Origin of the sequence: Domibacillus sp. (genome assembly GCF_031181085.1) — a bacterium.
GTDB lineage: Bacteria > Bacillota > Bacilli > Bacillales > Domibacillaceae > Domibacillus.
Genome location: NZ_JAPSLE010000008.1, coordinates 1 through 115,041, shown reverse-complemented (window position 1 = coordinate 115,041; position 115,041 = coordinate 1). Strand labels below are relative to the sequence as shown.

The window sequence follows — 115,041 nt, the reverse complement described above, 5'->3', positions numbered from 1 at the left end:
TCATGCATACCACTGGAAAAGATTCCGTCTCTAATATGGATCTTACTGTTATTGCCGATTTAAATAAACGGTACCACCTGCGAGATGAGGTGATTAATGTCCTTATTCAATACATACTTTTGGCTTCCTTGTCTCTCAGCCACCCGTCGCTTTTTAAAATTGCGATGCACTGGAGCAGGTTAAAGGTGGAAACCGCAGAAGAAGCAATGAATCTCGTTCAAAAAGAACATACAAAATATAAAACGCTTTGGATGACGGATATTCTTCACTCGAAGAAAAAAACCGTCCTCACAGTGGATATGATCCGTGGGGCCGCTGCCAGTAATTTAACAGATGAACAGCTTGGCGCTTATATTCGGGAGCTGTTTACGCGCTCATAAAAAAGCTTCAGCGGCTTAATGCCGCTGAAGCTTTTTAGTTTTGGCGATATCGCCATCCGCCGAGGGAAGAGATATCTTTTCCAGCCGCTGCCGCGCTTGCTTCACACAAGAATCCCTGCACATGTGTGCCATCTTCGAGCTCAATAGTGCCAAAACCAAGCGGCGACGGAATAAGGGAAACAAATGATCCTAATTGAGAAATAGGCATTTCCCACAATTCCAATTCAATAGAGAAGCCATCCTCTGTTGTTCGAATGAGCCCCGGTTTTTTCGGCATGGTATCGAGCTCTACAAGCTTATAGTCGGGAGCTGTTTTTGCTTCCCGGACAAAACGGGCTTCGTGCTCGAGCATTTGCTTTTCAAGCGGAAATCCTTTCATGTGAAGGCCGCAGACAGCAACCAGCGTCGTGGATGGTTTTTTAGGCACGCGGCGGCCATGCAAAAACAAGCCGGCGAAGCCCGAAATCAAATGCTCATCTCGCGGTCCTGAAAACAGTGTAATGCCAAACGGCACGTTTTGGGCTGCGTCTTCGGCTGGAATGTTCACAGCGGACAAATCAAGCAAATTGCAGTGATTTGTATAAAGCCCCATTTGACTGTTTGTGTGAACAGGGTTATGGCGAACCTCTTCGCGTGTCCACGTACCGCCGGCTGTCGGCATAACCAAAACGGCATCTTGAAGCTGCTGATGGGCTCTTTGTTTAAACGCCTGAAGCGTATGCATCGCATTGAAAACGGAGGCTGCGTCATATTCCGGCTTAGCTCCGGATCGTAGTACAGTTTCTGTTACCGGGAATACGACACTTTGATGCTCGTTAATGAACGAGCCCAAATCAGCCCAGCGCTCTGCTACCCACGGTCCGTCGTATAAAACAGCCGCCGCCTCGGAAAGGTAGGTGACATCGATTGATTCAACAGGCAGACCGAGCGCATGCAGCTTTTCTAACGTATGCTGCCAGGCCTGTTTGTATTGATCTGCGAACGGTCCGTAAAAAACCGGCAATTCGCTTGGTATTAATATTTTTTCGGGAAGCGCTGATGCCTGGCGTGTAATCTGTTTCGACCATGGGTCCCGGGCATCAAAGCCGCGGGCAGCTTGATCGACAAGATCTGCATCATCTAGGCTGTTGGCAAAAACCGTTACACAATCAAGGCTCGCACACGCCGGAACGACGCCTTTGACCGGCCATGCACCCAGGCTCGGCTTGTAGCCGATCAATCGGTTGAGCCCGGCCGGTACGCGTCCGGATCCTGCTGTGTCTGTGCCGAGTGAAAAAGCCGCCTGGCCGCGGGCGACGGATACGGCGGAGCCCGCGCTTGAACCGCCGCTGATTAAATCGGGGTTCAGCGCATTTTGCGTTTCGCCATACGGGCTTCTTGTTCCAACAAGGCCAGTCGCAAATTGGTCTAGGTTTGTTTTTCCGACTGGAATAGCACCTGCGTCAATCAAGCGCCCAACGACGGTTGCATGTTCATCGGGTGTGTAAGCAAATTCTGCACACCCCGCTGTTGTCGCCACACCAGCAAGGTCGATGTTGTCTTTAATGGCAAATGGAATGCCCCAAAGCGGTGCCTGGGATGGATCGATAGTTTTTAACCGCTCTACGTAAGGGCGGATGAAGCTCCAGGACGGCGGTGTAATCCAAATATTCATGTCTCGGTCAGTCTCAGACCGTTCGATAATTTTTTCAACGACCATCTCCGGCTTTAAGCTGCCAGATTGGTAGCCCTTCTTTAACTCACGAATGGATAACGTTTTCGGCAGGTTTATCGTCTGCATCAAAAGCACCTCGCTTTTCTTTGGTAATGGAAACAATCAACTGTCCCGCATGAACTTCATCTCCCGGCGCTACATAAACAGACTCGACAAAGCCATCACATGGAGCCGGCTGGGGAAACTCCATTTTCATGCTTTCTTCAATGATAAGCGTATCGCCTTTCTTCACTTCGTCTCCTGGAGAAACAAGAACCTTCCACACACTTCCAGGCATTGAGCAGCGGACCGCTTCCGCTCCTTCCGGAATGGTTTCTTCCGCTGGCTCTGCTGCTTCGTGTTCGGACACATATTCCGTAAGGCCAAGTTCGCGCCAGCTTTCCCGCTCGGCATGGAAAGCAGCCTGCTGTGTTTGGCGGAATTCCTGGGCGCTTTCTTCAATGGATTCGAGAAAAGCTAAATAGTCGCCGAGTTTAAAGGTGGTTTCCGTAATGTCGATTTCAAAACGTCCGCGCAGGAAGTCTTCACGCATTTCAAGCAGTTCGTCCGCACTAACCGGATAAAATTGAATTTGGTCGAAGAAACGGAGCAGCCACGGCTTGCCGGCCTGGAAGCTTTCGGTTTCACGAAGCCGGTTCCAGACCTGTACGGTACGGCCGACAAACTGATAGCCTCCTGGTCCTTCCATGCCATATACACACATGTAAGCACCGCCGATCCCTACTGCGTTTTCCGGCGTCCATGTACGAGCCGGGTTGTATTTAGTGGTCACAAGCCGGTGGCGCGGGTCGACCGGCGTTGCGACAGGGGCACCGAGGTACACATCTCCCAGGCCGAGAACAAGATAATTGGCGTCAAATACGATACGTTTTACATCTTCGATGTCGTTTAACCCGTTGACCCGGCGGATAAATTCGAGGTTGCTCGGGCACCACGGAGCGTCAGGGCGGACATTTTTCTGATAGCGCTCGATGGCCAGCTGCGTCGCCGGATCATCCCAGGAAAGGGGAAGTCGGACGATGCGCGATGGCACTTCAATTTCTTCAAGCGGTGGAAGCTTTTCATCGATGGCTGCGAGAACTTCGCAAAGCTCCGTGATCGACATTTTGGAAGCATCGATATGAACCTGCAAAGAACGGATACCCGGCGTCAAATCAAGAACCGGAATGTCAGAGCGTGCTTGAACGGCTTCCATTAAAGCATGAACTTGAAAACGAAGCAGAAGGTCAAGCTCCATCTTCCCATATTCAACCAGTACGTGCTCGTCGCCTGCTGCCCGGATCATCATCGGGAAGCTGCCCGTTGACTGCTCAACGAGAATCGGATAATCCGGCGTAAGGCGGGCCGCTTTTTCCGGAAGCAATGGAAGCAGAGAAGACGCTTCCTGTAACCCAATGGCATTCAAGTGCTCCTCTTGTGTCTGGCGAAGAACTTCGGCTTCCTGGAGCGTCAACAGCTGAAAACGGATGCGGTCGCCGGCATGCAGCTGGCCGATCTTCCAAAATTCTGCGGAAGCCGTTGTGACCGGGCAGACAAATCCGCCCAGGCTCGGTCCGTCCGGACCAAGTAAAATCGGCATGTCACCTGTTAAATCAAGTGTTCCGATGGCATACGCATTATCATGAATATTAGACGGGTGAAGGCCGGCTTCACCGCCGTCTTCACGTGTCCAGAGCGGGGCAGGCCCAATTAAGCGGACACCAGTGCGCGAGCTGTTAAAGTGAACTTCCCAGCTTGTTTCAGTGAGCTGCTTCAAGTATTCCGGCAATAAAAATTCAGTTGTACAATGAGGGCCTGGGATCACACCAATGGTCCATTCTTTTGTTAAAACCGGCTGTTTGTCTACCGCAAGCGCCGCAGGAGAAGGAAGGGAAACAGGATGAACCTGCAAAACATCTCCTGTCCGCAGCGCCCGTCCGCCATGTCCGCCGAATCCGCCAAGGGTAAACGTTGCTGCACTGCCGAGGTGAAGCGGCATATCTAACCCGCCTGCGACGAGGAAGTAAGTGCGCATGCCTGTTTCGGCTTCACCGAACGTCAGCACCTGTCCGCGCTTTGCCTGCACAATCGTATACATAGGCACCGCTTCTTTATCCAGTACAGCCTTCATGTCCGCTCCTGTCAGGCAAAAAGCAGTATCGCCGCGGAAACGGTAAGACCCGCCGCGAAGAGTCAGTTCAAGGCCGGCAGCCCGGTCTTCATTCCCTAAAAGTTTATTGCCGATTCGGAACGAAAAAGGATCCATCGGTCCGCACGGAGGAACGCCAACATCCCAGTGGCCGACACGACCCGGCCAGTCCTGCACGGTCGTTTGAATGCCGCCATCAAGCACTTCAATCGCCTGTTCCGCCGGTGTAAAACCGTCGAGCATACGGGTATGAACGAGACCGCTTCGGCAGTCTTTTTCCTGTAGGAGCGCTTGAATGAATTGAAGATTCGTTGTCACACCGTAAAGGCGCGTTTCACGAAGTGCTGCGTGCAGCTTGTCGATGGCTTCTTCGCGCGTATCAGCATGAACAATCACTTTCGCAAGCATAGGGTCGTAAAGAGACGTCACGTTCAGCCCGTCCCGCACCCATGTTTCAATGCGGGCTTGTTCAGGAAAGCGGACCTGGTCGAGCTGACCGCCGCTTGGCCGGAAGTCGTTCAAGCAGTCTTCTGCATAAATGCGAGCTTGAATACTGTGGCCTTTTGGCGCTTTGTATAAGTGGCTGAGCCCGCGTAATTCGCCTGCTGCCTCGCGCACCATCCATTCCACTAAATCGATGCCAAGCACTTCCTCCGTCACGCCATGCTCGACTTGAAGCCGGGTATTTACTTCAAGAAAATAAAACTGTTCTGCTTCTGGATCATATAAAAATTCGACGGTTCCCGCACTCCGGTAGCCGACTTCTTCTGCAAGACGCCTGGCAGAGTCGAGCATTTGTTTACGGACCGCAGAAGAGAGGCAGGGAGCCGGACTTTCCTCAACGACTTTTTGATTGCGCCGCTGAATCGAGCAATCCCGCTCGCCAAGCGCGGCTACCTCACCGAATTCATTGCCGAAAATTTGCACTTCTACATGGCGCGCTTTTTGAATGTATTTTTCTAAAAACACACCGCCATTGTTAAAGTTGGTCTCGGCTAGACGGCATACTGAATCGAAGGCGTCACAAAGCGCGGTTTCATCCTCGCAGACACGCATGCCGATGCCGCCGCCGCCCGCTGTGCTTTTCAGCATAACCGGATAGCCGATTTTTGCTGCTTCTGACAAAGCTGTTTGAAGATCTGTAATGAGTGCTGTACCGGGAAGAAGCGGGACGCCCGCTTTTTCCGCCATTTCACGGGCAGAATGCTTTAAGCCAAACAGCTCCATTTGTTCTGGTGTCGGGCCGATAAATGCAATGCCATTTTCGCGGCAGGCACGGGCAAAATCAGCATTTTCGCTTAGAAATCCGTATCCGGGGTGAATGGCCTGAGCGCCTGTTTGGATAGCGGTGTTTAAAATAAGCTCTGCATTTAAATAGCTGTCTTTCGCTGCGCCTTCCCCAATTAAAATCGCTTCATCTGCTAAATCAACATGCAGGCTGTCCTGGTCTGCTTTCGTATAGACGGCAACAGAGGCGATGCCCATTTGGCGAAGGGTTCGTTCAATGCGGACGGCAATGGCTCCGCGGTTGGCAATTAATACTTTTGTAAGCATGGTCATCGCTCCTTTAGTTTTGATTCCAGATTAGCAGCTGAATCGGTGTCGGATTGAAGGCGTTGCAAGGATTGTTTAACTGCGGGCAGTTGCTGATTAGGACAAGTGTCCGGCTCACTGCCTGCATTTCCACGTAGTAGCCGGGAGCCGAAACACCGTCAGCAAAGGTTAACCCGCCGTCTGGGGTGACCGGTACATTCATGAAAAAGTTGACGTTAGGAGCTAAATCCCGCTTTGTAAAGCGTGGGTCGTTTTTGGAAAGCTGCAGCATAAACGTGTCACGGCAGTTATGCATCGGCAGCGTATCGTGTGAGTAGCGCACTGTGTTGCTTTGTGCTGAGCAGGCGCCGCCGATCGTATCGTGACTGCCACACGTATCAGCCACAATTTTGACCAGTTCTTTGCCTGATTCAGATAAAAGAACAGAGCCGGTTGTTAAATACACATTGCCCTGGCGCGTAATCGTGTTGACCGCACTGTAATGATCCGCCGGATTATCAGCATCATAAAACAATGTGTCCGCTGCTTGATTTCCCTCCAAGTCGACAATACGAAGCACCTGTCCCGGCTCTAGCGTATACGTCCAGCCATCTCCCGCTGGGATGGTTTTATTGTAAAAAGCATCCTCTGCTTTTCGATCACTCACAACATGATGTAATACCGCCATTATCGAACGCCTCCTTGAGTAAGCATTGTGTGATCCCATGTATTTTCAAACGCGCGCCGGTTTTCCGGGCGGTGATTCAAGCAAAGGTCGTCTTCCTGCACCGGAGCTGCATCTGTAATTTCGATTTTCACCGGTACAGAAGGGTAGACGGGGCTTGGGTCAAGCGGATTTGGCGTATTAGATAAAACGAGCAGAACATCTAATTCCGTCCGCAGTGTCACAGAGTCGCCTTTTTTGGCATGGCCGGAAGCAAAGTGCATGCGGCCGTCTTCCGTGCAGTACACTTTGGAAAACAAATTCACAACAGGGACGAGATCGCGTGTTGTCAGGCCGTTTCGGAACAGTTCAACGGCAAAGTTTTCTTCACCGCTTCGATACCAGTCGTTTCGTTTTTTCTGATAGGGTGTTCGTCCGTAGCGCTCGTTGACGATACGGCGTGAGATGTAACCGGAAATCGTATCATGCCAGCCGAGTGAGTCATCTGTGAGGCTGGCCAGCACGTGCCCGTTATCACTCATCAGCACGTTTCCTGTCGTTAAGTGGGCAGTGTGCTGAGCTTTTAATGTATCCGGCATATTATAGCGCTCTGCTGTATCCATGGCGGAATAAAGAAGAAGAGAGACATTAGCGCCATCTTCCATCGCCGTAAATGTAATGGATCTGCCGCGGCTGATCCGGCCGGACCATTTGCCGCCGGCAGGAATATACTTTGTTAACATATCAGTCATGTAAAACATCCCCCTTTTGAGTGAACAAAGCGCAGGGCGCTCATATGGAATCATGAAAAAAGGATAAAAGCCCGGGAGATGGTCGTCTCCCAGGCTTTTATCCTTCCGTGTATACAGCAGCAGCTGTACGCTCTCTCTCGGACCAGGCTTTAAAGAAGAACTCTTTAAACGGAACCCTAGACAGCTTTTTGTTTTCAACGCGATGTGAAAACCTTTATTGGTTTATGAAACAAGTATAACAATCTGAAAAAACTGAAAACAACGTTTATGTCAGATTATCTTACATCGTTTTTTGCTGGACAATCGGTTTTGTTTGAACAGCCCGCTGCTTGCTTTGAGCTGACAGCCAGGCTTTTCTAGCCTGCCAGTAAATGAAGCCGGCAACGACCCAGATAACTCCGTACGTCAGCGTATGCTTATCTAACAGCGTCAGAAGCCAGCCGATAAACCCGGCACCGATCAGTGGGAAAACAAGATACAAAAACGTTTCTTTCGGTGAACGCTTCTTTAACTTTATATAGTAATGGGCAATAACCGATACATTCACGAATGTAAAAGCAGTTAAAGCGCCAAAGCTGACAAACATAACGGCTGTATCCAAATTAATAAAAACAGCAGATAAAGAAACGGCAGCGACAAACAAGATGTTTGCGACCGGTGTTTGATATTTTGGATGAAGAGAGGTAAACAGCTTCTCCGGCAGAATCGATTCACGTCCTAAAGCGTACATAAACCGACTGACACTAGTGACAGAGGAAACCCCTTGCGTAAACGTAGCGATGATCAATACCATAATAAATAACGAGCTTAAGAGGTTTCCGCCAACAAGCTGTACAAGGCTGTAAGCGGCATTGTCGGGATTGGTAAATGTAAAGTCAGGATAAGCAACCTGCGTTAAATACGAAATCGCAATGTACATCGCCGCAGCAATAAAAACAATGAGGAAAATGGCTTTCGGGATCGTTTTATCCGCTTCGATCGTTTCTTCTGACATAGTGGTGACGGCGTCAAATCCGAGAAAGCAGAAGCAGATCAGTGCGGCACCGGAAAAAACAGCACCCAGTCCAGCATGTTCACCGAAAAACGGCGCGAGCGAAAACAGGGAGCTTGACCCGGTGTCGCCAGTCACAATATCTTTTACGATGAATAAGCAGAACAACAGGATAAATCCAATTTGTACAAGAACCGAAATACCACTGACGCGTGCAGCGGACTTGATGCCGACAATATTAACGACCGCAAGCACCACATTCATCACAATAATCCAGACGAAAACCGGAATGACTGGAAACTCGGTATTCATAAAAATGCCAAATGTTAAGACCGCAATGATGGGTGAGAAAATATAATCCATTAATAGAGCCCAGCCGACTAAAAATCCGGCTATGGGGTGGATTGCTTTTTTCGTATAGGTGTAAGCAGAACCTGAAATCGGATACGCTTTGACCATGCGGCTGTAGCTGTAAGCAGTGAAGAAAATAGCCAGAAAAGCAACGATATAAGCAGCGGCCATCATTCCGCCTGCCGCTTCAAATGCAACGCCGTAAACGGTAAAGAAAATCATCGGTGTCATCCAGGCAAGCCCCATAAATACAACTTGGTGCAGTTTCAGTGATTTCGCAAGTGTTGTTTTTTCAGTCATCTTCATTCACCCTCTTTTCCGAATATAGCGGAAAAATAAAAAAGCCCGGGAGAATTTTATGTAAAATTCTCCCGGGCTTTTATCCCTCCGTGTATACAGTACATACTGTACGCTCCCTCTTGGACCAGACGTTTTTCAACCGGAACCCTAGGCAGCATCTTTGTTCTTGATTGCGATAATAAGAACCCCTATTTGTTTGATAATACGGAGTATAAGGAGAAAAAAGAGTGTGTGCAACGAACATGTTAGATTTTATAACAAAATATTTCGAAAACTCTTTTTTGCGTTCCCTTTTTTCTTCTTTTCTTTGTACAATGGTCTGGACACAGAAAGAGGAGGACAAGAAATGAAACAGTCAAAATGGGGGGCATTGGCATGGGGCTCTACCGCTGTGTTCTTTGCGCTCAGCCTTTGGTTCAGTGCTTCCGCTGTGATCAATGATCTGACAGACCGATGGGGATTAACGGAAGCGGATAAACCATGGGTGTCGGCTGCCGTGCCGGCTGGGTTTGCAGCCGGCGCTTTGATAAGTGCTGTTTTAGGGATTTCTGACCGATTTCCAGCAAGAAAATTATTTATGATATCAGCGCTGGCAGGAGCGCTTGCCAACAGCCTGCTTTTGTTTGCAGACCATCCTTTTATCGGTATTTTGCTGCGTTTTGTGACCGGAGCAGCACTTGCAGGTGTTTACCCGGTAGCGGTTAAAGTATTAACGCTCTGGTTTCCGAAGCACAGGGGCCTCGCGATTGGCATTGTGATTGGTGCACTCACTCTTGGTTCGGCCCTGCCGCATTTGCTGGCAGCCCTGACGATGAATGTAGATTGGAGAGGGGTTATTCTCTTAAGCTCTATTTTATCGGTGTTGTCGGCAGTCATTATGATTCGTTTTGTGCGGGATGCCCCCCAGCAGGGCGCACCGTCTGTTTTCTCGGTCAATATGATTGGTAAAGTACTGCGTAACAAGCCGGTTATGCTGGCGAATTACGGGTATTTCGGGCACATGTGGGAGCTGTATGCCATGTGGACATGGCTGCCGCTTTTTATGGCAGAAGGCGGCTTGGCGCACGCTTCTTTTCTTTCATTTGTAACGATTGGCCTGGCTGGTGCAGCTGGGTGTGTGCTCGGCGGTTTACTCGCAGACAAGGTGGGTCGTGCCCGGCTGACTATTTGGGCCATGGGGGTGAGTGCTGTCTGTACATTTGTGATTGGCTTCACTTTTGAACATTCACTGCTGCTTATGATGGTAGTGGCTTCTATTTGGGGATGTTCTATTATTGCAGATTCTGCCCAGTTTTCAGCAGCCGTTTCTGAGTTTGCAGAGGGAGATTATTTGGGCACAGCGCTGACATTTCAAATGAGTATTGGATTTTTGTTAACAATTATATCCATTAATCTGGTATCATGGATACAAGTGCATGCAGGCTGGGAATGGGCATTTTTTGTTCTTGGGATTGGCCCTGTGCTGGGCATAGCGTCTATGCACCGGCTTCGAAACTACGAAGAGGCGGCTGGAAGTGAATAAAGCAGCAAAAGCATATGGGGGTTCGTTTTGGAAAGGGGAAAGCGAACCGGCATTTGTATCAGGGTGGTTGTTTGGCGCCGATTCCGGCTCGGCTTGTCATTAGAATCAAAACGGCAGCTTGTTTTCTATGAAATTGAACAGGAACGTCTTTCTCAAAAAGGAGATTCCAGTATTCTGTTAAACAGCCGGGAGGAACCGGCAGCTATTATCCAAACAACAGAGGTGCAAATCATGCCCATGAATGAAGTGCCGGCCGAACTCGCGGAAGCAGAAGGAGAGGGGGACCGTTCATACACATAGCGGTACGAAGCGCATAATAACTTGTTCACACTTGCTCTTCAGGAGCCGGACCGGGAATTTCAGGGCGATATACTGCTTGTATGTAAGCGATTTGTTCTTTGGACATAAAAGAAAGCGCTTTAAAAATGGCGATAAGAGTATAGCAAGCTACATAATCATAGAGATAGGCTTATTTTTTGATTTATTTTGGATGTGGGCCTGATTGGTCATAAACAGGTATGCACAAAACAGAAGTCCCGGTTGAAGACTGATGAATCAGAAGCAAGAAAAGAGATGTTTTGAGGTGGCGTCTGCCGTTTATATTTTCCTCTTCGCCAGTGATAATGGCGGCAGCGCTCGCATAAAAATAAGAAGTGTTTTTTTGAGCTTGAAAAGGAAAAAGCCCTGCGGATATCGAATTGTAAGAAAGAAACAGGGGGAATATGGGAAAGAGGAGTGGGGGCAATTGACAGGTATCATGCCCGATCAAATCAATCAAACCATTGGTGAGCAAGAAGAAATGTATCGGAATATTATCGAATATTCGCTTGAAACAATTGTGATTCATGTTGATTATAACATTCTTTATATTAATGAATCCGGGACCGATTTTTTTCGGGCTCCAAAAGAAGCGCTTATTGGCGGTAATATTCTATCCGTGTTTCAGCCATCATCACATGACATGATCAAAAAACGGATTCAAAAAGCCATGACGGAAGGTGTATTGTCTCCGCTTATTGAAGAAAAAATCATCCGTGCAGACGGCACTGTAGTAGAAACAGAGCTTTACTGCCGGCCAGTTACCTATGGAAATCGAAAAGTGATGCAGTCGGTTTTTCGGGATATATCCGTTCGCAAAGAAGCGGAAAAAATGCTCAAAAACCGCGAAAAGCTTGCTTCAGTCGGGCAGATTGCGGCCGGCATCGTTCATGAAGTAAAAAATCCGCTGACAGCTGTAAAAGGCTTTTTACAGCTGTTGAAAGAATCTCATTCTCATCCGTATCTACAGACAATGGAAAATGAGCTTGATAAAGCGTTAATGACATTGCAAAACTTACTGCAGGTATCAAAGCCGGACTTGCAGGACGAACCGCTTACACCGATTGATTTTTGCAAAGAGCTGCAATCATTAATGCTGTTATTTCAAGACAAGTTGTACAATGTGGAAGTGGAGATGGATCTGCGTAATCCGGGAAGCCGGATTCTGGGGAAGAAAAACCTGTATTTAAAAGCGTTTTTTAATTTAATCAAAAATGCTTTGGAAGCCATTCATGAAAAGGGAAAAATAAAAATCAGCCATTACTGCGACAACGAATGGGTGTATATTAAAGTGGCAGATACAGGCGTAGGGGTACCAGAGGAAAAGCTTTCTATGCTGGGAACGCCCTTTTTTTCAAGCAAATCAGATGGAACGGGGCTTGGCCTGACACAGGTATATACAACGATTCATGAACATGGCGGGCATATTTCGGTTGAAAGCCGCCTTGGTGAAGGAACGACTTTTTCTATTCGACTGCCTATATCCCACTGAAAAAATGAAACGTCTTTGCACAGCATGCAAAGGAATAAAAAAGCCGTCCACGTACTGGACGGCTTTTTTATTGACACCCGTTTATGCCACACGATGATCCATTCATAAGCAGTGTCACTTTTTTCTTTTTCGGTTTTTGTTCTTGGTTAATGAGTTGTTCAAGTGCTTCTTTTACGGGAACACCAGATAATTTCGTACAACCGGCGATAAGAGCAGGTACGCTTGTCACATTAGCTTCATTATGGGCACGGTCCAGCTCATTTTTATGTGTTTCTTCATACAAGCGCTGTTTGAGCGCTTCCTCGTATGCCTGCTGATCCAGGCCAATTTCGGCAGCCAGCCGGGACAGCACTTCTACTTGGCCGATGTTTTGCTGCTCCTGAAAAAAAGCGTCCATCAGCCGGTCCGTGTATTCACCTGCTTTGCCGTGCGCCTTTGCAAAATAATATCCTTCAGACGCAAGGCGGGAACTAGGATACGGCTTTACATCCGGCAGAGTAATAGGAACACCCATTTTTTCTGCGAGCGGATAAACAGTTTCTTTCCAATACAGAATGCGTTCTTCCTTTTGAAGGGTATCAGCTTGCGCAGACTGTTCGAAAGGGATCCATTGGATATCTATATCATCTTTTTCTTTAAGGGCTTCATAGAGTGAATGTTTTGCCAAAAAGCAAAGCGGGCAGACGTAATCAGAATATACGCTGATTTTTACCGTCAAAGCGACCTTCTCCTTTCTTCTCCCTTTGGGCTGATTATATAGCGTTGGAACACGTTCGTCTAACAATCTGCATTTTGTGCATTGTTTCACGTGGAACAAAAAAAGACACCATACAGGCATCTTTTAAACTTTCTTTATTCAGAAGGGGGCTTTATGCCGCTGCGTCTGCGTTCTTCTTCTTCCGCAATAATCTCATTGTCTTCTGCGTTATCGCGTGTTACTTTCTGCGTCAAAATAGCACCGACAGCCACAAGAATCATAACGGCAATATAATAGCCTTTTTCATTCAGCTCCATATCCGCATTAAAAAGACCGATCGAAAACAAAGCAACACCCGCAATAAAAGTAAAGTAAGCCAAAAACGTAAAAGCGGGGGTATTTCTTCTTCGGTATCGCTGCATGCTGTCTCCTCCCTTAGTTTTATCAGCACCAGATGCTAATACTATACCATAATTTGAAGAAAAGAACTATAAATGGAAAATATCAACCAAAAAAGCCTCTATGTTAAAATAAAGAGAACAACAAAGAGATTAAAGACAAAAAAAGCTGGAGATGAAAAAATTGTTGATCATGTTTACAATGCTTTTGCTTGGCATGCTGTTTGGCTTTATCGGAGCAGGCGGAGCGGGATTTGTTATTGCTGTGCTGACTCTTTTCTTCAGTGTGCCGATTCATATGGCGCTTGGGACCTCTCTTGCGGCGATGGCCTTTACAAGTGTATCTGGCGCCTACAGCCATTATCGAGAAGGAAATATTCATTTGAAAGTCGGCCTGATTGTCGGCGCCTTTGCGGCAGCCGGCTCATTTGGCGGTGCTAAAATCGCGGCTGTTATCCCGGAAGAATCTCTTCACTGGCTAACAGCGGGCATGCTGTTTTTGTCCGCTTTTTTGCTTTTTATAAAGCTGTTCTTTTTAAAAGACACGTCCAAACGGTTAGATGAGAAAAGTCATGTTATTTGGATGAAGAGTATTTTTCTCGGACTGCTTTCGGGTGCTTTGTCTGGTACGTTCGGCATTGGGTCTGCTCCATTTATTCAAATTGGCTTAATGGTCCTGCTTCATTTAACGATCCGACAGTCGGTTGGAACAACAATGCTTGTGATTTTGCCGCTCGCCATCGGAGGAGGAATCGGCTATCTTTCAGAAGGCTTTATTGATTTCGCATTATTGCTGAAAGTGCTTGTTGGTACAGCTTTTGGCGCTTATATCGGGGCGAAATTCACCAATATTTTACCTCAGCCTGTATTAAAATCTGCGGTTATTTTAACACCAACTATGGCCGCAGTCCTATTGTTATTTTGATATTTCAAAAGTACTAGTCAAAAGAGCATGAAGGTTTTATAATATATTTATAAAATACATCTGAAAAAGGCAAACTACTCCGAAAGGATAGGACGCAAAGCCGTGAGCCTAACTGCTGAAAAGCATATGGTCGTCAGGTTGCCAGGCTCTCATTCTGTGAGTCTAGGCTTACAGAATGGAGGGCTTTTTGTGTTGAAAAAAATAGTCATCTTGTTGTCCCTTTTTGTTCTTTTGGCCGCTGGAATCCAGCAAACAAAAACAGAGGCAGCCGCTGCAGGCGATCAGGCGACGTGGCTGTGGAATCCGTGGATGATTGTCAATGATGAAGCAGGAACACTTGCTTTTTTAGAAAGCAAACAGCTGAATAAAGTATACGTACAAATTGACCGTAACATTCCTGCAGGCGTGTACCGCAGTTTTATTCAAAAAGCAGCTGCAAAAGGCATGCGCATTTATGCACTGGATGGGGCGCCGTCTTGGGTAGCACCGAAAGGATATACAAGCCAAAATCAATTGATGAACTGGCTTGGGCAATATCAAAGCGGGTCAACCGCTGATCAAAAATTTGCGGGCGTTCATCTAGATGTGGAACCATATCTTTACAGCGGCTGGACATCCAATCAGGCTGGAACGATTAAATCATACCAAGCACTACTACAGCGTGCGAAAACGAGCACTGCATCCTTGAAGCTTCCACTTGAAGTGGACATGCCGTTTTGGTTTGATGAAATTCGCTACAAAAACACATATGGAGCCGGTATGCTGGCAGAGTGGGTTACTGCAAATACAAACAGTGTAACCATTATGGCTTACCGCGATGATGCATCATTTATTATTGATGTTGTAAAAAATGAGATTGCGCTGGCTGGAAAATACGGAAAAGCAATTGTTGTCGCCGTAGAAACAGGAGAAACAGGCGAAGGCGACAGCATCTCCTTTTTTGAAGAAGGAGATGCTTTTATGCAGCAGGAGCTGACAAAAGTACAGTCTTACTATACAAATACACCAGGGTTCAATGGAACAGCTGTCCACCATGTGGGAAGCTGGATGACGATGAATCCGTAAAATAAGAAAAACTGCCTTGTTAAAAAGGCAGTTTTTTTTACAACATATTGTAAAAAAGTCTTAGGTCTTATATACTTATTTCATAAGTAAGCGCTTACCTTTATTTAGAAATGGAGTGAATAATATGAGAATAAAAGCGAGGGCGATTCCGGGTCTCTTCTTTTTCTTTCTTTTAATCTTTCTTGCTGCAGGCTGCGGCTTGAACTCTGCCAGTCCAGAAGTCAAAACGGAGCAAAATCAAACGGAAAAGCTGGTTGTTGGAGTAGCTCACGCAGATTTTAAAGATCCATGGCTTGGTTTTCTGCTAAGTGGCGTAAAGGAATATGAAGCGGAGCACAAAGAAATGAAAGCGATTTATTCAGATGCCGGAAACGATTCAAACAAGCAAATTGAGCAGGCCGAAGCATTGATCGAGCAGGACGTGGATTCCATGATGGTGATTCCTGTTGATATGGTAGCGGCTGAGCTGATTTTAGAAAAAGCCAAACGAGCAGATATCCCAGTTGTTTTAGTCAACCGTGAAAGTCTTGAAACCAAAAGCGCCTACGTTGGTTCAGATGCCCTTGCATTTGGGAAGATGCAGATGGAAGAAGTAGCGAAACGTCTTGGAGGAAAAGGCAACGTAGCCATTATGAACGGCCAAATTGGGCATCCGGCACAAAAGCAGCGGACAGAAGGCAATAAGCAGGTGATTGAAAGGTACAAAAACATGCATGTCATATTGGAAGGAACAGCTGGTTGGAACCGGGAACAGGGAAAAACCCTTATGCAAAGCTGGCTTCAATCCGGCCAAAAAATCGATGCAGTTGTAGCCAATAATGATGAAATGGCGATTGGGGCGATTCAAGCGGCAGAAGAAGCGGGCAAGCTTGGCGGTATTGTGTTTGCCGGCATTGATGGCACACCGGATGCGCTGGCATTTGTAAAAGCGGGCAAGCTTGCAGCAACCGTTTTTCAGGATGCCAAGGGACAAGGGCAAGAGGGAATTGAAGCAGCTGTAAAATTAGCAAAAGGTGAGCAGGTCAAAGAAACAACATATGTGGCAGAAGAACTGGTTGTAAAAGAAAATGCCGGCACGTATATAGAAAAATGGAAGTAACACAAAAAAATCAGAAAGGAGTGAAGCAAATTGAAAAGCGTAAAAAAAGAACCCCGGATTAAAAGCCAGGGATTATCGATCAAGCAAAAAATTACGATCAGCTTTATGGCTATTGGACTCGTTTTTTTCGCTACAGCGGCTATTTTCTATTCTCAGCTCAAAGGACTTGAACGCTCGAATTCCGCTCTATTAAATGAGCAGGTCACCGTTCTTCGCAACACAGATCAAATACAGGTACAGGCTATGACACAAATTAATACGCTTCGGGCTTATTTGCTGTCAGGGGACAAAGAACTCATTACGGAAATGGAAGCTGCAAATAAATCGGTTCAAGACATTATTGATCAAACACGTTCCTTTTCATTAAATCAGGAAGAAAAAGATTCTCTTCGAAAAATTGAAATCATGAATAAGATGTTCCTCGATGCGGCCCATATTGCTCTTCCATACCAGGATGGCGACTTACCGGTTAAACTCGTCTCGTCGTTCGCTGACATTTCAAGTGATATGGCATCGAGTATGACCGCGGAGTCTAAGTATCTGGCGGAATCAACAGACAAGAAAGTAAAGTCAGCGATTGCAGACAACGAGCAGCTGGTCAAACGGATACTGGTAATTATTCTGACTGCTTCTTTTCTCACTTTGCTTTTGTTAAGCGTGATCGGAGCAGCGGTTTCCCGTCTGATCGTTTATCCGATTACACGTATATCGGATGCTGCGCGTGACATTGCAGGGGGCAATCTCAGTCTGAAGCCTGTTCAAGTGAAAAACAGGGACGAAATTGGTGAGCTGGCTGCTTCATTTAATGTGATGACAGCAAACTTGCGGCAGGTACTGCAAAAAGTAGGGGATAATTCTGAACAGTTGGCGGCAACGAGTGAGCAGCTGAGTGCCAGCACCGACCAGACAAGTAAAGCGTCGGAGCAAATTAGTGAATCCATTCAGGAAATCGCGATTGGTGCCGAGCGGCAGGTGGAAAGTACAACCGAGGCCGCACAGGTTGTAAAAAATATGTCTGCCGGAATGAAACGTGCCTCCACATCGATTTTGGCCGTGGCCGATTTAACAGCAAAAGCAAATGAGACGGCTTCAAACGGACAAAGTGTGGTTACCTATACGATTGAACATATAAAACAAATTCAAGAAAAGGTATCACAAACCTTTGAGACAGTGAAAGTATTAAGCCAAAAATCAAATGAAGTGGGCGCCATTTCTGCGATAATTACACAAATTTCCGACCAAACAAACCTGCTGGCATTGAACGCAGCGATTGAAGCAGCACGTGCCGGCGAACATGGGAGAGGTTTTGCAGTGGTGGCAGATGAAGTACGCAAGCTTGCTGTTCAGTCGGGTGAAGCAACAGCCGGCATCCGTTCCATTATAGACGAGATTCAAAACGAAACAGGTAAAGTGGTGGAATCAATGAAAGAAGGAAAAGAAGCAGCAGACCAGGGCATTGGGCTCATAGACCAAACAGGCCGCACATTTGGAGAAATTGTCCAAATAGTCGAAACAGCGGCTGTGCAGTCAAACGAAGTATCTGCAGTGATCAAAGATGTAAGTGCCGGCTCTGAATCAATCGTACAGCTTGTAGATGCAATCGCTTCTGTTTCGATTCAATCAGCAGATAACAGTCATAACGTAGCAGCGTCGGCAGAAGAACAAACCGCTTCGATGGAAGAAATCGCTGCTTCTTCTGACATGCTGAGCAGAATGGCTTCTGAGCTTCAGGAGACCGTTCAAAAATTTACCTTGTAAACTCTCTGTAGACAAATGATATGGATGACCGGGCACATGGAGGGGATGGACCGGCTGCTTCCAGGCAGCTCCGCTTTCCATGGGGCAGGCGCTGAACCCGTCTTCGCCTGGCGGCTTCATCGGTCTCAGCTGCCCGCTCGTCCCATAGGAGTCTGCGCCGCCCTCCTGCCGCCAAGTGGCTTGAGACAAGATTGTATAGAGCTGATAAGGTCAGGTCGTATCTTTCTGTTTAAAAAAGAGAAAATGTCTATCCGGTCCTTGCTTATGGATCTTCCACGCCACTCAGTGAAGCCCGCCGGACGAAGACTCCTGCGGGAAGTACAGTGAGTCGGGAGACCCCGCAGGCGCAGCCGAGGAAGCTCCCGTACGGCCCTAAGGGGCGCGGAGTCCGGCCGGCTTCACTTATCGGCTATTTTTTTAAAGCGAAAGACTTTGTCTACACACTGGGAGTTTAGCAGAAGCTAAGCTCTCTTTTCTTTTTTAGTAAAAATAGTTTGATTTTTACTAAAAAACAGTTAAAATAAAATAAAAAGGAGGCGCTTTCATGAGGATAGAGGAAATGGGACAACGATTTGCAGACATTTTTAACAAATCAGCTGAACGAGTTTTTTTCGCACCCGGGCGTATTAACTTGATTGGAGAACACACGGATTATAATGGCGGGCACGTATTTCCCCTTGCGATTACATTCGGGACGTATGCGCTTGCAGCCAAAAGAGAAGACCGCAGACTTCGCTTTTATTCTGCTAATTTTAGTGAACGGGGAATTGTGGAAGGATCGATTGATGCGCTTGACTACAAGGAAGAGGACGAATGGACCAATTACCCGAAAGGTATGACAAAGCTGATGCAGGAAGCAGGCTGTGCAATCGACGCTGGATATGATGTTCTTTTTTACGGCAATATTCCGAATGGAGCCGGCCTTTCTTCTTCAGCCTCCATTGAAATGGCAACGGGCGTGATGTTAGAAGGACTGTTTAACTTGAATATAGATCGGATCGAAATGGTCAAAATCGGCCAGAGGGTTGAAAATCATTACATTGGCGTCAACAGCGGGATTATGGATCAATTTGCGATTGGAATGGGGAAAACAGGGGCAGCGATCTGGCTTGATTGTGAAACGCTTCATTATGAGTACGCGCCAATCGAGCTTCCGAATGCAAGCATTGTTATAATGAATACGAACAAGCGCCGTGAGCTTGCTTCGTCTAAATACAATGAGCGGCGCAGTGAATGTGAGGAAGCGTTAAGCCGGCTTCAAAAACGAATGGATATAAAGTCACTTGGCGAGCTGACACCGGACCAATTTGAGCAGAACAAAGAAGCCATTGGTGATGCTGTTTTAGAAAAACGTGCCTGTCATGCGGTTTATGAAAATGCGCGGACGATTGAGGCGCTGAACAAACTCAAAGAAGGAAACGTGGAAGCGGTGGGCCAGCTTATGAACCAATCGCATGATTCGCTCGAACAAGATTATGAGGTAACAGGAAAAGAGCTTGATACGCTCGTGCACACAGCGTGGAAGCAGCCCGGCGTAATCGGTGCGCGCATGACAGGCGCTGGATTTGGCGGCTGTGCCATTGCGATTGTGAACAATGAAAACATCGAATCATTTGTCAGTGAAGTTGGAAAGCGGTATGAGGAGGAATGCGGCATTCGTGCCGAATTCTACATGGCTCATATCGGCGGCGGTGCGCGTGAACTAGTGAAGGAGGAAATAGGATGAGTATAGCTGTAATAGGTGGAGCAGGGTATGTAGGATCTCATGCGGTGCGGGCTCTCTTGGCGCAAAAGCGGGATGTTGTGGTAATTGATAGTCTTGAAACAGGTCATGCGGCTTCTGTGCCGGACGGTGTTTCTTTTCACATTGGAGACATTCGGGATCGTCAATTTTTAAATGATGTATTCGAGAAAGAACAGGTTGAGCAGGTCGTTCATTTTGCTGCGAATTCACTTGTAGGGGAGTCAATGGAAAATCCGCTCAAGTATTATGATAATAATGTATTTGGCACCCAGGTGCTGCTTGAAACGATGACAAAGCACGGAGTGAAGCATATTGTTTTTTCTTCTTCTGCTGCTACATATGGAGAACAAAAAGAAATGCCCATTACGGAAAAAGCGCCGAATGATCCAACAAGCGCATACGGGGAAACAAAGCTGGCGATGGAACGGATGATGAAGTGGTGTGATGCAGCACACGGCATCAAGTTTGTTTCACTGCGGTATTTTAACGTGGCCGGCGCGAGCGAATCGGGTGTGATTGGGGAAGACCATAATCCGGAAACACACTTGATTCCCGTCGTCCTGCAGGTAGCCAATGGGCAGCGGGAACATATCACGATTTTTGGAGAGGATTACCCAACAGAAGACGGCACGTGCATTCGCGATTATATCCATGTGGAAGATTTAGTGGACGCGCATGTTTTAGCGCTTGATTACTTGAAAGAGGGCGGCGAGAGCAACATTTTTAATCTAGGCTCCAATCAAGGGTTTTCTGTGAAAGAAATTGTGGAAGCAGCACGTGCGGTAACCGGGCATCCTATCCCTGTGGCCATCGGCGAAAAGCGTGCGGGAGATCCGGCTGTTTTAATCGCTTCTTCTGAAAAAGCGCGGACGATACTCGGCTGGTCGCCGTCCCGGACAGATATTTCAACCATTATCCGCGACGCGTGGAATTGGCATGAGCATCATCCACATGGCTACAAAGGAGCAGCTCGTTTATGATTTTTGCTTATGTGGAGGAGCTTATCCGAAAAGCCTGGCAGGCCGGGCTGATTGAAAAGCGCGATCAGGTGTATGCAAGAAACCGGCTGCTCGCTCTGCTCAAGCAAAACGATTTTATTAAGCCGGAGGAAAACGTATCGGCACTGACCATTCCAGAACTTGTAGAACGGCTGACAGAAGAAGCTGAAGCGAAGGGGATCGTGCCGCCGTTCCTAGAAGATAAAGAGATATTTGCAGCGGATCTTATGAATATTTTTGTATCCAAGCCATCGCAAATCGCCCATTCTTTTTGGGAACGCTATTCGGATGACCCGCAGCAGGCAACAGACTTTTTCTACAGCTTGAGCGAGGCGTCCAATTACATCCAGACAAAACGGATTGCCAAAAATGTTTCGTATAAAGCGGCAACAGACTACGGGGAACTGGATATTACGATTAATCTATCGAAGCCGGAAAAAGATCCGGCTGAAATTGCCCGGGCGAAACTGCGTCCGGAGCCGGAAACGCACTATCCAAAGTGTCTTTTATGTGTAGAAAACGAGGGATACGAAGGGCATGCAAACCATCCAGCCCGCGCCAATCACCGGATTGTACCGGTAACGCTTGGCAGCGAGGAATGGTTTCTTCAATACTCTCCATATGTGTACTACAATGAGCACTGTATTTTGCTTTCAGGTGAGCATCGTGATATGAAGATTGACCGGGCAGGGTTTGACCGCCTGCTCGATTTTGTCCATCAATTTCCGCACTATTTTGCCGGGTCTAACGCCGACCTGCCGATTGTCGGCGGCTCGATTTTAACACACGACCATTACCAGGGCGGACGTTATGAATTCGCCATGGCAAAAGCAAAAGAGGAATACGTTTTTTCAATGAAACAGTTTCCGTCCATACAAGGAGCCACACTATATTGGCCGATGTCTGTGATCCGGCTGAAAAGCGGAGACCGCAGAGAGCTGGCAGCGGCAGCTGAATACGTACTCTCCACATGGAAAGCATATGATGATGAAGCGTGCGGCATTCGGTCATGTACGGGGGACACTCCTCACAATACGATTACACCAATCGCGCGAAAACGCGGCGCCTTCTTCGAGCTTGACCTCGTGCTGCGCAATAACCGAACGACGGAAGAGCATCCGATGGGCTTGTTTCACCCGCATGCCGACATTCACCATATTAAGCGTGAAAACATCGGACTCATTGAAGTGATGGGGCTTGCTGTGCTGCCGGCACGTTTAAAAGAGGATTTAGCTGAAGTCGCGGTGTTCGTAGCCGGCGGGTCAGAACAGGTTAAAAGTGAACACCGTGACTGGGCAAAGGAACTCCGATTAACGTATGACAGCCGGGTCGACGCTGAAGAATTTGTTCGTCAGGCGGTTGCGGCTAAATTTTTACGTGGCCTGGAAGACTGCGGGGTATTTAAGCAGACAAAAGAAGGGAAGGGCGGGTTCAGCCGTTTCTTGAACCGACTTTAACCGATTGGAATGAAAAAAATGGCTACCATTAAAGATATTGCTGCACGGGCAGGTGTGTCGATTGCGACAGTTTCGCGTGTGCTCAACTATGATCCGCACCTGTCTGTCAGCGCAGAAACAAAACAAAAAATTTTTGAAGCCGCCGAACAGCTTGATTACAAAAAGCGGCGTGTTTCAAAAAAAACCCCTCAAACGACGGCAGCGCTCGTTCACTGGTATACCGAGGAAGAAGAGCTGAATGACTTGTACTACAGGTCGATTCGTCTCGGCATTGAGAACAGCTGCCTTGAATCCGGTCTTCAATTGCAAAAGGTGCTGTACAATGAGCTGGAGCAGCTGGACCGGGAGGAAATCGAAGGCATTATCGCAGTCGGTAAATACAGCAGTGCCCAGGTTGAGCGGCTGAGCGAGTGGTCAAGCCGAATCGTCTTTGTTGATTTTTCACCCGAAGACGAAGCGTTCGACAGCGTCATTACGGATTTCTCGCGTGTAACAGAAAAAGCGCTCACCCATCTTTGGGAGCAGGGCATCGGCTGTATTGGCTATCTTGGCGGCAGGGAGCAGTTTGAAGACAAATCTGGTATGATCATGGACATGCGTGAGCAGACTTACCGTGCCTTCCTGCAGGAAAAAGGGGCTTTTGCTGAAGAAGGTATGCTGATTGGAACATACAGCGCGGATGACGGATACCGGCTGATGAAAAACTGTATTGAACAGCGCGGCGAAAACCTGCCGGAAGCCTTTTTTGCGGCAAGCGATACGCTCGCGATCGGGGCACTGCGGGCGCTGCACGAAGCACACATTCAAGTTCCGGAGCGCGTCAGCTTAATAGGCGTGAATGATATCAGCGTATCGAAATATATGTATCCGCCGCTTACGACTGTGAAGGTGCATACAGAATGGATGGGAAAAATCGCTGTAGAGCTTTTGCTGGAGCAGCTGAACGCAAAGCGTATTTCTAAAAAAGTCGTGCTGCCGTCAGAATTGATTGTGCGGGGCACAACAAAGTAAAAAACTCCACCATCATGAGATGGTGGAGTTTTTTCATTCGGCAAGCTTGTCCGCAAAAGCTTTTACATAAGGCGGAAGATCCGGCGGACGGCGGCTTGATACGATATGGCCGTCAACTGTAACCGGCTCGTCGTGCCATACGGCACCCGCATTGGTCATGTCATCTTTAATGCCGGGTGTACTTGTCACATGTTTCCCCTGCAGGATGTTAGCTGAAATCAATACCCAGCCAGCATGGCAGATTTGCCCGATCGGCTTTTGAGCTGCATCCATCGAACGGACAAATTCAAGTACTTCTGGATACCGGCGCAGCTTATCCGGTGCCCAGCCGCCCGGCACTAAAATGGCGTCGTACTCATCTGCATGAATATCTCCAAAAGCATAATCGGCTTCCGCCGGCACGCCGTATTTTCCAGTGTATGTTTTTCCTGCTTCCTTGCCGACGAGGTGTACAGTCGCTCCTTCTTCCCGAAGCCGCAGAATCGGATACCAAAGCTCTAAATCTTCAAATTCTTCTTCTACAAGCGCGATGACTTTTTTGTTTTCTAGCCGCATCAAAACGCCTCCTTTTTTCTTTAGTGTAACAGAGGAATGGCGTGGGTAAAAATGAAAGCATCTATCTATCTTTGTCTATGGGAATTAAAAATCCAATAATGGCAGGAAAAATAGCGGGCAGCTTTTGTTAGAGTCCGAGAGCAGGGTGTATGTTTGTGACCGGTTCTTTTTCGAAAATAAAAAACAGCCAATGTTATTTGGCTGTTTTTTATTGAACAACTTCACTGCCGGTTAATTCGATATGACCTTCACCCCAGGCACACATTGCATCTAGAATAGGACGGAGCGACCAGCCATAGTCTGTTAAGGAATAAACGACCTTCGGTGGAACCTGATCAAAAACAGTCCGGTTCAAAACCCCGTCTGCTTCAAGCTCACGCAGCTGCTGCGTGAGCATTTTTTGTGTGATATTCGGCATTAACTTTTTTAGCTCGCTCGTACGTTTTTCCCCTTTAATCAAATGGCACATAATGACCACTTTCCACTTTCCGCCGATTACATCAAGTGTTGCTTCTACCGGAATATTGTAAGCCATGTGCTTTCCTCCTTTATATAGGCACTTTTAAGTACCTACATTACTTTAAAGTGCGTACTTTTCTTTTGGATTGAGTGCACCCATAATAACATACACAGGAACGAAACAAAAGATCTTAAAAGATGGTAGATACTTAAACGTTCCTAAAGAATAAAAAGGTGTGTACCTTTTATTTTGATAGCTGCTATGCAAAATGGACGCACAGGGAAAACGGCTGGGCCCGCCGTTTTTAATAAAAGGAGGAAAAAATGATGAATCACACTGTGCATGCGGCTGTTAAACAGGAAGCCGCTTCAACAAACAGTCGATTTGCTTTATGGGCATTAGCCGTTAGTGCTTTTGGAATTGGAACTACTGAATTCGTTCCGGTCGGGCTTTTAGCATCTGTTGCGGAAGATTTAAACATCGGAATTACGATGGCGGGATTACTTGTTTCTGGTTATGCGGCCGGCGTAGCGATTGGCGCCCCGGTGCTGACCGCTTTAACAAATCGATTAAACCGAAAAACGCTGCTTATATCTTTAATGGTGCTATTTATTACAGGCAATGTGGTGGCTGCCTTGTCCCAATCATTTGAATTGCTGCTCGCAGCACGGTTTATTACGGCTTTTTCGCATGGTGTTTTTTTCTCGATTGGGTCAACGATTGCGGTTCAGCTCGTACCGCCGCATAAAAAAGCGAGCGCCATTGCCCTTATGTTTACCGGTTTAACCGTTGCAACTGTAACAGGCGTTCCGCTTGGTACATTTATTGGGCAGTCGTTCGGCTGGCGCGCTACATTTTGGGGAGTGGCTTTGCTTGGTGTAGTGGCCGTTGCCGCAAGTGCGCTGCTGATTCCAAGAAATTTAAAGCAGTCACAGCCAGCAAAATTTGGGGATATGCTGCGGCTTGTCACCAACAAACGAATTCTGCTTGGCCTGGCGATTACGGCTCTTGGATACGGAGGTACATTTGTAGCTTTTACGTATTTAACACCGATTTTACAAGATGTGACGGGTTTGAAGCCCGGTCTGGTCAGCATTGTTCTTCTCGTGTATGGAGCAGCTGTAGCGGTTGGAAATGCAGCCGGCGGGCGTTTGGCCAATCATCATCCTATTAAAGCTCTGTTCTGGATGTTCCTTGCGCAGGCCGCCATTCTCGTGGCTCTATCCTTTATGATTCCATTTAAAGCGGCGGGCTTGATCGGTGTTGTTTTGATGGGACTGCTTGCGTTTATGAATGTACCAGGCCTGCAGCTGTTTGTCGTCCAGCTTGCGGAAAAATATGTTCCATCCGCAGTAGATGTGGCTTCTGCCCTGAATATTGCTGCTTTTAATATTGGTATTGCGGCCGGTGCGACAATAGGCGGCTTTGTCGTGGATTCGATCGGATTGGTCCATACCCCGTGGATAGGCGGCGTAATGGTGATGCTCGCCATTTTGCTAACCGCGGTTTCATTGAAACTTGAGAAATCGTAACGTGAATGAAAATGATGAAAAGAAATGCCAAAAGGTAAAAAGACGGAGGAGAAAATAAGTGAATAAACAAAGTACCTTTCAATTAAACCATGGAAAAAAACAAATGCCCTGGCTGGGCCTGGGAGTTTTTCAAGTCGAAGATGGAGAAGCCGTGGCAGCTTCTGTAGAGGAAGCCATTGTACAAGGATACCGCCACATTGATACGGCGGCTGTTTATGAAAATGAAGAGGGAGTGGGAAAGGGAATCCGCCGCGGTATGGAACGTGCCGGCGTTACCCGTGATGAGTTGTTTATTACCTCCAAGCTGTGGAATGCTGATCAGGGATATGAACGTGCGCTGGAGGCTTACCGGGAAAGTACAGCACGCTTAGGGCTTGATCAGCTTGATTTGTACTTGATTCATTGGCCGGTTGAAAATAAATTTACAGAGAGCTGGCGGGCACTTGAAGACTTATATAAAGAAGAAAAAGTCGGCGCCATCGGGGTCAGCAATTTCCAGATCCATCATTTAGAAACATTGCTTCAAACAGCAGAGATTGTTCCGGCCATCAACCAGGTGGAACGCCATCCCCGGCTTGTGCAAACAGAGTTATACAAGTACCTGACAGAGAAAAACATTCATCCTGTAGCATGGGCGCCGCTGGCACAGGGAGGCATTTTCAATGAACCCGTTTTAGTGGGAATGGCCGAAAGCCTGGGGAAAACAATGGCGCAAGTTGTCCTTAAATGGCATTTGCAAACAGGATGGGCCGCCATTCCAAAGTCTGTTAAAAAGCATCGTATTTATGAAAACACGGACTTGTATGACTTTGAACTGAATGAGGAGCAAGTGAAGACGATTAACGAAATGGACCAGCATCGCCGGGTGGGGCCGGATCCTGATAACTTCGATTTTTAAATGAACATTATACTTAAAAGAACCAGCCTGAAATGTACTCAGGCTGGTTCCTTTTTATCTGTATAATTTTTCCAAATCATGAAGCTTTCTGTCTAATATAAAATTGCCAAATGGAATAAACGCGACAATGACTGAAAGAATAGGCCAGATCAGCTTCCAGCGTGTTTTCAGTGTCACATAAGCAATAATGACGCAGTATGTAATAAACAGGGCGCCATGGATAGAGCCGACGATACGAACGGCTTCTGGAATACCAAGCCAATATTTCATCGGCATGGCAATAAACAGGAGAACGAGCAGCGAAATACCTTCAAAATAGCCTGCGAGCCGCAGTTTGCCAACGGATGTTTTTAACATAAAAGCCTCCTAATATGAAGAAGATCGTTTCTTTAAAGATAACGGATACATCGTTAAATTTCATCTCTTTTTATAGATGTTCATCAGATTGTCGTCTTTTCACTAATGTATAAAATAGAAGTGGAAAAGACAGGGATTGTTGAAAAAGAAAAAATAGTGTATCCTTTTAATTAATAATGAGAATCATTATTAATTAAAAGGAGGGTCATCATGCCTCAACGTGATCTGTATGACGTGACAATTATTGGCGGAGGTCCGGCTGGGTTATACGCGGCTTTTTACAGCGGTTTAAGAGGAATGAAAACGAAAATTATTGAATATCAGCCGAAGCTGGGCGGAAAGATTCATGTGTATCCTGAAAAACTGATTTGGGACATTGGCGGCTTAACCCCTATTACCGGTGAACAGCTGATTGGGCAGTTAACGGAGCAGGCGATGACATTTGATCCGACAGTGATCTTAAATGAAAAAGTGGAGAGCATACACAAAACGGATGACGGTCTTTTTGAACTTGCTGCTGCATCAGGAACCATTCACTTTTCCAAAACGGTGATTGCCGCTGTTGGCAGCGGTATATTAAATCCGCAAAAGCTGCCAATCGAAGGAGCGGAGCGGTTTGAAGTCACCAATCTGCATTATGTGGTGCAGTCATTGAAAAAGTTTAAAGGAAAAACAGTAGTGGTATCAGGAGGGGGCAATTCAGCTGTCGACTGGGCGAACGAGCTGGCTGCCGTTGCAGAAAAAGTTTATGTCGTATATCGGGGCAGCTCCTTAAAAGGCCACGAAGCACAAGTTCAGCAGCTGCTCGATAGTTCGGCCATCTGCTTAATGAATGAATCGATTACGAAGTTAATAGCTGCACCAGATGGAAGCCGAATTGGCGAAGTGGAGCTGACCAACAGTGTCACGATGGCGAAAACCATTTTAGCGGCAGATGAAGTAGTTATTAATCATGGCTTTGACCGGGATGCTTCTCTTTTGCAAAACAGCACCTTAAATGTCGAGCTTGAAGATGATTTTTACGTAGCGAGCCAGCCATCAGGTGAATCTTCTGTACCGGGCTTTTTCGCGGCAGGTGATGTGCTCAAGCATAAAGGCAAGCTGCATTTAATTGCCGGCGCTTTTCAAGATGCCGCCAATGCGGTAAACAGAGCCAAGCAATTTATTGATCCAGCTTCAAGAAGCAATGCTATGGTTTCGTCCCATAATGATGTATTTAAAGAAAGAAATAAACAAATCGTGCAGGCGATGATTCAATAAATAAAAAAACCAGCCTCTTTTAGCTGGTTTTTTTATGTTTCTCTTAAAAAGGCTCCCACGTTAGATTTTTCGCTTCGGCGAACCGGTGCTCAACTTCTTTCCAATTGACCACATTCCACCAGGCATCTACGTATTTCGCACGTTCATTTTTGTATTGCAGGTAATAAGCATGCTCCCACACATCGAGTGGAAGCAGCGGCACTACATCCCACTGGCTCAGGTTTTGGTGCTTTTCAGCCGTTAAAATCTCAAGGCGGCGGGAGCGCGGGGACCAGACGAGAATGGCCCAGCCAACACCTTCGACGTTTTTCGCCGCTTCTGAGAAGTGTTTCTTAAATCCATCAAAACTCCCGAAAGAGTTTGTTATAGCCTGATTCAGCTCTCCTCCCGGCCGGCCGCCGCCATCCGGGGTCATCACTGACCAAAAAATCGTGTGCAAATAGTGGCCGGCACCGTGAAAGGCGGCTTCCCGCTCCCAATGTTTAATCAAGCTGAAATCACCACTCCGGCGCGCTTTTTGCATTTCTTTTTCGGCTTTGTTCAGCCCATCTACATAACTTTGGTGATGCTTATCGTGGTGCAGCTTCATAATTTCCTCAGAAATCACCGGTTCCAGGGCAGTATAAGCATACGGAAGTGGAGGCAGGCGGTGCCCGCCGATCGGCACAGGCTGCTTCGGCTTCGATTCCTGTTTTTCCTGTTTAGCAGGGGACGGCTGCTGCAGTAAGCGGGGAAGCTGATTGTATAAAGCAGCAGCCTGGCTGCTTAGAGAGAGTGGGTCAACTGGATGTTCTTCTTCTGCATTCTTTTTTAAGGAAAGGAAAGCTGCTTCCCACTGATCTAGTGCTTTTTTATCAGCCGCCACCGCTTTTTCCCGAATAGATTTCCATTGCTGCTCTACATGCTTGCACCAATTTAGCAGAGTTGCCCGATACGCTTTTTCATGTAAAAACACTGCCTTACCTCCTTCATTTGCCTGTTAACAGGGTATGAATAGGAGGAGGGCAGTGTTCATGTAACAGCTTTTCTTTACTTGTATCTGGTCTTCACAAGACGCATAGAATTTAATACTACGATTAAAGTGGAGCCGACATCAGCAAATACTGCCATCCAAAGTGTAAGCCAGCCTGGGACGATCAGCAGCAGAGCAAGCAGTTTCAAACCGAATGCAAAAGCGATGTTCTGCTTAATAATCTGGAGCGTTTTCCGGCTGAGCGCAACCGTATAAGGGAGCTTCTCTAAATCATCTGCCATTAAAGCCACATCCGCTGTTTCAAGTGCTGTGTCTGTTCCAGCGCCGCCCATCGCAATGCCAACTGAGGCACTGGCAAGAGCAGGAGCATCGTTAATGCCATCGCCAACCATCGCCACATGGCCGTACTGGGCACGAAGAGACTTAATGGCATCCAGCTTGTTCTCAGGCATTAATTCTGCCTGCACATCGGTTAAGCCAAGCTTTCTGCCGATGGAAGCCGCCGCTGCATCGTTATCACCTGTCAGCATCACTGTTTTTTGAATGCCCAGCTTAGCGAGTTTTTCTAAAACCGCCAGGCTGCTTTTCCGAACCTGATCAGCTGCGGCAATATAGCCTTTTACTTCTTCATCCGTTCCAACCAGCATCACCGTCTTTCCTTCCGCCTGCAGTGCCGAGATCGCTTCCCGGACTTTTTCCGTTACAGCAGGACCATCCTCAAAAAGAGCCGGGCTGCCAATGTAATAAACGGTTCCGTTTAAAGAAGCTTTCGCACCTTTACCGGTAAGAGATTGAAAATCATGGGCTTCAAGCAGTGATACTTTTTCATCAGCCGCTTTGCGTAAAACAGCGGAAGCAAGGGGGTGCTGGGAAAACGTCTCAAGAGAAGCGGCGACGGTTAAAAGCTCCTGCACACTCATGTTGGAAACGGAAGCAATGTCGGTTACCTCGGGCTTTCCTTCGGTTAACGTGCCGGTTTTATCAAAGGCGACTACTTTTAAACGTCCTGTTTCTTCCAGGTGAATGCCGCCTTTGATTAAAACACCGTTTTTCGCTGCATTCCCAATCGCTGTGACAATGGCAACCGGTGTGGAAATCACCAGTGCACACGGACATCCCACGACAAGAACTGCAAGGCCGCGGTAAATCCATTCCTGCCAGTCGCCCCCTGTAAACAAAGGAGGCAGGACAGCGACCAGGAAAGCAATGGCCATAATGGCCGGCGTGTAATACCTGGCAAAACGGTCGACGAACGCCTGAGAAGGAGCGCGTTCAGCCTGGGCTTCTTCAACTAAGTGGATAATTTTAGCGATTGTTGTATCTTCGGCAAGCTTTGTGACGCGCACTTCTAGAAATCCTTCTTCATTGAGGGAGCCGGCAAACACTTCATCGCCTTCTTCCTTGGACACCGGAATGGATTCACCGGTAATCGCCGCCTGGTTAATGGATGAACGGCCGCGAATGACCTCGCCATCCATGGCAACCTTTTGTCCAGGCTTCACGATCATAATATCTCCGATTTGAATATCTTCAACAGCCACTTCAAACTCACTGCCGCCCCGTTTAATCAGCGCGGTATCCGGTGCAATATCCATAAGAGAGCGGATAGACTGGCGGGCTTTGTCCATTGAGTATCCTTCCAGCGTTTCACTTAGGGCAAAAAGAAATACAACAACAGCGCCTTCTCCCCACTCGCCAATAATTGCCGCCCCAATAATGGCAACGGTCATTAATGTTTTCATATCGAATTCAAAGCGGATTAAATTGTTTAAGCCGACTTTGAATAAATCGAAGCCGCCGATTAAAATGGAAAGTGCAAAAAGAGTAATAGTTACGATACTGCTTTCACCGGCGGAAAAAGTAGAAATATAGCCGAAGAGCAAAAAGAACAGCGAAACGATCGTGTTTTTATTTTCACGCTTTTGCCAGAATGGAACTCTTTCTTCCTTGACCTTTTCGCGCTCGGGGTATACTTTAATTCCATCAAACGCACCGGCGGCTTCAAGCTGTTCAACGGACGCATCGCCGATAATCGCTACTTTCGATGCGCCGAAATTCAGCTGGACATCTTCTACCGTTTTAATATCACGGATGTTTTTTTCAAACTTGGCCGCGCAGTTGGTGCAGGACAACCCCTGAAGCCGGTAAACATGTTTCCTTTCCTCACTCATTTTCCTCAGTCCTCTCTGGAATGCTCAAGGGCAATGCTGACAAGCTGATGGACGTGGTCGTCTTTAACAGAGTAATACACCATTTTTCCTTCTTTCCGATACTTGGCGAGTCCCATGTTGCGAAGCAGGCGTAAGTGGTGGGAGGCGGTAGCGGTAGTAGAACCAATAATTTGCGCCACATCGCAGACACACAGCTCTTCTTCGAGCGTCAGCGCGTATACGATTTTTAAGCGGGTGGCATCAGACAAAGCTTTAAACAGCAGCTCTACACCGATTACTTCATCTATTTTCGGCTGGACCCGGCTGACGACTTCTCCATTGAAACAACTTGTTTCACAGGCATCATTTGGGGACTTTATGGTTGTTTTCTGGGTCATTTCAGCACCTCATTCAAATAGTTGTTTGATTGTATATTTTTAGTGTATGCTGGAAGTGAAAAAAAGTCAATTTTACATTCAAATAAATGTTTGAATGTAAAGCGAAAGACGGAACCAATCAAAAGAAAGTGTGAAAAAATTGCTGTATACATGGATGATGTTTTTATTAGCTGGAGCAGCTGAAATTGGCGGGGGCTACTTGATTTGGCTCTGGCTGAGAGAAGGAAAACCGTTCACATGGGGAATCATTGGCGGTGTGGTCCTTGTGCTGTACGGCATTATCGCTACCTTTCAAACCTTTCCATCATTCGGACGCGTGTATGCGGCATATGGCGGCGTATTTATCGTGTTATCCGTTTTGTGGGGCTGGGGTGTCGATAAAAAAACGCCGGATGTATATGACTGGATCGGTGCTGCTATCTGCCTTGCGGGTGTTGCCATTATGCTGTGGGCACCGCGTTCGTAGCATAAGGAAACAAAAGCCGGAGAAGTATATCTTCTCCGGCTTTTGTACAGATAATCATCAGGCTGCCATCTTCCGGCATGCTTCTGCACATTTAAAGCACGCCTGTGCACATGCCTGGCAATGGTTGTGATCATGCTTTTGGCATTCGTTTCCGCACGCTTCACAAACATCTGCACAAAGCGCACAAATTTGAGCCATAAACGGGCTGTTTCGCTGCATCGACTGCACGGCCAATGCACAAAGATCTGCACATTCGCGGTCCAGTCGAATGCAGCCTGCCATCATTTTCACGTCGTCTTCCTGCAGACACTGGTTAAAGCAGTGATTACAGGCTTCTAAACACTCCAGGCAGGCTTGAATACAGTCATGTACGTTTTGATTCATCATTGTTCCTCCTTCTTTTGAATGGGTACAACATTACTTTAACCGTCCTTTTTTCCTTTAAACGTTAAAAAACAAACTCCATTCATTCTGCACATTTGCCCGGTACAGTAAAAAACGAATATGAATGTAGGAAGTGAAGACGAAGAAGCTGTAATAAAGGAAGTGGAATTAAAGAAGATCTGCCGTTTATTTTTGAGCGGTTTTATAGAGAGGAAAGATCCCGCTCACGCACATCGAGCGGTACAGAGCTTCAGGCTTGCGATCCTTAAAAAACGGCGGACCAATGGAGACATTCAAGTTAAAAGAAAGGCTGGGAAGGGAACGGCACGGTCTTTGCATTGCTCTTTCCACTGACACAGCATGCAGGTGAACAAAAATAAAAAAATGACTTATCGCTTTGCTGGACATATGGCTGTTGGGCAAAATAATAAAAAAATAAATCGAGCAAAATAGTTTACATACAGTAGGGGGGTATGGTAAATTAAAAACAAGGAGGCGGGGTATATGGAAAAAATGGAAACTCGTGCCTGCGGCGAATTATCTGAACGAAAAAGCCATCATTCTGAAGCAGTAAAGAAAAATTTAATTACAAGGCTGAACCGGATCGAAGGCCAAATCCGCGGTATTAAAGGACTTATTGAAAAAGATGTGTATTGCGATGATATTATTACCCAAATTTCCGCTACGCAATCAGCGCTGAACAGCGCAGCAAAAGTCTTGCTTGAAGGCCATTTGAAAAGCTGTGTAGTCGAACGGATTCAAGAAGGCGATGAAGAAATTGTAGAGGAGCTTCTTGTGACGATTGGGCGGTTAATGAAAAAATAACGAAATGGAGCGATTCACATGGAACAAACAACATTAAATGTACAGGGCATGTCATGCGGGCATTGTGTAAAAGCGGTAGAAGGAAGCGTAGGTAAACTGGAAGGTGTCGAGTCTGTTACCGTTTCTTTAGAAAACAACCAAGTAGACGTGAAGTACGACGAGTCAAAAGTGACACTTGACCAAATTAAAGAAGCGATCGATGACCAGGGATATGACGTTGTTTAAAAAAGTGCGTGCTGACTTCTATCAGCACGTTCTCTTCGGTAAAAAATATACCCCGTGTAGGTATGAGGAGGAAGAGAAATGAGTGCCTCGCAAAAAGAAACAAATATGCAGATTACAGGGATGACCTGTGCCGCCTGCGCCGCCCGGATTGAAAAAGGGCTTAATAAACTGGACGGTGTTGACCAGGCAACGGTGAATCTGGCGCTGGAAAAGTCAACCGTTCGATATGATCCGTCCAAAATAACCGAAGCTGATCTGCAGAAGAAAGTTCATGATCTCGGTTATGAGGTTGTCTTAAAAAAAGATAAATTTTCGATTACGGGGATGACCTGTGCCGCCTGCGCCACTCGAATTGAAAAAGGACTAAACAAGCTGGACGGCATTCGAAATGCGAACGTCAACCTCGCTCTTGAGCGTGCAACCGTTCAATATAACCCGTCGGTTTTATCACCGGCAGATATTATCAAAAAAGTGGATTCACTCGGTTACGATGCCGTGTTAAAAGAAGAAAGCGACAAAGGATCTGTTGATTACCGGCAAAGAGAAATTAAAAAGCAGACAACAAAATTTGTTGTTTCCGCTCTTTTATCTCTGCCGCTTTTATGGGCGATGGCCGGGCACTTTGGTTTCACATCGAATCTTTACGTTCCAGCACTTTTCATGAATCCATGGTTTCAGCTCGTTCTCGCCACGCCGGTGCAATTTATCATTGGCAGCCAGTTTTATATTGGGGCATATAAAGCTCTGAAAAATAAAAGTGCCAATATGGACGTTCTTGTGGCGCTTGGCACCTCGGCAGCGTACTTTTACAGCTTGTATTTGTCGTTTGAGTCACTGGGACACAGTGGCCACGCACCGGAGCTTTATTATGAAACAAGTGCGATTTTAATTACGCTGATTCTGCTTGGGAAATTATTTGAAGCAAAAGCGAAAGGGCGTTCATCCGAGGCGATCAAAAAATTGATGAGCCTGCAGGCAAAAACAGCGATTGTCGAACGCGGCGGAAACGAAATAGAAATACCGCTCGAACAAGTGGTAACAGGCGACTTGATTCATGTCCGTCCTGGTGAAAAAGTACCAGTTGATGGCATTGTTACAGAGGGACAGTCCGCTGTCGATGAATCGATGCTGACGGGTGAGAGCCTGCCGGTCGATAAACGCAAAGGCGATGAAGTGATTGGCGCCACGGTCAACAAAAATGGCTTTTTAAAAATAAAAGCCACGAAGGTCGGACGGGACACCGCGCTTGCGCAAATTATCCGCACGGTCGAGCAGGCGCAGGGGTCAAAAGCGCCGATTCAGCGGCTTGCGGATCAAATTTCCGGTATTTTCGTTCCTATTGTCGTCGGCCTGGCTCTTTTAACGTTTCTTATTTGGTTCCTCCTTGTTGAACCGGGTAATTTTGCCCAAGCACTTGAGAAGCTGATTGCCGTGCTTGTGATTGCATGCCCATGTGCCCTTGGTCTGGCTACTCCAACATCCATCATGGCGGGTTCAGGACGGGCAGCAGAATACGGTATTCTCTTTAAAGGCGGCGAGCATTTAGAAACGGCGCACAAAATCGATACGATCGTGCTCGATAAAACGGGAACCGTTACAAACGGGACACCTGTTTTAACTGATGTGCTCCCATATGAAATAGAAGAAGCCGTTCTTCTTGCGCTGACAGGTGCGGCTGAGAAGCAGTCGGAGCACCCGCTTGCCCAGGCAATTGTAAAAGGTATTTCAGAAAAAGGCATTGCATTGAAACCGGGTGAGCAGTTTGAAGCGATTCCGGGCTTTGGCATTCGAGCTATAGTGGAAGGAAGAGACGTGCTAGTTGGAACGCGCAAGCTGATGAATGAGAAAAACGTCAACATACAGGGCGCCGGAGAAAGTATGGCAGCTCTTGAGCGGGAAGGGAAAACCGCGATGCTTGTGGCTGTGGATGGACGATACGCGGGTATTGTTGCGGTGGCAGACACCGTAAAAGAAACGTCAAAAGAAGCGGTACGCCGCTTAAAAGAAATGGGTCTTCATGTTGTGATGATGACAGGAGACAACGAGCAGACCGCGCAGGCGATTGCCCGTCAGGTTGGTATTGACTACGTTATCGCTGAAGTACTGCCAGAAGGCAAAGCGAACGAGGTAAAGAAGCTGCAGCAGGAGGGACGACATGTTGCCATGGTTGGCGACGGCATTAATGATGCACCGGCGCTTGCCACAGCCGATATCGGCATGGCGATCGGCACCGGAACCGATGTGGCCATGGAAGCGGCCGATATTACCTTGATCCGCGGCGACTTGAACAGTATTGCGGATGCAATCCTGATGAGCAAAAAAACAATTCGGAATGTGAAGCAAAACCTGTTTTGGGCATTCGGCTATAATACGCTTGGGATTCCGGTCGCCGCACTTGGCTTTCTGGCTCCATGGCTTGCCGGCGCAGCAATGGCTTTTAGCTCGGTTTCAGTTGTCGTAAACGCTTTGCGTCTGCAAAAAGTAAAACTGTAAAAAAGAAAATTGAGTGATAAGTCTACGGCCGGAAAAATCGACTATTGGCCGGATTCTAGTCCGCGATGGCCGGAAAAAAGAAAATCCGGCCATGCTGTAAGACTTTCCGGCCCTGATTTTTATTTTCCGGCTAAAAAAAGTGTAAATGAAGTTAGAAAGCCGCCTCTGTAAAAAGAGGCGGCTTTCTTATCATTAAAGCTGAACGATTTTTGAGCTGGCGGCTTTTCTTGGCCGGGCAGCGTGAAACCATTGCGCACAAAACAGAATGACCAGGATAAGGTCAACCGCATCTCCGCCGTAATACATGAGCATGCTGCCCATTTCAGCCTGAGCCGAAGAAACACCGGCTGGAGGATGCGCATAAAGAAATTTGGATAAAATGCTGTGCCCGGCCAGTGCGAGCATAAGAACAGCAGCTCGGAAGTGAAAAGACCTGCGATGAGGCGCCGGGTCAATGCAAAGAATAGAAGCAGTAAATACGTAACCAGCCAAAAACACATGGAGATGAACAAATATATGAATCAGCACATTTTCCTGCATGTGTGCATACAGGCTGGTTGTATAAAGCAGCCAAAGTCCGCCGATGTTTAACACAAACGCCGTTATAGGATCTATGGCAAAACGAAGCGGCCGGTTTTGAAGCAGCCGGGACACGCGCCGCGCCTGCTCTACAGGCAGTGTCCGCAAAATCAGCGTGATGGGCGCGGCCAACACCATAAAAAGAGGAGCCAGCATGCCAAGAAGCAGATGGCCGGCCATATGAGCGATAAAATTTGTATGGGCTTTTTCCGCTAAAGGACCAACAACCGCCGACAGAGAACAAAGGATGCCGCCTGTCCATAAAACAGTGCGGAAAACCGGCCAGGGCGAATAGCGGCGGCTCGAATGAAAAGCGGCCCAGGCGTATAACAGGAGTGCAGCCGCAAAAGGTAAAGCAAGCCAAAGGGAGGCAGACAGAGCAGCCTGCATATGATGCTCACTGTGCATTCCGCTCACCTTTTTTCGTGCGGACAGCAAGAGCCGCTCCAATTACTATCATCAAAACCGCGGTCGTGTTCCAAACAAGGTCATACATCCATACATTCTCTACGTAACGAATTTGGTGAAGGCGCATAAGCTTGTGCTGAACGGTCCCGTCGTAAAGCTGGAATATACCGGCACCCAGCAGCATTCCGCCGATCCACTTTTTTAAGAGAAGCCTATTACGACGGCGCAGATCCGCAAACAGAAACAGCCCGCCTACAGTAGCGAACCAGCTGAACGCATGAAAGAAACCGTCAGAAATAAGCCCGGCGCTTGTGGTGGATTTGTCATAAAAGTGATGCCAGTGAAGCAGCTGGTGAAAAACAGCTTCATCAAAAAAAGCAACAAAGCCAATGCCAAATAAAAAGCCGGACCAGAGATTACGCCTGGAAAGATGGGAAGAGCTGCGGACTTCCTTGGATTGGACAGCCATAGAAAACTCCTTTCTGCCGTTCGTGTAATCAGTCTATCTGTTTTTGTTGTACCCATACACTGGAAGGTTCATTCTTTTATACGGTAAATTATTTCTCCTAAAATGAACCATATATCTATCAGAAGAATAAAAGAGAATGATATAATGAAAATATTCTGAAATTAAAAAGGGTGAAAAAATGGCGCTTCTTCACTGTCAATTCTACTCCGACGTTTTACAATTAAGTACATCCATGACGGTTATTCTTCCCCAGCAAACCCACTCACAGATCGGTATGCAAAGCCAAAAAAACAGCAGTAAACATCAGACACTTTATTTGCTTCATGGACTGAGTGATGATGATACGATCTGGACACGCCGGACTTCTATCGAACGGTATGCAGCACCGCTCGGACTTGCGGTGGTGATGCCGCAGGTGCACCATAGCTTTTATACTGACATGGCGTACGGAAGCCGATACTGGACGTTTTTAACAGAGGAACTGCCGGCCATAGCACAATCTTTTTTTTCGTTATCCGATGCCCGGGAGGATAATTTTGTCGCGGGGCTTTCAATGGGAGGCTACGGGGCATTGAAATGGGCGCTGTCACAGCCGGAGCGGTTTAGCGCAGCGGCCAGTTTGTCCGGGGCAGTTGATATTGTAAGCCGGGTGAAAGAGGGAAGCCGTGACCGTTTGTTTGAGCTTGTTTCTGGAGACGGGCAGGTAGCCGGCACGAAGCATGATTTGTTCACACTGCTGGAAACAGCGCAGCACGCCCCCGAAAAGCCGGCCCTGTATCAATGCTGCGGCACAGAAGACTTCTTGTATGAAGACAATCTCCGTTTTAAAGAAGCATGTGACCAAACATCTTTTGATGTAACGGTACAACTTGATTCGGGATCGCATGAGTGGGGCTATTGGGACCGGAAAATTCAAGATGTGCTCCGCTGGCTGCCACTGAAAAACTAACTGCATGGGGGGGAAAGCTATGTCAACAGCACGCGTTATAACAGGAATTTGGAGAAAGCATGAAGAAACAAAAGAAAATCCGAAAGAATCCTCGCTTAAAACCCGCTATTACCGGAAAAGCCGCGAGTCGCTCATTAACGACATAAAGAAGGTTGTTCAAAACGGTAAGTTCGCCGGGTGGGCGCTGTTGAATGAAGACGTAGCGAGGGGAGAAATCATGCTTGAAAAAGGAGCATATGGCATGGTTATCACCATTTACAAAATTACGCCGATGCAATCTGCCATTGATGTCTACTGTTCAAAAGAAGGAATGCTTGGCGACTTTGGAAACAGCTATCGGTATATTCTTGAATTTTTCAATGCGCTTCGGACAGAAGCAGAGCCGGAATCCTAAAAAAGCAGCTGGGTAAAGCCCAGCTGTTTTTTTGTGTCCTTGCATGGAGATTTAAATAAGCGCTACAATGTACGAAATTAGAATCAAAGAAAGAAGGAAGCAGGATGGCAACCATTTTAGATGTAGCGAAGAGAGCCGGTTTATCGAAAACAACCGTATCCCGTGTAATCAACAATCAAGATTATGTATCCGAAGAAAACCGTGCCCTTGTGCTGCAGGCAATGAAAGAACTCGATTATCATCCAAACCCGGCTGCCAGAAGATTAAGGGGACAGCTGACGATGACGATTGGGGTTGTGGTTCCAGCTGTTACCGACCCCTTTTTCGCTTCTTTAACCGCAGCTGTTGAGCAAACGGCGTATGAAAAGGGCTATAAAACGATGATATGCCAGAGCAGCGGAGACAAAGAAAAAGAACGGCTTTTTTTAAATCTGCTGAAAACAAAGCAGGCAGACGGTATGATCATAACCGCTTTAGAAAACGACTGGAAGGACGTTCAGCCGTTTACGAAGCACGGCCCGATTGTACTGTGCAACGAAGATATTCCCGAACCGTCTGTTCCGGTTATTAAGTTTGATCAATTAAGTGGAACGTATGCAGGCATTAAACATTTGATTCAACAAGGGCATCAAAAGATTGGTTATTGCACCGGCGCTCTTTTTGCTGAAAAAGGAAGAGACAAGGACCGCAACCAGGGCTACCAAAAAGCAATGGCAGAAGCAGGACTCTCTATCAATCCTGCATGGATCTTCGTCGATCGGCATACAACCGAAGATGGAAAGCAGCTGCTTACTCATGTTATGAATATGGAAGATCGGCCTACTGCTGTTTTTACGGGAAGCGATGACATTGCCGCCGGCATGATCACACAAGCAAACGAGCAGGGAGTCCGCGTTCCAGAAGATCTGGCGATTATGGGTTTTGGCAACCAGCCGATAGCTCAGTGGATCACTCCGACATTAACAACAATCCAACAGCCTGCTGATAGTATGGGTCGAAAAGCGACCCAGATCATATTAGAGCTTCTTCACAATAACCAAGCAGAGATGGAGCCATACGAGCTGCCGAGTGACATTATTGTTCGGAAATCTACTTAATTGCGGGGTTTTTTCCCGCAATTTTTTAAAAATCAGTATGGGAACGATACCAACGCTGATTTTATAGGGGTTATATTTTTAAAAATAGTTTATTCCAATTTATTGAAAAAAGGAGTAAAAGAGCTGAAAAACCGCCTCTGGTAACGATACCACACGTGATTTAACGTGTAATAAAACTAATTAATGAAGCATAGCGCGGGTTTTGGCTTGTTGGGCTTTAAGAATACATCCCGTAGAGCTGGATATTCATTTTTAAAATTCCGCTAGAAGATAGTTTTGTGATTATTGAGTCCAGAGTTAGTTTTTTGTACGAAGTGTATAGTAGTGTGCAGAAGAAAGAACAAAAATCAGTCTTTGAAGAAATATGTTTTCACTAGAAAATAAGATATCGTAAAAGCAGGGAGAGGATCACAACATGTATTTAGATGAAAGAAGCGCTTCTTTGCTAAAGCTACTACAACATTCTCCTATTTGGAAAATGAATGACTTAGAAGAAAAGACGGGATTAACACGCCGGCAGATCCAATATGGGTTTGGAAAAATTAATGATTGGCTTTGTTTCAATGGGCATGAGGAGATTCAATATAGCCGCAGGGTCGGTTATTCTTTGCCAAAGGGCCTTCAATTAAAAGAGCAGGAGATTCGATTCTCTAAAAAAGTATATGCATTCTCAGAAGAGGATCGAGAAAAAATTTATTATTTTATGATTTTACTGAGCAAGGATCCTTTATCGGTTTACCACTTTCAATCATTGATGGGTGTTTCAAGAAATACCGTTTTATCAGATATTCAGCGTCTGAAAGAAAATGCCAAAGCTCGTGGTCTTGAAATTTTTTATTCCAAGCAGGATGGTTATATCTCTAAAGGAACTGTTCGTCAAAAACGTTATGTGATTGAACGCCTTGTCCATGAAGTGCTGCATCACATAAATGGTGAAATGGTTATTGACTGTATTTGGGCGGATAAGAAAAAACAGATAAGTACTATTCGAAGTGAGCTTGAACAGATTGAGCAAAAAATGGGGATCACATTTACCGATCAACAGCTTCATGAATTTACGTACTGGTTTTTATGTACAGACCAGTTTATTGAAAAAGGAGAAATATTAGAGCTGGAAGACAGCTGGAATCCTCTTTTATCTTCGCGGGAATATGAAATAGTCAGCCAGCTGATCGAATCCCCTGCTTTTTATGGTGATTGGAATCAAACGGAGATTTTATATGCAACACTTCATTTGCTTGGCATGAACCGCATAAGAGATTTTTCGCCTCTTCATAAGGATGAGCAAATTCGGCCTCTATTGAACGGTATTGTAGAGGAGTTCGAACGGCTCGCATGCGTTCATTTGCATGATAAACAGCAGCTGTATAAACAATTGTATGTGCACTTTCGTCCGGCGTATTATCGGATGAAATACGGTTTTTCTCAAACGAATCCATTAACGAAACGGGTGCAGGATATATATCCAGAGCTTCACCATCTAACAAAAAAATCAATGCAGGTACTGGAAAGAGAAATAAAACGATCAATATCTGAAGACGAAATTGCCTACTTCACCATTCATTTTGGCGGCTGGCTCCGCAAACAGGGGACTGCGTTGGATGAGCGGAAAAAAGCGATTGTTGTATGTCCAAACGGTATAGGGATTAGTAATATTCTCATTTACACTTTGAGAGAGTTATTTCCTGACATTTTGTTTTTGGATGTACTGTCCGTTCGTAAAGCAGCGGAATATCCTCTTGCTGTTGACCTAGTTTTTTCGACGGTTCATTTACGGACATCATCCACACTGTTTGTAGTTCCGCCTATTTTATCAGCAGACGACAAACATAAACTCAGACAGCAGGTCATGCAGGAATTATACGGATATGCTTTGCAGGAAATCGACCTTTCATCATTGCTGTCCATTATTTCGAAGTACGCGACTGTCCATGAGCCGGAGCAGCTGGAAAAAGCGCTGCAGGCAAACATGTACACGCATCAAGTGAATAAACATTCCTTAAAGGAGGTAGAGAAACCCGTGCTTGAAGAATTGCTGACAATGCAGACGATTCAAATCAAACGAAGTGTGGCGGACTGGAAAGAGGGCATCCGTACTGCGTCTCAACCTTTAGTTGACATTGGAACAATTGAAGAGCGGTACGTTGACGCAATGATTCAAACGATTGACGCGAACGGCCCTTATGTTGTGATCACACCAAATGTGGCGATTCCACATGCTCGTCCTGAACAAGGAGTCCGGTCTTTATCCATGAGTCTTTTAAAACTTGATGAGCCAGTGCATTTTGCGCCGGATAAGCCGGTTCATCTGATCATCGTGTTAGCTGCGGTAGACAATGACTCACATTTAAAAGCACTTGTCCAATTAACGCAGTTGCTGGGTGAACCGTCCAATATTGAAGAAATGATTAAAAGCTCGAAACCAGCTCAATTGATGGAATACATTCATAAATATTCGAAGGAGGAAACAAAATGAAAATCATGGTTGTATGCGGAAATGGATTAGGAAGCAGCTTTATTATGGAGATGAACGTGAAAAAAGCGTTAACAGAGATGGGAAAAACAGCAGACGTTGATCATACTGATTTAGCTTCAGCTAAAACAGAACAAGCAGATATCTTTATTGGAGCAGCTGATATTGTCGGGCAGCTTAATGACGGAATCCGAAAAATTGTTACGTTAGAAAACATGATGAGCATACCTGAAATCAAATCGAAATTGGAGCCGCTTTTAGGATAAGTAATAAGGAAGTCGTATATAAAGGGGGTTGAAAAGCATGTTAGACGTGATTATGAATGACATTTTAGGTACACCTTCCATTTTAGTTGGCCTATTTGCACTTATCGGGTTATTACTTCAGAAAAAATCAAGTGCGGATATTGTCTCAGGGACGCTGAAAACGGTAATGGGGTTTGTCATTATTGGGGCCGGAGCATCTGTTTTAATAGGATCTTTAGATATATTTAGCAAAATGTTCGACCATGCATTTAATGTGCAGGGAGTCATCCCTAATAATGAGGCGATCGTAGCTGCTGCGCAAAGTGAGTTTGGTACAGCTACAGCACTTATTATGGTTTTTGGGATGATCGTGAACATTCTATTAGCACGATTTACACCTCTCAAATACATTTTCTTAACTGGGCATCATACACTTTTCATGGCTTGTTTAATCGCGGTTGCTTTGTCGGTGGGCGGTCTTGAAGGACCTGCTCAAATCATAGTTGGCTCCGTTTTGCTTGGCTTATGTATGGTCGTCTTTCCTGCTATACTTCAGCCGTACGTTCGTCAAATAACAGGGAGTGACGATTTTGCGATCGGTCACTTTGGCACAATCGGGTATTTTGTGTCTGCGACGGTTGGGAAATGGGTGGGAAACAAAGAAAAAACGACTGAACAAATCAAAGTTCCGCAATCGTTAGGCTTTCTGCGTGACACTTCTGTTGCAGTTTCCTTGACGATGACAATATTTTTTATTGCGGTCGCTTTATTTGCTGGTCAAAGTTATATCGAAACAGAGCTTTCAGGCGGATCGAACTTTATTGTCTTCTCTTTTATTCAAGCGATCACGTTCGCTGCAGGTGTTTATATCATTCTTGCTGGCGTGCGTATGCTTATCGCAGAAATTGTACCGGCTTTTAAAGGGATTGCCGATAAACTGGCTCCGAACACAAAACCGGCGCTTGATTGTCCGACTGTTTTTCCTTTCGCGCCGAATGCCGTCATTATTGGGTTTTTATTTAGTTTTTTAGCCGGACTCTTATCCATGTTTATTCTCCCGGTTATCGGATTAAAAGTCATTGTTCCAGGCTTGGTTCCTCACTTTTTTACTGGAGCAGCTGCAGGTGTTTTCGGAAACGTCACAGGAGGACGCCGCGGTGCAATGGCCGGTGCTTTTGCAAATGGAATTATTATCAGTTTCCTTCCGGCTGTTTTACTTGTTTTGCTTGGAGACATCGGGTTTGAAGGTACTACTTTTGGGGACTCTGATTTTGGTATAGTCGGTATTTTAATTTTAAGTATCATGAAATTGTTAGGGCTAGCTTAACGAAGTTTAAAAGTGAAAATAATTTGTATTTACCAGCAGCTTATGATGTTATAAACAAGTAAGCTGCTGGTTCTTTCATTTACATACCCTTTTTCAACGAGGTGATTTAACTATGTATAAAGCAATTGTTTTGGATTTGGATGGAACAACATTAACGGAATTTAACACGGTGAACGATACACTGACCGATTATGTGGCAGAACTTCGGCAAAGCGGCATGCTCGTGTTTATCGCTACGGGCAGGACGTTAAAGGAAGCAAGGGATGTGCTGCCGCCGCGTTTTAAAGTAGATGGCATTGTGACAGCCAACGGCATGTCCGCTTTTTTAGGCGGGAAACAAATTTCACAGCACGCACTGCCGCCGGAACTGGTGCAGAAACTGGCCTTGAAGGCAGGAGAATGGGGCATTTATTATGAAATTCATCCGAACGAGGGACCGCGGACGGCACTTGAGAAAGACCGGGTGTTTATGACAGAGATTGCAACAGAGCCGAAGCCCGAGGCCATTCACGAGAATGAATGGCTGTCCCGCCAGGAAGCGGTTCAGTCTAAGATCCAGTGGACGAGTGAGCTGCGTGCCGAGAATGCAGCGAAGATTTACTTTTTCAGCCGGGACAAAGCAGTAATGGATGGATGGAAGGCAGAGTTGGAACAGGTAAAAACAAATATCGCTTTTACGACTGCTTCGTCTACACACCATAATGTGGAGGTAACAGTAGAAGGAGTTTCAAAAGCAACAGGTGTGAAAAAGCTGCTTGATCGCTTTCATTTGAAGAGAGAAGAGATATTGGCAGTAGGCGACGGAGAAAATGATCTGCCGCTTTTCGAGCTGGCCGGTTATTGTGTGGCCATGAAAAACGCCACGGATTTTGTGAAGCAGCAGGCAGATGAAGTAACGGAGTTTTCCTATAAAGAGGATGGACTGTACCGCTTTTTAAAGAAAAAGTTCGTCTAAAAAAATAAAGAGAAAAGCCTAAAGGAGTTTATCCTTTAGGCTTGAGAATGTAGACAAAATAAGAAAGCAGGCTGATTGAAAACGCCTGTCTCTCAAGGAACGCCGCCGGCTGGAAAGCGGAGTGCCCTTTTTGGGGGCATGAGCATTCACAGCCAGCAAGTGACGCCGAAAGCGGGCGTTTGTCAACAGCCTGAGCCTAAAGGAGTTCATCCTTTAGGCTTTTCATGTTGGTTAAGACTGTTTGCGGAAGCGAAGTGCTGCCACAGTAGTAATGGATGCAAGCAGCAAGCCGGCTAACAGACACATATATGGCATATTAGATTGAGAGCCGCCAAGGCCAGTTTGCGGCATTTCTTTCGGCATTGCTTCGCCGGAGAACTTATCCGGGAACTGGTCCACAATAGCCGCGGATAACCCTGCAGCCGGCATGCTCATGTGGGCGTATGCTTCACGGATGGAGCTGTATGCTGTTTCATAGTCACCCACAACGTAGGAGTCAAAAGCCTGGAGCAGCTGATCCACGTGCATCGTCAAGCCTTCTTCGAGGTCTGCTGCCGGTCCGCGTCCTTGTGTGGCTGTATCAAGGAAAGCGGCCTGCTCTTTAATGTACTCATCAAGGTCTGCTTTTGCTGCTTCCTGGGCTTTGGCATCTTTTGCGCCTGTCGCTTTCACGTAATCCACAAAGCAGCCGATATGAGAATTCCAGATTTTCGCAAACTGAGCTCCTGCTTTTTCACCGTAAACAGATGCTACAGAGGCAGACAAGTCATCTGCATTAGCGGTCAGGGCTGCAGCAGCCTGCTCAAAGCTTTTCGCTCCATCGACTCCGTCCTGCATTGCCATAGCAGCCAGGCCAGCATGCTCGGTAAATACAGAGTTTAATTGCGAGCGAAGGTCAACGGCTGGTGTGTCAGGATTCGAGTTTTTAAACTTGTCCAGGAATTGATCGGCAATGGCAACTGATAATGTTTCAGCAAACATGCTCATATGATGGGTGGCTTCGCGTTCATGTGTGTATGCCGCTTCAAAATCGCCTGCTGTGTATGCAGCAAATGCGCCGACGAGCTGGTCAAGGTGCATGGACAGCCCTTCCACAAGCGCCGATTCAGGAAGGCGGTCTTCTGTTGCTGTTGCGAAAAAAGCAGCTTGTTCTTTTTTATACTCTTCCAATTTATCAAGTGCTGCCTGTTTCGCTGCTTCATCCCCAGCGCCTGTCGCTTTCACATAGTCAACAAGATAGTTGATGTGAGAATTCCAGATGTCTAAAAACTGTTTTCCTGCTTCGTCTCCATAAACGGATGAAACAGCGGCAGCAATATTATCGGAGTTGGCCATAAGCACCGCGGCCGTTTGGTCAAAATCTTTTGCGCCATCTGCGCCTTTGCGCATCGCTTCAACCGCTAGAAAAGCGTGTTCTGTTAAAGCAGTATCCAACGTGATGCGAAGCTCTGCTGCTGGTGTAGCTGTACTTTGTGAAGCGGCTGCTGCTTTGTTTTGATGATTTACTTCATGGGCTGTTCACCGCCGTCTGCAAATGCGACGGTTGGAACAACGAGTGACAATGCAAGCGGGGCAATAAGGAATTTTTTGTTCGTTTTTCTTTTGTTCAAAGTAAACCTCTCCATTTTTAACATAGGATTTGTAGTTCTTGTAACAGCTAACGGAAAAGTATTTGGACTGGATCACTTTTTTATAAAATTTTTTAAAAAGAAAAAGTAAAAAAAGAAAAAAGCAGCGTGCAGTAAGAAAATATTTTTTTATAGGGAGCACATTTGGCTGTTTCCGTAAGAACACAAGCGCGTATGATGGGGGAGGGGGTGGGTCTATTGTCTGGGCGAAGCCGTGATAATCTAGGGCAATTGTTTGGTAAATATTCATTGTTAATATGGAATATTTCCCATGCAGCTTTGGAAGACACATATTTAGCGGAGCGGGTCGTTAGATTTGTTTTTCAAGAAATAAGAAGAAGCCCGAATAATCTAGCAAACGAAAAAAAGCAATCTATTTACTTTGTGAAACTGTGTCGGGAAAAAATCATGTATATTCAAGCAGAGGCTCAAAAAAGCGTGAATGATAGCCGCCAGACAGCGGGCCTTCATTCACGCTTTTCGGTTAAGAAAGAAAAACAGCTCCGTAAATAAGTGAAGACAGGACGACCAGGCCGGGATGGATTTTTCTTTTTTCCATCAGCCAGTAGCTGCCGGCCGCCAGAATGAAAATATGCAAAGGGCTGATTTGAACGTATGAGTCGAAAAAAGCTTGAAACGCCATCACACCAAGTAAGACAGCAATAGTCGGCTTTACATAAGCGGTCATTCTTTTTACACGCGGGGAGGTCCGGTTTTTATACAAAATACCCATTAAAGAGATCATTAATAGAAGAGAAGGCAGTACAGTAGCCAGCACCGCCAGCACGGCACCCAGCCAGCCTCCTTCCTGGAAGCCAATATAACCGCCCATCTTCGTGGCGATGGGGCCGGGCAGTGCATTGCCCATCGCGAAAGCTTCGTTAAATTCCTGTACGGTCATCCACCCATAGCGGTCCACGACTTCTTTTTGAATAAGCGGGATTGTAGCTGGGCCGCCGCCGTAGCCAAGCAGATTCGTCATGAAAAATACCCAGAAAATATGCAAATAAATCATACGAGCCGTCCTTTCTTTTTGTCAGCTGCTTTATCTTTAACCGGCTTAAAGAAAGCAAACAGCAGCAAAGTGGCAATTAAAATAGCAGGATGAATATGAAGAAGCTCAATCAATAAAAGTCCAATTACAACATGAACAGCGACCGTTCCCCACTTCAAGCCTTTCATCGAGCTTTGAAGAAAATCTTTTGTCAACACGGCCAGCATGATGCCGACGACGGGCAAAACGCCCCGTGTCATTCCCTGCACCCAGGCCAGGTCTTTAAAAGCCGCTAAGGTCGTCAGTAGAAAAATCATTAATAAAATGGTTGGCAGAATGGTCGCTAAAATCGCATTGATCGTGCCGAGTACCCCGCCGACCCGGTATCCAATATAGCCAGCCATCTTTGTATTAATGGGGCCTGGAAGCGTGTTTCCAATCGCTAAAATGTCTCCAAATTCTTCATTATCCATCCATTTAAACCGCTCGACCACTTCTTTTTGAACAAGTGGGATAGTCGTCGGGCCGCCGCCGTAGCCGAGCATGCTGCTGCGGAAAAAAGCGATAAAAATATCGAACTGCTTCATAAAAACATCCTTTCTATCATCGTGGTGAAAGTGAAACACGTTCAGAAGAGATTTTGTATTGCCAAACCAATTGTATTGTTTATTACATCTTAACATTCGAATTGTAATAAAAAAAGATAAAATGATTACGTTTCGAATAAAATCTATGGGAGATTTTCTACCGAAAATGAACAAGAGGCTGTTTTTTTTCTTTATGCTGTTGCTATCAATTTATGAAAAGGGGCACCGTACATGAAAAAAACACATCCTGCAGTTGTTATTTTTCTTTTTTTCCTTGGCTGGGTCTTTATGTATGCAGATCGGAATATTCTTTCACCTGTTATGGGAAGTATCGGCGAAGAGTGGAGCCTTGATAAATCGCAGCTTGGTTTAATGTCAACGGTGTTTTTCGCTGCTTATGCGGCGATGCAGATTCCAACCGGCTTTTTGGCAGACAGGTTTGGCCGTGTAAAAGTGCTCGTCATTGGCTATCTACTGTTTGGGGTGGCCACTTATTTAAGCGGGATGGCGACAACCTTTCTTGTATTTTTAATGATGCGCGCGCTGACGGGGCTTGGGGAAGGAACGTATTACGGCTCCCAGTACGGCATTTCTTCTACGATTACACCTAAAAAATACCGGGGCCTTGTATCGGCCTTGATCAACAGCGGAATGGCCTTCGGTATTTCACTTGGTTTTATGGCGTCCAGTTATTTTACGTACACTTTAAATAAAGGATGGCAGTATCCGTTTTACGTGTTTGCGGTACCGACTATTATCGTTGCCATTTTAATTGCGGTTTTGGTACGGGATGACACACATAAGAAAAAGGAAGCATCAGCGGAAAAAGCAGAAAAGCTGGATATGAAAAAACTGTTTACGAAAAATCATATTCTTGTCTATGTACTTATTTTCTGCTCGCTTTATGGATTTTTCGGCATGCTCACATGGCTCCCTTATTATTTGCAGACAGTCAGAGGCGTAGAAGCTTCCCAGACAGGCATCATTGCTTCACTGGTGCCATGGGCTTCCATTCCAGGCGCTATCTTATTTGGCTTTTTGTCCGATAAAATTAAAAACAGAAAGCCGTTGATTATTTCACTGGCGCTGGCCGGCGCTATCTGCCAATTCGCCATTCCATATACGGAAAACTACTCGCTTTTGCTTGTAGGTCTTGCTCTGTACGGACTGCTTGGAAAACTGGCACTGGATCCGGTGCTGATCTCGTATATGGCTGATATTACACCGCCTTCTATGTATTCAAGAGTGTACGGCTTTTTTAACTTCAGCGGCATGCTGTCTTCAATTTTTGCTCCCTACATTACCGGCTTTTTTGCAGATGTGACAGGGAGATTGGAGTTTGGTTTTTATTTATCAGGGGCACTGCTTATTTTCGGAGCGATTATGTTCCTGTTTACCGATCATAAAGGCAGCCAGGAACAAAATGATCAAGAGTTTACAGGGAGTGAGAAAGTGGTGTAAAGAAGAAGGACAACAAAAAAGAGGCTGCCGGGCAGGCAGCCTCTTTTTTATATGTGAAAATCGCTTGCTACGTGATTACAGTTTCATGCCCATTCGGCTTTTGTATCGTTTAATTAAAATCTGGCAGTCAACACTTACGACGCCCTGAAGCGGATACAGCTTTTCTGCTAAAAAGCGCTCCATCTCCTGGTTATCGGTAAAAATCCCATGCATATGAAGTTTGCTGGGACCGGTCATATGATACAAGCTTGTCACAGCTGGTTCATTTTGAAGGTGGTCAGCCACTTTTTCTAAAAATTGAGGCTCTACTTCTACATTGAAAAAAGCAGATACGTGCATACCGATCTTTGCCGGATTAATGACGGTTGTGAATTTTTCAATGACACCCTGCTCCATTAAGTTATTAATTCTGGCTTGAACAGCAACACGGGAGAGGTCCACTTGTTTTGCGATGTCCGTATAGGAAATGCGGCTGTTTTCATGCAGAATAGACAAAATGCGTTTGTCTATTTCGTCAATATTCAAGTCGGGAATGCTGTATTTTGATAACATACTGTGTCAGCTCCATTATAAAAGTAGTGCGCGTTTAGTGTATCACGATCTGTTTATGTGTATAAACTTTTAAGCAGAAAAAGACCAATCGCCAGCTTCTATCATAGTGGAACGAGAAAAAAGAATACACTCGTTTGGCAGGTTTTCTGTCCATAAAAAAGAACCTGCCTGAGCAGGTTCTTCTTTTTTATAAAAAGCGCTGGCGTACTTCCGGTGATGGAAGCATACAGTGGTCGCTTTTTTTGCCAAACCATTTGTACCGGTTTGCCGCTACATAATCATATACAAGATTGCGAAGCGGTGCTGGAACGGCTATCAGCGCATAAAGCAATTTCCATGCTCCGTCCAGACGGCGTGCTACCCTTAAAGCAGCAGTTGATTTAATATAAGCCTGTCCATCTTCTACAAGCACAAAACTATCGAGGTCTTTCGGTATATTGTGCTCTTTTAGCAGCTTTTGGCCGACATCACTTTGAAGTGATGCGTAATTAAAATAGCCTTTCGAATCACGCTGTATAATAAATTGAACGCTGGCATCGCAAAAATTACAATCCCCGTCGAATAAAACGATTGCTGTCATGATTAAATTCCTCCTCATTTAAGCAGTCTGCTCTTATTAGTCTAACCGCTTTTTCCCCTCTTCAAACTATAGACCAAAATGAAGATAAATCAGGACAAAAGTTTAATTAAAAAGTACTCATTATTCTTCCGGTAAAGTTTATAAGGTATCCGGAAAGGGGACTTAAGTAATATTCGCTGTTTTGAGTGTTTAATTTTGATAAAAGGGAGTATATACATATGCCGGAAAGCTGTATGGAATGCCGGGTTCCCATTCGATTTTATGAACCAGGCCGCCTGTTTATTTCAAATGAGAAAGATTGGTCATGTATCGATTTTCAAACAATGAAGGAAGCGGAGAAAAAGCTTCAAACTGTTCAGGAGAAACAGGAAGGGGCGTTAATAGGCGGGATCGGGCGCCCGGATGACGAGGCGCCACTTCGCACCGCACCCATTGGAGAGGTGGCAGAATGGTTTTCTCACCAGGAAGTGATCCGTGTCATTGAAAAGAACCAATTTGTCAGCTTTCTCCAGCCGATTGTGGACGCAGGCACCGGCAGCATATACGGATATGAATCGCTTCTGCGGACAAACAAAGAAGCTGCAATCCCGCCGGTCCGTCTGTTTGCTGCTGCTCAAAAGCTGGGCATGCACTCCTACTTGGATAAGCAGGCAAGAGAAAGTGCCATCATTGCCCGCAAAAAATACATCCGAAATGGACAGAAAAGCTTTATTAACTTTTTGCCTTCCACCATTTATAATCCGGAATTCTGCCTGCAGCATACGTTTCGGATTATCGAAAAATACAATGTAAATCCTGGAGATCTTGTGTTTGAAGTGGTTGAAACGGAGAAGATAGAAGATATTGAACACTTAAGAAAAGTGCTGAATGTTTATAAGCAAGAAGGCATTAAAGTAGCGCTTGACGATGTAGGGGCCGGTTTTTCTACGATTGAAATGCTTGAGAAGCTAAGGCCGAACTACATTAAAATTGACCGTTCGTACGTCTCGTTTTGTGATCAGGACGGGGATAAACAATTATTTATTGAAAGAGCGCTGAAAACGGCGTCAAATCTGGGAATTAAAACACTCGCAGAAGGCATTGAGCGCAAAGAAGAATATGAGTATTGTCTTGCGGCAGGCATCCCGCTTGTGCAAGGATATTACTTTGGGAAGCCCTCTGCAGAACCTGTAGCGGATTAAAAGAAAAACCGTCCGGCTTAAGAGCTGCTGGACGGTTTTTTGAGTGATTGGCTAAACATGAACACGCCTGCTGCTACAAGAAGAAAGCCGGTCCCTATAAAGCCTTGCGGCGGGGAAGGAGCCGCCGGTTACGGAAGAAGCTGCCACCACGCCAAGTGAGAAAAAAGCATAAAAGCAGTCATACGTCCTGCTCCCTGCTTTCCATTGTGACAGCGTCCACAAGCAGAGAATTAATAGAAGGAAATAAAAAAGCGAAGCCGGCTCATAATAGGCAGCTGGGCAAAGAGGGTCAAAAAAGAAAAGAAGACACTAAGATACACAAACGCCCGCATCATCGGCCGCCTCCGTTCGATCAATCGCTCATTTCACTATAGGATGGGGCAGGAACAAAAAGGAAGTGAAACAGATTCCGCCACTGGAACGTATAAAAAAATAAACGAAGGCGGGAGGCAATGAATAAAAAAGCAGAAAAAAAGCGAAAAGATAAGTGGGATACAGCCCATGTTTTGCTTGAACTCATTACTTCCGGCGGGGAACTCATTATATATGGGATCCGGGCTCTCGTGCGCTGGTGGAATTAAAAACAGCTTTGCATAAAAGAGAAAAAGCCCTTTATTCAACGATTGTTGCTGAAGTGTTTTGAAAATACAGAGTTTAAAAACTTTACATGCCGGTGAATATTTTCCTTTCGATTGGGTAATTATTACTAAAAGGCTAAAAAGAAAAGTCATGCAAAGGAAGTGACAGCCATGGGAATAGCAGCAGATCGGTGTATTTTTAAGCAGGAGCTCACGTTGTTGTACATGGACTATGCACGCTGCCACAACGGCGCTATCAAAAAACAAATTGCCAAAGACATTGAATTGCTTCAAAAAGCGATCGCGCTTATTCTATAGAAAAAAGCATCCGGCTTTCACCGGATGCTTTTTTATTTGCTTTTTGACTTTTTAGCAGATGATTTTTTCGCAGAACTGCTTTTGCCTCCGCTGGATGATTGAGCGGAAGGAGCAATAGACAGTGCTTTGTCTGCTTTCTCAAGATCGTGTGTGACCTGCTCTTCTATGTCATACGCGTGATACATTTCATTATCAATCATATACTGGGCCATTTTATCATGCAGATCAATTGCGTTATCAAGTTCTCGACGCAGCAGCTGCTTCACTTCTGGCGTAGCCGTTTCCGTAATGGCTACGGCTAAATTTCGTACACCGGCTTTAGCCGTAATAAGAAAATCAGTCGCGATGGCCAGGTCGTCGAGTACCACATCTTTTTCACTTTTTTTTGCCATCCATGCTTACCTGCCTTTCGCTGTTTGTTTTTGGTCGTCTTCGAGCACAGATTGTAAATCTTTAATCGCTTTTTTAGAAAGCTTAATATCTTCCTTCAGCAATTTTTTTAGATTTGAATCCTTGACAAGGTCAAGCATGGCGGTGCTTTTTGTCAAGCAGGCTGTTTTAAATAAAAGAACTTCATGAACTTCCAGCTTCTCATGCATTGCTAACGATTTGGCCATGCTCATCACTCCTTTTTATTTATCGGTTGCTTTTCCGTCTAAATCATGGTGAATCGCAGTCGGAGGAACAGCCGGCATCGGTTTTTGACCTTGCGGCGCTGGATCTTTTAAATAGACATAGTCACCGGTTCCATCTGGTGCACTGCCTTTTGCCCAGCGTCCTTCAGCAGATTCCGATCCTTCTGAAAGATCCCAGAACTCAAACGCGTGCGGCTGTGCTTCCTGCTCTGCTTCTGGAGGGAAGGAGGCCGGCACGGCTACGCCGTTTTTCTCTTCCAGCTCTGCAATAGCTTCCATCCATTGATATTGGTGATAACGGTCACGGGCGAGCATTTTACGGAATACAGCCCGGACGCCTTCGTCTTTTGTCATATGGTAAAGGCGTGCAACCTGCAGGCGTCCTTGAGATTCAGCGTGCAGATTGGAGCGCATATCGGCAAGCAGGTTGCCGCTCGCTACAATATAGTTTCCGTTCCACGGCACACCGTTTGAATTGGTTGGCAGGCCGCCAAGTCCGCTCACAAGCAAGTGCTGCGGATTAATACCGCCCATAATGGCAGCGATGGCAGGGTCTTCTGCTGCTTCGGCCTGTGCCTCTGGCGATGCCCCGTCTAGAAGCTGGCTGATCAGGGCGCAAAGCATTTCCACATGCCCAATTTCTTCTGTACCGATATCCATGAGCATATCCTTATACTTTTCTTCTCCCCGGCAGTTAAAGCCCTGGAACAAATATTGCATCATGACAGTCATTTCTCCAAACTGACCGCCGAGCACCTCTTGAATCTGGCGTGCAAGCAGCGGGTCTGGACGTTCTACTTTTACTTCAAACTGTAATTCTTTCTGGTGACGGAACATAAAAAAATCCTCCTTCAGCATAATAGAATGTTGTGTCTTTATTTGTCGTACCCTTCTTTTCTGCTCCAGAATCCTTAAGCCGCAAAAATAGGAAAAAAATCACTTGCATGAACAAGTGATAAGTTAATTAGAATTGCGTGAACATTGTGAAAGAAGGGTAACCATGATAGAGTGAAAGTGTACATAAGAATTGGAGGGACTCTGTTATGCCATTGCTTCGTTTTGATGTCATCGAAGGAAGAACAGAAGAAGAGCTGAAAGGGCTGCTTGATGCGGCTCACCGGGGGATGCTCAAAGCATTTCAAGTACCGGAGCGTGACCGCTATCAAATTGTTCACCAGCATCCGGCTCATGAAATGATTATTGAAGACACCGGACTTGGGTTTGAACGCTCAAAAGATGTCGTGGTAATCAGTATTGTAAGCAAGCAAAGAACAGAAGAACAAAAACAGAATCTGTATCAGTACATTGTGGAAGAATTGCAGGAAAGCTGCGGAATCGATCCAAGAGATGTAATGATTTCTCTTTCCATTAATGGAGATGCCGATTGGAGCTTCGGATTTGGCAAAGCGCAGTTTTTAACAGGTGATCTTTAACCTGCCATCCATTTCAGATACTTTCTGAAATGGATTTTTTAATTGCTTTTTAAAAGCGGGTCTTGCCCTTTTTGGAGGATCGAGCCGGAAGCGGCGGGAATGACCAATCCGTATATAAATAAACAAAATCATTTATTATAAGAAGAAGTACAAACAGGCTCTTTTTTGTCAGCGCTGACAAAAAAGAGCCTGTTTTTTAAAAATAAAAAATCATTTGCAACCACATTTTTTTCCGAGTAAAATATGAAAAACTAGTGAGAGAATTCACAAATGCCGACAGAGCAGAAAAAATAAAGGGGGAAGCGGCATGACAAATGCACTGAAAAGATTGATCGAAACGGCACAGCGCCCGGAGGAAGCGGATATTATTATTCAAAACGGGACAGTGGTAGACGTTTTTTCACTTGAAACGTTTCAAGCGGATGTTGCGATCAAAGATAGCTGCATTGTCGGCATCGGCACGTATCCGAAAGGAAAAAAGATCGTAGATGCGTCGGGCAAGTATGTGATGCCAGGCTTTATCGACGGCCATATCCATATTGAATCAACGATGGTGACACCGTCGGAGTTTTCGCGGGCTCTTATTAAACACGGCGTGACGACCGTTGTAACAGACCCACATGAAATTGCCAATGTGGCGGGACGAGTTGGCATCGACTTTATGCTGGAGGATGCAGCCGGGACGGATGTTGATATTTTAATGAAACTGCCTTCCTGTGTACCGGCAACCCCGTTTGAGCAGAACGGTGCCACGCTAACGGCGGATGACCTGCGCCCATACCTGCCTCACAAAAATGTGATCGGCCTGGCAGAAGTTATGGATTATCCTTCTGTTTTAAATGGAGACACAGGCATGCTTGCCAAAATTGAGATGACAACGGAAGCAAATTTAACCGTAGACGGTCATGCGGCGGGACTGCCGGATGCAGCGTTGAACGTTTACAGCACAGCCGGCATCCGCAACGACCATGAAGCCGTAACAGCAGAGGAGGCGGTTTCGCGTGTACGCCGGGGGATGCATGTTCTTGTACGGGAAGGTTCAGCTGCTAAAGACCTGCTTGCCCTCCTGCCGGCTATTCATGAGCGGAACAGCAGCCGGTTTTCTTTTTGTACAGATGATAAACATCTGGATGAGCTGGCTGAAGAAGGAACCGTTAATTTTGCGGCACGCCTGGCAATCGAGCATGGACTCGATCCACTGATTGCCATTCAAATGGCGACGATCAATAATGCGGTATGCCACGGCTTGAAAAACAAAGGAGCCATTGCTCCTGGATATACAGCAGATATTTTGATCACGGGCAGCTTGAAGACACTTGAGCCGGAAACGATTATAAAGGACGGCCAGGTGCTGGATCTAGCTGCTTCTAAAAGCCGCCGTGCCGCCGTGCCAGAATCGGTTCAATCATCGCTTAATATAAAGAAGGTTACGAAAGAATCCTTGCAGATTCCGCTGAAGGACGGACAAAAAGCCATGATCATCGGCGTTGTACCGGGACGGATTATTACAAATAAAATAGAAGCCGATGTAAAAGTAGAAAATGGCTTTTTCGTGCCGGATGCAGCGCGCGATCAGCTGAAAATTGTGGTGTGTGAGCGCCACCATGCAACCGGCAGCATCGGCGCAGGTATCGTCAGCGGGCTCGGACTGAAGCGGGGTGCGATTGCGTCAACCGTCGCACATGATTCACATAACCTTGTCGTAGCCGGAACAAATGATGAAGACATTTTGGCAGCCGTTGAAGCGTCAGAGCGCATGCAGGGCGGCCTTGTGATTGTAGAAAATGGAAAGGTTCTGGCATCAGTTCCTCTTCGTGTCGGCGGCATTATGTCAGAAAAGCCGTATGAAGAAGTGATCGAGGAGCTGCACCATCTGCATGAACAGCTGTCTCTTGTAGCGGAGGAGTCACAAAATATTTTTATGATTTTATCTTTCCTGTGCCTGCCCGTTATTCCAAGCTTAAAGCTGACAGACAAAGGATTGTTTGATGTAGATGCTTTCCGTCATATTGAAGTAGGAATTCCGGAGTGACGCCATTTACAGAAGACGTCGTTCGTGTACTTAAAAGTATTCCAGAAGGTGTTGTTGTCACATATGGACAGGTAGCACGCCTGGCTGGAAGTCCCCGTGCTGCCCGCCAGGTAGTCCGCATTTTGCATTCGATGGGTGAGAAACATAACCTGCCCTGGCACCGGGTTGTAAATGCCCGGGGTGAAATAAATGTGCCGGGTGAGGAAGCAAAAGCCGAACAGCGCCGCCGTTTGAGGGAAGAAGGCGTTTCTTTTACAGAAGACGGGCGCGTCGATTGGAATAAAATAACTGAAAAAGCGGATCAGCCGAAAAAGGGCTGATCCGCTTTTTTGGCTGTTTACAAGCCTGCCCGGCAGCTCCACCCTTTTTTTAGTATAGTGGAAGTGAAAAAATATGGAAGTTGAAGTTTGGCAAAAGGGGCGTAAAAACATGAAAAAAGGGTTATTCGTTTGCTTGTACGGTGTTTTATTCACCGCTTCTGTTTATCTTTACAGCCATGTTTATTCCCGGCCAGCCGTTGAAGATGCAGGGCGTCTCCTACCTGCGCAGGTGAAAACAATTGAACGGGCAGATGGTGAACAAACGTTGAAGAAAATTGTACAGAAAGCAAACAGTACGGGGACTCAGCTGACGATTGCAGGAATGCAGCACAGCCAGGGCGGACAGACCTACTATCCGGGAGCCGTTATGATTGATATGAAACCTTTTAATAACGTTATTGACTTTGATCTGGAGGAAAAATGGATTACTGTTCAAAGCGGAGCGACATGGGATGATATCCAGCGGTACATTAATCCTTACGGCCTTTCCGTAAAAGTGATGCAATCCCAAAACATTTTTACGGTTGGCGGCTCATTAAGCGTGAATGTACATGGCCGGGATATTCGGAACGAGGCCCTTATCACGACAGTAAAATCATTTCGGCTGTTAAAGCCGGACGGCACCATTATTCGCGTCAGCAGAGAGGAAAATGCAGAATGGTTTCCCTACGTGATTGGCGGCTACGGCTTATTTGGCATTATTTTAGATGTTACGCTTTCTTTGACGGAAGATGAGCTGTATCAAAAAAGAACGAGAGAACTTGATTATCGAGACTACACCCGCTATTTTGGGCAGCAGGTAAAAGAAAATGAAGCGGTAAAAATGCATTTGGCACGTATTTCGGTCGCTCCTTCTTCTTTTCTGCGCAGCATGTATGTAACAGATTATATAAAAGCCCAAAATCAGAACATGCTGACAAGCTATAACGAGTTGAAGGAAGAGCGGATTGTGGCGCTGCCAAAGCTTTTCCTCGGCTTGTCTCGTTACAGTGAATGGGGAAAAGAGACGTTTTGGGATATTCAAAAGCAATATATGCTTCAAGAAGATGGCTCACTTGAATCGAGAAATAACGTCATGCGTTCGGAAACGGATTTTATGGACTATGAAAGCGGCGAGAGAACCGAAGTGCTGCAGGAGTACTTTATTCCGACAGATGAATTTGCTTCTTATATCGATGATATGCGGAACCTTCTTGAAAAAAAAGACAAGTTTAACCTTTTGAACATTACCATCCGCTACGTGGAAAAAAATGATCAGGCTGTTCTGTCTTATGCAAAGGAAGACATGTTTGCACTTGTACTTTTAATCAATCAAGGAAAGTCAAAGCAGGAAGTGGAGCAATCAAAAGCGGTTATACAGGAAATGATTGATGTCACCTTGAACCACCGCGGCAGCTATTACCTGCCCTATTACTCCTTTCCAACGAAGGAACAGCTGAGGAAAGCATATCCGCTTGCTCCTACTTTTTTTAAGAAAAAGCAGGAGATGGACCCAAAGAAGCGGTTTACAAACTATTTTTATGAGGAGTACCAACAATGAATTATCGTCGGTTTGTCACGTCTCAAAGTCTCGTTTTAATGGCAGGAAGCATGATTTTTCCATTTTATGTTCTGCTGCTGAGGAAGGTGGGGGACAGCTACTCACAGTTTGGCTGGGCGTACGGCCTTTTTGCATTAACGTCCGCTCTCGCTTATCCGGTGGTTGGAAAAGCGGCAGACCGATTAGGAGACCGGATCCTGCTCATTTTTTATTCAATGGCCATGGCTGTGCTGCTACTGTTTTTCCCGCTTGCCACAAGCGTATGGCAGGTATATGGTCTTCAAGTATGCATGGGGGTGCTGGGTGCTGTGCAAAAAAACACTGAAAAAGCGGCCTTGGCCCGGCATGCAGACCAAGGTCAGGCCGGCGCCGATATAGGCCGCTATCACTTCTGGACTTCCATTGCTGCCGCCGCGGCGGTCATCTTTACCGGTTACCTCGTTGATTTTTTAACGATTGCAACCATTTTTTATCTGGCGTCTCTTATGTACGTTATGAGCGGATTCATTATATGGAAAGAGCCGAAAACCGGCTGATGACATCAAACTTTTCTTGCTTATAGGTGCAATGCCGCTGCCAGAACAAGCAGATGAAAGATTGGGTCTACAATAATCCCAAGCCAGCCCGATTCCGGTCCCCGAGCTTTCATAATGGTCCGCAGCCACCAGGCAACGAGGGGTCCGGCGGGATTATCACATGAGTGAGGAAAATAAAAGCGATAGCCAGCGGAGAGAGGCCACCAAACGTCAGCCAGGAAAACAGGGAAACAATGAACGTGTATAAGAAGCAATGAGCAAGCAGTGGTGCCCAGCTGGATGCTTTATACTGGACCATCCAGCTCGTTTGAAACAAATAATCACCTATTAAATGTGCCAGTAAAAGCAGGTTAAACGGCTCCATTCCTTCACGTCGCCCAACAAAATAGATTTCTGTACTCTGGTAGAAAATATGATATATTTAAAATATCATACTATAGATTTAGGTAATAAGGACTTTTTTTATGAGGCGAATTTTTTGAAAAAGGGCGGAACGGTTCAGCGGGAGCTTTCAGCTGAAGCGATGCTTGAGATTATTTTTGACTATGCTGCAAAAATTTCTGGAGAAAATGGTTTGGATACGCTGCTTGTTTTAATAGCTGAAATGGGCGTCGTCATTAAAGCCGGATTGTTTACAGGGCCGGCGATCGCGGTCAATGCGAACGGCCTGCTTGATTATTCTGGCCATACTGGAAATATGATTGCATGTATTCAGCAGCAAAGCGAAGGCGGTGATATTATAGTCAGTGCCCAGAAATGAGAACGGGAATCGTTTGCCGGGATCGCGAAGGAATTTTCATTCAGTGCGAAAAGCACGGTTAAAAAATTATCTGGCATTCAAGACAAAGTGCAAATTGTGCAGCTCACGCCTATAACAGGGGCTGGTACATGTGCGGTTTTTCAAGGCTGGATGATGGAGGGCTGATTATGGATATTAAATTAAAAGATTACATTAGCATTTTTATTCACCAAACAGATTTAAAAATCACAAACTGTGTAAAAGAACGCCTCGCCCCATTTCAGCTCGCCCCGGAGCAAAATTTAATTATGATGCTGCTTTGGGAGCGGGACGGACGGACTCAGCAGGAGTTGTCCGAGCAGCTTGAAAAGGACAAAACAAATATTACCCGAATGGTATCAAGCCTTGAGCAAAAAGGTTTTATTAAACGGGTTACCGAAGCCGGCGACCGGCGTTCCGTACGGATTTTTCTCACTGAAACCGGCACAGCTCTTCAAGATGACGTGATACCGGTTGTTGAATCCTTTCATCGTGCTGTTACAGAAGGCATTACAGCAAAAGAGCTGGAGGAAGTACGCAGAATTTTAACAAAAATGCGGACCAATATGGAGTAAAAAAGTCCGCACCAAATAGTTGCTATAGCAACCAGGTGTGTGGTACAATCCTTTTAGTGATGAAAAGTAACAAAATAACTGGAGGAAACAAAAATGACAAACGTTTTATTTGTAAAAGCCAATTCACGCCCAGCGGACCAAGCAGTCAGCGTGCAGCTATATAATGCATTTCTAGAAGCGTACCGCGCTGAGCACCCGGCGGATACGATCACAGAATTAGATCTTTTTGCAGAAAACCTTCCGTACTACGATAACGATAAAATTAACGGCATGTTCAAATTAGCCCGTGGGATGGAATTAACGGAAGGCGAAAAAGCAGCAACAGACCTTGTTACAAAATACTTGAATCAATTTTTGGAAGCAGACAAAGTAGTTTTCGCTTTCCCTCTTTGGAACTTCACGATTCCAGCTGTTCTTCACACATACCTTGATTACCTTGGCCAGGCGGGGCAGACGTTTAAATATACGGCAGAAGGCCCAGTCGGTCTTTTACAGGATAAAAAGGTGATGCTTTTGAATGCGCGCGGCGGTGTTTATTCAGAAGGCCCAATGGCAGACCTTGAAATGTCGGCAAAATATGTACAAACCATTATGGCTTTCTGGGGCGTAGAAGATGTACAGACCATTGTCATTGAAGGACATAATCAATTCCCGGACCGTTCAGCAGAAATCATTGCAGACGGTATTAAGCTCGCAGCAGAAGCGGCGCGGACATTTTAATTCATGAAGCTGTTCCTGCCAAAGGAACAGCTGAGACTGACGACAAAGTCGTCAGTCTTTTTTTATGAAAGTTTTCAAAGCCAAAACGAGCAGAAGACTTTTCGGGAAACACGCCTACGGGTAAAATAATCTTCCGTAAAAAGGAAATGAAAACATTTTCTTTTTTTGAATCGCTTGCTTATTTTTTGAAAAGCTGTTATGATAAATGAGAATTATTTTTGTTCGAGAGGTACAAGTGCTGTAAAAGCTTATTGTCTTGATATTGCTTTGAGCAGGAATAGTATTATTTTGTGCGGATGCACAACGGGAGGCAACATAACATGGAACAAGGTAAAGTAAAATGGTTTAACGCAGAAAAAGGTTTCGGCTTCATCGAGCGCGAAGCTGGAGACGACGTATTCGTTCATTTCTCAGCAATTCAAGGCGAAGGCTACAAAACTCTTGACGAAGGTCAAGAAGTAACATTCGAAGTTGAACAAGGACAACGTGGTCCTCAAGCAACTAACGTACAAAAAGCATAATTTTATATAACATCATAAAAAGGCGGCCTCTTTGAGGCTGCCTTTTTTGTTTGCTCGCTTGAGCGAAAGTTTCTGTTCCATGACGAGCAAAAGAAGCGTTCCATAAAAAAAGCCTGCCGCATAAACGGATCAGGCTTAGTTATCAAAAAAGTTTTCCGTGAAGTAAGGCTGGTTTTCGCCGTTTAGCGCAACTCCTACTCCTAAGTAGTAGAAATCACCATTTAAAATGTTTTTTCGATGGCCGGCGGAGTTCATTAAGCCCTCGTGAGCAAAAATACTGCTGAATTGCCCATAGGCAAGGTTTTCACCGGCAGTTGTAAAGTGAATGCGGTCTTCTTCCATCCGGTCAAATGGTGACTGGCCTTCAAGGTTTGTATGATCAAAATACACGTGCTGGGCCATATCCCGGCTGTGTTCCCGTGCGGTGCCACTGACCGGATCATCCCATGTGAGTACCGGCAATCCGTGCACAACCCGGGCGGCGTTCGTCACATCAAACAGCTGGTATTCAAACCCTTTGCGCAGTGCCGCACTGTTTTCACCATACATGCCCTTTTTTTCTGCTTCTAGATCTTCAGCTAAAATAAGAATGGCTGTAACGGTATCCTGTTCGTGTACATCATAAAAAATGGTTACGTAGCTGTCGTCCATATGGTAGTAATCATGTTCATTTGTTTCATTTAAAATATAATACGTCAGCCCTTTACGCATCTTATCCATTGGTTCGCCAAGCTTTTCACGGACGTTTTCCTGAGGTGTATTCAAAGCAATACCGTTTTTTGAGGAAATCAAGTTATGGTTCGTATAAAGCCCGTTCACGCGGTTTTCTTCGTCATAGGACACCATCAAAAAGTTTTGATAATTTTCGTGATAAGCATACCATTCGGTTCCATACTCATTTTGAGAATGGCGTTTCGGTGCCCCGACTTCCTGCTCCACCTTTGAACGGCTGTCCCCAATTTGAATATTGTAAACGGAAAACGTCTGGGATTCCGGAGCAGCCAGCGCCGGCTGTTCAGCCTTCTCTACAGTTTCTGGCGCTATGCCCACGAGGCTTTTTACTTCACTTGTCACTCTATCTACAGTACCAGTTACAGCAGAACTTTCTCTTACGTCTTCCAGCTCGTCGCTGATCACGTCCATAAAAGCTAAATTCACATACGGCTCAGCATATTCTTCCCACAGCGGCCGTGTATTGAAAGCCACAACAAGCAGCAACACAACAGATAATAATTTTTTCAATTATTCACACTCCGTTCTTTCTTTATTTTAACGGAAATATGCTTATTTTTCACGCAAAGCGGCAGCAGCTGAGCAGGAAGGGCGTTTGGCCTAAAACGAACCCGGTTTCATTTAAGCAGTTTAATAGATGGATTCGCATCTTTGATGCCGGCGGGGTACATTCCTGGAAAACCATTAAGACAGAAAATGAATTAATTTTTATTGATATAGTTTTTCCACTAGAAGAATCATTATACATAACGGGCAAAAATCATCAGAAGAAAGAGACATAGATTTACATGTGAATAAATTCACATAATTTTTTAAGTTTTTTATGCAGAAAAATCAGATTGAAAGCGCTATGATAGAGAAAAGAAGTTTTTTATTTTAATGGAGGTACAACAAGCATGGCATACAATAAGTTAATTCGTACGTTAATGATCGAAATTCCATCCGTTCCGGGCAGCCTTGGAAAAGTAGCAACAGCTATCGGGCTGCGTGGCGGTGATATCGGGGAAGTAGAAACGATTAAAGTAGGCCCGGCTTACACGCAGCGGAACATCACCGTGCAGATTGAACAGGAAGAGCAGCTTGCAGGCATTATTGAAAGCATTAACGAACTGGAAGGATTCCGCGTGCAGGCGGTATCGGATGAGGTGCTTCGTGCCCACGAAGGCGGCAAAGTACAGATGAAAAGCCGGGTGCCAATCGAGACACTAGCAGACTTGAGCCGCGTGTACACGCCAGGGGTTGCGGATGTGTGCAAAGTGATTCAGGCAGAGCCGGAAAAAGCGAAAATCTATACAAATATCGGCAACAGTGTGGCGGTTGTCACAGACGGAACGGCCATTTTAGGGCTGGGGGATATCGGCCCGGTTGCCGGCATGCCAGTGATGGAAGGGAAAGCGGCGCTGTTTGATCAGCTGGTGGATATTAATGCGATTCCAATCCTGCTGGATACGAAAAACCCGGATGAAATTGTCGAAACGGTTAAGCATATCGCGCCCGGCTTCAGCGGCATCCTGCTGGAAGATATCGGCTCACCGCACTGCTTTGAAGTAGAAGAGCGGCTGAAAGCGGAACTTGATATCCCGGTGATGCACGATGACCAGCACGGCACAGCGGTTGTGACACTGGCAGCTGTCATTTCTGCCTGCAAAAGTGCCGGCGTAGACTTAAAAGAAGCCACAGTCGGCCAGATCGGGCTCGGGGCAGCCGGTCTTGCGATCTGCCGCATGCTGATGGCGTACGGCGTAAAATCGGTGTATGGTGCAGACCTATCAGAAGAAGCGAAGCAGCGGCTCGAGCAGTATGGCGGCACACCGGTTAACGATCTTGGCGAACTCATGGGCCAGTGCGACATTGTCATTGCGACAACAGGCGTGCAGGGGCTGATTAAAAAAGAATGGGTGCAGCAGGGGCAGATTATTCTGGCACTTTCAAACCCGAATCCGGAAATTGCGCCGACAGAAGCGCTTGAAGCCGGAGCGGCTTACGCGGCAGACGGACGCTCTGTCAACAACGTACTAGGGTTCCCGGGTATCTTCAGAGGCGTATTGAATGCAAGAGCAAATGATGTCACGCATCCGATGCTCGTAGCAGCGGCGGAAGCCATCGCATCCTGCACAAAACCAGGCGATCTTGTTCCGCATCCATTAGATCGGACCGTTCATGAACGCGTAGCAGCAGTGGTGGAACAAGCAGCGGCTGCGGAGAAAATTGCGGTGAAGTAACCAGTAATGGACAAGGTAAACGAAATCAAGTATGATATGACTATACAATCGAACGAAAACTCCTAAAGGGGAGTAGCTTTAGCGGATTGGTCGTCATTTCAGAGTCTTGACTCTCGGCTTTTCCGGCAGCAATAAGCTGTTAGCGAGACCTTTACCCAGCCGGTAAAGGTCTCTTTTTATGAAAAAAACCTTTACTGGCATTGGTAAGGGTTTTTTTCTGTTTTATTTGTCCATACTAATTCCAAACAAAAGGGTGGAGGAACATGATTATGATGCTGCGAAAATATATGTCACTGCTGGGGATTGGCTCAGCTCAAATTGACCTCGTTCTGCCGAAGCAGACGTACAGACCTGGAGAACAAATTGAAGCCTACTTTTTAATTCAAGGAGGAACAATTGAACAGCGGATCAACCGGATCGATTGTGACTTGATGCTGGAAAACCATGCGGATGAAACAAGCAAAACGATTGAAAGCCGCACGATTCTATCCAGCCGCACCATTGCTGCGGAAGAATTAAACAAAGTGCCATTTACATTCCGGCTGCCAGAAGTCCTGCCGGTTCCAGGCCGTGATGAATCCTATCGATTTAAAACGAAGCTGACATTTGATCAAGGCACAGAAAGCGTCGATCAGGATTGGATCAAAATTGTCGTGTAAAGCAGCGCGTCCAAATAGGCGCGCTGTTTTACATAATCCCGGCTTTCTGACCACGGAAGTGAATCTTTGAAAAACAGCATACATTCCGCCAGAAGAAGCAGAATAAGAACAGGAATGCCGGATTGAACGATCAGCTGCTGTACCATCACAAACAGGGCAGGTGCATGGGGAAAATCTATATGTATAGTAAACATGTAAAATGTGCCGAATGTAAAATTACGTGCCCATTGGGAAACATGGTAGCGGCCAGTCGCTTCATGGAGAGAATAAGCTTGAAGACGGGCAGCCATACGCCATAACTCAATGATTCAATAATGAAAAATAATAAAGCCGCCCATATCCACATTACAAGTATAACTTCACGTGTAAAAGCTCCTGAAACAATCGCTGCTATACCTGAAATAGACATGGACCCGTGTATGATACAATTCGTATTTTTCCAGCCATCGAGAATATCTCCCCGTCGAAAACGCTGAAAGCGGATTATAACAAGAACGAGATTTAAAAAGTAAAGGAATAATCCGCCGGCAATCACAAATCGGCTGAGTAACTGCAAAACCGGTGTTTGAAACAGAGTATTAAATAGTATCACAAGTGATTGTGTACTCACTGTCGATAAAAAAACGATGCCGTGAATCCGTTTATAATACTTAGCGGAAAGGATCACCTTGTAACTTTTCAGACAGAGCACCATATAAAACGCCCAAAGTCCTGTATTCAAGAGGGCAACAGTGAAAATAACCGGCTGTAAAAAAGGGAATTGATGAAATAAAACAAGGCATAAAATCGATGTAGCGGCTACCCATGTGCCAACGGCAAAGCTCTGGACGGGATGGGTTAAATACCGCTTTCGAAAAACACCCCTCAGTGCTGCTTTCATAAAGGAAAAAATTAAAAACAGCCAAATAAAAAAAGCACTGCATCAATCAAATAGGAAGGCAGCACGAGCGGAATATGAATCTGGGGGAAAATCCCAATTGAGAAAATGCCAATGGCCATAATCATCACACCATAGGACGCATCTATACGAGTTCCCCGAAACAAGGGAGATTTAACAATTAAAAGAAGCAGAAATAAAAGCAGTCCACAGAACAACCGATACATAACAACAGTCTCCTTTTTTCCATTTTCGATCTGTTTGCTAGGTTTTTAGGAAAACAAGTATCAAAAATAATTGTTTAATCATAGAAATGGAAAAAAAGAGTGTCAATACTTGATTCGAAAGGAAGTAAGAGACTCTAGCGGTACATGTTCCTCTTCAATATGATGAACTTTTGCAAAGTGGTTTCCTTTTTTAAAATCTGCCACAAAGGCGTCCAGCTCTGCCGGGGAACCCTCTGCATGAACAGCGACTGTGCCATTATCAAGGTTTTTCACCCAGCCGGAAACACCATGATTGGCAGCAGTCATTTGGACAAAATAGCGAAAACCAACTCCCTGTACTTTTCCAGAAACCGTTAAATGACGAGCCTGTTTCATATAAATCCTCCTTTTTGCACGTTCATTTATCCAATAAAAACCCTATTCAAAAACAATGATGTTCTATTACTTTGGCGACTATTATAATACCCGCTTTGGGCAAACGGGTAAACAAACTGCCAGACAGCAAGCAAGTAAAATCGTTTTTCAGCATATCCCTTTATTTCTTTTGCACGCAAGGAGTGCGGCTGGTTGGATAGAAGATGATAAGGCGGCGGGCGGCTTTCCTACAGGCCCTTTTTAAAAAGTGGTGCTTCCTGAAAAGCCGCTTGCCTGCTTTCTAACTTTGTCTACACTTCGAGACAGGTATAACCTGTCTCTTTTCTTTGTTTCTGGAGGTTTGAACCGTTTTTCTTCGATTATTGAAATAAAAACCTTTATACTAGTACTAATAACTGGAACAAAGAGGGGTATGAGTGATGAACGGACAAAACAGGAGTGAGATTAAACCCGGCTTGAAGGTCAACGTCATTTTAAAGAAGGACCAGCGGACGGGCACGAAAACAAGCGGTACGGTCAAGGACATTTTAACAAAATCCAGTTTTCATCCGCACGGCATTAAAGTCCGTCTTGAAGATGGGCAAGTTGGACGAGTGTGTGATATTTTATGAGCTATATTGTTCATTCTATTGTCAACGTGCCGCCGGATAAGATTGATGAAACCATTTCTATTTACCAAAACCGGTCCAAGCTTGTGGACGAGTATGAAGGCTTCATATCTTTCGGGCTGCTGCAAAATGAAAAGCGCCCATCTGAATTAACCGTTCAGCTTGTCTGGGAATCAAAAGAGGCTTATATGAAATGGGTAACAAGCGAAGCTTTTCAAAAAGTGCACGATCTAGAAAAGAATTACCCGGATCAGGAGCTCGCTTCGATCGTCCCAAAAGTGCAAAAGTATCGTGTGGTAGCTACATGAATCAAAGCCGGATTGACCAGTGTATTGATATAATTATGAATGGAATGTACCGTGATTACCCAGAGCTTGAGGAACGATTTGGTGAGTATGGGAAGGTAAAATGCCGCGAAGACAATCATCACCATTTTCACCATTTAAAAACGGCTTTTACGCTTCAACACGGACAGTTTTTCATTGACTATGCACATTGGCTGACGAATCTGCTCGTTTCACGTGGAATGAAAGCGGCGCATGTGATCGATAATTTTGAACGAATCTATCATGTTTTGGAAGAAGAGCGTTCAGATGAGGCGTTATTTTACCGCACGGTTTTGACAGAGGCGATAGCCGATATTGAAAGAAGGGAAGCGAAATGAACACAGAAGCAGCGAAACTAGCCCATCTGCTGCTTGATGGCGATGTGGATGCAAGCTTTGCTTTTTTATGTGATCTTCGCGAAAAAGGGTGGACGTCGGTCGATATTTACCAGTCTATCGTCGGTGGGGCGATGCAGCATATCGGGTTTCTGTGGGAACAGGATGATATCTCTGTGGCAGATGAACATTTAGCAACGGCTACGTGTGATTTTATGATTTCCCGTTTTCATGCACAAGCGAAACGAAAAACGTCCAGCCGTAAAGTGATGTTTTTATGTGTAGAAGAAGAGCAGCACACGCTCGGCATGCGGATGGCATCGCTGCTGTTTGAAGAAAACGGCTGGAAAGCGCGGATGATGGGGGCGAATTTACCGCTTGAACACGCCGTTTCTGCTGCAGAAAAGTGGAAGCCGGATGTGATTTGTTTATCTGTCACGATTTTGTATCATGTACCGGTCTTGAAATCGTATGCGGAAGCATTGGAGTCCTTGCCGTTCCGCCCGAAAATCATCGTGGGAAGCCGTCTTTTATCCATGTATGATTTATCACCTTATTGCACGCCGAACACGCTTTTTATAACGGATTATAAAAAGTTAACTGACTGGATGAATGATCAAAGCGAGGGGAAAGCAAGTGGGGCATCTTAAGTCTATGCCGCTGCCGACTTTTCGGGTAGATCGAAAGCTGAATGTTCTTGAATGTTCCGACTCGGCACAACGCCGATTCGGGAACCAGCGGAATTTGGAATCGATCGTAGATAAAGGAAGCCAGCGGAAATTAGCAAAACTGCAAGAACAATCAACAACCATTGAACTGGCTCTGTTAACTGTTGGGGTAAAGCTCGAAGCTTTTTCAGTGTCCGTTCAATGGGACGAGCATGAAGGGTATCTGCAGTGTGTCGGGCTTGACCGCAGGCTCACCCGTTTGGAGAAAATGGTGCACCAGCAGCAGATGAGGCTTGCCGAAGCCGATTTTCAGCTTCTTGAAAAAAAAGAAGAAGCCGAAGCCGCGCTCATTAAACTGAAGGAGCGCTCTGCTCCGCTCATTGCGCTGAGCAGCACGACGGCACTCATTCCGATGTTTGGCGATCTGGACTCCGCCCTGATGGAGCACACAAAAAATGTATTATCACAACGTTTTTACGACGGGAGTTATGAATACCTGTACATCGATTTTACAGCAGTGGATTTGATTACACTGTCCGGTATTGAGCAGTTTAACCAGCTCGTTGACATTCTGCTCTTACTTGATGCGAACATTCGAATTGTAGGGGTGAAACCTGACCACGCGCCGTTTTTAAAAAACCATCGGCACAGCGCTCTTGTTTATGCCAGCTCCATTCAAATAGAAAGCGAAAGCCTGTCGGAGAAATAGGGCTTTCGCTTTTTTCGTGCATTATTCTTTCCAAAATGGCTCCTGAACTTTTTTCAATGTTTGCACGCTATAATCAAATAACTCTTTTTCACGTTCACTAAGTGGAATCTCCACTACATCCCGGACACCATAGCGGTTAATGACAGCCGGTACGCCGATATAAACATCATGATGGCCAAACTCTCCTTCGAGAAGAGCAGAGACAGTCAGCACGATGTCCTGATTTTGCAGGATTGCCCGGGAAATACGGGTAAGCCCCATAGCAATTCCGTAGTAAGTAGAGCCTTTTGCTTCAATAATTTCATACGCCGCATCCCGAACCTGTACGGCAATTTCCTTCATTTTTTCTTCCGGGTTTTCATGCTCATCCCGTGCAAGGTAATCCTTCAGTGGAATCCCGGCAATGTTGGCGCTGCTCCAAACGGCTACTTCGGTATCACCATGCTCGCCAATAATAGATGCATGGACGCTGTGCGGCGCAACACCGAAGTTTTCGCCAAGCAGGTAACGGAAGCGGGCCGTATCTAAGATTGTGCCAGAGCCGATGACACGCTCTTTTGGCAGGCCGGAAAATTTCCACGTCGCATACGTTAAAATATCCACTGGATTTGTAGCAATCAGAAAAATGCCATCAAAGCCGGAAGCCATTACTTCACCAACAATATTTTTAAAAATCGCCATGTTTTTTTCAACCAGTTCAAGGCGTGTTTCACCAGGCTTCTGGTTAGCGCCTGCGCAGATCACGACGAGAGCTGCGTCCACGCAGTCTGTATATTTACCAAAGCTTACTTTTGTAGAAGTGGGAGCATAGAGGACGCCGTGATTCAAATCCATTACATCGCCCATTGATTTTTGTTCATTTAAATCAATCAGGACAAGCTCATCGCATACACCCTGGTTTAACATGGAAAACGCATAGCTTGATCCTACTGCACCTGTACCAATAAGAACGACTTTGTTGCCTCTGATTTCAATCATCCTAAAACACTCCTCTATTTGATAAGTAAGGGAATTGAGTTATTAATGTGAATTTATTCACAAACTTATTATAAAATGCCGAAATTCAAATTTCAATCCCATTTTTTAAAGATTGTTACAGTATACGGTTACATTTAGACACACCTTTCACATTATTCACCCAGTTAAGGATAAATAAAACAATTAAAAAGATATAGGGGAATAGATACAAGCAAGTTGAATAAAAGGAAACGATTTCCGTTCGAAATCCTCTTTCTCTTTTAACGAGAACTTATAATCTATGGAATTGCATGCAAATAATGAGAATAATTACTCTTTCCGAAAAATTAAGACTATTTTAAAATAATAATAATTTTCAGGAGGAGGTTCGCAAGATGAAGAAACCTGTTTTAAAGCTGACAATAGCCGCTGCTATCACAGCCGGTACATTTAGTTTTCAAGTGGCAGCAGTCCAGGTGAAACCTGTTTATGCGCAGCAGCCGGTAAATGTTTTAGATCATAAGATTGTTCAACATTTTAACGTGGAAAATGTGTATCAAAACATTGATTATTTATCGAAAGAACCTCGTATTGCTGGAACAGAATCAGAAGAAAAAGCAGTTCAATACATTCAATCCCAATTTCAATCCTACGGTTATGAAACAGAGATTCAGCCTTTTACGTTTTTAAGTTACACGGAGCCAGAATCTATTTTTCTCTCTATCAAAGGCTCTGGTGAAACATTTACACCATCTGCTTTTACATACACAGTGAGCGGCAGCATCACAGGAGAGCTGGCGGTGGCCGGTCTTGGTAAAAAAGAAGAGCTTGCGGACTCGAATTTGACGGGAAAAATCGCTCTTATTCAGCGCGGAGAAATTAGTTTTGCCGAAAAAGTGCTTAATGCAGCTGAAAAAGGCGCTGCCGGCGTGATTATCTATAACAATACGGATGGTGCCCTAAATGGAACATTAGGAGAAGCGAATGACGCATACGTTCCGGCTGTTTCTTTAACAAAAGCCGAAGGAGAAGCGCTTGCTGCGAAAGCAGCAGCGGAAACACTGACGGCTTCCCTGACCGTTGAAGGAGCAAGCGTTGACGAAAAGACCTCGCATAATGTGATCGCGGTGAAAAAGCCAACAAATCAAACCAAAGCAACGAATGACATTATCGTCGTTGGTGCTCACCATGATTCTGTACCGGGCGCTCCCGGTGCAAACGATGATGCGTCCGGGTCGGCTATGACGCTGGAACTCGCTCGGTTGTTTAAAGATATTCCAACCGATACGGAGCTTCGCTTTATTACATTCGGAGCAGAGGAAGTTGGGCTGGTTGGTTCTCAATACTATGTAGACGGGCTGCCGGAAGAAGAAGTTTCGCGCATGATCGCGAATTTTAATTTAGACATGGTCGGAAGCAGAGACGCCGGTGATTTGGTGATGATGACAGCGGATGGCGAACCCAATCTGGTAACTGAGCTGGCGCAGGCATCGAGCACGCGCTTGAATGGAGAAGCAATCCCTTATCTTGCAGGCGGCCGCAGCGATCATGTTCCATTCGCGGAAGCGGGGGTTCCTGCTGCCCTGTTTATTCACGATCCAGCGGAGCCTTGGTACCATACGCCAGATGATACAATCGATAAAATTAGTAAAGAAAAACTTCAGGACGTAGGTGAAATTGTTGGAACGGCCATTTATGAAAAAGCCCGTTTTGATAATCAGGGGATCAAGGTGAAGAAAGCGAGCAAAGTAAGCGTTCCTCATTTATACCATAACGAAGACATTCAGTAAGACGTAAAGCAAAAAAGCCGGTGTTTCCGATTGGGAACACCGGCTTTTTAGTATAGAATTAGTCGTTGTCGCCGCCGATAAAGTCAAACAGGCCGGACAATCCGCCCTCACCCTTTGATCCGCCGTTTTGCGGCATTGCCGCAAAAACACGGCTGGCCAAACGGCTGAATGGAAGAGACTGTACCCATACCGTCCCAGGTCCCCGAAGCGTCGCAAGGAACAAACCTTCACCGCCAAAGAGGGCTGTTTTTACGCCGCCAACTGCTTCAATATTGTAATCAACATCACCAGTCATAGCGACAAGGCAGCCCGTATCTAAACGAATCAATTCGCCCGGAGCAAGGGTTTTTTCATAAATCGTTCCGCCAGCATGAACAAATGCCATTCCGTCGCCTTCAAGCTTCTGCATAATAAAGCCTTCACCACCGAAAAAACCGGTGCCGAGCTTGCGCTGCAGTTCAATGCCGACTGATACGCCTTTTGCTGCTGCCAGAAACGCGTCTTTTTGGCAGATAATCTTGCCTTGATGTTCACTTAAATCCATGGGAACGATTTTCCCAGGGTACGGTGAAGCGAATGAAACATGTTTTTTGCCGCTGCCTTCATTGGTAAAGGTTGTCATAAACAAGCTTTCGCCTGTCAGCATACGTTTCCCTGCGCCGAGCAGCTTGCCCATTAAGCCGCTGCCGCGGTTTGAGGAGCCATCGCCAAAAATGGTCTCCATTCGAATGCCATCATCCATCATCATCAAGCTGCCGGCTTCAGCGATAACCGTTTCCTGCGGATCAAGCTCCACCTGTACAAACTGCATATCATCGCCAAATAATTGAAAGTCAATTTCGTGATTGTTCATGATTTATCCTCCTTATGATCAGCTAAATGTACGATTTGTTCGTGTAAAAAGTTTCAGTTCAGTCAAAACATTTCTTTTGAAGATTCAGTTCCTGGCAGAAAGAATTGTAAGATCGTCTCCGCCTGTTCCACTGACCACAACGTCTGCGGAGCCAGCGGGGTTTTGTTCACGCATATACACTTTCTCTGCCGGCATCCACAACTCCTCCCAAAGATGCCGTTTTTCCTCGCCGTCCCGCTCAATCCCACGCTCGAGCCGGAGTTCTTCCGGGCTTTCCACCCATATTTTAAAGTGATAGTAAGGCAGAAGAGACCGAACCATTGTATAGCAGCCTTCTACGATCACAACTCCGCCTGCCGGCACATCGTGTGCTTCTGCAAGCTGGTCCGTTTCCCAGTCATATCGTTCATACCGGGCCGGCTTGTTTTGACTGAGCGGTTTTAACACCTGTTCTTCGAGCCGCTTTAAATCCCAGCCGCCTCCAATTTCGCTGCTCCGCCTGCTCGACAGCGCGTAAAAATCATCCGCATGAACAATTACGGCTCCGCTGCCAAGTGATTGCTGCAAGGCGCGAGCGAGCGTGCTTTTTCCAGCACCGCCTCCGCCATCAATCGCAACCAGATAGGTGTGCTGTTCTTTCTTGTTAAATAAAGCGGTTAATCCATTAATATCCACAAAAATCCCCCTCCCCCTAGAAATTATACCTTATCTCTTGATGAAAAACCGTTTACCCTCTAAACTAAATGTAAGAAGTTTTGGGGGGAAACAATATGGAGAAACAGCTGCGTGAAGCGGTGGAATTGTTTGAGGAAGTGATCGTTTACGGAACCGAGCGAATCCTTAAGTCGATTGACGATCCTATTGTGCATGAATTTTCACCGGAACAAATTCAAATGATGAAAATTATCGAAAAGCATGGTCCCATTACATCTGGCAGCCTGGCGGTGATGCAGGGGGTGCATAAAAGTGCTATTTCCAATCGCATGAAAAAGCTGGAGGAAAAAGGACTGATCCAAATGGTAAGATCAGAAAGCGATCAGCGGACAAAATGGGTAGAGCTGACGGAGGAAGGCCGGGGATTTATTCAAAAAACGAGAGAATGTGTTTCAGACTTTATTTCTTCGCTCCTATCCAGTCATATTGATGAACAGGAAGTGGAGCAGTTTGTGAATATGTTCCGCAAGCTAAAAGAAATTATAAAGATAGGTGAGGATCATAGATGAGAAGGATCATTCAATGGCGCTGGCCGATTTTTGTCAGCCTGCTCGTTTTAACGGCAGCCCTGTTTTTACTGGCGCCTAATTTATCCAAGCAGGCCGAACAGGCGGGATCATTCCAGCTGCCAGGTGACGCAGATTCACAGCGGGCAGCCGACCTGCTTGAGCAGGCTGGAGCCGGAGAAGAAACCATTTCGCTTGTTTTCCAGCTGGATCAGCCGCTCACGGAACAGGCGCAGCAGTCCATTGCCGAAAGTGTAGCATCCCTTGAGAAAATGGACGGTCCGATTATAGATGTAATGGATCCGTTTGAAAGTGAAGAAATAAAAAAGCAGCTTGTATCAAAGGATCAAAAAACCGTTCTTGTGCCGGTTACAGTGGACGGAACGCAGGATGAGATTAATCGTCTGGCCGATGAGATCCGCGCGGAAGTGCTGCCGGATGATCTGACTGCATACGTAACGGGCGAAGCCATCATCAATAATGATGTCAATAAAAGCTCGCAGGAAGGGCTTAAGCGGACTGAGCTCATTACAGTTGGATTGATTTTCGTTCTGCTTTTAGCTGTTTTCCGGTCGATTGTCACACCGCTTATTCCGCTTGCGGCTGTCGGCTTTACATACCTGCTCAGCCAGTCACTTGTGGCATTTTTCATCGACTGGTTTGGGTTTCCTGTTTCAAACTACACTCAGATCTTTCTTGTCGCGGTGCTGTTCGGAATTGGAACAGATTACTGCATTTTGCTGCTCAGCCGGTACAAAGAAGAGCTGCAGGCAGGTCATTCGGTTGAAGACTCGATCGTGAATACGTACAAAACAGCCGGACGTACGCTTTTGGTCAGCGGCATTGCTGTTTTTATCGGCTTTTCGGCGATCGGCTTTGCGGATTTCCCGATTTTCAAGTCAGCAGTCGGCGTTGCCGTGGGGATTGCCGTGCTTATTGTTGTGCTGTTTACCCTTGTGCCGTTTTTTATGGCTGTTTTAAGAGAAAAGCTGTTTTGGCCGTCGAAGAAGTCTGCTTCCCATGACGACAGCAAGCTGTGGGCCTGGTTCAGCAAATTATCTGTTCGCCGTCCGCTTCTTTCTATGCTTGTTGTTGCCGTTATTACCGTACCGCTTCTGTTTACCTATGACGGCAAGCTTTCGTTTAACACGGTAGATGAGATTGGCAGTAACTATGAATCTGTGAAAGGACTGGATGCGATTGCGGAAGGGTTTGGCAGCGGCGATTCACTTCCAGTTACCGTGCTCATAAGCGGGAAAGAAGATATGGCAACTGAAGAAACGGTTCCGTATCTTGAATCCATCAGTAAAGATATTTTAAAAGTCGATGGTGTAAAGTCGGTGCGGACCCTTACCCGGCCAACGGGTGAAGCACTCGATGAGCTATATGTAGATAACCAGCTGGGCACACTGACAGATGGTCTTGTGGACGCGAGAGACGGCCTGCTGCAAGTGCAGGATGGCCTTGCGGATATTCAAAACGGGTTAACACAGGCAGAGGGACAGATCCCATCTGGAAGTGAAGCTGCTTCTGGTGCAGAAGGGCTTCAGCAGGCAGCATCGGGTATCGGGCAGGTCAGCGAACAGATCGGCCGTATTTCTGCCGGCATTGAGCAGTCGGGCAATACAGAGCAGGCAGCTGCCCAGCTTGGAGCAGTGCAGCAGCAGCTTGGCAAAATCGGCCAGGGAATCAATGCAGCGGCAGGAGAACTTGAAGGAACTGCCGGTCAGGTCGGCCAGCTTGGCGGAGGACTATCCCAGCTTGCCTCTGGAGTAGGGGATGCAAACGATGGGCTGGCAGAGATTGCACAAGGTCTTACGAAAGCCGCTCAGACGACCCGGTCTATGAGCCAATCGAAAAGTGTCCATGATACCGGTATCTATATTCCTGACGGTACATTGGAAAGAAAAGAATTTAAAGATGTGATCGACCGCTATACATTAAATGACGAAAAAACGATTAAACTGGAAGTAGTGCTGTCTGAAGACCCGTATTCTCCTCAAGCGATTGACAGCATAGAGGAAGTGAAGCGGGCTGTGAAACGGGCATCCATTGACACCCCGTTTGAAGGAGCAACATTTGCTTACAGCGGCATTTCCAGTGTAAATAGTGATTTAAAAGATATTTCATCAAACGATTTCAACCGTACAGTGATCATTATGCTCGCCAGTTTGTTTATTGTGCTGACGCTGCTGTTCCGTTCGGTTATTATGCCGCTTTACATGATCGGTTCGCTGCTTTTAACATATTATACATCCGTTGCTGCAGCAGAATTAATTTTTGTAAATGGGCTTGGCTATGACGGCGTCAGCTGGGCCGTTCCGTTTTTCGGATTTGTGATGCTGGTGGCGCTCGGTATTGACTATTCGATTTTCCTCCTTGACCGTTTCCGGGAAGAAGCACGGGATGGTGTCAGCGTTCAGCAGGCGATGTCTGTGTCCATGGCTAAAATGGGCACTGTGATTATTACGGCAGCGATTATTTTAGCCGGCACCTTTGGCGCGATGATGCCGTCTGGTGTGCTCAGCCTAGTTCAAATCGCGACAATCGTAATTACAGGCCTTCTCCTGTATGGACTCATTGTTCTGCCGCTGCTCATCCCGGCGGTGACCGTCTCCTTTAACCAGGGAGTCTGGTGGCCATTCAAGCGAAAATAAAAAAGCTGCTCCGCCATAGCGGAGCAGCTTTTTTGCTTAATCAATAATAACGTGCTGAAAGTCTGTCATTTTTTTATCACGGCGGAAGCTGTCAGCAGACATGCCGATCATTTTCTTAAATACCTTGCTGAAATAGTTCGCATTGTCATAGCCGGTTTGAAGAGCGATTTCCTGAATGGTTTTGTTTGTGGTCGTTAATAGCTCCATCGCTTTTTGCATGCGGACTTTAGCCAAGTGCTGAATGGGTGTTGTGTTCATATATTTATGAAACTTGTTTGTAAAGTAATACTTGGAAAGCCCCGCATGATAGGCAATCTCATCAAGAGAAAGCGGCTGGTCGTAATGGGAGGCCATAAATTGCAGGGCCGTCCGAATGTCATCCGGCATGCTTGCTTTTGGCTGGTCCAGTCCTTTGGCAAACCGGTGTAGTCCCATAATAAATTCGTACGCACGGGCAGAAGATGTAAACGTGTCTTCAATACCTTCTTTCAGGGCAAATTGATAGATTTTCTGCAGCAAAAAAACAAGTGGGGCGGCGTCTTCGAGCTGAACAATCGGGCCGAGCCCGTTTGTTAACTGAGTCCAGCATTCTTTTGCTTTCGTCCCTTCCAGTGTAATAAAGAGAAACTCCCATTCTGGACTTTCCGCCGGCAGGTAGTAGCAATGGTCACTTGGAACCTCTACGATAAAGGCTTGCCCCGGCCGGACCGCCATCGTCCGGTCTCCGACCTGGATTTCTCCCCAGCCCTTTACGGTATATTGAAAAATAAACGTATTATGGTCGTTCGGCCGCATGCGCCCGTCCCAATAATAGTCGGTGGAGGTGCGTTTTTCAAAGCCGATCGAAGCAATGCGGGCTGAATCTGTTAAAGGTTCCTTTGAATGGTGATAAACAAAACTATGGTGAGGATCATCTGGGAGTGAGAACAATATATTACCCCTTTTCCGATTTTATTTACCATTGTTCGAAAAATGAAAGCGTTATATTATTTGGTATAAGAAATACATTAATTAAAATTTACTAAAATTTCAACATGAACTTTTAATGGAGGCGGGCAAATGAAAAAAATTACGTTTATTGGCGCAGGAAGCACAATTTTTACGAAAAACGTGTTAGGTGACTGCATGATGTCCCCGGCACTTCAGGACTTTGAATTTGCACTGTTCGATATTGATGAAAATCGCCTGTCAGAGTCGGAAGTGTTGCTTAAGGCACTGAAGAATACGCTGAAGTCCGGTGTTGCGATCAACACGTACACAGACCGGAAGGAAGCGCTGAAAGATGCCAAATATGTAATCAACGCTATTCAAGTTGGAGGCTATAAGCCAAGTACGGTCATTGATTTTGAAATCCCGAAAAAATATGGCCTGCGCCAGACGATCGCGGACACCATCGGTATTGGAGGCTTGTTCCGAGCGCTGCGCACCATCCCGGTTATGCTTGATATTGCAAAAGATATGGAAGAGGTGTGCCCGGATGCATGGCTTCTAAACTACACCAATCCGATGGCTACATTAACAGGTGCTGTTTCCCGCTACACAAATGTAAAAATGGTTGGGCTTTGCCACAGCGTGCAAGTATGCACAAAAGACCTGCTGAAAGATCTCGGCATCCCACATGAAAATATTGAAGAGCGCATCGCCGGCATTAACCATATGGCATGGCTTCTTGAAATTAAATCCAATGGCAAAGATTTGTACCCGGAGATTAAAAGAAGAGCAAAAGAAAAGCAGCGAACGAAGCATCATGACATGGTGCGGTACGAGCTGATGGATAAATTCGGCTTTTATGTGACGGAATCTTCTGAACATAATGCTGAATATCATCCGTTCTTTATTAAAGAAAAGTATCCAGAGCTGATTGACCGCTTCAACATCCCGCTTGATGAGTATCCACGCCGCTGTGAAGAACAGATCGACAACTGGCTGAAAACAAAAGAAGAGCTGATGAATGACCAGAACTTAACACACGAACGCTCTCACGAATATGGCTCGCGTATTATTGAAGCGATGGAAACGAACGAGCCGTTTGTATTTGGCGGAAATGTGTTAAATACGGGCGGACTTATTTCAAACCTTCCGGAAAAAGCGGTAGTAGAAGTGCCGTGTATCGCCAATCGAAACGGTATTACTCCGGCTTATATGGGTGAACTGCCTGAACAGCTGGCGGCGCTGAACCGCTCTAACATTAATACGCAGCTGTTAACGATTGAAGCAGCGATTACAAAATCGACAGAAAAGATTTATCAGGCAGCCATGCTTGACCCGCACACAGCAGCAGAGCTGTCGATGGACGACATTATCAGCTTATGTGATGACTTGATTGAAGCACATGGCGACATGCTGCCGGAATACCAATCCTCTAAACAGCCGATCAGACAGTGAAACTGTCTGACTTTTCAAAAAATATTTTGTAAGCGCTTATCATCCATGGTATGATCGTTTTGAAGAGTAAAATTTACTAAACGATCAGTGAGGGATGCCACATGGTAACAATCAAAGATATTGCTAAACGGATAAATGTATCTCCTTCAACCGTATCGAGAGTGTTGAATCACGACGAAACACTTTCCGCTTCTCCGGAAACAAAACAAAAGATTTTTGACACAGCAAAAGAGTTAAATTACCGGACGGTTAAAAGCAGACGGCTGCAAAGCCAGCCAAAGAAACAGGAAAGTTTGAAGCATGAAACGGTTAATATTGGTATGGTGCTTTTGCAAACAAAAGAAGAAGAAGCAAGTGATCCGTACTGGCTGTCTATCCGGGAAGGAATCGAAAAAGAATGTGCAGTTCGGGGGATCAGCTCACTAAAGCTGATCCGCCTTCAGTATATGGTAAAAGCAAGAGAGGAGCTGGCTGAGCTTGACGGGCTGCTTGTCGTTGGCCGGATCGACTATCTGATTTTGCAAACCATTCGCGAGTACAACCGCAATATTGTACTGATTAACCAGGATGCTTATGAAGATCAGTACGATTCAATCATTTTCGATTACCAAAAAGCCGCCAGCCAGGCAATGGATCACCTGGCGGCGCAAGGATATGAACGGATTGGTTATATTGGCGGCACAGAGCGAATTTCCGTCGAACAGGAGCAGTCATTAAAAAAAATTTATACGCCCGATGCAAGGAAAACGATTTACGAAAGCAAAATGAAAGAACGCGGCTTGTATGACCCAAGCCTGCTGTTTGTTAAAGAGTATTCTATTCAGTCCGGCTACGATTTGATGAAAGAAGCCATTGAGCAGGGAAACGTGCCAGACGCTTTTTTCATTGCCAGCGATTCGATGGCCATTGGCGCGATGAGGGCGCTTCATGAAGCCGGTGTTCAGGTGCCGGATGACGTTGCGATTGTCAGCTTCAACGATATCGAAATGGCTCAATTTACATCTCCACCGCTGACCACCGTTAAAATACCGACTGAAGAAATGGGAAGGCTCGGTGTCCGAATTATGCTTGACCGGCTGGATGGCCGGGACATGCCCATTAAAATTATGGTGCCAACAACACTGGTTGTCCGTGAAAGCTGCGGAGCACTGCGCCAGCAGGAACGACAATAATATTCAATGAAAATCGGAGGGAATTCCATGAAAAAACGAGTCACATTATCTGTTCTTTCTTTATCTGCCATGATGGCTTTGTCGGCTTGCGGCAAGGACAGCGCAGAGGGCGGCGGCAGTGGAGACCAAGTGAAACTGACGATGATGTCGACGGCCACAACAAAAGCAGACCAGCAGATTTTCAAGGAAATCGTAGCGGATTTTGAAAAAGCGCATCCGGAAATTGATGTTGAAGATACGTATCCAGGCGACGGCTATGAAGACTTGGCTCGCGTTAAAATGGCAGCGGACGACATGCCAGACCTGTTTGATACGCATGGCTGGGCGAAAAGCCGGTACGGAGAGTACACAGAGGATTTAAGCGGAATGGATTGGGTGAAAAACCTGGATGAAGCGATGAAGCCAATCGTAACCGATGACGCAGGAAAGGTACATGCGTACCCGGTCAATCAGGCACTGGATGGAATGACCTACAACAAAACGCTGTTGGACAAGTATGGAATCAAACCGCCAAAGACATTTGATGAATTGATGGCGGCGCTTGAAGAAGTGAAAAAGAAAAGCAAAGGAGAAGTAGTGCCATTCTGGCTCGGTGGCTCTGATAAAAGCCAATTCGGACAGTACTTTGATGAATTCGCTACACCTCTCCTTATTACAGATAAAGAAAACAGTCATGGTGAAGCGCTGCTCGACGGCTCATTTGACTGGTCCAACTACACGTACCTGCCTGAAAAGCTGAAAGAAATGAATGATAAAGGGCTGTTAAACAAAGACGTGCTGACAGCTCAGGTAACGCAGGGTGCTGAATTGATGGCACAAAACAAAATTGCCTTCACGATGCTGAATGGATCAGTCGGGCGTGAAGTATCCGAATTAAATCCAGAGGTCCAAGTCGGCACGATTCCGGTACCGGCTATTCATGAAGGAGACTCACCAAGCTGGATTGGCGGTGAGCGCCATACATTTGCCATCTCGAAAAATTCTGAGCATAAGGAAGAAGCAAAGCAGTTTATTGAATACCTAACTCAGCCGGAAGTGGCTAAAAAGCTGGCAGAAGGCACATCTCTTCCAGACGCACTGACAAATGTAGATGCAGACAACTATTTCGCCGAATTTTACAAAGAGTATGAAGGCACGCAAATTCAGCCGTACTTCGACCGTGTCTACCTGCCAAGCGGCATGTGGGATCCAATGGGAGCAACCGGCCAGGAGCTGGTCGCTGGAACGATGAAGCCGAAACAGGTATCCGAGAAAATGGAAGAGGAATACAAGCGTTTAAGAGCAGAATAAGGGCCGGAACGGGGAGGCGGGCAGCTGCTTCCCTGGCCGACCGGCTCGTAAAGGAGATGGATAAAAAATGGCCGAGCTGACGAAAGCACCCGAAAAAACAAGCATGAAAACAAAAAGCGCCAAGTTGAAAAGAAGCCGCCGGGAATCGTCTCTTTGGTGGATGTATCTGCCCAGTGTCCTGATTGTTGTTTTGTTTATTGTATATCCGTTTATAGATGGAATTCGTATTTCCTTTACCAACTGGAACGGGTTTTCACAAACGTACGATTACATTGGGCTTGATCAATATAAGCGTATGTTCGCTGATCCTGACACATGGCTTGTTGTAAAAAATACATTACTGTACGGCATAGGCAGTACGATTTTACAAAACATTGTCGGGCTGGGTTACGCTTTATTGCTCAATCACAATTTAAAAGTACGCTCTTTCACACGAACGGTTATTTATCTGCCTGTTATTATCAGCCCGCTTATTATGGGCTACATCTGGTATTTCTTCTTTGCGTTTCAAGGAGGAGCATTAAATGATATTTTCCTTCTATTTGGAAAAGAGCCGATTAACGCGCTCGGCAACCCCGCTGTAAACCCGTATATTATTGTTTTTGTGAACACTTTCCAATTCGTCGGTATTGCCATGATTATCTATTTAGCAGGACTGCAAAGCATTTCAAAAGATTATTACGAAGCAGCGAACATCGACGGAGCAACCGGCTGGCAAAAGTTTAAAAACATTACGATTCCGCTTCTTATGCCGTCTATTACTATTAATATGGTACTGAATATTATTGGCGGATTAAAGTTGTTTGATGTAATCGTCGCTTTGACAAATGGCGGACCGGGGAATGCTTCCCAGTCGATGTCTACTTTTATGTACAATCTTTATTTTTCACGCCAGGATGCAGGCTATGCGGCGACCCAGGGGGTTTTAATGGCGGTTATTATTTTAGTCATCAGCATGGCGGCGCTCATCTACTTTAAACGAAAAGAGGTTGAAGCATAATGGAACACATATCTTCAAGAACAAAATGGCTGCTGACCGGTCTCGCTCTTGTCATTACGCTTTTTCACCTCGTCCCGTTTTATATACTGATCACCACATCGCTGAAAAAAGTGGGGGATTTCACGTCAAAATGGGCGTTTCCTACTTCCTTTGATACTGAAAATTTTGTGCTTGCCTGGGAGCAGGCAAATCTCGGCAACGCGTTTATCAACACGGCGATTATTACTATTTGCTCAGCCGTTTTATTGATCTTTTTTGGCTCAATGGCGGCGTATGCACTGGCACGCCGGACAACAAAGCTGAATAAATATGTGTACATGCTGTTTGTTGGAGTAATGGTAATTCCACCGCTAACAGCACTTGTACCCCTATACCGGCTTGTTGTCGATGTTGGTTTGATGAACACCCATCTTGTTGCGATCTTAAATAACGTGGCAGCTTTTATGCCGCTGACGATTTTCCTTTATGCCGGCTTTATCCGTTCCACGATTCCGAAAGAATTGGAAGAAGCAGCGCGAATCGACGGAGCGAGTACACTTGGTGTTTTTTTCAGGGTTGTATTCCCGCTTTTAAAGCCAATTACGGCGACGGTGTTAATCATTTCCTCCGTTTATATTTGGAACGACTATCAATTTGCGATTTTCTTCCTGCAGGATTCGAGCGTACAGACCTTAACGGTAGCCCTCGCTGGTTTCTTCGGACAAAATTCAAGCCAGTTGAATTTAGTAGCCGCCGCTGCCCTTATGGCTTCGCTGCCAATGGTGATTGTGTTCTTGTTCCTGCAGCGTTTCTTTATTGAAGGACTTGCAGCAGGCAGTGTAAAAGGATAATAAAAACGGCCTTCTTATGAGAAGGCCGTTCCAAACTGTAGACAAATTATATAGATGACCGTGCACATGCATGAGATGGATCGGCGGCGTCCAGGCAGCTCCGCTTTCCATGGGGCAGGCGCTGAGCCCGACTTCGCCTGGCGGCTTCACCGGTCTCAGCTGCCCGCTCGTCCCATAGGAGTCTGTGCCGCCCTCCCGCCGCCAAGTGGCTTGCAACAAGATTGTATAGAGCTGATAAGGTCCTATCTTTCTGTTTAAAAAAAGAGAAGTTTCTATTCGGTCCTTGCTTATTGATCTTCAATAGCACTTAGTGAACCCTGCCGGACGAAGACTCCTGCGGGAAGTACAGTGAGTCGGGAGACCCCGCAGGCGCAGCCGAGGAGGCTCCCGCACTGCCTTAGGATGCGCGAAGTCTGGCAGGCTTCACTTATCGGCTCTTTTTTAAAAGCGAAAGACTTCGTCTACATACTGAAACGGCTTTCTTATGAGAAGGCCGTTCTTTTTTTGGGCGAATCAGCAGGAAGCAGGCTCTTCGTTGACTGAATAAAACTACATACATCTTATTTTTCTTGTGATAATATATACGTATAAGTTATAGGGAAAAGAAACAAAACGGGGAGGTGATCGCTTGGCAACCAAACACAGCATCGTGAAACAAGCGATTCAATCACGCATTTTGGATGGTACATTTTTGCCTCACCAAAAAATCAGTTCGGAAAGTGAGCTGATGAAGGAGTTTGGAGTCAGCCGCCACACGGTCAGGCTTGCAATAGGCGATCTTGTCAACAAAGGCTGGCTTTATCGGGAGCAGGGAGCAGGCACATTCTGCGCTGACCGTCAGGCAAACGGTGCGGTTTTGGACCCGGCTGGACAGAAAAATATTGCCCTTATTACAACGTATATTTCAGATTATATTTTTCCGTCCATTATTCGAGGTGCGGAATCTGTATTAAGCGAGCAGGGCTATCATGTTACACTTTTCAGCACAAACAACAATCATCAAACAGAACGGGAGATTTTAGAGAAAATACTGTCCGGTTCATTTGATGGAGTGATTGTTGAGCCAACCAAAAGTGCATTCAGCAATCCGAATATCAACTATTATTTAAATTTAGAACGGCAGAACATTCCTTATGTGATGATGAATGCCTACTATGATGAGCTTGAGCCTCTTTATGTCGCAGTGGATGACGAACGAGGAGGTTTTCTGCAGACAGAGTTTTTAATTAAGCAGGGGTACCGGAATATTGCTGGGTTTTTTAAAACCGACGATATCCAGGGGGTCAAACGGATGAAAGGCTTCCTGAAAGCACATCGGAAGCACCGGATTCCCATTGAACCGCAAAATATTATTACGTATTACACCGAAGAAAAGGAAAGTAAGCCGGCTCGGGAACTGGATCAACTGCTCAAACAGCAGGGAGACGGGGCACCGGATTCTCTTGTATGCTACAATGACCAGCTGGCGCTCAGCCTGCTGAACCTTCTGCGTGAGAAAAAACTCCGTGTTCCTGACGATATCGCCATGGTTGGATACGATGATTCCTTTTTAGCGGATGTATCTGAAGTCAAGCTTACCACAGTTACACATCCAAAAAGTGATCTTGGCAGGGAAGCGGCGCGGCTCGTTTTAGAACTTGTTCAAGAGAGGAAAGGGTCAGCAGCACAGAGGGAACCAAAGCAGGAATCTATTTTATTTGAACCGGAGCTTCACATTCGGTCATCGGTTAAAATAGCAGAAGAAGCACATAAACAGTAACTTGTTTATGTGCTTTTTGTTTTTTCTACAAGTTGTTGAAAAATTATCATAATAGATATTGATTATGCGTACATATTGTACTATTATGAATCTTAAGAGGTAAATATATACGTACAAGTTGAGATAAGGAGGCTTATTATGCTGGATCAATTAAAACAGGAAGTGCTGGAAGCGAATTTATCTCTTCCGAAGCATGGACTCGTTACTTTTACTTGGGGTAATGTAAGCGGTTTCGACGAAAGGGAGCAGCTCGTTGTCATTAAACCGAGCGGCATTGCGTATGACCAGCTGACTGTAGAAGACATGGTTGTCGTAGATTTGGACGGAAATGTAGTGGAAGGGACGTTAAAGCCTTCATCAGATACAGCCACGCACTTGATTCTATACAAGCATTTTTCGGGAATTGGCGGCGTGGTTCATACTCACTCTCCCTGTGCTACAAGCTGGGCGCAGGCGGGCAGAGCTATTCCGGCGCTTGGAACCACACATGCTGATTATTACTATGGAGAAGTTCCCTGCACCCGCCCGCTGACAAGGGAGGAAATTGAACAGGCATATGAAGTAGAGACCGGTAATGTCATTATTGAAACCTTTACACACCTTGATCCAAAAGCGATGCCTGGTGTTCTCGTGTACGGACATGCGCCGTTTAACTGGGGGAAAACGCCGAGCGAAGCGGTTCATAATGCAGTTGTACTGGAAGAAGTGGCTAGGATGGGCTTGAATACGTTTCAGTTGAATCCGGACACTGAGCCGATTGACCAATTTTTGCTGGATAAGCACTATTTGCGGAAACACGGAGTTAACGCCTATTACGGGCAAAAAGGATAAACCGTTATAGCGTCGTCGATAAGGGCTTCGGGACCTGACTATAAATGAACCCTTCAGCACCCGGCAAAGTCTAATGAGGAATCGTACATTATCGATTAAAAGGAAGTGGCTGAATGATGAATAAGCTGGATCTAATAAAAGCTGATATCGCTAGCAGTCGAACAGCTTTAGGTATTGAGTTTGGTTCTACTCGCATCAAGGCCGTTTTGATTGATTCTAATCACTCGCCCATAGCTTCTGGAAGCTATGAATGGGAGAATCGTTTGGAAGAGGGAATATGGACATATTCTCTGGATGACATTTGGAATGGTCTTCAAACAAGTTATCAAGAGATGGCAAATGAAGTGAAAGAAAAGTATGGAGTAACCCTTCAAAAGGTTGGTGCTATTGGCTTTAGTGCGATGATGCACGGCTATATGGCGTTTAATAAAGACGGAGAGCTGCTGGTTCCATTCCGTACATGGAGGAACTCGATCACTGAACAGGCAGAAAAAGAATTAACAGCCCTTTTTAATTATAATATCCCGCAAAGATGGAGTATTGCTCATTTATATCAAGCGATTATAAACGGAGAAGAACATGTAGAAAATATTGATTTCTTCACAACATTAGCTGGCTATATCCATTGGAAACTGACCGGCAAAAAAGTTTTAGGGGTTGGAGATGCTTCTGGTATGTTTCCAATTGATGTGGAAACAAAGGATTACGATACAAGGATGATTCAAGCTTTTGATGATTTGACCATTGAAAAGAATTATCCGTGGAAATTAGAAGAGATTTTACCGCAGGCGATACAAGCGGGTGATGAAGCCGGGCAATTATCAGAAGATGGCGCCAAGCTATTAGACGTGAGTGGCAGCCTTCAAGCTGGCATTCCGCTTTGTCCTCCAGAAGGCGACGCAGGAACGGGCATGGTCGCAACCAACAGTGTTGCCCAGCGTACAGGAAATGTTTCAGCAGGAACGTCAGTGTTTGCGATGATCGTGCTGGAAAAAGAATTGAAAAAGGTTTATCCAGAAATCGACCTCGTGACCACGCCTTCTGGAAGCTTAGTTGGTATGGTTCACGCGAATAACTGTTCCTCTGACATCAATGCCTGGATGAAGCTGTTCGAAGAGTTTTCAGAAGCCCTGGGTTATCAAGTAAATAAGGATAAACTGTTTGAAGTCTTATTCAATAAGGCTCTTGAAGGGGATAAGGATTGCGGAGGACTACTGTCTTACGGTTATTATTCTGGTGAGAATATTACAGGAATGAGAGAAGGCCGGCCGTTATTCGTCCGTTCGCCAGAAAGCAATTTTAACCTTGCAAACTTTATGCGTGTACATTTGTTTTCGGCACTTGGCACTTTGAAAATCGGAATGGACATTCTTTTACATGAAGAAAATATTGGGATCGACAAGATTTTGGGACATGGAGGTCTGTTTAAGACCAAAGGTGTTGGACAGAAGATTATGGCCGCAGCCATGAATGCGCCTGTATCTGTTATGGAAACTGCTGGTGAAGGCGGTGCTTGGGGAATTGCGCTGCTTGCATCTTTTACAGCTAATAAAGAAGAAAATGAATCATTAGAAGAGTATCTGGATAAAAAGGTATTTGGCGACAATGTCGGCGTGGAAGTAGAGGCAGACGAAGAAGATGTGGAAGGTTTTGAAGCCTTTATGGATCGTTATAAACAAGGACTTGCCATTGAGCAAGCCGCTATTGATCATTTACTCATTCAGAAGAAGGTAGAGCAGCTGGTTTAAAGAAAAAGTTTCTTAGGACGGTCTTGAATGAATCAAATATATTGAATGCACCTGTTAGGGGCGAAAATAACTCAAGGGAGCGAGAAGTATGTTAGCAATAGATAAGAAAGAATTTTGGTTTGTTACAGGAAGCCAGCACTTGTACGGAGAAGAAGCGCTGCAAGAAGTTCAGAAAAATTCAGAGGAAGTCGTAAATGGACTAAATGGAGAGGCTGAGCTGTCTTACCCGATTGTTTTTAAAGAAGTACTGACAACATCCGGAGATATTCACCAGTTGATGCAGCAGGCGAACAGCGATGAAAACTGTGCCGGCATCATTACCTGGATGCATACTTTTTCTCCGGCGAAAATGTGGATTGCTGGTTTGAAAGCGCTGCAAAAGCCGCTTCTTCATCTGCATACACAGTTTAATCGTGAGATCCCGTGGAGCAGCATTGATATGGACTTTATGAATCTAAACCAGGCGGCACACGGAGACCGTGAGTATGGATTTATCGGGACACGTATGCAAATTGGCCGCAAAGTCATTGTCGGCCACTGGCAGGATGAGTCAGTTAAGAAAAGCGTAAGCGACTGGATGAATATCGCCGCCGCGGTAACAGAGGGGCCGAATATCCGGGTTGCCCGCTTTGGTGACAATATGCGGAACGTAGCCGTTACGGATGGTGACAAAGTAGAAGCGCAAATTAAATTCGGCTGGGTCGTAGACTATTATGGCATTGGTGATCTTGTAGAAGAAATGAATAACGTCACACAGGACCAAATCGATTCCCTTTATGAAGAATACAAGCAGCAATATACATTTGAAGAAAGTGATGATATTTGCGCGGCGATCAAAGAACAGGCACGAATCGAGATCGGGCTGCGTTCGTTCTTGGAACGGGGAAATTATAACGCATTTACAACAAACTTTGAAGATTTGCACGGAATGGAGCAGCTGCCAGGCCTTGCTGCACAGCGGCTGATGGCTGACGGCTACGGATTTGCCGGTGAAGGCGACTGGCGTACAGCCGCTCTGCTCCGCATGATGAAAATCGCGGCAGGGAACAAACAAACATCGTTTATGGAAGATTATACGTATCATTTAGAAGCCGGCAATGAAATGATTCTTGGCTCGCACATGCTTGAAGTGTGCCCGACTGTTGCCGCCTCGAAACCGCGTATTGTTGTGAATCCATTGTCCATTGGAGGCAAAGCAGACCCGGCCCGCCTTGTGTTTGATGGGATGAGCGGCCAGGCAGTTAACGCCTCACTTGTTGAGATGGGCGGGCGTTACCGGCTGATCGTCAATGTGGTAGACGCGGTTGAGTCACCGCAGCAAACGCCAAATCTGCCGGTTGCTAAAGTGCTGTGGAAGCCGCAGCCGTCTTTGAAAACAGCCACTGAATCCTGGATTTACGCAGGCGGAGCCCATCACACTGTTCTTTCATTCGCTGTCAGCGCTGAACAGCTGTATGATTTTTCAGAAATGGCCGGCATTGAATGCGTTATCATTGATAAGGACACAAAAACCTCCCAGCTTCGCAACGAGCTGAAGTGGGGAGAAGCAATCTGGAAGTAAACATAAGGGAGAGGCTGTCTCATTCATGGGCTGGCCTTTTTTCTCATAAGGAAAGGAATGGACATTATGACAGGCACCATTAATGGCATCAATATAAAAGAATTTACGCTGTCAAATAAAAATGGCATGACTGTGTCGTTTTTGGATTATGGCTGTATCATTACGAAAATCGTTGTGCCGGACCGGGAAGGAAAGCTGGAAAACGTTGTACTCGGCTATGAGAATGCAGATCGTTATGTTCAAAATCCATGGTATTTGGGAGCGGTAATTGGCCGGTTTGCCGGACGGATCGGCAGCGGATCATTCAAGCTGGATGGAAAAACGTATACACTTGAACAAAACGATGGAAATAATCATCTGCATGGCGGCAAATCCGGTTTTGACAAAGTAGTTTGGAAATCGGAATGTATAGCAGGCGGTGTCCGGTTCACCTATGACAGTCCTGATGGGGAAGGCGGATATCCGGGGAATGTGAAAGCAGTGGTTACGTACACGCTGAATGATCAGAACGAATTTGTGATTCATTACGAAGCGGTCTCGGACCAGCCGACTCTTCTCAATATGACCAACCATACGTATTTTAATTTAAGCGGCGATTTAAAGCGAGATATTACCGACCACGTGCTCCAGCTCGACAGCGACCGGTATGGGGAGCTGAATGAGGAACTTCTGCCGACCGGCATGCTGCGGCCGGTTGAAGGCACGGCTTTTGACTTCCGCCGCGGCCAGCCGATTCGAGCTGGTGTAGAGTCAGGTGATCCGCAGAATAAGCTGGCGGGTGAAGGGTATGATCACCCATTTTTGTTAAACGGGCAGGAGGATATCATCTTATCAGATGAGGGAAGCGGCCGTGTGCTGCGCATGAAAACGGATCAGAACTGTGTTGTTTTATATTCTGGCACGCAAATAACAGACGGAGAAAAACTGGATGGCGGAATTTCCCGAAAGTATGCAGGTCTTTGCCTTGAAGCACAGGGACTTCCAGATTCTGTTCACCAGCCGCACTTTCCGCAAAGCGTTATCCGTGCAGGAGAAACGTATACAGCCCACACGATTTATCAATTTAGCATCCAATAATGTTAAAAAGCGGACGTTTCATGTGAAATGTCCGCTTTTTCTCAAGTGCTTATAAATAGTAAAGTTTAAATACAATATCCTGGGCATGATTTCCGAATTTTTTCCCAAAAAGGGTAGCGCCTCCAACATGTTCGGCATCTTCCTTCACTTCGATTCGAAACGTCCATCTGTCACAGGTCGTATCCAAGTCTTCTACAGAAAGGTCGGATAACGGATCGCCATCAATATATGTGCCGTGTTTGGTAATCCGGATTGTCTTCAACAGTCCATATTGATTGATGTTATGCGGCCACCAGTCGGGCGTGTATTTTCCTCGTGTATCCGCAAAATCGCCAGGGCTTACCCACGTGCCCAGCTCGATTCCATTCAGAGTAAATGTAATGTCTGAAGGCCAGACATCGTTAGAAAAAGGGAATTCCGAAGATAGTTCCAACGCAATCTCCAATTGCTGCAATGTTTCACCCGGTTTTAAAAAGTTGGCTGTATTATATTGAACAAACCCTTGGGTAAACCAGAGAATTTCTGCATCCACCCGCTGCGGATCCATAAAATATTGCGGTTCATCCACCCGGCCGATAAATTCTTTTTCCGTTGCAAGCCCGCACGTTGGCTTTACATTGAAATCAGTGTAGTGGCCGATCGGAATGGAAGACTCATACGAAGCAAACGAGTGAAAGATCTTTTTCGGGAAGTTAATCTCAATATGATCAACTTTTAAGATGGAGATTTTTTGCTGACCGGATTTTCCGGGCACTTTTTCCGTTTTAATGATGCCTGCTTCTTCAAGCTTTTTAATGTGTTTGGTGACGATCGGGCTGCTGATACCGAGTTCCTCAGCCAGCTCTTTAATATTCATCTTATTCCGTGAAAGCAGCTGAATGATCTTTAAGCGGACTTCGCTTGCCAGCGCTTCATAAACAACGAGTGAAGAGCTGTCGATTTCTAATTGCATAAGCACTCCTTCTTTCTGTCGGAACTATGGTTAACATAAACAATAACTTTATAATGATTAATTAAAACATAAAATAATTAAAAAGTTAATTATTTTTTTTATTTATATTTTTTTAGTCGTATAATTAACAAATTTATTAATTAAATAAAAATAATTAAATATATAATTTATAAATAAGTTATTGACAGCGTTTTCAACATGAAGCTATAATATGACTAAGTTAATTGATCAAAGGCCGAAAATCAATTGTCTAAACAGAAATGGGATGAATGAGGAGGAGAACATTTTGAAAAAAAGCTTTAGCCTTTCGTTGATCATTGTTTTTCTTGTAACAACCATTTTGGCGGGGTGCAGCGGCAGTGATAAAAACACAATCACGTTTTGGACACCGCTGACTGGAGAAGACGGTGCATACATGGATGAGCTTGTTAAAGCCTATAACGAAACAGATCCAGAAATTAAGGTAAAACATGTTGTAACAGCGGATATGTACACAAAAATGTCTACTGTCTTGAATTCTGGCAAAGGTGTACCGGATCTATCCATTATTCATGCAGACCGTGTACCAGGCTTTGTTAAACAAGATGTATTAAAGCCGATGACCGATATTATCTCCTCAAAAGAAGGAGTAAAAGAAGAAAACTACCTGCCGCAGGCCTGGTCATCCGGCAACATCGATGGAACACAGTATACAGTACCACTCGATATCCACAGCAGCGCCATGTACTACAACAAAGATCTGCTTGGAAAATACAATGCGACAAGTTTTCTGGATGATAATGTCGTAACGATTGACGAAATGCTTTCTCTGCAAGGCAAGCTTGATAAAGGCGATTATGTTGTCAACGATGCACTTCTTGGCTGGGTAATCTTAGCGCAGATCCAAAACTTCAATGGAGACATTCAAGAAAACGGCAAACCGGCAGTTAATACAGATGTAATGAGAAAAGCACTTGAATCTGTAAAAAGCTTGAATGACGCGGGAATCATGACGCCGTACGGGGAAGATGGATATTTAATGTTCCAATCCGGCAACGTATTATTCTCAACGGATGGAACGTGGAGCTCTACTGCTCACGCAGGTGTTGAAGGGTTGAACTTCGGCGTCACAAATGTGTACTCTCCTACTCCTGAGAAGTTTACAAACAGAGCATCTTCGCACTTGTTCGCGATGCTGAAAAATGAAGAAAGAACAGAAGAAAAAGAAAAAGGGATTGCCGACTTCCTTGATTTTATCCGTAAAAATTCAATTAAATGGGCGGAAGCCGGCCAGATTGTAGCGAGTAACGAAGTAAATCAAAGCCCAGAATACAAGAAATTTACGCAGTCTTTCTTTACATCAAATGAAAAAGAAACACAGTCGCTTCATATTTACACATACGAATATTATCCGTATGTGGCTGAAGCGGTAGACACTTATGCGCCAGACATTGTCCGCGGTGAAACGGACATCGATAAAGGGCTGAAAACGATGCAGAAATTTGTTGAGGATAAGATTTCAGAAGGCGACAACGGAGCAGCAAAGTAGAAAGTAACAGGTGATGTGCCCGATTGCGGCACATCCCTTTTCTAAAAGGAGAACTGAAAGCCTATGAATAAAAAACTGAACGCAACCCCTCTTTTCTTTGTAGGTCCACATGTGATTTTGTTTGCTGTTTTTATTTTCCTGCCGACTATTTATGGTATCTATGCTTCGTTTACCCAGTGGAATTTAATGAGTGATCCCGTATGGGTAGGGCTGGAGAATTACCGGACGATTCTCTTTGATCAAGAATCGACCTTTCATGTTCAATTCACAAACGGCTTGAAAAATACCTTGATTTTCGTTCTTCTGAGCGTACCGCTGCTGATTGTTATTCCATTAATGATTGCTGTGGCGCTGGAACATAAAGCAGTAAAAATGAAAAGCCTGATCCAGTCCGTTATTTATATACCGGGTTTGATCTCTATTTCTGCTGCCGCTCTGATCTGGTCATTGATTTTTAATAAGCAGCTGGGCATCACCAATAATGTATTCGGTTCCGAAACGGTCTGGGCTGCAAACCAACCGTACGCCTGGCTGATCATTATTGTTTTGACAGTATGGGGCGGTGTAGGTGGAAATATGATTATCTACCGTGCTTCGATTAACGGAGTATCAAAAGATTTATATGAATCAGCAGATATTGATGGTGCTGGACCGATTCGGAAATTTTTCAGCATTACACTGCCATCTATTCGTTTCCCGCTTATTTACACGTTCGTTATGACGACTGCCGGTGCTTTTAACGTTTTCGGCCAGCCGCTTATGATGACAGATGGAGGTCCGCATCAAAGTACAGCCGTGTTAATGATGTACATCCGCCAGCTGGCATTTGGGCATGGAGAGTCGATTGCAGGGATGGCTTCAGCGATGGCTGTTTTGTTGGGGCTGGTTATTTTGGTGATTTCCGCATTGCAATATTTTATCATGAACCGGAATGCGGCTTAAATGTTTGATCATGAGCTGGAACTACAGAATAGAAAGGCAGGGAAGCAAGATGTCAAAGCATGCAACGATTTCTAAAGAGATGGGAAGAAGCGCCGTTCGCATGAAGCCTGGAAAAATAAGTGTCTCCAAGTATTTAGCGTATTTGTTTTTAATCGCCGTTTGCGTGATTTGGGCTATTCCCGTTTTATTTGGGATTACTACATCGTTTCGTTCCCAGACGGAAGTGGTATCTACCGGATTCAGCCTGCTGCCGGTCAACTGGATCGTCGATAACTACGTAGCCGTTTTGCAAAACACATCCACGGCGCCGATCTTACGGTGGCTTTTAAACTCAATGTTTATTGCAACAATGCATACACTCCTGGTGATTGTTGTGATTTCCATTACCGGCTACGGCTATTCCCGCTTGAACTTTAAAGGAAGAGATACATTATTTTTCACACTTCTCGGTATTTCTTTTTTTCCAGGTGTCGTCAACCTGATTCCTTCCTATAAGATTATTGATGCACTTGGATGGGTGAATACAGCCTGGGCCATGATCATCCCGGGTCTTGCAGGCATGGGAAATATCTTTCTTGTTCGACAGTTTATGAAAGGGATTCCAAAGGAGCTTGATGAATCAGCCCGGGTAGACGGCGCCAGTGAATTTAGAATTTACTACTCGATTATCCTTCCTTTGATTAAGCCAGTATTAATTGTTTGCGGACTGTTTTCGTTTACTGGATCGTGGAATGATTTTCTCTGGCCGGTTATTGTGTATACCGATGTAGAAAAAATGCCTGTTACAGCTGGTCTTCTTTTGCTTCAGGACATTTACGGAAACTACCGGATGATCGGGCAGCTGATGAGCTCGGCGATATTAGCCATCATTCCGACATTGCTTTTGTTTATATTCGCGCAAAAATACTTTGTTCAATCTATTAACTTGAATTCCGGCGTAAAAGGATAAGGATCAAAAATTTGGTTTAAAAGGTGAGGAACACGTATGAACAGAGGATTAGAAAGAAAGCTGCTGACAGCAGGCTCCCTGTGGAATGCATTTACAGCGATTATAACAATTTTCGGCTATTCAACCTGGTTTAAAACAACAGGGGCGCAGGGGCTTCAAGGGGCTTCTGTTGAGAATGCAATGGCGGGCGCAACGTTACTGGACAATGTATCAAAGGTGATTGTGACGTTTGGTTTGTTTATTTTTGTCGGGGCTATTATCAACTTTTTGATTGCCAGAAGCATAAAAGACAACGCCATTCAGCCGAAAATCGTCGTTTGGATTGCTTGCTGGGGTATCTTGCAGCTGCTTGTGATGGATGTAGTCGGATTTGTCCTCTTTTTACTTGCGTTCATTGTTTACTCAGCCAAAAACAAAGCGATTAAACTGTCCCGGCAGGCTTACTAGAAAAGAACTGAACACGTACTGAATGAAAAAGGAGAGATTGGGATGACCAACGTTGTACTCAATACTGATGTAACAAAAGGAACAATCAATAAAAACATTTACGGACATTTTGCTGAACACCTTGGCCGCTGTATTTATGAAGGAATTTGGGTAGGAGAAGACTCTTCGATCCCAAATACAAACGGCATTCGCAACGATGTGCTGCAGGCATTAAAAGACATTCGCATTCCGCTGCTTCGCTGGCCGGGCGGCTGTTTTGCAGATGAATACCACTGGCGTGATGGAGTCGGACCCCGTGAAGGGCGGAAGCATATGATCAACACACACTGGGGCGGTGTGGTAGAAAACAACCATTTTGGTACACACGAGTTTATGATGCTGTGTGAGATGCTTGAATGCGAGCCTTACATTTGCGGCAACGTCGGCAGCGGCAGCGTGCAGGAAATGTCAGAGTGGATTGAATACATGACATTTGACGGCGAGTCGCCAATGGCCAACTGGCGCAGGGAAAATGGCCGTCAGGAACCGTGGGACTTAACGTATTTCGGCGTAGGAAATGAAAACTGGGGCTGCGGCGGCAATATGCGTCCGGAATACTATGCCGATTTATACCGCCGTTTTCAAACGTTCGTTCGCAACTACGGCGATAATAAAATTTACCGCATTGCCGGTGGTGCCAACGTCGATGATTACAACTGGACTGAAGTGCTGATGCGTGAAGCGGCACCGTTTATGGATGGATTGAGCCTTCACTATTACACGATCCCAGGCGACTTCTGGAAAGGAAAAGGCTCTGCGCTTGATTTTGAAGAATCCGAGTGGTTCGTGACAATGAAAAAAGCATTACATATGAACGAGCTCATTACACGCCATTCAACAATTATGGACAAATACGATCCTGACAAGCGTATCGGCATGATTATTGATGAGTGGGGCACATGGCTTGATGTGGAGCCGGGTACAAACCCAGGTTTCTTATACCAGCAGAATACGATCCGCGATGCGCTTGTGGCGGCCGTGCACTTCCATATCTTTCACGATCATGCGGACCGCGTGCAGATGACCAATATTGCTCAAACCGTAAATGTTCTGCAGGCGATGGTGCTGACGGATAACGAAAAAATGCTTCTTACACCGACTTATCACGTATTTGATATGTATAAAGAACACCAGGGAGCACAGCTCCTTGATGTAAGTGTTGACAGCGGAACGTATGAAATGGAAGGGGATGTACTTCCGCAAGTAAGTGCAACAGCATCGAAAAATGCAGATGGCGTTATTCATCTCAGCTTGTATAACATTGACCATCAGCACCCAGCTTCCGTTTCCATTGATATCCGGGGTATTATTGGCGGCTCTTTATCTATTGAAGGGCGCATGTTAACAGCGGATGAAATGAATGCGCATAACACATTCGAAAATCCGGAGCGCGTAAAGCCAGAAGTGTACACCGACTTTACAGTGGAAAATGGCCAATTGACGGCACAGCTGCCGAATATGTCTATTATCCAGCTCACAATCCACTCTTAAGGAGCGTGCAAGATGAAAGCGACTATGATTGTTGAAAAAGATTTTAAAATCGCAGAAATCGATAAACGGGTATACGGTTCATTTATTGAACATTTGGGGCGTGCTGTATACGGCGGTATTTATGAACCGGATCACCCTGAAGCGGATGAGCACGGGTTTCGCCGCGACGTGATCGATCTTGTAAACGAATTGCAGGTACCGCTTGTCCGTTATCCGGGCGGCAACTTTGTATCCGGCTACAACTGGGAAGATGGAGTTGGTCCTAAAAGTGAGCGTCCGAAAAAATTGGAGCTTGCATGGCGTGCGCTTGAAACAAATGAAATTGGCACAAATGAATTTATGGAATGGGCAAAGCGGGCCGGAACAGACGTTAACATGGCAGTAAATCTGGGGACGCGCGGTATTGATGCAGCCCGAAACCTCGTAGAATACTGTAATCATCCAGGCGGCTCTTTTTATAGTGATCTGCGCATTTCGCACGGCGTAAAAGACCCATATAACATTAAAACGTGGTGTTTAGGAAATGAAATGGATGGCCCATGGCAAATCGGGCACAAAACCGCACACGAGTACGGTCGTCTTGCTGCAGAAACGGCTAAAGCAATGAAGTGGGTAGATCCGACGATAGAGCTTGTTGCCTGCGGCAGCTCGCACCGGAACATGCCGACATTTGCCGAATGGGAAGCGACAGTGTTAGATCATACGTACGAGCACGTGGAGTTTATTTCACTTCACCAGTATTATGGCAACCGCGATAACGACCTTCCAAACTACCTGGCTCAAACGATGGAAATGGATGACTTTATTCGCTCGGTTATTTCGATTGCTGATTACATTAAAGCGAAAAAACGGAGCAAAAAGCACATTCATCTTGCTTTTGATGAGTGGAATGTATGGTATCACTCGAATGAGCAGGATAAGAAGCTGGAGCCATGGACTGTCGCACCGCCGCAGCTCGAAGATATTTATAACTTTGAAGATGCACTGCTTGTAGGCGGCATGCTCATTACCATGCTCAAGCACGTCGACCGATTAAAAATCGCCTGCCTGGCACAGCTTGTGAATGTCATCGCACCAATTATGACCGAGCAAAACGGGTCAGCCTGGAAACAAACGATTTATTATCCGTTTATGCATGCATCTGTATACGGACGCGGCATAGCGCTCCATCCGATTGTTTCGTCACCGAAATACGACAGTAAGGATTTTACTGACGTGCCTGTGCTTGAATCAATGGCGGTATACAACGAGGAGCAGGATCAGCTGACTATTTTTGCGCTGAACCGCGAGGTAAGGGAGCCGCTTCAGCTTGAATGTGATATTCGCAATTTTGAAGGCTATGAGGTGGCAGAGCATATTGTGCTTGAAAACGGCGGCAACGTGAAACAGTCGAATTCCGCCGGGTCTGCACCGGTTAAGCCCCACTCAAACGGTGATGCTTCGATTGACGGCGGCACTGTCACAGCATCGCTTCCAGCGCTTTCCTGGAATGTGATCTGCCTGAAAAAAAGAGGAGAAAGAGGATGAAGATCGAGCCGATTGTTGTGGAACGGGATGCGTTTCAACAATGTGCGGAATACCTGAAGTCGAAGAGCTGGACCAGCGTGCTGCTTATTGCCGATCAGTATACGCAAAAAGCAGCCGGTCATGATCTGGCAGAACAGCTGACCCAGGCAGGGATTAACGTAAAGACGTGTCTCATTGAGCCGGATGATCATGGTGATGTTAAAGCGGATGAAATCTCTCTTGTGCAGGCACTTATTGCGATTGATCAAAGCCGGGATGCACTCCTGGCTGTTGGGGCAGGAACCATTCACGATATTACCCGGTTTTGCAGCGACAAAACTGGAGTTCCATTCATTTCGATTCCGACTGCTCCGTCTGTGGACGGATTTACATCGGTTGGTGCACCGCTCATTGTCCGTGGAAAGAAAACAACCTTTAAAGCCGCGTCACCGGCGGCGCTTTTTGCGGATATTGGCGTCTTAACCGCTGCGCCGCCTGAAATGATTGCAGCCGGTTTCGGCGATATGACGGCAAAGTTTACATCGCTTGCGGACTGGCGGTTCAGCCATTCAACAGCAGGCGAGCCTTATTCGGAGGAAGCGGCAGCCATAACAGAAAAAGCCTTATGGCAATGCGTTCATCATGTAGAGCAAATTGCCGCAAAAGAAGAAGAAGGCATCCGGATTCTGATGAATGCGCTCATTGAATCCGGGAAAGCGATGCTTTTGTTTGGGGAATCGCACCCAGCTTCTGGAGCAGAGCATCATTTGTCGCATTTTTGGGAGATGGAATTTATCCGAACAGGGCGCCCGCAAATTTTGCACGGCGCGAAAGTAGCAGCAGCGACGGTGCTTATTGCTTCTATCTATAAGAAATACCAATCAGAAATTGAAAAAGCAGGAGCAGATGTAACAACGCCCGATCCGAATTTTATTGCTGAGCTGTTAAAACGTGTAGGGGCTCCGGTTTCACCGGCTGACCTTCATATTGAAGAAGGCCTTGTAGCCTCCAGCCTTCAACACGCCCACAGGCTGCGGGACCGTCACACGATGCTCCGATTTTTAAATGAACAACATATCAAATTTGAAAGAGAGGTGCTCCAATGACTGTTTATGAAAATCCGCTGCTGTTAAAGCAGGCAGATCCGTTTATCTATAAACATAAAGATGGTTTCTACTATTTTATTGCATCAAGTCCACAGTTTGACCGTATTGAATTGCGGCGTTCAACGACTATTGATGGTCTCCGTACAGCAAATGCTGTAACTGTCTGGACAAAGCATAAGGAAGGTCCGCTAAGCTGCCTGATTTGGGCACCGGAGCTTCATTATATAGAAGAAAGCTGGTACATTTATTTTGCAGCGGCTCCAAGTGAAAAAGCACATCCGGAGCATAAAACATTTCAGCATCGCATGTATGTGATTGAAAATAAGGGTGAAAATCCATTTGAAGGCGAATGGGAAGAAAAAGGGCAGATCAAAACGAACTGGGAGTCATTTTCACTGGATGCGACTGTATTCGAGCATAAAGGCACATACTTCTATGTCTGGGCACAAAAAGATCCAGCTATTCTAGGAAACTCGAATTTGTATATTGCGGAGATGGAAAACCCGTGGACACTGAAAGCCAAGCAAGTGATGCTGACAAAGCCTGATCTTGAATGGGAAATGCGTAAAATTCCTGTGAACGAAGGGCCGGCTGTGCTGAAGCGGAACGGAAAAATCTTTATCACCTATTCAGCGAGTGCGACCGATGAAAACTATGCGATGGGGATGCTTGCGGCAGACAAGGAAGCCGACCTGCTTGATGCGGCGTCATGGGAAAAAGTGCAGCAGCCTGTTTTTCAAACGAGTGAACAAAACGAAAAGTTTGGCCCGGGACATAACAGTTTTACGGTTGCCGAAGACGGCATAACCGACCTGCTTGTGTACCATGCCCGCGACCATAAAACGGGCGGCGGAGAAGCGTTAAATGATGCCGGCCGGCACGCCTGCATTCAGCCGTTTCATTATGATGAAAAAGGATATCCGGTGTTCGGGGAGCCACTTCCAAACGCAGCACCGGCTTCTACTGTATAAAAAAATGTGCGCCTTTAAAGGGCGCACATTTTTTTATGCAGGCACTCATTGTAGAAAAAGCATAAAAATGCTATCTTGAAATTACGTTATACGTACAAGTTAATGCTTCCTTCGAAAGGGGCTTGCTCAATGAAAAAGCTGCTTGCTATTTATGTAGTATTAATCATCGCATTCGGTCTTTATTTTTATTTTTATCAAACGAGCGAAAAAGCACTTCAGCATTCATCACCGGAATCGCTTGATGAGAAATATGTAATGGTGACGTTTCAAGCCGGTATTGATTATTGGAAGCCGGCAATCAAAGGATTTGAAGACGCAGCAGAGGAATTGGGTGTTTCGATTGAATATAAAGGAGCGCCACAAGTTGACGCTTATGAACAAATTACAGTCCTTGAGCAGGTCATTGCCCGTAAGCCTGCCGGCATCGCCATATCAGCAGTAGACGCAGAAAAGCTAAATCCAACAATCAAACAGGCTGTTGAAGCCGGTATTCAGGTTGTATTGTTTGATGCAGATGCGCCGAAAAGCGGTGCAGCTTCTTTTTTAGGCACGGATAACAAAGAAGCAGGAGCAGAAGCGGCTCATAAGCTTGCGTCTCTTATGGACGAAAAAGGAAAAACAGCAGTCATTACCGCACCCGGCCAGTTGAATTTGCAGGAACGCACAAAGGGTTTTACCGAAGCCATGAAGCAGCATTACCCAAATATGCAGGTAGTCGCTGTTGAAAACGGAAGACGGGATGAAAAAACAGCCAGACAGGCAGTTCTAAATTTATTTAAGCAGCATCCGGATATTGGCGGTTTTTTTTCAACAGAGGCAAATGCAGGAGCAGGTATTGCACAGGCAGCCAGGGCAGACGGCCGGGATGTGAAAATCGTCGGGTTTGATACATACAAAACGACACTGGATTTGATTCAGTCGGGAGAAATCGATGCAGCTATTGCCCAGGGAACATGGGAGATGGGTTACCAGTCTCTGCACTTTTTGGTCCAGCTTCATCAAGATCCGGATTCGTCCATTCCTGCCCGTGTCAATACAGGGGTAACAGTCGTTACAAAAGAGAATGCCGCCTCCTATTATGCATGGTAAAGGAAAGAAGAGATAAACATGAAAATAACTAAATGGAAATTGAATAACATTCCGATTAAGCATAAGCTGGTCGCGCTGCTGCTCTTTATTACGATCATTCCTGCCATTGTCCTCAGCCTGCTTATTGCCGTGACGGTTGAACGTGTGATTGAGGATCAAGTAACCGAAAATACGCTTCAGCTCATTGGGCAGGTCAATAAATCAATCGAGTACTATGCAGGAAATATGCAGAATGTCAGTTACCTGCTTTCATTTGATCCTGAAGTAGAGGCGTTTTTAGATGGGAAACGAACGGAAGAAGGAGAGTATTCAATTCGGCAATTTATGCAAAGGCTTACAACGCTTTATCCTGAAGTAGCCGGTATTTTAGCTGTAAACAGCAAGGGAGAAGCTGTCAGTAATGAATTATATGCTCCGCCTGATTGGGATCTTGCGAAAGAGGACTGGTACAAGCAGGCAGTTGAAGGAGCCGGTATTTTTAAAATGATCGGCCGGCCGAAAAACCGCTCTATTACGAGCCACGTCCATTACAGCGAAGAGGAAGTGGTTTCGGTTGTACGGGCTATTGTAGACCCGGACACAAAGAAAGTAAAAGGCGTGATTTTAATCGATTTAAAAATCCGGGTGATAGCAGAAGCGGCTCGAAATATCAATACAGGAAAAGCGGGTTACTTAATGGTGCTTGATGAAGCCGGCCGGCCGATTTATTCGCCTGAACCCTCGCTGCTTAAAGGCGTTCCTGTTGAGCGGTTCAAGGCGAAGAAAGCCGGATCTTTTTCGTCTATCATAAATGGAGAAAAGAGACAGTTTATTTATCAGAACCAGCCCTTTACCAACTGGACCACCGTCGGTGTTTTTTCAACACAAGAATCTGTTCGAGAAGTGCGGACGATTAATTTTTTCGTTGTTTGCTTTATTTTTCTTATTTTTTTCATCGCTACTACGGCTGCTTATCTCTTGTCAAACTCAATGGCAAGACCGATCGAGCGAATTATTTCATTTATCCAAAAGGTAGATGCAGGTGATCTGGCGGTTCGCTACAGGGATAGTCGGAGAGATGAAATTGGCATGCTGGGCAGAAGCTTAAACAGAATGTTAATGCGTATCGAAAAACTGATGATGATGAACAAAGTGCAGGAGCAGCAAAAAAGAGAAGCGGAGCTGCGCAGTCTGCAGGCGCATATTAAGCCTCATTTTTTATATAACACGCTTGATACCATTAACTGGATGGCTAGAAAGCAAAAAGCATACGATGTGGCAGAGGTTGTGGAATCACTGTCTACATTGTTTCGGATTGGCTTGAGCAAGGGGCACGATATTATTTCTCTGCAGGATGAAATTACACACATTAAAAGCTACTTGAGCATTCAAAAAGCCCGGTATAAGGATAAGCTCCATTACACGATCCATATGGCACCTGAAGTAGAAAATGCATCCGTGCTTAAACTCGTTCTTCAGCCGATAGTGGAAAACGCGATTTACCACGGAATAAAAGAAAGGCGGGGGCCGGGACATGTCCATATTTCCGCTTGTGAAGAAGACGAACAGCTTTTGTTAACGGTAGAAGATGACGGAGCCGGCATGACAGAAGAAAGGTTGGAACAAATCCGTGTTAAGCTGGCATCCGTCCATACTGAAAAAACGATGCAGAAAACGGATTTTGGCTACGGCATGATGAACGTACAGGCAAGAATTCAGCTTGTATTCGGCTCCCAATACGGCATCCAAATAAAAAGCCTGCGGGGTGCTGGCACAAAAGTGCTGGTTGTGCTGCCGCTGAATCATCGTTTAACAGGAGAATAAGGGGGAGGACTATGAAAAATTGGAAGGTGCTTATTGCAGACGATGAACCGATGATTCGGGAAGGGCTGCAGGAGTCCATTAACTGGACAGAACTCGGAATGGAAGTAACAGCATTGGCGGAAGACGGAGAAGAAGCATTGGAACTCGCCCTTGAGCACAATGTTCATATCGTACTCGCCGATTTAAATATGCCTATTATGAATGGAATCGAAATGATACGCGCCTTGAAAAAACAAAAGCCGGACTGCCAGGTCATTATTATTACCGGGCATGACGAGTTTACGTATGCGCAGGAAGCGCTTCGCTTAAATGTAACAGACTATATTTTAAAGCCGGTAAAGCCGGAGCAGCTGCTTGAAGTTGTTACCCGTGTGCGTGACCAGCTTCAGCAAAGTGAACGAGAATCCACCCGTGTAGAAAGAATGAGTGCGCAGCTTACCAAAAATAAACTAACACTAAAGGAAGCATTCGGAAGGGAATGGATTGAGCAGACGTTAAAAGAGGAGGAAGTCAGGGCGCAGCTGGAGTTTTTTGGGCTTCCTGCTGAAATGCCGGAGGAAATTGGCATTATTCGAAGTCAGGCATACCGTTCTGGCAAGCCGATTTTAACGGATAACGACCGCCGAATGATGCTGTTTGCTATAAAAAACATTGCAGAAGACTGGCTGAAGGAAACGGAGCATTTATTGTTTTCAAACGAAGAACATGTTGTGTTAATTACATGGGTCTCCCTTTCAGAAAAGCTTGTTTGGGAGATAGAGGAAGCGTTGAAGCAATATATGAACATACATAGCCAGTTTTACCGGGAGAACATCAAGGAACATGCAGCACTTGCTTATCAAAAATGCCTGCAGCGGGCAAATCAGGATGCCTTAGCGTCCCCTGTAGTCCGCCGGGCAAAAGAATATATTCATGAGCATTTTGAAAATCCGGAGCTTTCACTGGAATCTACTGCAGAAGCCCTGCAAGTCTCACCGGTTTATTTAAGCAGGATTACAAAGCAGGAGCTTGGCATTTCTTTTGTCCAGCTTGTAACAGGGAAAAGAATGAATAAAGCTGTTCATCTGCTTCAAACAACGGATCTGCCGATTTTGCATATTGCGGAAGCTGTCGGCTATGAATCCCAGCATTATTTTAGCACTGCTTTTAAAAAAGCTGTGGGCATGTCGCCGAATCAGTACCGTAAAAATAGCGGATAAAAAAACGGCCTTTTAAGGAAAAGGCAGTCACAGGCAAATGATATGGATGACGGTACACATAAATGGGATGGATCGGCGGCGGCCAGACAGCGCCGCTCTCCCACCGCCAAGTGGCTTGCGACAAGAGTGTATAGAGCTAGTAAGGTCGTATTTTTCTGTTTAGCTCTGTTGAATACAATTGTTGATATTTCACGAAAAGAAAAAGAACCCATTTATGAATTCTTACTATAGGCAGATTCTCCAGCTAAGTAACCGTTAGTTTAAGAAAAAATTATCAATAGCTATTCCATAAAAGAGTAATGCAACAACAAAGAAAATGAAGTAGTCCTTACGCTCATTTCCTCTAACTACAAAATTTTCTATGCCGATTAACAGCATTACTGTTCCAAGCATAAGATTCCTAATTGCAGAATAGCTCCAATAATTATCAACACTATTACTCACTAAAAACTCTAAAAATACTACACCAATTAATATAGCTAATTGTGCATACATAAGCGGTTTAACTCTAAGTTCGGCTTTTTCAAAGAACAAGCCCATCATTTTTTTGAAAAAAGAATTCATACATTTCCCCCAAAGACTACTTTTATTCCTCATAAAAATTCTAACATTAATTATTACATTAACAGAAGGTAGTATGTACCTCTTCTTCAACTAGTCTGCTCCGTTAGCCTAACGAGAAAATCAATAATAGTGTTTAAGAGAGCCTTCTGTTTCAAAAGAGAAAATGTCTAGTCAGTCCTTGCTTATGGATCTTCTACACCAATTAGTGAAGCTTGCCGGACGAAGACTCCTGCGGGAAGTACAGTGAGTCGGGAGACCCCGCAGGCGCAGCCGAGGAGGCTGCCGCACTGCCCGCGGAACGCGAAGTCCGGCAGGCTTCACTTATCGGCTCTTTTTTTAAAAGCGAAAGAATTTGTCTACAAACTGACTGCCTTTTAAGGAAAAAAGCAGTTTTTTTATATGTTAATGAAAGCGTTTTTATAAAAGTTGAATTTTTATAAAAGAAGGTAATTTATTGAAAAGACGCACATCAGGTGCGGTGCTATAGTCAAGGTAAGAAAACAAGGAACAAAAGGGGGAGCATCAAATGAGAACGTGGCTTTCGGTTCCAATCCTTCTGCTGCTGATGTTGTTTTTATCCGCATGCGGTGTTATCGATACGAGTGGAAGCGAAAAAGGGTATATCGGTATTTCCATGCCGACTAAATCATCAGAGCGCTGGGTGAACGATGGAGAAAATATGAAAAAGCAATTTGAAAAGCTTGGCTATAAAACGGATCTTCAATATGCAGAAGATGTTGTGGAAAACCAAACAGCTCAAATTGAAAATATGATCACAAAAGGTGTGGACGTTCTGGTGGTCGCGCCCATTGATGGGCAGGCAGCATTAACGACGGTACTTGAGCGGGCGCACAAGCAAGGCATTAAAATTATTGCCTATGACCGTTTGATTCAATACAGTGATTACATTGATTATTATGCGACATTTGATAACTTTCAGGTCGGTGTCCTGCAAGGCCAGTATATTGAACAAAAACTGGGGCTAAAAGATGGAAAAGGCCCATTTAATATTGAAATTTTTGCCGGTTCGCCAGATGACAATAACGCGTATTTCTTTTTTGACGGCGCTATGTCCATTCTTCAGCCGTATATCGACAGCGGCAAGCTGGTGGTGAAAAGCGGACAAACAAAATTTAATCAAGGTGCGACTCTTCGCTGGGACGGAGCGGTGGCGCAAGCAAGGATGGATAATTTGTTAAGCGCTTACTATACGAAAGACCGGCTCGATGCGGTGCTGTCCCCGTATGACGGAATCAGCATCGGTGTGATTTCTTCCTTGAAAGGAATCGGGTATGGTTCAGCCGGAAAGCCGATGCCGGTTATTACTGGCCAGGACGCTGAGCTTGCTTCGATAAAATCGATCATTCATGGACAGCAGACCCAGACCATTTTTAAAGACACACGCCAATTAGCGGAAAAAGCGGTGGATATGGCGACAGCGGTGCTTAATGGTGAGAAAGCGGACGTAAATGACACAAAAACATATGACAACGGCGCAAAGATTGTTCCTTCGTTTTTATTAAATCCTGTCTCAGTGGACCAAACCAATTACGATTCCGTGCTGGTAGGCAGCGGTTATTATACGGCTGAGCAGCTTGGCCAGAAAGAAGAGGTGGCACAATGACAGACATCATTCTCGAAATGCGCGGTATTACAAAAGAGTTTCCCGGGGTTAAAGCACTCTCCAACGTAAACCTTCAAGTTAAAAGAGGTGAAATTCATGCGTTGTGCGGAGAGAACGGTGCAGGAAAATCTACGCTCATGAAAGTACTCAGCGGTGTTTATGCGCACGGCTCTTACACAGGTGACATTCTGCTGGACGGAGAAGTATGCGAATTCAAAAACATCCGTCAAAGTGAAGAGCGGGGCATCGTCATCATTCATCAGGAGCTTGCCCTTGTTCCATATTTGTCGATAGCCGAAAATATTTTTCTCGGTAATGAACTGAGCCGCAATGGCGTGATTGACTGGAATGAAACAATGATGAGAACAAAAGAGCTTTTGCAAAAAGTCGGATTAAAAGAGTCGCCGCAGACAAAAGTGGAAGATATTGGTGTAGGCAAGCAGCAGCTTGTAGAAATTGCAAAAGCACTCGCAAAGGATGTAAAACTTTTGATTTTAGATGAGCCGACTGCTTCTTTAAATGAAAATGACAGTGAGAACCTATTGAATTTACTGCTTGAATTTAAGGGCCACGGCATGTCAGCCATTATGATTTCTCACAAGTTAAATGAAATTGAGCGGGTGGCGGACTCCATGACGATTATTCGGGATGGGCAGTCTATTGAAACGCTCGATATGAAACGGGATAACGTTAACCAGGATCGAATTATTAAAGGGATGGTCGGCCGAGACCTGACAAACCGGTATCCAGAGCGCACACCAAACATTGGTGAAACGGTTTTTGAAGTGAAAAACTGGACGGTGTATCATCCGGCGCACGCCGACCGGAAAATGATTGACAATGTCAGCTTCCATATCCGGCGCGGGGAAATTGTCGGTGTTGCTGGATTAATGGGCGCAGGACGCACAGAACTGGCGATGAGTATTTTCGGCAAATCATACGGAAAAAAAATCAGCGGCCATCTTGTGAAAAACGGCCGGGAAGTTCAGTTTCCCAATGTAACAAGTGCGATTAAGCAGGGAATGGCGTACGTATCGGAGGATCGGAAAGGCAACGGTCTTATCTTAATGGATGACATTAAGCAAAATATTACGCTCGCAAGCCTCGATAAAATTTCCAAGCGGAGCATCATTGATGAAAACAAAGAAAAGATCGAAGCGGAGCATTACCGTAAAAAGCTCCGGATCAAAACACCGTCTGTTTTGCAGAAAGCCGGCAACTTAAGCGGCGGGAACCAGCAGAAAATTGTGCTGAGTAAATGGATTTTTTCAGAGCCGGATATTTTAATTCTGGATGAGCCGACACGTGGCATCGATGTTGGTGCAAAGTACGAAATTTACTCGATTATCAATGAATTGGCCGCAGAAGGAAAAGGCATTTTGCTGATCTCCTCTGAGCTGCCGGAGCTTCTTGGTATGTGTGATCGCGTGTATGTTATGAATGAAGGATCGATGACAGGTGAAGTCGCAAGAGAAGAGGCCAGCCAGGAAACATTGATGATGTATATGACCAAAAGAAAGGTGAGGGGATAATCGATGCAGTCACACGCTCAAAAACAAAGAAATTACTCGCCGCTTCAGCCAGAGTCACCGATGAAAGAGCTTTTGAAAAATAATATGCGCCAATACAGCATGATTTTTGCACTGATCATCATCATGATGCTGTTTCAGGTGCTGACAAGCGGCCTGCTTCTTCAGCCGCTGAATATCACCAATTTAATCCTGCAAAACAGTTACATTTTAATTTTGGCGATTGGCATGATGCTTGTCATTATTACCGGCCATATTGATTTGTCTGTCGGTTCGATCGCTGCGTTCGTCGGCGCAATTTCAGCTATTTTGATGGTCAATTACGAAATGTCCACGTTTGGCGCTGTCGTGATTTCTCTTTTGATCGGTGCTTTGATTGGCGCCTGGCAGGGCTTCTGGGTTGCTTATGTAAAAATTCCGGCCTTTATCGTGACGCTTGCCGGCATGCTTTTGTTCCGCGGTTTGACGATGATTGTATTAGAAGGAAAGTCAATCGCTCCATTCCCGGAGGCATTCCAAAAAATAAGCTCCGGCTTTATTCCGGATGGAAGCGCCGCAAATGTAGTAACTCTTTTAATTGGTGCTGTGTTGTCTGTTGTGCTTGTGATCAGTCAGCTGAGAACACGCCGTACACAAATAAAGTTTCGGTTTGATGTACAGCCAAAAGGAATGTTTATTTTAAAGCTTGTCAGCATGATTGTGCTGCTGAATGTATTTACCTACGTACTGGCTTCCTACGAAGGCATTCCGAATGTGTTAATCCTGCTTGGTATTTTAATTGTTGTTTACACATATGTCATGAAAAAAACAAAAGCTGGACGCCATATTTATGCAATTGGCGGAAATGAAAAAGCGGCACAGCTGTCGGGGATTAAAACAAAACAAATGACATTTTGGGTATTCGTCAACATGGGCGTTCTTTCTGCGCTGTCCGGCTTGATTTTTGCGGCCCGCTTAAATGCGGCTACTCCAAAAGCCGGAAACTTGTTTGAGCTTGATGCCATTGCGGCCTGCTTTATCGGAGGTGCCTCTGCGTACGGCGGTATCGGGACTGTCCCGGGTGCGATCATCGGCGGCCTCGTGATGGGAATCATGAATAACGGGATGTCCCTCCTTGGCCTCGGCATCGACTGGCAGCAGGGTATCAAAGGGCTTGTGCTTCTTGCGGCAGTTGCATTTGATATTTACAATAAAAATAAAGCAGCGTAAAAAGAGGAACGGCAAAATAAAAAATAACCGGGAAGCCCAAAGAGGGCTTCCCGGTTATTTTTTTGTTCCCATTATACGAATCCGCCAGTAATCCGCGATCCAATGATCTTCATAAAACCGTTCTTCCATCAATGTGGCTACAGCCCCGGATATGATCCGCTCTTTTTCTTCCGGTGTCTGTGCGCCCATGACCACATCACCAAACATATGAATCCAATTCCGCATCCCGTCTACACCTTCAAGACGGGTCGGCCGTTCAAAGTGCTCGGCAAACGCGACATGAAAGCCGGCTTGTTCCATTAAAGAAGTGTATTCTCCAATCGAAGGGAAAAACCATGGATATTGGTTATGGTCGTAATGATCAATTTGCCCGATAATAGCCCGGGAAATAGAAGCGACGTTTCCTTTGGCACCAAACTCTGCCACAAACCGGCCGCCCGGCTTTAAACTCTTAAATATACCGTCCAGCACTTGTTCGGGCTTTTTCATCCAATGAAGAGCGGCGTTTGAAAATACCGCATCAAATTTTTCCGCAAACGGGAGGTTGTGCGCGTTTTCTACGAAAAATGGGATGTGCGGATATTTTTGTTTTGCTTCTTCGATCATCGAGGCAGACTGGTCAATGCCAACCACGTGAATTCCTTTGTTACACAATGTAAAAGCCAGATCACCTGTACCGCATCCAACGTCTAAAATCGCTTCACCGGCTTTTGGTGCAAGCAGGTCCACAACATCCTCACCAAATTTTGAGACAAATTGGTGCTTTCCATCATATAACTGTGCATTCCAGATCATATCCACTTCACTCCTTTTCATTTAGTATAGGAGTTTTCCTATATAATGAAAATTAGTTAAAAATGAGAAAATCGATAACGAAGTGGAATAAGGAGGAACGTATGAACATTTATTGGATTAAAACATTTTTAAAAGCAGCGGAAACAGAAAATTTCCGGCAGGCTTCAGAAGAATTGTTTGTTTCCCAGCCGGCCGTCACAAAGCATATTCAACGGCTGGAGGACCGGCTGGATATCTCTTTGTTTGAGCGGCATGGGAAAGCGGTCAAGCTGACACCGGCCGGCTTGTTTTTTCTCCCGCGTGCAAAGAAAATCGCCGAATCATTTGATCGGAATATAAGTGAGTTTGACGCCTGGAAGCAGGGATATACAAAAAAGCTGGCGATTGCCTGCGCACCGCAGATTGCCTCGTCCTTTCTGCCCCCCGTACTTCAGCAATTTATGGCCCGTTTTCCGGAAATTGATGTACAGATCGACATTCATAAGTCTTATGAAATCGGCGAAAAAGTGGGGAGCGGTGAGGCAGATATTGGGCTTGCACGAATGCCTTCTGCTTTTGCCGGTACATCTGTCAGCATCATTCACAGTGAAGCGGTTGTACTGGCCGGGCCGACGGCCGAAAAGATCGATGAAGCTTTTCTTTTAAAAAATTACCGGGTTCTAGCGCATAACCATCCGGGTTACTGGGAAGAGCTTTTAAAAGAACTGAAAAAGAAATATCCCCGCTTGAAAACCATGACCGTCAGCCAGATGGATGTAACAAAGCGATTTATTGAAGCGGGGCTTGGGGTGTCATACATACCGAAATCGATGGTAAAAGAAGAGCTTGTTTCGGGCAGGCTAAGCACCTATCCGTCTGAAGCTGCGGAAAAACAAGCATCTCATACGTATTTAATTGAAAAAACGATAACAGAGGAAGCGAACTTGTTTAAACAGTTTCTTTTGTCAGTACAAGATGGAAAAAGCGGATGATGCGTACGGATGTTTAGGAAGCAAAAAACAAAAGCCAAATAACAGAAAGGAGCTGACTCATTGGAAACCTATCGCAAAAGTGCAGATGATGTGATCGCAGAATGGAATACAACCAGTCAGGGATTAACAACCGGGGAAGCAATAAAACGACTCGAAGAGCATGGCTATAATGAGATTAAGGGCAAGAAAAAGGACCCTGTTTGGAAGCTTTTTTTAGCCACGTTTAAAGATGCCATGGTAATTGTTCTGCTTGTAGCAGCCGGCATCCAGCTTGTACTTGGCGAGGCTGTAGAGTCCGTTATTATTTTTCTTGTTCTTTTGTTAAACGGCGTAATCAGCGTCATTCATACAAGAAAAGCGGAAAGCTCCCTTGATGCACTGCGTGAAATGTCCGCCCCGTCCGCAAAGGTAATACGTGACGGCGTGAGTCAAACGGTGCCCGCAAGAGAGCTGGCAAAAGGGGATGTTGTTCAGCTTGATGCAGGTGATTATGTACCGGCAGATGGACGGCTGATTGCCAGTGAATCATTGAAGGTAAATGAAGGAATGCTGACTGGAGAATCTGAAGCAGCCCAAAAAAGCACGGATACATTAACAGAGCAAGTACCTCTTGGTGATCGGCTTAATATGGTACATAGCGGTTCCCTGGTCGTAAATGGACGCGGCCGTTTTGTAGTAACGGGAACGGCCAATGAAACAGAGATCGGAAAAATTGCTAATATGATCGCGACTGCTGAGTCTAAACAAACCCCGCTTCAGCGGAAGCTGGACGAATTCAGCAAGAAGCTTGGAATCGGTATTCTTGTTTTATGTATTTTGATTTTTGCGGCTCAGGCATTGCGCATTTGGTTTGGCAATGAGCAGGTAGATACGACAGAAGGGATGCTGAATGCATTTATGTTCGCGGTCGCTGTTGCCGTAGCTGCGATTCCTGAAGCTCTTTCTTCTATTGTAACCATCGTCATGGCGGTTGGAACAACGAAAATGGCGAAACGGCAGGCGATTATCCGGAAGCTGCCAGCAGTGGAAACACTCGGGTCAACGAGTGTGATTTGTACAGATAAAACCGGCACGCTCACCCAAAACAAAATGACCGTTACAAACACCTTTCTGCCGGAAGTAGGACAGACATTTACGGAAGCGCATGAGAAAAGAAACAAGTCTGAGCAAATGCTTCTTTATATCGCCTTGCTTTGTAATGACTCATATGTAAATAAAGAAGGTCAGGAAATTGGGGACCCGACTGAAACCGCTCTGCTTCATTTTGGGAACAAGATGAACGAACCTCCTGAACAGCTGCGGAATCAGTTTCGGCGTGAACTGGAACTGCCGTTTGACTCTGAACGTAAACTTATGTCAACTGTTTATACGATTGAAGGGGAACGGCTGATGCTTACAAAAGGCGGCCCGGATGTGATGTTCAAGCGGTGCCGCTTTATTTTAACGAACGGTAAAGAGGAGCCGCTTACCGAAGAGAAGCTGAACGAAGTAAAAGAAGCAAATGAAGCTTTTTCAAATGATGCGCTTCGTGTTTTGGCATATGGCTATAAAAAGCTTTCTGCTGAAAAAGCTTCTATTACGACAGAGGATGAAAATGATCTGGTACTGGTCGGCTTGACTGCCATGATCGATCCGCCGCGTGAAGCTGTATACGGAGCTATTGAAGAAGCGAAAAGTGCCGGCATCCGGACGATTATGATTACAGGTGATCATAAAACGACCGCGAAGGCGATCGGGCGGGATATAGGTTTAATGGATGAAAATGATATTGCTTTAACCGGCCAGGAACTGGATCGGCTTTCAGACGAAGAGCTGGATGAGAAGCTGGAGAATATCTCGGTTTATGCACGTGTTTCGCCCGAAAATAAAATCCGTATTGTCCGCGCATGGCAGCGAAAAGGCGCCATTACGGCGATGACGGGAGATGGCGTCAACGACGCACCTGCTTTAAAACAAGCGGATATCGGCATTGCGATGGGAAGCGGGACGGATGTAGCAAAGGACTCAGCCGCTATGGTGCTCGCAGATGATAACTTTGTTTCGATTGTGAATGCCGTCGGCGTTGGACGTACGGTGTTTGACAATATTAAAAAAGCGATTAGTTATTTGTTTGCTGGAAACCTCGGCGCAATCATCGCTATTTTATTCGCAGTGTTTTTTAATCTTCCGAATCCATTTACAGCACTGCAGCTCTTATTTATCAACTTGATTAATGATTCACTTCCAGCGTTGGCGCTTGGAATGGAAAAGGAAGAACCGGGGGTTATGAAACGAAAGCCACGCGATATAAACGAAGGCATCTTTTCTGGAGGAACGCTAAGAGCGGTAGTCACCCGGGGGCTGCTGATTGGAATCGCGGTTATTGTCTCTCATTACATGGGGGTGCAGACGTCGGCAGAAATGGGTATCGCCATGGCCTTTACTACATTGATCTTGGCCCGGACGCTTCAAACTTTTGCAGCCCGTTCCAATACACAAACAGTATTTGGAATCGGATTTTTCAGTAATAAATATGTTCTTGGTGCCGTAAGTGTTTGTCTTTTACTGTATGGATTAACGGTGCTGCCAGGCATGCGAAACATTTTTTCGATTCCGCCTTCGTTTGGCTGGGATGAGTGGCTCGTTGCTGCAGGACTTGCCTTAGCAGCGGTTGTGCTTATGGAAGTAATCAAGCTTATCCAAAATAAAAAATCCTAAAGGAAAGCCTCGGTCAAACACACGACCGGGGCTTTCTGTATAAGCGGGGTAGAGATGTGAGAAAAGGTGAAAAGAATTTTTTGTATTTTTTTCGGAAAATGTATTGACCATATAGATTAATAGATGATATATTATTAAACGTCGCTAAGACATGAAGCGAAAACACAACTGAATTAAAGTGAAGATCACCAATCATTTTGCTTTAAAAAGAAGTTGACTTGCTTTTGAGAAATGCGATAGAATAAAGCCTGTCATTGAGAAGTTCTTCTAGTTAAAACGAGAGGAACATAAAAAAGGTTAATAAACTTTTTGAAAAGGTTGTTGACAAACAAAAGAACTTAATGATATGATGTTGTAGTTGTCGTGAAGACAGCGTAAACGAATTGAACATTGAAAACTGAACAAAATCAATAAAAACGTCAACGTTTAAATTTTTATCTTCCATTAAAAACACCCCGTGTTTTAATGGAAACAAATGAGCAAGTCAAACACTTTTCGGAGAGTTTGATCCTGGCTCAGGACGAACGCTGGCGGCGTGCCTAATACATGCAAGTCGAGCGGACTTGACAGAGCTTGCTCTGTTCAAGTTAGCGGCGGACGGGTGAGTAACACGTGGGTAACCTG

At 45.6% G+C, this 115,041-nt stretch carries 111 protein-coding genes, 1 rRNA gene, 1 pseudogene and 3 riboswitches (1 of these 116 only partly in view); of the genes and pseudogenes, 77 read left to right on the top strand and 36 right to left on the bottom strand.

Translation table 11 applies throughout. The features are described 5' to 3' along the window. On the top strand, positions 1-380 hold the 3' portion of the coding sequence (locus RIN81_RS12905; protein ID WP_251272487.1) for a DnaD domain protein. 55 nt of this gene lie to the left of the window's left edge; only the last 380 of its 435 coding nucleotides appear in the window; its start codon lies off the left edge, out of view; the stop codon is at positions 378-380. Between the two features lie 34 nt (positions 381-414). On the opposite strand, the gene atzF is transcribed toward RIN81_RS12905, so the two are convergent. From atzF to RIN81_RS12880, 5 genes are all read right to left on the bottom strand, one after another. After that, positions 415-2,160, bottom strand: coding sequence for an allophanate hydrolase (gene atzF / locus RIN81_RS12900; protein WP_309090783.1), 1,746 nt, complete (start codon positions 2,158-2,160; stop codon positions 415-417). Continuing rightward, entirely contained in the window at positions 2,120-5,776 is a 3,657-nt protein-coding gene (gene uca, locus RIN81_RS12895) for an urea carboxylase (protein ID WP_309090781.1), read from the bottom strand. Before uca ends, atzF begins: the two co-directional genes overlap by 41 nt. Before the next feature lie 13 nt (positions 5,777-5,789). Next, positions 5,790-6,443 carry an urea amidolyase associated protein UAAP2 gene (locus RIN81_RS12890; protein WP_309090779.1) on the bottom strand — a complete coding sequence of 218 codons (654 nt, stop codon included), beginning with the start codon at positions 6,441-6,443 and terminating at the stop codon, positions 5,790-5,792. After that, positions 6,443-7,171 (bottom strand): urea amidolyase associated protein UAAP1, encoded by a 729-nt coding sequence (locus RIN81_RS12885; protein ID WP_309090777.1) that lies wholly within the window; start codon positions 7,169-7,171, stop codon positions 6,443-6,445. Before RIN81_RS12885 ends, RIN81_RS12890 begins: the two co-directional genes overlap by 1 nt. Positions 7,172-7,255: 84 nt before the next feature. Next, positions 7,256-7,362, bottom strand: a riboswitch (guanidine-I (ykkC/yxkD leader). Positions 7,363-7,451: 89 nt separating this feature from the next. Continuing rightward, positions 7,452-8,813 (bottom strand): APC family permease, encoded by a 1,362-nt coding sequence (locus RIN81_RS12880; RefSeq protein ID WP_309090775.1) that lies wholly within the window; start codon positions 8,811-8,813, stop codon positions 7,452-7,454. A 66-nt stretch (positions 8,814-8,879) separates the two neighbouring features. Beyond that, a riboswitch (guanidine-I (ykkC/yxkD leader) is annotated at positions 8,880-8,975 on the bottom strand. Between the two features lie 184 nt (positions 8,976-9,159). Here RIN81_RS12880 and RIN81_RS12875 point away from each other — a divergent pair. From RIN81_RS12875 to RIN81_RS12865, 3 genes and pseudogenes are all read left to right on the top strand, one after another. Continuing rightward, positions 9,160-10,335, top strand: a complete 1,176-nt coding sequence (locus RIN81_RS12875; protein WP_309090773.1) for an MFS transporter — start codon at positions 9,160-9,162, stop codon at positions 10,333-10,335. Then, a pseudogene (locus RIN81_RS12870) lies at positions 10,328-10,743 on the top strand (ASCH domain-containing protein). Before RIN81_RS12875 ends, RIN81_RS12870 begins: the two are co-directional and overlap by 8 nt. 337 nt (positions 10,744-11,080) lie before the next feature. After that, complete coding sequence (locus RIN81_RS12865) at positions 11,081-12,145, top strand: ATP-binding protein (RefSeq protein ID WP_309090771.1); 1,065 nt, start codon at positions 11,081-11,083, stop codon at positions 12,143-12,145. Positions 12,146-12,212: 67 nt separating this feature from the next. On the opposite strand, the gene RIN81_RS12860 is transcribed toward RIN81_RS12865, so the two are convergent. Continuing rightward, a complete protein-coding gene (locus tag RIN81_RS12860) occupies positions 12,213-12,863 on the bottom strand; it encodes a DsbA family oxidoreductase (protein WP_309090769.1) in 651 nt (216 codons plus the stop codon). A 134-nt stretch (positions 12,864-12,997) separates the two neighbouring features. Beyond that, a complete protein-coding gene (locus tag RIN81_RS12855; protein WP_242235144.1) occupies positions 12,998-13,264 on the bottom strand; it encodes a YiaA/YiaB family inner membrane protein in 267 nt (88 codons plus the stop codon). Positions 13,265-13,424: 160 nt separating this feature from the next. Here RIN81_RS12855 and RIN81_RS12850 point away from each other — a divergent pair, with 160 nt between their 5' ends. The 8 genes from RIN81_RS12850 to RIN81_RS12815 all read left to right on the top strand — a co-directional run bounded on the left by RIN81_RS12850 (position 13,425) and on the right by RIN81_RS12815 (position 23,297). Continuing rightward, on the top strand, positions 13,425-14,165 hold the full coding sequence (locus RIN81_RS12850; protein WP_309090767.1) for a sulfite exporter TauE/SafE family protein: 741 nt from the start codon (positions 13,425-13,427) through the stop codon (positions 14,163-14,165). 58 nt (positions 14,166-14,223) lie between these two features. Beyond that, a riboswitch (cyclic di-GMP riboswitch) is annotated at positions 14,224-14,311 on the top strand. 43 nt (positions 14,312-14,354) lie between these two features. Beyond that, positions 14,355-15,230 carry an amidase gene (locus tag RIN81_RS12845; RefSeq protein ID WP_309090765.1) on the top strand — a complete coding sequence of 292 codons (876 nt, stop codon included), beginning with the start codon at positions 14,355-14,357 and terminating at the stop codon, positions 15,228-15,230. A 124-nt stretch (positions 15,231-15,354) separates the two neighbouring features. Then, positions 15,355-16,329 (top strand): substrate-binding domain-containing protein, encoded by a 975-nt coding sequence (locus tag RIN81_RS12840; RefSeq protein ID WP_309090763.1) that lies wholly within the window; start codon positions 15,355-15,357, stop codon positions 16,327-16,329. A 30-nt stretch (positions 16,330-16,359) separates the two neighbouring features. Then, the gene (locus tag RIN81_RS12835) at positions 16,360-18,087 is read left to right on the top strand and encodes a methyl-accepting chemotaxis protein (protein ID WP_309090761.1); all 1,728 of its coding nucleotides are present in this window, start codon (positions 16,360-16,362) and stop codon (positions 18,085-18,087) included. Between the two features lie 544 nt (positions 18,088-18,631). Next, on the top strand, positions 18,632-19,813 hold the full coding sequence (locus RIN81_RS12830) for a galactokinase (RefSeq protein WP_309090759.1): 1,182 nt from the start codon (positions 18,632-18,634) through the stop codon (positions 19,811-19,813). Continuing rightward, entirely contained in the window at positions 19,810-20,811 is a 1,002-nt protein-coding gene (gene galE / locus RIN81_RS12825; RefSeq protein ID WP_309090757.1) for a UDP-glucose 4-epimerase GalE, read from the top strand. The genes RIN81_RS12830 and galE overlap by 4 nt, the downstream gene beginning before the upstream one ends. Further along, entirely contained in the window at positions 20,808-22,286 is a 1,479-nt protein-coding gene (gene galT, locus RIN81_RS12820) for a UDP-glucose--hexose-1-phosphate uridylyltransferase (protein WP_309090755.1), read from the top strand. The genes galE and galT overlap by 4 nt, the downstream gene beginning before the upstream one ends. An 18-nt stretch (positions 22,287-22,304) precedes the next feature. After that, on the top strand, positions 22,305-23,297 hold the full coding sequence (locus tag RIN81_RS12815) for a LacI family DNA-binding transcriptional regulator (protein ID WP_309090753.1): 993 nt from the start codon (positions 22,305-22,307) through the stop codon (positions 23,295-23,297). 33 nt (positions 23,298-23,330) lie between these two features. On the opposite strand, the gene RIN81_RS12810 is transcribed toward RIN81_RS12815, so the two are convergent. Next, positions 23,331-23,852 carry a type 1 glutamine amidotransferase domain-containing protein gene (locus RIN81_RS12810; protein ID WP_309090751.1) on the bottom strand — a complete coding sequence of 174 codons (522 nt, stop codon included), beginning with the start codon at positions 23,850-23,852 and terminating at the stop codon, positions 23,331-23,333. Between the two features lie 208 nt (positions 23,853-24,060). Next, positions 24,061-24,387: a winged helix-turn-helix transcriptional regulator gene (locus tag RIN81_RS12805; protein ID WP_309090749.1), complete on the bottom strand. Its 327-nt coding sequence runs from the start codon at positions 24,385-24,387 to the stop codon at positions 24,061-24,063. A 248-nt stretch (positions 24,388-24,635) separates the two neighbouring features. Here RIN81_RS12805 and RIN81_RS12800 point away from each other — a divergent pair, with 248 nt between their 5' ends. Both RIN81_RS12800 and RIN81_RS12795 read left to right on the top strand, forming a co-directional pair. Next, positions 24,636-25,844: an MFS transporter gene (locus tag RIN81_RS12800; protein ID WP_309090747.1), complete on the top strand. Its 1,209-nt coding sequence runs from the start codon at positions 24,636-24,638 to the stop codon at positions 25,842-25,844. Positions 25,845-25,947: 103 nt separating this feature from the next. Then, the gene (locus RIN81_RS12795; RefSeq protein WP_309090855.1) at positions 25,948-26,742 is read left to right on the top strand and encodes an aldo/keto reductase; all 795 of its coding nucleotides are present in this window, start codon (positions 25,948-25,950) and stop codon (positions 26,740-26,742) included. Between the two features lie 54 nt (positions 26,743-26,796). Here the strand turns inward: RIN81_RS12795 and RIN81_RS12790 are convergent, their stop codons facing one another. Then, positions 26,797-27,099 carry a DUF3817 domain-containing protein gene (locus RIN81_RS12790; RefSeq protein WP_309090745.1) on the bottom strand — a complete coding sequence of 101 codons (303 nt, stop codon included), beginning with the start codon at positions 27,097-27,099 and terminating at the stop codon, positions 26,797-26,799. Between the two features lie 210 nt (positions 27,100-27,309). Between RIN81_RS12790 and RIN81_RS12785 the strand changes: the two genes are divergently transcribed. After that, positions 27,310-28,359: an NAD(P)/FAD-dependent oxidoreductase gene (locus tag RIN81_RS12785; protein WP_309090743.1), complete on the top strand. Its 1,050-nt coding sequence runs from the start codon at positions 27,310-27,312 to the stop codon at positions 28,357-28,359. 43 nt (positions 28,360-28,402) lie between these two features. Here RIN81_RS12785 and RIN81_RS12780 read toward each other — a convergent pair whose 3' ends face one another. The 3 genes from RIN81_RS12780 to RIN81_RS12770 form a co-directional block, all read right to left on the bottom strand. Further along, on the bottom strand, positions 28,403-29,314 hold the full coding sequence (locus tag RIN81_RS12780; protein WP_375164545.1) for a superoxide dismutase: 912 nt from the start codon (positions 29,312-29,314) through the stop codon (positions 28,403-28,405). Positions 29,315-29,388: 74 nt separating this feature from the next. Then, positions 29,389-31,503, bottom strand: a complete 2,115-nt coding sequence (locus RIN81_RS12775; RefSeq protein ID WP_309090741.1) for a heavy metal translocating P-type ATPase — start codon at positions 31,501-31,503, stop codon at positions 29,389-29,391. A 5-nt stretch (positions 31,504-31,508) separates the two neighbouring features. Then, positions 31,509-31,880 (bottom strand): ArsR/SmtB family transcription factor, encoded by a 372-nt coding sequence (locus RIN81_RS12770; RefSeq protein ID WP_309090739.1) that lies wholly within the window; start codon positions 31,878-31,880, stop codon positions 31,509-31,511. A 139-nt stretch (positions 31,881-32,019) separates the two neighbouring features. Here RIN81_RS12770 and RIN81_RS12765 point away from each other — a divergent pair, with 139 nt between their 5' ends. Next, positions 32,020-32,346 (top strand): YnfA family protein, encoded by a 327-nt coding sequence (locus tag RIN81_RS12765; protein WP_309090737.1) that lies wholly within the window; start codon positions 32,020-32,022, stop codon positions 32,344-32,346. Positions 32,347-32,403: 57 nt separating this feature from the next. On the opposite strand, the gene RIN81_RS12760 is transcribed toward RIN81_RS12765, so the two are convergent. Then, positions 32,404-32,730 carry a four-helix bundle copper-binding protein gene (locus RIN81_RS12760; protein WP_309090735.1) on the bottom strand — a complete coding sequence of 109 codons (327 nt, stop codon included), beginning with the start codon at positions 32,728-32,730 and terminating at the stop codon, positions 32,404-32,406. A gap of 504 nt (positions 32,731-33,234) precedes the next feature. Here RIN81_RS12760 and RIN81_RS12755 point away from each other — a divergent pair. The 3 genes from RIN81_RS12755 to RIN81_RS12745 all read left to right on the top strand — a co-directional run bounded on the left by RIN81_RS12755 (position 33,235) and on the right by RIN81_RS12745 (position 36,273). Next, a complete protein-coding gene (locus RIN81_RS12755) occupies positions 33,235-33,555 on the top strand; it encodes a metal-sensitive transcriptional regulator (RefSeq protein ID WP_309090733.1) in 321 nt (106 codons plus the stop codon). 18 nt (positions 33,556-33,573) lie between these two features. Continuing rightward, positions 33,574-33,780 (top strand): copper chaperone CopZ, encoded by a 207-nt coding sequence (gene copZ / locus RIN81_RS12750; protein WP_309090731.1) that lies wholly within the window; start codon positions 33,574-33,576, stop codon positions 33,778-33,780. A 78-nt stretch (positions 33,781-33,858) separates the two neighbouring features. Continuing rightward, on the top strand, positions 33,859-36,273 hold the full coding sequence (locus RIN81_RS12745; RefSeq protein ID WP_309090729.1) for a heavy metal translocating P-type ATPase: 2,415 nt from the start codon (positions 33,859-33,861) through the stop codon (positions 36,271-36,273). A gap of 192 nt (positions 36,274-36,465) precedes the next feature. On the opposite strand, the gene RIN81_RS12740 is transcribed toward RIN81_RS12745, so the two are convergent. After that, positions 36,466-37,260 carry a cytochrome c oxidase assembly protein gene (locus RIN81_RS12740; protein WP_309090727.1) on the bottom strand — a complete coding sequence of 265 codons (795 nt, stop codon included), beginning with the start codon at positions 37,258-37,260 and terminating at the stop codon, positions 36,466-36,468. Then, complete coding sequence (locus RIN81_RS12735) at positions 37,250-37,729, bottom strand: DUF2243 domain-containing protein (protein WP_309090725.1); 480 nt, start codon at positions 37,727-37,729, stop codon at positions 37,250-37,252. Before RIN81_RS12735 ends, RIN81_RS12740 begins: the two co-directional genes overlap by 11 nt. A 178-nt stretch (positions 37,730-37,907) precedes the next feature. Here RIN81_RS12735 and RIN81_RS12730 point away from each other — a divergent pair, with 178 nt between their 5' ends. From RIN81_RS12730 to RIN81_RS12700, 7 genes are all read left to right on the top strand, one after another. Continuing rightward, a complete protein-coding gene (locus RIN81_RS12730) occupies positions 37,908-38,678 on the top strand; it encodes an alpha/beta hydrolase (RefSeq protein WP_309090723.1) in 771 nt (256 codons plus the stop codon). Between the two features lie 19 nt (positions 38,679-38,697). Continuing rightward, positions 38,698-39,072: a hypothetical protein gene (locus RIN81_RS12725; RefSeq protein WP_309090721.1), complete on the top strand. Its 375-nt coding sequence runs from the start codon at positions 38,698-38,700 to the stop codon at positions 39,070-39,072. A 104-nt stretch (positions 39,073-39,176) separates the two neighbouring features. Next, positions 39,177-40,169, top strand: coding sequence for a LacI family DNA-binding transcriptional regulator (locus RIN81_RS12720; protein WP_309090719.1), 993 nt, complete (start codon positions 39,177-39,179; stop codon positions 40,167-40,169). A 415-nt stretch (positions 40,170-40,584) separates the two neighbouring features. Continuing rightward, positions 40,585-42,645, top strand: a complete 2,061-nt coding sequence (locus tag RIN81_RS12715) for a BglG family transcription antiterminator (protein ID WP_309090717.1) — start codon at positions 40,585-40,587, stop codon at positions 42,643-42,645. Then, on the top strand, positions 42,642-42,908 hold the full coding sequence (locus tag RIN81_RS12710) for a PTS sugar transporter subunit IIB (protein ID WP_309090715.1): 267 nt from the start codon (positions 42,642-42,644) through the stop codon (positions 42,906-42,908). Before RIN81_RS12715 ends, RIN81_RS12710 begins: the two co-directional genes overlap by 4 nt. A gap of 37 nt (positions 42,909-42,945) precedes the next feature. Continuing rightward, the gene (locus RIN81_RS12705) at positions 42,946-44,214 is read left to right on the top strand and encodes a PTS ascorbate transporter subunit IIC (protein ID WP_309090712.1); all 1,269 of its coding nucleotides are present in this window, start codon (positions 42,946-42,948) and stop codon (positions 44,212-44,214) included. A 112-nt stretch (positions 44,215-44,326) separates the two neighbouring features. Continuing rightward, positions 44,327-45,169 (top strand): HAD family hydrolase, encoded by an 843-nt coding sequence (locus tag RIN81_RS12700; protein WP_309090710.1) that lies wholly within the window; start codon positions 44,327-44,329, stop codon positions 45,167-45,169. Between the two features lie 231 nt (positions 45,170-45,400). On the opposite strand, the gene RIN81_RS12695 is transcribed toward RIN81_RS12700, so the two are convergent. After that, positions 45,401-46,603, bottom strand: a complete 1,203-nt coding sequence (locus tag RIN81_RS12695; protein WP_309090708.1) for a copper amine oxidase — start codon at positions 46,601-46,603, stop codon at positions 45,401-45,403. Positions 46,604-46,941: 338 nt separating this feature from the next. Here RIN81_RS12695 and RIN81_RS12690 point away from each other — a divergent pair, with 338 nt between their 5' ends. Next, the gene (locus RIN81_RS12690; protein ID WP_309090706.1) at positions 46,942-47,310 is read left to right on the top strand and encodes a hypothetical protein; all 369 of its coding nucleotides are present in this window, start codon (positions 46,942-46,944) and stop codon (positions 47,308-47,310) included. On the opposite strand, the gene RIN81_RS12685 is transcribed toward RIN81_RS12690, so the two are convergent. Both RIN81_RS12685 and RIN81_RS12680 read right to left on the bottom strand, forming a co-directional pair. Then, entirely contained in the window at positions 47,282-47,812 is a 531-nt protein-coding gene (locus RIN81_RS12685) for a chromate transporter (RefSeq protein WP_242235193.1), read from the bottom strand. The genes RIN81_RS12690 and RIN81_RS12685 overlap by 29 nt on opposite strands. Further along, a complete protein-coding gene (locus RIN81_RS12680) occupies positions 47,809-48,378 on the bottom strand; it encodes a chromate transporter (RefSeq protein ID WP_309090703.1) in 570 nt (189 codons plus the stop codon). Before RIN81_RS12680 ends, RIN81_RS12685 begins: the two co-directional genes overlap by 4 nt. 231 nt (positions 48,379-48,609) lie before the next feature. On the opposite strand from RIN81_RS12680, the gene RIN81_RS12675 reads away from it, so the two are divergent. Then, entirely contained in the window at positions 48,610-49,839 is a 1,230-nt protein-coding gene (locus tag RIN81_RS12675) for an MFS transporter (protein WP_309090701.1), read from the top strand. Between the two features lie 75 nt (positions 49,840-49,914). Here RIN81_RS12675 and chrS read toward each other — a convergent pair whose 3' ends face one another. Beyond that, a complete protein-coding gene (gene chrS, locus RIN81_RS12670; protein ID WP_309090699.1) occupies positions 49,915-50,391 on the bottom strand; it encodes a chromate efflux transcriptional regulator ChrS in 477 nt (158 codons plus the stop codon). Between the two features lie 187 nt (positions 50,392-50,578). Continuing rightward, positions 50,579-50,971, bottom strand: a complete 393-nt coding sequence (locus tag RIN81_RS12665) for a thiol-disulfide oxidoreductase DCC family protein (protein WP_309090697.1) — start codon at positions 50,969-50,971, stop codon at positions 50,579-50,581. Positions 50,972-51,189: 218 nt separating this feature from the next. On the opposite strand from RIN81_RS12665, the gene RIN81_RS12660 reads away from it, so the two are divergent. The 3 genes from RIN81_RS12660 (at position 51,190) to RIN81_RS12650 (ending at position 53,048) form a co-directional block, all read left to right on the top strand. Next, positions 51,190-52,152 carry an EAL domain-containing protein gene (locus RIN81_RS12660; protein WP_309090695.1) on the top strand — a complete coding sequence of 321 codons (963 nt, stop codon included), beginning with the start codon at positions 51,190-51,192 and terminating at the stop codon, positions 52,150-52,152. 452 nt (positions 52,153-52,604) lie between these two features. Continuing rightward, positions 52,605-52,733 carry a hypothetical protein gene (locus RIN81_RS12655; protein ID WP_309090693.1) on the top strand — a complete coding sequence of 43 codons (129 nt, stop codon included), beginning with the start codon at positions 52,605-52,607 and terminating at the stop codon, positions 52,731-52,733. A 168-nt stretch (positions 52,734-52,901) separates the two neighbouring features. Then, entirely contained in the window at positions 52,902-53,048 is a 147-nt protein-coding gene (locus RIN81_RS12650) for a hypothetical protein (RefSeq protein WP_242235207.1), read from the top strand. A gap of 32 nt (positions 53,049-53,080) precedes the next feature. On the opposite strand, the gene RIN81_RS12645 is transcribed toward RIN81_RS12650, so the two are convergent. From RIN81_RS12645 to RIN81_RS12635, 3 genes are read right to left on the bottom strand one after another with little or no spacing between them, the layout of a single operon-like run. Beyond that, positions 53,081-53,440 (bottom strand): spore coat protein, encoded by a 360-nt coding sequence (locus RIN81_RS12645; RefSeq protein WP_375164544.1) that lies wholly within the window; start codon positions 53,438-53,440, stop codon positions 53,081-53,083. A gap of 6 nt (positions 53,441-53,446) precedes the next feature. Continuing rightward, on the bottom strand, positions 53,447-53,665 hold the full coding sequence (locus tag RIN81_RS12640) for a spore coat protein (RefSeq protein ID WP_242235209.1): 219 nt from the start codon (positions 53,663-53,665) through the stop codon (positions 53,447-53,449). A gap of 15 nt (positions 53,666-53,680) precedes the next feature. Next, positions 53,681-54,520 (bottom strand): manganese catalase, encoded by an 840-nt coding sequence (locus RIN81_RS12635; RefSeq protein ID WP_242235211.1) that lies wholly within the window; start codon positions 54,518-54,520, stop codon positions 53,681-53,683. A 206-nt stretch (positions 54,521-54,726) separates the two neighbouring features. Between RIN81_RS12635 and RIN81_RS12630 the strand changes: the two genes are divergently transcribed. From RIN81_RS12630 to RIN81_RS12610, 5 genes are all read left to right on the top strand, one after another. Continuing rightward, on the top strand, positions 54,727-55,116 hold the full coding sequence (locus RIN81_RS12630) for a tautomerase family protein (protein WP_309090691.1): 390 nt from the start codon (positions 54,727-54,729) through the stop codon (positions 55,114-55,116). A 307-nt stretch (positions 55,117-55,423) separates the two neighbouring features. Next, positions 55,424-57,148, top strand: coding sequence for an adenine deaminase (gene ade / locus RIN81_RS12625; RefSeq protein ID WP_309090688.1), 1,725 nt, complete (start codon positions 55,424-55,426; stop codon positions 57,146-57,148). Further along, positions 57,145-57,468: an MGMT family protein gene (locus RIN81_RS12620; protein WP_251272449.1), complete on the top strand. Its 324-nt coding sequence runs from the start codon at positions 57,145-57,147 to the stop codon at positions 57,466-57,468. Before ade ends, RIN81_RS12620 begins: the two co-directional genes overlap by 4 nt. 109 nt (positions 57,469-57,577) lie before the next feature. Further along, positions 57,578-59,008 (top strand): FAD-binding protein, encoded by a 1,431-nt coding sequence (locus tag RIN81_RS12615; protein WP_309090686.1) that lies wholly within the window; start codon positions 57,578-57,580, stop codon positions 59,006-59,008. Beyond that, positions 59,005-59,544 (top strand): MFS transporter, encoded by a 540-nt coding sequence (locus RIN81_RS12610; RefSeq protein ID WP_309090684.1) that lies wholly within the window; start codon positions 59,005-59,007, stop codon positions 59,542-59,544. Before RIN81_RS12615 ends, RIN81_RS12610 begins: the two co-directional genes overlap by 4 nt. 109 nt (positions 59,545-59,653) lie before the next feature. Here the strand turns inward: RIN81_RS12610 and RIN81_RS12605 are convergent, their stop codons facing one another. Beyond that, on the bottom strand, positions 59,654-59,908 hold the full coding sequence (locus RIN81_RS12605; RefSeq protein WP_309090682.1) for a DUF3307 domain-containing protein: 255 nt from the start codon (positions 59,906-59,908) through the stop codon (positions 59,654-59,656). Between the two features lie 114 nt (positions 59,909-60,022). Between RIN81_RS12605 and RIN81_RS12600 the strand changes: the two genes are divergently transcribed. From RIN81_RS12600 to RIN81_RS12585, 4 genes are all read left to right on the top strand, one after another. Next, positions 60,023-60,304, top strand: a complete 282-nt coding sequence (locus RIN81_RS12600; protein ID WP_309090680.1) for a hypothetical protein — start codon at positions 60,023-60,025, stop codon at positions 60,302-60,304. Between the two features lie 167 nt (positions 60,305-60,471). Then, positions 60,472-60,897, top strand: a complete 426-nt coding sequence (locus tag RIN81_RS12595) for a MarR family winged helix-turn-helix transcriptional regulator (protein WP_309090678.1) — start codon at positions 60,472-60,474, stop codon at positions 60,895-60,897. Positions 60,898-60,990: 93 nt separating this feature from the next. Beyond that, positions 60,991-61,617 carry an FMN-dependent NADH-azoreductase gene (locus RIN81_RS12590; protein WP_309090676.1) on the top strand — a complete coding sequence of 209 codons (627 nt, stop codon included), beginning with the start codon at positions 60,991-60,993 and terminating at the stop codon, positions 61,615-61,617. A 320-nt stretch (positions 61,618-61,937) separates the two neighbouring features. Beyond that, a complete protein-coding gene (locus tag RIN81_RS12585) occupies positions 61,938-62,138 on the top strand; it encodes a cold-shock protein (RefSeq protein WP_050183275.1) in 201 nt (66 codons plus the stop codon). Between the two features lie 135 nt (positions 62,139-62,273). Here RIN81_RS12585 and RIN81_RS12580 read toward each other — a convergent pair whose 3' ends face one another. Then, complete coding sequence (locus RIN81_RS12580) at positions 62,274-63,380, bottom strand: CAP domain-containing protein (RefSeq protein ID WP_309090674.1); 1,107 nt, start codon at positions 63,378-63,380, stop codon at positions 62,274-62,276. Positions 63,381-63,766: 386 nt separating this feature from the next. Here RIN81_RS12580 and RIN81_RS12575 point away from each other — a divergent pair, with 386 nt between their 5' ends. Both RIN81_RS12575 and RIN81_RS12570 read left to right on the top strand, forming a co-directional pair. After that, complete coding sequence (locus RIN81_RS12575; RefSeq protein ID WP_309090672.1) at positions 63,767-65,092, top strand: NAD-dependent malic enzyme; 1,326 nt, start codon at positions 63,767-63,769, stop codon at positions 65,090-65,092. A gap of 263 nt (positions 65,093-65,355) precedes the next feature. Further along, a complete protein-coding gene (locus RIN81_RS12570) occupies positions 65,356-65,751 on the top strand; it encodes a sporulation protein (RefSeq protein ID WP_309090670.1) in 396 nt (131 codons plus the stop codon). Here RIN81_RS12570 and RIN81_RS12565 read toward each other — a convergent pair. The 3 genes from RIN81_RS12565 to RIN81_RS12555 form a co-directional block, all read right to left on the bottom strand. Further along, entirely contained in the window at positions 65,724-66,041 is a 318-nt protein-coding gene (locus tag RIN81_RS12565) for a hypothetical protein (protein ID WP_309090668.1), read from the bottom strand. The two genes, RIN81_RS12570 and RIN81_RS12565, sit on opposite strands and share 28 nt — an antisense overlap. Before the next feature lie 601 nt (positions 66,042-66,642). Further along, positions 66,643-66,855, bottom strand: a complete 213-nt coding sequence (locus RIN81_RS12560) for a hypothetical protein (RefSeq protein ID WP_309090666.1) — start codon at positions 66,853-66,855, stop codon at positions 66,643-66,645. Between the two features lie 102 nt (positions 66,856-66,957). Beyond that, positions 66,958-67,230, bottom strand: a complete 273-nt coding sequence (locus RIN81_RS12555; protein ID WP_309090664.1) for an acylphosphatase — start codon at positions 67,228-67,230, stop codon at positions 66,958-66,960. 419 nt (positions 67,231-67,649) lie between these two features. Between RIN81_RS12555 and RIN81_RS12550 the strand changes: the two genes are divergently transcribed. Genes RIN81_RS12550 through RIN81_RS12530 form a run of 5 tightly spaced genes read left to right on the top strand, consistent with a single transcriptional unit; the run spans position 67,650 to position 69,876 of the window. Then, a complete protein-coding gene (locus RIN81_RS12550) occupies positions 67,650-67,841 on the top strand; it encodes a YwbE family protein (RefSeq protein WP_309090662.1) in 192 nt (63 codons plus the stop codon). Continuing rightward, the gene (locus RIN81_RS12545; RefSeq protein ID WP_251272438.1) at positions 67,838-68,146 is read left to right on the top strand and encodes an antibiotic biosynthesis monooxygenase family protein; all 309 of its coding nucleotides are present in this window, start codon (positions 67,838-67,840) and stop codon (positions 68,144-68,146) included. Before RIN81_RS12550 ends, RIN81_RS12545 begins: the two co-directional genes overlap by 4 nt. Beyond that, a complete protein-coding gene (locus RIN81_RS12540) occupies positions 68,143-68,502 on the top strand; it encodes a hypothetical protein (protein WP_309090660.1) in 360 nt (119 codons plus the stop codon). Before RIN81_RS12545 ends, RIN81_RS12540 begins: the two co-directional genes overlap by 4 nt. After that, the gene (locus tag RIN81_RS12535) at positions 68,499-69,149 is read left to right on the top strand and encodes a cobalamin B12-binding domain-containing protein (protein ID WP_309090658.1); all 651 of its coding nucleotides are present in this window, start codon (positions 68,499-68,501) and stop codon (positions 69,147-69,149) included. The genes RIN81_RS12540 and RIN81_RS12535 overlap by 4 nt, the downstream gene beginning before the upstream one ends. Then, positions 69,136-69,876 carry an STAS domain-containing protein gene (locus RIN81_RS12530; RefSeq protein WP_309090656.1) on the top strand — a complete coding sequence of 247 codons (741 nt, stop codon included), beginning with the start codon at positions 69,136-69,138 and terminating at the stop codon, positions 69,874-69,876. Before RIN81_RS12535 ends, RIN81_RS12530 begins: the two co-directional genes overlap by 14 nt. A 21-nt stretch (positions 69,877-69,897) precedes the next feature. Here the strand turns inward: RIN81_RS12530 and RIN81_RS12525 are convergent, their stop codons facing one another. Continuing rightward, positions 69,898-70,854 carry an L-lactate dehydrogenase gene (locus RIN81_RS12525; protein ID WP_309090654.1) on the bottom strand — a complete coding sequence of 319 codons (957 nt, stop codon included), beginning with the start codon at positions 70,852-70,854 and terminating at the stop codon, positions 69,898-69,900. A gap of 374 nt (positions 70,855-71,228) precedes the next feature. Between RIN81_RS12525 and RIN81_RS12520 the strand changes: the two genes are divergently transcribed. Continuing rightward, on the top strand, positions 71,229-72,623 hold the full coding sequence (locus RIN81_RS12520) for a M28 family peptidase (protein WP_309090652.1): 1,395 nt from the start codon (positions 71,229-71,231) through the stop codon (positions 72,621-72,623). A 58-nt stretch (positions 72,624-72,681) separates the two neighbouring features. Here the strand turns inward: RIN81_RS12520 and RIN81_RS12515 are convergent, their stop codons facing one another. Together RIN81_RS12515 and RIN81_RS12510 are read right to left on the bottom strand one after the other, a co-directional pair. Beyond that, positions 72,682-73,476 (bottom strand): TIGR00266 family protein, encoded by a 795-nt coding sequence (locus RIN81_RS12515; RefSeq protein WP_309090650.1) that lies wholly within the window; start codon positions 73,474-73,476, stop codon positions 72,682-72,684. A gap of 84 nt (positions 73,477-73,560) precedes the next feature. Beyond that, positions 73,561-74,151, bottom strand: coding sequence for a uridine kinase family protein (locus tag RIN81_RS12510; protein WP_309090648.1), 591 nt, complete (start codon positions 74,149-74,151; stop codon positions 73,561-73,563). Positions 74,152-74,246: 95 nt separating this feature from the next. On the opposite strand from RIN81_RS12510, the gene RIN81_RS12505 reads away from it, so the two are divergent. Further along, positions 74,247-74,699: a MarR family winged helix-turn-helix transcriptional regulator gene (locus tag RIN81_RS12505; protein WP_309090646.1), complete on the top strand. Its 453-nt coding sequence runs from the start codon at positions 74,247-74,249 to the stop codon at positions 74,697-74,699. Beyond that, positions 74,696-77,353, top strand: a complete 2,658-nt coding sequence (locus RIN81_RS12500) for an MMPL family transporter (protein WP_309090644.1) — start codon at positions 74,696-74,698, stop codon at positions 77,351-77,353. Before RIN81_RS12505 ends, RIN81_RS12500 begins: the two co-directional genes overlap by 4 nt. Before the next feature lie 36 nt (positions 77,354-77,389). Here the strand turns inward: RIN81_RS12500 and RIN81_RS12495 are convergent, their stop codons facing one another. Further along, positions 77,390-78,283, bottom strand: a complete 894-nt coding sequence (locus RIN81_RS12495) for an AraC family transcriptional regulator (protein ID WP_309090642.1) — start codon at positions 78,281-78,283, stop codon at positions 77,390-77,392. A 129-nt stretch (positions 78,284-78,412) separates the two neighbouring features. On the opposite strand from RIN81_RS12495, the gene melA reads away from it, so the two are divergent. From melA to RIN81_RS12445, 10 genes are all read left to right on the top strand, one after another. Next, positions 78,413-79,738, top strand: a complete 1,326-nt coding sequence (gene melA / locus RIN81_RS12490; RefSeq protein ID WP_309090640.1) for an alpha-glucosidase/alpha-galactosidase — start codon at positions 78,413-78,415, stop codon at positions 79,736-79,738. A 101-nt stretch (positions 79,739-79,839) separates the two neighbouring features. Next, positions 79,840-80,910 (top strand): LacI family DNA-binding transcriptional regulator, encoded by a 1,071-nt coding sequence (locus tag RIN81_RS12485; RefSeq protein ID WP_309090638.1) that lies wholly within the window; start codon positions 79,840-79,842, stop codon positions 80,908-80,910. Between the two features lie 27 nt (positions 80,911-80,937). After that, entirely contained in the window at positions 80,938-82,200 is a 1,263-nt protein-coding gene (locus tag RIN81_RS12480) for an ABC transporter substrate-binding protein (protein WP_309090636.1), read from the top strand. 103 nt (positions 82,201-82,303) lie between these two features. Beyond that, a complete protein-coding gene (locus RIN81_RS12475; RefSeq protein ID WP_375164547.1) occupies positions 82,304-83,200 on the top strand; it encodes a carbohydrate ABC transporter permease in 897 nt (298 codons plus the stop codon). Continuing rightward, on the top strand, positions 83,200-84,030 hold the full coding sequence (locus RIN81_RS12470) for a carbohydrate ABC transporter permease (RefSeq protein WP_309090632.1): 831 nt from the start codon (positions 83,200-83,202) through the stop codon (positions 84,028-84,030). The genes RIN81_RS12475 and RIN81_RS12470 overlap by 1 nt, the downstream gene beginning before the upstream one ends. Before the next feature lie 628 nt (positions 84,031-84,658). After that, entirely contained in the window at positions 84,659-85,789 is a 1,131-nt protein-coding gene (locus tag RIN81_RS12465; protein ID WP_309090630.1) for a GntR family transcriptional regulator, read from the top strand. 138 nt (positions 85,790-85,927) lie between these two features. After that, entirely contained in the window at positions 85,928-86,620 is a 693-nt protein-coding gene (gene araD, locus RIN81_RS12460) for an L-ribulose-5-phosphate 4-epimerase (RefSeq protein ID WP_309090628.1), read from the top strand. Between the two features lie 116 nt (positions 86,621-86,736). Continuing rightward, on the top strand, positions 86,737-88,368 hold the full coding sequence (locus tag RIN81_RS12455; RefSeq protein WP_309090851.1) for a xylulokinase: 1,632 nt from the start codon (positions 86,737-86,739) through the stop codon (positions 88,366-88,368). A gap of 88 nt (positions 88,369-88,456) precedes the next feature. After that, positions 88,457-89,929, top strand: coding sequence for an L-arabinose isomerase (gene araA, locus RIN81_RS12450; RefSeq protein WP_309090626.1), 1,473 nt, complete (start codon positions 88,457-88,459; stop codon positions 89,927-89,929). Between the two features lie 57 nt (positions 89,930-89,986). Beyond that, positions 89,987-91,006, top strand: coding sequence for an aldose epimerase family protein (locus RIN81_RS12445; RefSeq protein ID WP_309090624.1), 1,020 nt, complete (start codon positions 89,987-89,989; stop codon positions 91,004-91,006). Positions 91,007-91,055: 49 nt separating this feature from the next. Here RIN81_RS12445 and RIN81_RS12440 read toward each other — a convergent pair whose 3' ends face one another. Further along, positions 91,056-91,958: an ArsR/SmtB family transcription factor gene (locus tag RIN81_RS12440; RefSeq protein ID WP_251272417.1), complete on the bottom strand. Its 903-nt coding sequence runs from the start codon at positions 91,956-91,958 to the stop codon at positions 91,056-91,058. Positions 91,959-92,241: 283 nt separating this feature from the next. Between RIN81_RS12440 and RIN81_RS12435 the strand changes: the two genes are divergently transcribed. The 11 genes from RIN81_RS12435 to RIN81_RS12385 all read left to right on the top strand — a co-directional run bounded on the left by RIN81_RS12435 (position 92,242) and on the right by RIN81_RS12385 (position 105,028). Continuing rightward, complete coding sequence (locus RIN81_RS12435; protein WP_375164546.1) at positions 92,242-93,486, top strand: extracellular solute-binding protein; 1,245 nt, start codon at positions 92,242-92,244, stop codon at positions 93,484-93,486. 63 nt (positions 93,487-93,549) lie between these two features. Next, positions 93,550-94,428: a carbohydrate ABC transporter permease gene (locus tag RIN81_RS12430; RefSeq protein ID WP_309090620.1), complete on the top strand. Its 879-nt coding sequence runs from the start codon at positions 93,550-93,552 to the stop codon at positions 94,426-94,428. 79 nt (positions 94,429-94,507) lie between these two features. Beyond that, positions 94,508-95,377, top strand: a complete 870-nt coding sequence (locus tag RIN81_RS12425) for a carbohydrate ABC transporter permease (RefSeq protein WP_251272520.1) — start codon at positions 94,508-94,510, stop codon at positions 95,375-95,377. A gap of 36 nt (positions 95,378-95,413) precedes the next feature. Further along, positions 95,414-95,824 carry a hypothetical protein gene (locus tag RIN81_RS12420; protein WP_309090618.1) on the top strand — a complete coding sequence of 137 codons (411 nt, stop codon included), beginning with the start codon at positions 95,414-95,416 and terminating at the stop codon, positions 95,822-95,824. A 42-nt stretch (positions 95,825-95,866) separates the two neighbouring features. Further along, positions 95,867-97,354 carry an alpha-N-arabinofuranosidase gene (locus tag RIN81_RS12415; RefSeq protein ID WP_309090616.1) on the top strand — a complete coding sequence of 496 codons (1,488 nt, stop codon included), beginning with the start codon at positions 95,867-95,869 and terminating at the stop codon, positions 97,352-97,354. Between the two features lie 12 nt (positions 97,355-97,366). After that, complete coding sequence (gene arfA, locus RIN81_RS12410; protein ID WP_309090614.1) at positions 97,367-98,881, top strand: arabinosylfuranosidase ArfA; 1,515 nt, start codon at positions 97,367-97,369, stop codon at positions 98,879-98,881. Next, a complete protein-coding gene (locus tag RIN81_RS12405) occupies positions 98,878-99,966 on the top strand; it encodes a sn-glycerol-1-phosphate dehydrogenase (RefSeq protein ID WP_309090612.1) in 1,089 nt (362 codons plus the stop codon). The genes arfA and RIN81_RS12405 overlap by 4 nt, the downstream gene beginning before the upstream one ends. Further along, complete coding sequence (locus tag RIN81_RS12400) at positions 99,963-100,937, top strand: glycoside hydrolase family 43 protein (protein ID WP_309090610.1); 975 nt, start codon at positions 99,963-99,965, stop codon at positions 100,935-100,937. The genes RIN81_RS12405 and RIN81_RS12400 overlap by 4 nt, the downstream gene beginning before the upstream one ends. Positions 100,938-101,066: 129 nt before the next feature. Next, on the top strand, positions 101,067-102,026 hold the full coding sequence (locus tag RIN81_RS12395) for a substrate-binding domain-containing protein (RefSeq protein ID WP_309090608.1): 960 nt from the start codon (positions 101,067-101,069) through the stop codon (positions 102,024-102,026). 18 nt (positions 102,027-102,044) lie between these two features. Further along, the gene (locus tag RIN81_RS12390) at positions 102,045-103,829 is read left to right on the top strand and encodes a histidine kinase (RefSeq protein WP_309090606.1); all 1,785 of its coding nucleotides are present in this window, start codon (positions 102,045-102,047) and stop codon (positions 103,827-103,829) included. An 11-nt stretch (positions 103,830-103,840) separates the two neighbouring features. Further along, positions 103,841-105,028, top strand: a complete 1,188-nt coding sequence (locus tag RIN81_RS12385; RefSeq protein ID WP_309090604.1) for a response regulator — start codon at positions 103,841-103,843, stop codon at positions 105,026-105,028. A 255-nt stretch (positions 105,029-105,283) separates the two neighbouring features. Here the strand turns inward: RIN81_RS12385 and RIN81_RS12380 are convergent, their stop codons facing one another. Next, positions 105,284-105,592 carry a hypothetical protein gene (locus RIN81_RS12380; protein ID WP_309090602.1) on the bottom strand — a complete coding sequence of 103 codons (309 nt, stop codon included), beginning with the start codon at positions 105,590-105,592 and terminating at the stop codon, positions 105,284-105,286. Between the two features lie 526 nt (positions 105,593-106,118). Here RIN81_RS12380 and chvE point away from each other — a divergent pair. From chvE to mmsB, 3 genes are read left to right on the top strand one after another with little or no spacing between them, the layout of a single operon-like run. Then, positions 106,119-107,216, top strand: coding sequence for a multiple monosaccharide ABC transporter substrate-binding protein (chvE, locus tag RIN81_RS12375; RefSeq protein ID WP_309090600.1), 1,098 nt, complete (start codon positions 106,119-106,121; stop codon positions 107,214-107,216). Next, positions 107,213-108,748: a multiple monosaccharide ABC transporter ATP-binding protein gene (gene mmsA / locus RIN81_RS12370; RefSeq protein ID WP_309090598.1), complete on the top strand. Its 1,536-nt coding sequence runs from the start codon at positions 107,213-107,215 to the stop codon at positions 108,746-108,748. Before chvE ends, mmsA begins: the two co-directional genes overlap by 4 nt. Before the next feature lie 60 nt (positions 108,749-108,808). Then, complete coding sequence (gene mmsB / locus RIN81_RS12365; protein WP_309090849.1) at positions 108,809-109,954, top strand: multiple monosaccharide ABC transporter permease; 1,146 nt, start codon at positions 108,809-108,811, stop codon at positions 109,952-109,954. Between the two features lie 54 nt (positions 109,955-110,008). Here the strand turns inward: mmsB and RIN81_RS12360 are convergent, their stop codons facing one another. Continuing rightward, the gene (locus RIN81_RS12360) at positions 110,009-110,749 is read right to left on the bottom strand and encodes a class I SAM-dependent methyltransferase (RefSeq protein ID WP_309090596.1); all 741 of its coding nucleotides are present in this window, start codon (positions 110,747-110,749) and stop codon (positions 110,009-110,011) included. Between the two features lie 101 nt (positions 110,750-110,850). Here RIN81_RS12360 and RIN81_RS12355 point away from each other — a divergent pair, with 101 nt between their 5' ends. The 3 genes from RIN81_RS12355 to RIN81_RS12345 all read left to right on the top strand — a co-directional run. Next, positions 110,851-111,720: a LysR family transcriptional regulator gene (locus RIN81_RS12355; protein WP_309090594.1), complete on the top strand. Its 870-nt coding sequence runs from the start codon at positions 110,851-110,853 to the stop codon at positions 111,718-111,720. Between the two features lie 60 nt (positions 111,721-111,780). After that, positions 111,781-114,417: a cation-translocating P-type ATPase gene (locus tag RIN81_RS12350; protein ID WP_309090592.1), complete on the top strand. Its 2,637-nt coding sequence runs from the start codon at positions 111,781-111,783 to the stop codon at positions 114,415-114,417. A gap of 492 nt (positions 114,418-114,909) precedes the next feature. Beyond that, positions 114,910-115,041, top strand: a 16S ribosomal RNA gene (locus tag RIN81_RS12345); the annotation flags it as partial.

Excerpts from the sequence above, each read along its gene's own strand:
- mmsA (WP_309090598.1), top strand. The coding sequence starts at position 107,213 with ATGACAGACATCATTCTCGAAATGCGCGGTATTACAAAAGAGTTTCCC.
- RIN81_RS12535 (WP_309090658.1), top strand. The coding sequence starts at position 68,499 with ATGAACACAGAAGCAGCGAAACTAGCCCATCTGCTGCTTGATGGCGAT.
- RIN81_RS12815 (WP_309090753.1), top strand. The coding sequence starts at position 22,305 with ATGGCTACCATTAAAGATATTGCTGCACGGGCAGGTGTGTCGATTGCG.
- RIN81_RS12500 (WP_309090644.1), top strand. The coding sequence starts at position 74,696 with ATGAGAAGGATCATTCAATGGCGCTGGCCGATTTTTGTCAGCCTGCTC.
- copZ (WP_309090731.1), top strand. The coding sequence starts at position 33,574 with ATGGAACAAACAACATTAAATGTACAGGGCATGTCATGCGGGCATTGT.
- RIN81_RS12400 (WP_309090610.1), top strand. The coding sequence starts at position 99,963 with ATGACTGTTTATGAAAATCCGCTGCTGTTAAAGCAGGCAGATCCGTTT.
- RIN81_RS12830 (WP_309090759.1), top strand. The coding sequence starts at position 18,632 with ATGAGGATAGAGGAAATGGGACAACGATTTGCAGACATTTTTAACAAA.
- RIN81_RS12590 (WP_309090676.1), top strand. The coding sequence starts at position 60,991 with ATGACAAACGTTTTATTTGTAAAAGCCAATTCACGCCCAGCGGACCAA.
- RIN81_RS12540 (WP_309090660.1), top strand. The coding sequence starts at position 68,143 with ATGAATCAAAGCCGGATTGACCAGTGTATTGATATAATTATGAATGGA.
- RIN81_RS12455 (WP_309090851.1), top strand. The coding sequence starts at position 86,737 with ATGAATAAGCTGGATCTAATAAAAGCTGATATCGCTAGCAGTCGAACA.
- RIN81_RS12395 (WP_309090608.1), top strand. The coding sequence starts at position 101,067 with ATGAAAAAGCTGCTTGCTATTTATGTAGTATTAATCATCGCATTCGGT.
- RIN81_RS12645 (WP_375164544.1), bottom strand. The coding sequence starts at position 53,440 with ATGGCAAAAAAAAGTGAAAAAGATGTGGTACTCGACGACCTGGCCATC.
- RIN81_RS12730 (WP_309090723.1), top strand. The coding sequence starts at position 37,908 with ATGGCGCTTCTTCACTGTCAATTCTACTCCGACGTTTTACAATTAAGT.
- RIN81_RS12755 (WP_309090733.1), top strand. The coding sequence starts at position 33,235 with ATGGAAAAAATGGAAACTCGTGCCTGCGGCGAATTATCTGAACGAAAA.
- galT (WP_309090755.1), top strand. The coding sequence starts at position 20,808 with ATGATTTTTGCTTATGTGGAGGAGCTTATCCGAAAAGCCTGGCAGGCC.
- RIN81_RS12355 (WP_309090594.1), top strand. The coding sequence starts at position 110,851 with ATGAACATTTATTGGATTAAAACATTTTTAAAAGCAGCGGAAACAGAA.
- RIN81_RS12430 (WP_309090620.1), top strand. The coding sequence starts at position 93,550 with ATGAATAAAAAACTGAACGCAACCCCTCTTTTCTTTGTAGGTCCACAT.
- RIN81_RS12360 (WP_309090596.1), bottom strand. The coding sequence starts at position 110,749 with ATGATCTGGAATGCACAGTTATATGATGGAAAGCACCAATTTGTCTCA.
- RIN81_RS12710 (WP_309090715.1), top strand. The coding sequence starts at position 42,642 with ATGAAAATCATGGTTGTATGCGGAAATGGATTAGGAAGCAGCTTTATT.
- galE (WP_309090757.1), top strand. The coding sequence starts at position 19,810 with ATGAGTATAGCTGTAATAGGTGGAGCAGGGTATGTAGGATCTCATGCG.
- RIN81_RS12480 (WP_309090636.1), top strand. The coding sequence starts at position 80,938 with ATGAAAAAACGAGTCACATTATCTGTTCTTTCTTTATCTGCCATGATG.
- RIN81_RS12525 (WP_309090654.1), bottom strand. The coding sequence starts at position 70,854 with ATGATTGAAATCAGAGGCAACAAAGTCGTTCTTATTGGTACAGGTGCA.
- RIN81_RS12640 (WP_242235209.1), bottom strand. The coding sequence starts at position 53,665 with ATGGCCAAATCGTTAGCAATGCATGAGAAGCTGGAAGTTCATGAAGTT.
- RIN81_RS12585 (WP_050183275.1), top strand. The coding sequence starts at position 61,938 with ATGGAACAAGGTAAAGTAAAATGGTTTAACGCAGAAAAAGGTTTCGGC.
- RIN81_RS12660 (WP_309090695.1), top strand. The coding sequence starts at position 51,190 with ATGCCGGAAAGCTGTATGGAATGCCGGGTTCCCATTCGATTTTATGAA.
- RIN81_RS12650 (WP_242235207.1), top strand. The coding sequence starts at position 52,902 with ATGGGAATAGCAGCAGATCGGTGTATTTTTAAGCAGGAGCTCACGTTG.
- RIN81_RS12545 (WP_251272438.1), top strand. The coding sequence starts at position 67,838 with ATGAGCTATATTGTTCATTCTATTGTCAACGTGCCGCCGGATAAGATT.
- RIN81_RS12520 (WP_309090652.1), top strand. The coding sequence starts at position 71,229 with ATGAAGAAACCTGTTTTAAAGCTGACAATAGCCGCTGCTATCACAGCC.
- RIN81_RS12760 (WP_309090735.1), bottom strand. The coding sequence starts at position 32,730 with ATGAATCAAAACGTACATGACTGTATTCAAGCCTGCCTGGAGTGTTTA.
- mmsB (WP_309090849.1), top strand. The coding sequence starts at position 108,809 with ATGAAAGAGCTTTTGAAAAATAATATGCGCCAATACAGCATGATTTTT.
- atzF (WP_309090783.1), bottom strand. The coding sequence starts at position 2,160 with ATGCAGACGATAAACCTGCCGAAAACGTTATCCATTCGTGAGTTAAAG.
- RIN81_RS12635 (WP_242235211.1), bottom strand. The coding sequence starts at position 54,520 with ATGTTCCGTCACCAGAAAGAATTACAGTTTGAAGTAAAAGTAGAACGT.
- RIN81_RS12675 (WP_309090701.1), top strand. The coding sequence starts at position 48,610 with ATGAAAAAAACACATCCTGCAGTTGTTATTTTTCTTTTTTTCCTTGGC.
- melA (WP_309090640.1), top strand. The coding sequence starts at position 78,413 with ATGAAAAAAATTACGTTTATTGGCGCAGGAAGCACAATTTTTACGAAA.
- RIN81_RS12440 (WP_251272417.1), bottom strand. The coding sequence starts at position 91,958 with ATGCAATTAGAAATCGACAGCTCTTCACTCGTTGTTTATGAAGCGCTG.
- RIN81_RS12800 (WP_309090747.1), top strand. The coding sequence starts at position 24,636 with ATGATGAATCACACTGTGCATGCGGCTGTTAAACAGGAAGCCGCTTCA.
- RIN81_RS12885 (WP_309090777.1), bottom strand. The coding sequence starts at position 7,171 with ATGACTGATATGTTAACAAAGTATATTCCTGCCGGCGGCAAATGGTCC.
- RIN81_RS12665 (WP_309090697.1), bottom strand. The coding sequence starts at position 50,971 with ATGACAGCAATCGTTTTATTCGACGGGGATTGTAATTTTTGCGATGCC.
- RIN81_RS12790 (WP_309090745.1), bottom strand. The coding sequence starts at position 27,099 with ATGTTAAAAACATCCGTTGGCAAACTGCGGCTCGCAGGCTATTTTGAA.
- araD (WP_309090628.1), top strand. The coding sequence starts at position 85,928 with ATGCTGGATCAATTAAAACAGGAAGTGCTGGAAGCGAATTTATCTCTT.
- RIN81_RS12505 (WP_309090646.1), top strand. The coding sequence starts at position 74,247 with ATGGAGAAACAGCTGCGTGAAGCGGTGGAATTGTTTGAGGAAGTGATC.
- RIN81_RS12445 (WP_309090624.1), top strand. The coding sequence starts at position 89,987 with ATGGACATTATGACAGGCACCATTAATGGCATCAATATAAAAGAATTT.
- RIN81_RS12630 (WP_309090691.1), top strand. The coding sequence starts at position 54,727 with ATGCCATTGCTTCGTTTTGATGTCATCGAAGGAAGAACAGAAGAAGAG.
- RIN81_RS12855 (WP_242235144.1), bottom strand. The coding sequence starts at position 13,264 with ATGCAGCGATACCGAAGAAGAAATACCCCCGCTTTTACGTTTTTGGCT.
- RIN81_RS12655 (WP_309090693.1), top strand. The coding sequence starts at position 52,605 with ATGAATAAAAAAGCAGAAAAAAAGCGAAAAGATAAGTGGGATACAGCC.
- RIN81_RS12805 (WP_309090749.1), bottom strand. The coding sequence starts at position 24,387 with ATGGCTTACAATATTCCGGTAGAAGCAACACTTGATGTAATCGGCGGA.
- RIN81_RS12475 (WP_375164547.1), top strand. The coding sequence starts at position 82,304 with ATGAAAACAAAAAGCGCCAAGTTGAAAAGAAGCCGCCGGGAATCGTCT.
- RIN81_RS12745 (WP_309090729.1), top strand. The coding sequence starts at position 33,859 with ATGAGTGCCTCGCAAAAAGAAACAAATATGCAGATTACAGGGATGACC.
- RIN81_RS12775 (WP_309090741.1), bottom strand. The coding sequence starts at position 31,503 with ATGAGTGAGGAAAGGAAACATGTTTACCGGCTTCAGGGGTTGTCCTGC.
- arfA (WP_309090614.1), top strand. The coding sequence starts at position 97,367 with ATGAAAGCGACTATGATTGTTGAAAAAGATTTTAAAATCGCAGAAATC.
- RIN81_RS12515 (WP_309090650.1), bottom strand. The coding sequence starts at position 73,476 with ATGAACAATCACGAAATTGACTTTCAATTATTTGGCGATGATATGCAG.
- RIN81_RS12485 (WP_309090638.1), top strand. The coding sequence starts at position 79,840 with ATGGTAACAATCAAAGATATTGCTAAACGGATAAATGTATCTCCTTCA.
- RIN81_RS12705 (WP_309090712.1), top strand. The coding sequence starts at position 42,946 with ATGTTAGACGTGATTATGAATGACATTTTAGGTACACCTTCCATTTTA.
- ade (WP_309090688.1), top strand. The coding sequence starts at position 55,424 with ATGACAAATGCACTGAAAAGATTGATCGAAACGGCACAGCGCCCGGAG.
- RIN81_RS12685 (WP_242235193.1), bottom strand. The coding sequence starts at position 47,812 with ATGATTTATTTGCATATTTTCTGGGTATTTTTCATGACGAATCTGCTT.
- RIN81_RS12595 (WP_309090678.1), top strand. The coding sequence starts at position 60,472 with ATGGATATTAAATTAAAAGATTACATTAGCATTTTTATTCACCAAACA.
- RIN81_RS12795 (WP_309090855.1), top strand. The coding sequence starts at position 25,948 with ATGCCCTGGCTGGGCCTGGGAGTTTTTCAAGTCGAAGATGGAGAAGCC.
- RIN81_RS12890 (WP_309090779.1), bottom strand. The coding sequence starts at position 6,443 with ATGGCGGTATTACATCATGTTGTGAGTGATCGAAAAGCAGAGGATGCT.
- RIN81_RS12390 (WP_309090606.1), top strand. The coding sequence starts at position 102,045 with ATGAAAATAACTAAATGGAAATTGAATAACATTCCGATTAAGCATAAG.
- RIN81_RS12840 (WP_309090763.1), top strand. The coding sequence starts at position 15,355 with ATGAGAATAAAAGCGAGGGCGATTCCGGGTCTCTTCTTTTTCTTTCTT.
- chrS (WP_309090699.1), bottom strand. The coding sequence starts at position 50,391 with ATGTTATCAAAATACAGCATTCCCGACTTGAATATTGACGAAATAGAC.
- RIN81_RS12470 (WP_309090632.1), top strand. The coding sequence starts at position 83,200 with ATGGAACACATATCTTCAAGAACAAAATGGCTGCTGACCGGTCTCGCT.
- RIN81_RS12880 (WP_309090775.1), bottom strand. The coding sequence starts at position 8,813 with ATGACTGAAAAAACAACACTTGCGAAATCACTGAAACTGCACCAAGTT.
- RIN81_RS12680 (WP_309090703.1), bottom strand. The coding sequence starts at position 48,378 with ATGAAGCAGTTCGATATTTTTATCGCTTTTTTCCGCAGCAGCATGCTC.
- RIN81_RS12425 (WP_251272520.1), top strand. The coding sequence starts at position 94,508 with ATGGGAAGAAGCGCCGTTCGCATGAAGCCTGGAAAAATAAGTGTCTCC.
- RIN81_RS12700 (WP_309090710.1), top strand. The coding sequence starts at position 44,327 with ATGTATAAAGCAATTGTTTTGGATTTGGATGGAACAACATTAACGGAA.
- uca (WP_309090781.1), bottom strand. The coding sequence starts at position 5,776 with ATGCTTACAAAAGTATTAATTGCCAACCGCGGAGCCATTGCCGTCCGC.
- RIN81_RS12785 (WP_309090743.1), top strand. The coding sequence starts at position 27,310 with ATGCCTCAACGTGATCTGTATGACGTGACAATTATTGGCGGAGGTCCG.
- RIN81_RS12575 (WP_309090672.1), top strand. The coding sequence starts at position 63,767 with ATGGCATACAATAAGTTAATTCGTACGTTAATGATCGAAATTCCATCC.
- RIN81_RS12725 (WP_309090721.1), top strand. The coding sequence starts at position 38,698 with ATGTCAACAGCACGCGTTATAACAGGAATTTGGAGAAAGCATGAAGAA.
- RIN81_RS12415 (WP_309090616.1), top strand. The coding sequence starts at position 95,867 with ATGACCAACGTTGTACTCAATACTGATGTAACAAAAGGAACAATCAAT.
- RIN81_RS12715 (WP_309090717.1), top strand. The coding sequence starts at position 40,585 with ATGTATTTAGATGAAAGAAGCGCTTCTTTGCTAAAGCTACTACAACAT.
- RIN81_RS12735 (WP_309090725.1), bottom strand. The coding sequence starts at position 37,729 with ATGGCTGTCCAATCCAAGGAAGTCCGCAGCTCTTCCCATCTTTCCAGG.
- RIN81_RS12405 (WP_309090612.1), top strand. The coding sequence starts at position 98,878 with ATGAAGATCGAGCCGATTGTTGTGGAACGGGATGCGTTTCAACAATGT.
- RIN81_RS12605 (WP_309090682.1), bottom strand. The coding sequence starts at position 59,908 with ATGGAGCCGTTTAACCTGCTTTTACTGGCACATTTAATAGGTGATTAT.
- RIN81_RS12560 (WP_309090666.1), bottom strand. The coding sequence starts at position 66,855 with ATGTATCGGTTGTTCTGTGGACTGCTTTTATTTCTGCTTCTTTTAATT.
- RIN81_RS12610 (WP_309090684.1), top strand. The coding sequence starts at position 59,005 with ATGAATTATCGTCGGTTTGTCACGTCTCAAAGTCTCGTTTTAATGGCA.
- araA (WP_309090626.1), top strand. The coding sequence starts at position 88,457 with ATGTTAGCAATAGATAAGAAAGAATTTTGGTTTGTTACAGGAAGCCAG.
- RIN81_RS12770 (WP_309090739.1), bottom strand. The coding sequence starts at position 31,880 with ATGACCCAGAAAACAACCATAAAGTCCCCAAATGATGCCTGTGAAACA.
- RIN81_RS12420 (WP_309090618.1), top strand. The coding sequence starts at position 95,414 with ATGAACAGAGGATTAGAAAGAAAGCTGCTGACAGCAGGCTCCCTGTGG.
- RIN81_RS12380 (WP_309090602.1), bottom strand. The coding sequence starts at position 105,592 with ATGAATTCTTTTTTCAAAAAAATGATGGGCTTGTTCTTTGAAAAAGCC.
- RIN81_RS12550 (WP_309090662.1), top strand. The coding sequence starts at position 67,650 with ATGAACGGACAAAACAGGAGTGAGATTAAACCCGGCTTGAAGGTCAAC.
- chvE (WP_309090600.1), top strand. The coding sequence starts at position 106,119 with ATGAGAACGTGGCTTTCGGTTCCAATCCTTCTGCTGCTGATGTTGTTT.
- RIN81_RS12810 (WP_309090751.1), bottom strand. The coding sequence starts at position 23,852 with ATGCGGCTAGAAAACAAAAAAGTCATCGCGCTTGTAGAAGAAGAATTT.
- RIN81_RS12385 (WP_309090604.1), top strand. The coding sequence starts at position 103,841 with ATGAAAAATTGGAAGGTGCTTATTGCAGACGATGAACCGATGATTCGG.
- RIN81_RS12720 (WP_309090719.1), top strand. The coding sequence starts at position 39,177 with ATGGCAACCATTTTAGATGTAGCGAAGAGAGCCGGTTTATCGAAAACA.
- RIN81_RS12875 (WP_309090773.1), top strand. The coding sequence starts at position 9,160 with ATGAAACAGTCAAAATGGGGGGCATTGGCATGGGGCTCTACCGCTGTG.
- RIN81_RS12740 (WP_309090727.1), bottom strand. The coding sequence starts at position 37,260 with ATGCACAGTGAGCATCATATGCAGGCTGCTCTGTCTGCCTCCCTTTGG.
- RIN81_RS12555 (WP_309090664.1), bottom strand. The coding sequence starts at position 67,230 with ATGAAACAGGCTCGTCATTTAACGGTTTCTGGAAAAGTACAGGGAGTT.
- RIN81_RS12615 (WP_309090686.1), top strand. The coding sequence starts at position 57,578 with ATGAAAAAAGGGTTATTCGTTTGCTTGTACGGTGTTTTATTCACCGCT.
- RIN81_RS12570 (WP_309090670.1), top strand. The coding sequence starts at position 65,356 with ATGATTATGATGCTGCGAAAATATATGTCACTGCTGGGGATTGGCTCA.
- RIN81_RS12565 (WP_309090668.1), bottom strand. The coding sequence starts at position 66,041 with ATGGCTGCCCGTCTTCAAGCTTATTCTCTCCATGAAGCGACTGGCCGC.